The organism is Gordonia malaquae NBRC 108250 (genome assembly GCF_000344135.1).
Lineage (GTDB): Bacteria > Actinomycetota > Actinomycetes > Mycobacteriales > Mycobacteriaceae > Gordonia > Gordonia malaquae.
In genome coordinates, this window is sequence record NZ_BAOP01000017.1 from 1 (window position 1) to 103418 (window position 103418).

At 66.9% G+C, this 103418-nt stretch carries 95 protein-coding genes, 1 tRNA gene and 1 pseudogene; 56 read left to right on the forward strand and 41 right to left on the reverse strand.

Translation table 11 applies throughout. The features are described 5' to 3' along the window. The 6 genes and pseudogenes from GM1_RS21935 to GM1_RS12460 all read right to left on the reverse strand — a co-directional run. Nucleotides 1–761 (reverse strand): TniQ family protein (locus tag GM1_RS21935; protein ID WP_169332784.1); only part of this gene is annotated, 761 nt, incomplete at its 3' end. A gap of 63 nt (nt 762–824) precedes the next feature. Next, complete coding sequence (locus tag GM1_RS22930) at nt 825–1535, reverse strand: hypothetical protein (RefSeq protein ID WP_223291355.1); 711 nt, start codon at nt 1533–1535, stop codon at nt 825–827. A gap of 480 nt (nt 1536–2015) precedes the next feature. Further along, nucleotides 2016–2387, reverse strand: a pseudogene (locus tag GM1_RS22935) (TniQ family protein); the annotation flags it as partial. Further along, nucleotides 2387–3358, reverse strand: coding sequence for a TniB family NTP-binding protein (locus GM1_RS12445; protein WP_223259049.1), 972 nt, complete (start codon nt 3356–3358; stop codon nt 2387–2389). The gene GM1_RS12445 and the pseudogene GM1_RS22935, both read right to left, overlap by 1 nt. 83 nt (nt 3359–3441) lie before the next feature. After that, entirely contained in the window at nt 3442–5475 is a 2034-nt protein-coding gene (locus tag GM1_RS12450) for a transposase (protein ID WP_223291302.1), read from the reverse strand. Between the two features lie 158 nt (nt 5476–5633). Further along, the gene (locus GM1_RS12460) at nt 5634–6338 is read right to left on the reverse strand and encodes a TnsA-like heteromeric transposase endonuclease subunit (RefSeq protein ID WP_306302654.1); all 705 of its coding nucleotides are present in this window, start codon (nt 6336–6338) and stop codon (nt 5634–5636) included. Between the two features lie 196 nt (nt 6339–6534). Between GM1_RS12460 and GM1_RS12465 the strand changes: the two genes are divergently transcribed. Continuing rightward, a complete protein-coding gene (locus GM1_RS12465; RefSeq protein ID WP_006896694.1) occupies nt 6535–7353 on the forward strand; it encodes a hypothetical protein in 819 nt (272 codons plus the stop codon). A 272-nt stretch (nt 7354–7625) separates the two neighbouring features. On the opposite strand, the gene dnaB is transcribed toward GM1_RS12465, so the two are convergent. The 3 genes from dnaB to GM1_RS12480 all read right to left on the reverse strand — a co-directional run bounded on the left by dnaB (nt 7626) and on the right by GM1_RS12480 (nt 12561). Beyond that, nucleotides 7626–9839, reverse strand: coding sequence for a replicative DNA helicase (gene dnaB / locus GM1_RS12470; protein WP_040520041.1), 2214 nt, complete (start codon nt 9837–9839; stop codon nt 7626–7628). Nucleotides 9840–10231: 392 nt separating this feature from the next. Further along, nucleotides 10232–11296 carry a lipocalin-like domain-containing protein gene (locus GM1_RS12475; protein ID WP_008379315.1) on the reverse strand — a complete coding sequence of 355 codons (1065 nt, stop codon included), beginning with the start codon at nt 11294–11296 and terminating at the stop codon, nt 10232–10234. An 11-nt stretch (nt 11297–11307) separates the two neighbouring features. Then, nucleotides 11308–12561: an oxygenase MpaB family protein gene (locus GM1_RS12480; RefSeq protein WP_008379317.1), complete on the reverse strand. Its 1254-nt coding sequence runs from the start codon at nt 12559–12561 to the stop codon at nt 11308–11310. Between the two features lie 43 nt (nt 12562–12604). Between GM1_RS12480 and GM1_RS12485 the strand changes: the two genes are divergently transcribed. Beyond that, nucleotides 12605–13168 carry a TetR/AcrR family transcriptional regulator gene (locus GM1_RS12485; RefSeq protein ID WP_008379319.1) on the forward strand — a complete coding sequence of 188 codons (564 nt, stop codon included), beginning with the start codon at nt 12605–12607 and terminating at the stop codon, nt 13166–13168. Here GM1_RS12485 and GM1_RS12490 read toward each other — a convergent pair. Both GM1_RS12490 and GM1_RS12495 read right to left on the reverse strand, forming a co-directional pair. Beyond that, nucleotides 13162–13638: a nuclear transport factor 2 family protein gene (locus GM1_RS12490; protein ID WP_008379320.1), complete on the reverse strand. Its 477-nt coding sequence runs from the start codon at nt 13636–13638 to the stop codon at nt 13162–13164. The two genes, GM1_RS12485 and GM1_RS12490, sit on opposite strands and share 7 nt — an antisense overlap. Further along, a complete protein-coding gene (locus tag GM1_RS12495) occupies nt 13635–14267 on the reverse strand; it encodes a TetR/AcrR family transcriptional regulator (protein WP_008379321.1) in 633 nt (210 codons plus the stop codon). Before GM1_RS12495 ends, GM1_RS12490 begins: the two co-directional genes overlap by 4 nt. Nucleotides 14268–14313: 46 nt before the next feature. On the opposite strand from GM1_RS12495, the gene GM1_RS12500 reads away from it, so the two are divergent. From GM1_RS12500 to GM1_RS12510, 3 genes are all read left to right on the forward strand, one after another. After that, entirely contained in the window at nt 14314–15297 is a 984-nt protein-coding gene (locus GM1_RS12500) for an NAD(P)H-dependent flavin oxidoreductase (protein WP_008379322.1), read from the forward strand. A gap of 68 nt (nt 15298–15365) precedes the next feature. Further along, nucleotides 15366–15914 carry a hypothetical protein gene (locus GM1_RS12505; RefSeq protein ID WP_008379324.1) on the forward strand — a complete coding sequence of 183 codons (549 nt, stop codon included), beginning with the start codon at nt 15366–15368 and terminating at the stop codon, nt 15912–15914. Nucleotides 15915–16008: 94 nt separating this feature from the next. Continuing rightward, a complete protein-coding gene (locus GM1_RS12510; RefSeq protein WP_008379325.1) occupies nt 16009–17184 on the forward strand; it encodes a low temperature requirement protein A in 1176 nt (391 codons plus the stop codon). A gap of 6 nt (nt 17185–17190) precedes the next feature. Here GM1_RS12510 and GM1_RS12515 read toward each other — a convergent pair whose 3' ends face one another. From GM1_RS12515 to rpsF, 5 genes are all read right to left on the reverse strand, one after another. Next, nucleotides 17191–18402, reverse strand: coding sequence for an acetyl-CoA C-acetyltransferase (locus GM1_RS12515; RefSeq protein WP_008379327.1), 1212 nt, complete (start codon nt 18400–18402; stop codon nt 17191–17193). Between the two features lie 133 nt (nt 18403–18535). Next, nucleotides 18536–18985: a 50S ribosomal protein L9 gene (gene rplI / locus GM1_RS12520; protein WP_008379330.1), complete on the reverse strand. Its 450-nt coding sequence runs from the start codon at nt 18983–18985 to the stop codon at nt 18536–18538. A gap of 19 nt (nt 18986–19004) precedes the next feature. Then, nucleotides 19005–19262, reverse strand: a complete 258-nt coding sequence (gene rpsR, locus GM1_RS12525) for a 30S ribosomal protein S18 (RefSeq protein ID WP_008379331.1) — start codon at nt 19260–19262, stop codon at nt 19005–19007. A 42-nt stretch (nt 19263–19304) separates the two neighbouring features. Continuing rightward, nucleotides 19305–19895 (reverse strand): single-stranded DNA-binding protein, encoded by a 591-nt coding sequence (locus GM1_RS12530; protein ID WP_008379333.1) that lies wholly within the window; start codon nt 19893–19895, stop codon nt 19305–19307. A gap of 136 nt (nt 19896–20031) precedes the next feature. Beyond that, a complete protein-coding gene (rpsF, locus tag GM1_RS12535) occupies nt 20032–20313 on the reverse strand; it encodes a 30S ribosomal protein S6 (RefSeq protein WP_008379334.1) in 282 nt (93 codons plus the stop codon). Between the two features lie 139 nt (nt 20314–20452). Here rpsF and GM1_RS12540 point away from each other — a divergent pair, with 139 nt between their 5' ends. Further along, the gene (locus GM1_RS12540) at nt 20453–22453 is read left to right on the forward strand and encodes a GNAT family N-acetyltransferase (protein ID WP_008379335.1); all 2001 of its coding nucleotides are present in this window, start codon (nt 20453–20455) and stop codon (nt 22451–22453) included. A gap of 84 nt (nt 22454–22537) precedes the next feature. On the opposite strand, the gene GM1_RS12545 is transcribed toward GM1_RS12540, so the two are convergent. The 3 genes from GM1_RS12545 to GM1_RS12555 form a co-directional block, all read right to left on the reverse strand. After that, entirely contained in the window at nt 22538–24064 is a 1527-nt protein-coding gene (locus GM1_RS12545) for a glycosyltransferase family 87 protein (RefSeq protein WP_008379337.1), read from the reverse strand. Beyond that, entirely contained in the window at nt 24065–26314 is a 2250-nt protein-coding gene (locus tag GM1_RS12550; protein ID WP_008379339.1) for a transglycosylase domain-containing protein, read from the reverse strand. Nucleotides 26315–26441: 127 nt separating this feature from the next. Continuing rightward, nucleotides 26442–26831 (reverse strand): DUF5318 family protein, encoded by a 390-nt coding sequence (locus GM1_RS12555; RefSeq protein WP_008379341.1) that lies wholly within the window; start codon nt 26829–26831, stop codon nt 26442–26444. Nucleotides 26832–26979: 148 nt separating this feature from the next. Between GM1_RS12555 and GM1_RS12560 the strand changes: the two genes are divergently transcribed. Further along, complete coding sequence (locus tag GM1_RS12560; RefSeq protein WP_008379342.1) at nt 26980–27627, forward strand: PadR family transcriptional regulator; 648 nt, start codon at nt 26980–26982, stop codon at nt 27625–27627. Beyond that, on the forward strand, nt 27620–28714 hold the full coding sequence (locus GM1_RS12565) for an inositol-3-phosphate synthase (RefSeq protein ID WP_008379344.1): 1095 nt from the start codon (nt 27620–27622) through the stop codon (nt 28712–28714). Before GM1_RS12560 ends, GM1_RS12565 begins: the two co-directional genes overlap by 8 nt. A 75-nt stretch (nt 28715–28789) precedes the next feature. Here GM1_RS12565 and GM1_RS21595 read toward each other — a convergent pair whose 3' ends face one another. Continuing rightward, nucleotides 28790–29380 (reverse strand): helix-turn-helix transcriptional regulator, encoded by a 591-nt coding sequence (locus tag GM1_RS21595; protein WP_008379346.1) that lies wholly within the window; start codon nt 29378–29380, stop codon nt 28790–28792. 245 nt (nt 29381–29625) lie between these two features. Here GM1_RS21595 and GM1_RS12575 point away from each other — a divergent pair, with 245 nt between their 5' ends. Together GM1_RS12575 and GM1_RS12580 are read left to right on the forward strand one after the other, a co-directional pair. Continuing rightward, nucleotides 29626–30354 (forward strand): MSMEG_1198 family transcriptional regulator, encoded by a 729-nt coding sequence (locus GM1_RS12575; protein ID WP_008379348.1) that lies wholly within the window; start codon nt 29626–29628, stop codon nt 30352–30354. 38 nt (nt 30355–30392) lie between these two features. Then, nucleotides 30393–31550 (forward strand): cation:proton antiporter, encoded by a 1158-nt coding sequence (locus tag GM1_RS12580; protein WP_040520066.1) that lies wholly within the window; start codon nt 30393–30395, stop codon nt 31548–31550. 10 nt (nt 31551–31560) lie between these two features. Here GM1_RS12580 and GM1_RS12585 read toward each other — a convergent pair whose 3' ends face one another. From GM1_RS12585 to GM1_RS12600, 4 genes are all read right to left on the reverse strand, one after another. Further along, nucleotides 31561–32214, reverse strand: coding sequence for a helix-turn-helix transcriptional regulator (locus GM1_RS12585; protein ID WP_008379351.1), 654 nt, complete (start codon nt 32212–32214; stop codon nt 31561–31563). A 110-nt stretch (nt 32215–32324) separates the two neighbouring features. Then, on the reverse strand, nt 32325–33353 hold the full coding sequence (locus GM1_RS12590) for a DUF8320 family protein (protein ID WP_008379352.1): 1029 nt from the start codon (nt 33351–33353) through the stop codon (nt 32325–32327). Beyond that, nucleotides 33350–34543, reverse strand: a complete 1194-nt coding sequence (locus tag GM1_RS12595; protein WP_008379354.1) for a sensor histidine kinase — start codon at nt 34541–34543, stop codon at nt 33350–33352. Before GM1_RS12595 ends, GM1_RS12590 begins: the two co-directional genes overlap by 4 nt. After that, entirely contained in the window at nt 34543–35190 is a 648-nt protein-coding gene (locus GM1_RS12600) for a response regulator transcription factor (RefSeq protein WP_008379355.1), read from the reverse strand. Before GM1_RS12600 ends, GM1_RS12595 begins: the two co-directional genes overlap by 1 nt. A 388-nt stretch (nt 35191–35578) precedes the next feature. On the opposite strand from GM1_RS12600, the gene GM1_RS12605 reads away from it, so the two are divergent. From GM1_RS12605 to GM1_RS12700, 20 genes are all read left to right on the forward strand, one after another. After that, complete coding sequence (locus tag GM1_RS12605; protein ID WP_008379356.1) at nt 35579–36154, forward strand: TerD family protein; 576 nt, start codon at nt 35579–35581, stop codon at nt 36152–36154. A 129-nt stretch (nt 36155–36283) separates the two neighbouring features. Beyond that, on the forward strand, nt 36284–37375 hold the full coding sequence (locus GM1_RS12610) for a DUF475 domain-containing protein (protein WP_008379358.1): 1092 nt from the start codon (nt 36284–36286) through the stop codon (nt 37373–37375). 88 nt (nt 37376–37463) lie between these two features. Next, on the forward strand, nt 37464–38651 hold the full coding sequence (locus tag GM1_RS12615) for a hypothetical protein (protein ID WP_008379360.1): 1188 nt from the start codon (nt 37464–37466) through the stop codon (nt 38649–38651). Nucleotides 38652–38682: 31 nt separating this feature from the next. Continuing rightward, a complete protein-coding gene (locus GM1_RS12620; RefSeq protein ID WP_008379361.1) occupies nt 38683–39891 on the forward strand; it encodes an HpcH/HpaI aldolase/citrate lyase family protein in 1209 nt (402 codons plus the stop codon). After that, entirely contained in the window at nt 39888–42365 is a 2478-nt protein-coding gene (locus tag GM1_RS21945; protein WP_008379362.1) for a phosphoribosyltransferase, read from the forward strand. The genes GM1_RS12620 and GM1_RS21945 overlap by 4 nt, the downstream gene beginning before the upstream one ends. Beyond that, nucleotides 42362–43255 (forward strand): hypothetical protein, encoded by an 894-nt coding sequence (locus tag GM1_RS12630; RefSeq protein WP_008379363.1) that lies wholly within the window; start codon nt 42362–42364, stop codon nt 43253–43255. The genes GM1_RS21945 and GM1_RS12630 overlap by 4 nt, the downstream gene beginning before the upstream one ends. 11 nt (nt 43256–43266) lie before the next feature. Beyond that, nucleotides 43267–44580, forward strand: a complete 1314-nt coding sequence (locus GM1_RS12635) for a TerD family protein (protein ID WP_008379365.1) — start codon at nt 43267–43269, stop codon at nt 44578–44580. An 83-nt stretch (nt 44581–44663) separates the two neighbouring features. Further along, the gene (locus GM1_RS12640; RefSeq protein WP_008379367.1) at nt 44664–45221 is read left to right on the forward strand and encodes a hypothetical protein; all 558 of its coding nucleotides are present in this window, start codon (nt 44664–44666) and stop codon (nt 45219–45221) included. Between the two features lie 242 nt (nt 45222–45463). Next, nucleotides 45464–45997: a hypothetical protein gene (locus tag GM1_RS23145; protein ID WP_081604274.1), complete on the forward strand. Its 534-nt coding sequence runs from the start codon at nt 45464–45466 to the stop codon at nt 45995–45997. After that, a complete protein-coding gene (locus GM1_RS12650) occupies nt 45979–48711 on the forward strand; it encodes a VWA domain-containing protein (protein WP_169332785.1) in 2733 nt (910 codons plus the stop codon). The genes GM1_RS23145 and GM1_RS12650 overlap by 19 nt, the downstream gene beginning before the upstream one ends. A 53-nt stretch (nt 48712–48764) precedes the next feature. Further along, nucleotides 48765–52370, forward strand: coding sequence for a tubulin-like doman-containing protein (locus GM1_RS12655; protein ID WP_008379373.1), 3606 nt, complete (start codon nt 48765–48767; stop codon nt 52368–52370). Continuing rightward, entirely contained in the window at nt 52367–55048 is a 2682-nt protein-coding gene (locus tag GM1_RS12660) for a hypothetical protein (RefSeq protein WP_008379375.1), read from the forward strand. Before GM1_RS12655 ends, GM1_RS12660 begins: the two co-directional genes overlap by 4 nt. 26 nt (nt 55049–55074) lie before the next feature. Further along, complete coding sequence (locus GM1_RS12665; RefSeq protein ID WP_157435994.1) at nt 55075–57483, forward strand: SaeA-related protein; 2409 nt, start codon at nt 55075–55077, stop codon at nt 57481–57483. Further along, nucleotides 57480–60080 carry a GAP1-N2 domain-containing protein gene (locus tag GM1_RS21600; RefSeq protein ID WP_008379378.1) on the forward strand — a complete coding sequence of 867 codons (2601 nt, stop codon included), beginning with the start codon at nt 57480–57482 and terminating at the stop codon, nt 60078–60080. Before GM1_RS12665 ends, GM1_RS21600 begins: the two co-directional genes overlap by 4 nt. A gap of 13 nt (nt 60081–60093) precedes the next feature. After that, entirely contained in the window at nt 60094–61083 is a 990-nt protein-coding gene (locus GM1_RS12675) for a hypothetical protein (protein WP_008379380.1), read from the forward strand. Continuing rightward, nucleotides 61080–62267 carry a hypothetical protein gene (locus GM1_RS12680; protein ID WP_008379382.1) on the forward strand — a complete coding sequence of 396 codons (1188 nt, stop codon included), beginning with the start codon at nt 61080–61082 and terminating at the stop codon, nt 62265–62267. The genes GM1_RS12675 and GM1_RS12680 overlap by 4 nt, the downstream gene beginning before the upstream one ends. After that, a complete protein-coding gene (locus GM1_RS12685; RefSeq protein ID WP_040520050.1) occupies nt 62264–62992 on the forward strand; it encodes a hypothetical protein in 729 nt (242 codons plus the stop codon). Before GM1_RS12680 ends, GM1_RS12685 begins: the two co-directional genes overlap by 4 nt. Nucleotides 62993–63009: 17 nt before the next feature. Then, the gene (locus GM1_RS21605; RefSeq protein WP_008379386.1) at nt 63010–63519 is read left to right on the forward strand and encodes a TerD family protein; all 510 of its coding nucleotides are present in this window, start codon (nt 63010–63012) and stop codon (nt 63517–63519) included. Between the two features lie 108 nt (nt 63520–63627). Further along, nucleotides 63628–64203, forward strand: coding sequence for a TerD family protein (locus tag GM1_RS12695; protein WP_008379388.1), 576 nt, complete (start codon nt 63628–63630; stop codon nt 64201–64203). An 11-nt stretch (nt 64204–64214) separates the two neighbouring features. Further along, nucleotides 64215–64787 (forward strand): GNAT family N-acetyltransferase, encoded by a 573-nt coding sequence (locus GM1_RS12700; RefSeq protein ID WP_008379389.1) that lies wholly within the window; start codon nt 64215–64217, stop codon nt 64785–64787. A gap of 77 nt (nt 64788–64864) precedes the next feature. Here GM1_RS12700 and argG read toward each other — a convergent pair whose 3' ends face one another. Next, on the reverse strand, nt 64865–66280 hold the full coding sequence (argG, locus tag GM1_RS12705; RefSeq protein ID WP_008379391.1) for an argininosuccinate synthase: 1416 nt from the start codon (nt 66278–66280) through the stop codon (nt 64865–64867). A 178-nt stretch (nt 66281–66458) separates the two neighbouring features. On the opposite strand from argG, the gene GM1_RS12710 reads away from it, so the two are divergent. Next, a complete protein-coding gene (locus GM1_RS12710; RefSeq protein WP_174316880.1) occupies nt 66459–67274 on the forward strand; it encodes a PDDEXK family nuclease in 816 nt (271 codons plus the stop codon). A 22-nt stretch (nt 67275–67296) separates the two neighbouring features. Here GM1_RS12710 and GM1_RS12715 read toward each other — a convergent pair whose 3' ends face one another. Further along, a complete protein-coding gene (locus tag GM1_RS12715; protein ID WP_040520052.1) occupies nt 67297–68598 on the reverse strand; it encodes a TrpB-like pyridoxal phosphate-dependent enzyme in 1302 nt (433 codons plus the stop codon). Nucleotides 68599–68635: 37 nt separating this feature from the next. On the opposite strand from GM1_RS12715, the gene GM1_RS12720 reads away from it, so the two are divergent. Continuing rightward, nucleotides 68636–69547 carry a quinone oxidoreductase family protein gene (locus tag GM1_RS12720; RefSeq protein ID WP_008379396.1) on the forward strand — a complete coding sequence of 304 codons (912 nt, stop codon included), beginning with the start codon at nt 68636–68638 and terminating at the stop codon, nt 69545–69547. Nucleotides 69548–69553: 6 nt separating this feature from the next. Here the strand turns inward: GM1_RS12720 and GM1_RS12725 are convergent, their stop codons facing one another. Both GM1_RS12725 and GM1_RS12730 read right to left on the reverse strand, forming a co-directional pair. After that, entirely contained in the window at nt 69554–70456 is a 903-nt protein-coding gene (locus GM1_RS12725) for a diacylglycerol/lipid kinase family protein (RefSeq protein WP_008379397.1), read from the reverse strand. Next, nucleotides 70453–72048 carry an FAD-binding oxidoreductase gene (locus GM1_RS12730; RefSeq protein ID WP_008379398.1) on the reverse strand — a complete coding sequence of 532 codons (1596 nt, stop codon included), beginning with the start codon at nt 72046–72048 and terminating at the stop codon, nt 70453–70455. Before GM1_RS12730 ends, GM1_RS12725 begins: the two co-directional genes overlap by 4 nt. A gap of 40 nt (nt 72049–72088) precedes the next feature. Here GM1_RS12730 and GM1_RS12735 point away from each other — a divergent pair, with 40 nt between their 5' ends. Continuing rightward, nucleotides 72089–72724 (forward strand): TetR/AcrR family transcriptional regulator, encoded by a 636-nt coding sequence (locus GM1_RS12735; RefSeq protein ID WP_008379400.1) that lies wholly within the window; start codon nt 72089–72091, stop codon nt 72722–72724. Further along, on the forward strand, nt 72721–74274 hold the full coding sequence (locus tag GM1_RS12740; protein ID WP_008379402.1) for a glycerol-3-phosphate dehydrogenase/oxidase: 1554 nt from the start codon (nt 72721–72723) through the stop codon (nt 74272–74274). Before GM1_RS12735 ends, GM1_RS12740 begins: the two co-directional genes overlap by 4 nt. A 222-nt stretch (nt 74275–74496) precedes the next feature. On the opposite strand, the gene dinB is transcribed toward GM1_RS12740, so the two are convergent. Then, a complete protein-coding gene (gene dinB, locus GM1_RS12745; protein ID WP_008379403.1) occupies nt 74497–75708 on the reverse strand; it encodes a DNA polymerase IV in 1212 nt (403 codons plus the stop codon). A gap of 137 nt (nt 75709–75845) precedes the next feature. Here dinB and GM1_RS12750 point away from each other — a divergent pair, with 137 nt between their 5' ends. Genes GM1_RS12750 through GM1_RS12770 form a run of 5 tightly spaced genes read left to right on the forward strand, consistent with a single transcriptional unit; the run spans nt 75846 to nt 79558 of the window. Beyond that, nucleotides 75846–76124 carry a hypothetical protein gene (locus GM1_RS12750; RefSeq protein WP_008379405.1) on the forward strand — a complete coding sequence of 93 codons (279 nt, stop codon included), beginning with the start codon at nt 75846–75848 and terminating at the stop codon, nt 76122–76124. Then, entirely contained in the window at nt 76121–77041 is a 921-nt protein-coding gene (locus GM1_RS12755) for an ABC transporter ATP-binding protein (RefSeq protein WP_008379407.1), read from the forward strand. Before GM1_RS12750 ends, GM1_RS12755 begins: the two co-directional genes overlap by 4 nt. Further along, nucleotides 77038–77805 (forward strand): ABC transporter permease, encoded by a 768-nt coding sequence (locus GM1_RS12760; RefSeq protein WP_008379409.1) that lies wholly within the window; start codon nt 77038–77040, stop codon nt 77803–77805. The genes GM1_RS12755 and GM1_RS12760 overlap by 4 nt, the downstream gene beginning before the upstream one ends. Beyond that, complete coding sequence (locus GM1_RS12765; protein ID WP_008379411.1) at nt 77802–78941, forward strand: sensor histidine kinase; 1140 nt, start codon at nt 77802–77804, stop codon at nt 78939–78941. Before GM1_RS12760 ends, GM1_RS12765 begins: the two co-directional genes overlap by 4 nt. Further along, nucleotides 78938–79558: a response regulator transcription factor gene (locus tag GM1_RS12770; RefSeq protein WP_008379412.1), complete on the forward strand. Its 621-nt coding sequence runs from the start codon at nt 78938–78940 to the stop codon at nt 79556–79558. The genes GM1_RS12765 and GM1_RS12770 overlap by 4 nt, the downstream gene beginning before the upstream one ends. Nucleotides 79559–79748: 190 nt before the next feature. On the opposite strand, the gene GM1_RS12775 is transcribed toward GM1_RS12770, so the two are convergent. Beyond that, the gene (locus GM1_RS12775; RefSeq protein ID WP_008379413.1) at nt 79749–80384 is read right to left on the reverse strand and encodes a class I SAM-dependent methyltransferase; all 636 of its coding nucleotides are present in this window, start codon (nt 80382–80384) and stop codon (nt 79749–79751) included. 85 nt (nt 80385–80469) lie between these two features. Between GM1_RS12775 and GM1_RS12780 the strand changes: the two genes are divergently transcribed. Continuing rightward, complete coding sequence (locus tag GM1_RS12780) at nt 80470–81264, forward strand: LLM class F420-dependent oxidoreductase (RefSeq protein ID WP_040520056.1); 795 nt, start codon at nt 80470–80472, stop codon at nt 81262–81264. Between the two features lie 7 nt (nt 81265–81271). On the opposite strand, the gene GM1_RS12785 is transcribed toward GM1_RS12780, so the two are convergent. Then, nucleotides 81272–81739, reverse strand: a complete 468-nt coding sequence (locus tag GM1_RS12785; RefSeq protein WP_008379417.1) for a hypothetical protein — start codon at nt 81737–81739, stop codon at nt 81272–81274. Further along, complete coding sequence (locus GM1_RS12790; RefSeq protein WP_008379418.1) at nt 81736–82377, reverse strand: RNA polymerase sigma factor; 642 nt, start codon at nt 82375–82377, stop codon at nt 81736–81738. The genes GM1_RS12785 and GM1_RS12790 overlap by 4 nt, the downstream gene beginning before the upstream one ends. Nucleotides 82378–82508: 131 nt before the next feature. Between GM1_RS12790 and GM1_RS12795 the strand changes: the two genes are divergently transcribed. The 6 genes from GM1_RS12795 to GM1_RS12820 are packed head-to-tail and all read left to right on the forward strand — an operon-like array spanning nt 82509 to nt 85064. After that, on the forward strand, nt 82509–83009 hold the full coding sequence (locus GM1_RS12795) for an Asp23/Gls24 family envelope stress response protein (RefSeq protein WP_008379419.1): 501 nt from the start codon (nt 82509–82511) through the stop codon (nt 83007–83009). After that, nucleotides 83009–83296, forward strand: coding sequence for a hypothetical protein (locus GM1_RS12800; RefSeq protein WP_008379421.1), 288 nt, complete (start codon nt 83009–83011; stop codon nt 83294–83296). The genes GM1_RS12795 and GM1_RS12800 overlap by 1 nt, the downstream gene beginning before the upstream one ends. Continuing rightward, nucleotides 83296–83478 (forward strand): DUF2273 domain-containing protein, encoded by a 183-nt coding sequence (locus GM1_RS12805; protein WP_008379423.1) that lies wholly within the window; start codon nt 83296–83298, stop codon nt 83476–83478. The genes GM1_RS12800 and GM1_RS12805 overlap by 1 nt, the downstream gene beginning before the upstream one ends. After that, on the forward strand, nt 83471–83932 hold the full coding sequence (locus tag GM1_RS12810; protein WP_008379424.1) for an Asp23/Gls24 family envelope stress response protein: 462 nt from the start codon (nt 83471–83473) through the stop codon (nt 83930–83932). The genes GM1_RS12805 and GM1_RS12810 overlap by 8 nt, the downstream gene beginning before the upstream one ends. Then, entirely contained in the window at nt 83929–84507 is a 579-nt protein-coding gene (locus GM1_RS12815; RefSeq protein ID WP_008379425.1) for a DUF6286 domain-containing protein, read from the forward strand. The genes GM1_RS12810 and GM1_RS12815 overlap by 4 nt, the downstream gene beginning before the upstream one ends. Then, complete coding sequence (locus GM1_RS12820) at nt 84504–85064, forward strand: Asp23/Gls24 family envelope stress response protein (protein ID WP_008379426.1); 561 nt, start codon at nt 84504–84506, stop codon at nt 85062–85064. The genes GM1_RS12815 and GM1_RS12820 overlap by 4 nt, the downstream gene beginning before the upstream one ends. Before the next feature lie 4 nt (nt 85065–85068). Here GM1_RS12820 and GM1_RS12825 read toward each other — a convergent pair whose 3' ends face one another. Next, nucleotides 85069–86484 (reverse strand): phytoene desaturase family protein, encoded by a 1416-nt coding sequence (locus tag GM1_RS12825; RefSeq protein WP_008379427.1) that lies wholly within the window; start codon nt 86482–86484, stop codon nt 85069–85071. A gap of 58 nt (nt 86485–86542) precedes the next feature. Here GM1_RS12825 and GM1_RS12830 point away from each other — a divergent pair, with 58 nt between their 5' ends. Together GM1_RS12830 and GM1_RS12835 are read left to right on the forward strand one after the other, a co-directional pair. Then, a complete protein-coding gene (locus tag GM1_RS12830; RefSeq protein ID WP_008379429.1) occupies nt 86543–88240 on the forward strand; it encodes a TPM domain-containing protein in 1698 nt (565 codons plus the stop codon). Nucleotide 88241: 1 nt separating this feature from the next. After that, nucleotides 88242–88919: an SDR family oxidoreductase gene (locus GM1_RS12835; RefSeq protein ID WP_008379430.1), complete on the forward strand. Its 678-nt coding sequence runs from the start codon at nt 88242–88244 to the stop codon at nt 88917–88919. Here GM1_RS12835 and GM1_RS12840 read toward each other — a convergent pair. From GM1_RS12840 to GM1_RS12855, 4 genes are read right to left on the reverse strand one after another with little or no spacing between them, the layout of a single operon-like run. After that, entirely contained in the window at nt 88822–90057 is a 1236-nt protein-coding gene (locus tag GM1_RS12840) for a condensation domain-containing protein (RefSeq protein WP_040520058.1), read from the reverse strand. The genes GM1_RS12835 and GM1_RS12840 overlap by 98 nt on opposite strands. Beyond that, nucleotides 89982–93116: a non-ribosomal peptide synthetase gene (locus GM1_RS12845; RefSeq protein ID WP_008379432.1), complete on the reverse strand. Its 3135-nt coding sequence runs from the start codon at nt 93114–93116 to the stop codon at nt 89982–89984. Before GM1_RS12845 ends, GM1_RS12840 begins: the two co-directional genes overlap by 76 nt. Continuing rightward, the gene (locus GM1_RS12850) at nt 93113–93835 is read right to left on the reverse strand and encodes a methyltransferase (protein WP_008379433.1); all 723 of its coding nucleotides are present in this window, start codon (nt 93833–93835) and stop codon (nt 93113–93115) included. The genes GM1_RS12845 and GM1_RS12850 overlap by 4 nt, the downstream gene beginning before the upstream one ends. Continuing rightward, nucleotides 93832–94824, reverse strand: a complete 993-nt coding sequence (locus tag GM1_RS12855; RefSeq protein ID WP_008379435.1) for an iron-containing redox enzyme family protein — start codon at nt 94822–94824, stop codon at nt 93832–93834. The genes GM1_RS12850 and GM1_RS12855 overlap by 4 nt, the downstream gene beginning before the upstream one ends. 85 nt (nt 94825–94909) lie before the next feature. Between GM1_RS12855 and GM1_RS21955 the strand changes: the two genes are divergently transcribed. Both GM1_RS21955 and GM1_RS12860 read left to right on the forward strand, forming a co-directional pair. After that, nucleotides 94910–95131, forward strand: coding sequence for a CDGSH iron-sulfur domain-containing protein (locus GM1_RS21955; RefSeq protein WP_075051907.1), 222 nt, complete (start codon nt 94910–94912; stop codon nt 95129–95131). 4 nt (nt 95132–95135) lie between these two features. Continuing rightward, nucleotides 95136–96254: an MFS transporter gene (locus GM1_RS12860; protein WP_008379436.1), complete on the forward strand. Its 1119-nt coding sequence runs from the start codon at nt 95136–95138 to the stop codon at nt 96252–96254. Here GM1_RS12860 and GM1_RS12865 read toward each other — a convergent pair. Continuing rightward, complete coding sequence (locus GM1_RS12865; RefSeq protein ID WP_008379438.1) at nt 96227–96829, reverse strand: TetR/AcrR family transcriptional regulator; 603 nt, start codon at nt 96827–96829, stop codon at nt 96227–96229. The two genes, GM1_RS12860 and GM1_RS12865, sit on opposite strands and share 28 nt — an antisense overlap. 75 nt (nt 96830–96904) lie before the next feature. Here GM1_RS12865 and GM1_RS12870 point away from each other — a divergent pair, with 75 nt between their 5' ends. Beyond that, complete coding sequence (locus GM1_RS12870) at nt 96905–97774, forward strand: alpha/beta fold hydrolase (protein ID WP_040520093.1); 870 nt, start codon at nt 96905–96907, stop codon at nt 97772–97774. On the opposite strand, the gene GM1_RS12875 is transcribed toward GM1_RS12870, so the two are convergent. Beyond that, nucleotides 97761–98156 (reverse strand): nuclear transport factor 2 family protein, encoded by a 396-nt coding sequence (locus GM1_RS12875; RefSeq protein ID WP_008379441.1) that lies wholly within the window; start codon nt 98154–98156, stop codon nt 97761–97763. The two genes, GM1_RS12870 and GM1_RS12875, sit on opposite strands and share 14 nt — an antisense overlap. A gap of 84 nt (nt 98157–98240) precedes the next feature. Between GM1_RS12875 and GM1_RS12880 the strand changes: the two genes are divergently transcribed. Further along, nucleotides 98241–98573 carry a YnfA family protein gene (locus tag GM1_RS12880; RefSeq protein WP_008379443.1) on the forward strand — a complete coding sequence of 111 codons (333 nt, stop codon included), beginning with the start codon at nt 98241–98243 and terminating at the stop codon, nt 98571–98573. Between the two features lie 84 nt (nt 98574–98657). Here the strand turns inward: GM1_RS12880 and GM1_RS12885 are convergent, their stop codons facing one another. Beyond that, complete coding sequence (locus tag GM1_RS12885) at nt 98658–99848, reverse strand: acyl-CoA dehydrogenase family protein (RefSeq protein WP_008379444.1); 1191 nt, start codon at nt 99846–99848, stop codon at nt 98658–98660. Between the two features lie 70 nt (nt 99849–99918). Between GM1_RS12885 and GM1_RS12890 the strand changes: the two genes are divergently transcribed. After that, nucleotides 99919–100977 carry a DUF2804 family protein gene (locus GM1_RS12890; protein WP_040520061.1) on the forward strand — a complete coding sequence of 353 codons (1059 nt, stop codon included), beginning with the start codon at nt 99919–99921 and terminating at the stop codon, nt 100975–100977. A 24-nt stretch (nt 100978–101001) separates the two neighbouring features. Here the strand turns inward: GM1_RS12890 and GM1_RS12895 are convergent, their stop codons facing one another. Then, nucleotides 101002–101448: a recombinase family protein gene (locus GM1_RS12895; protein ID WP_008379447.1), complete on the reverse strand. Its 447-nt coding sequence runs from the start codon at nt 101446–101448 to the stop codon at nt 101002–101004. Between the two features lie 107 nt (nt 101449–101555). Between GM1_RS12895 and GM1_RS12900 the strand changes: the two genes are divergently transcribed. The 3 genes from GM1_RS12900 to GM1_RS12910 all read left to right on the forward strand — a co-directional run bounded on the left by GM1_RS12900 (nt 101556) and on the right by GM1_RS12910 (nt 103364). Beyond that, nucleotides 101556–101628, forward strand: a tRNA-Arg gene (locus GM1_RS12900). 28 nt (nt 101629–101656) lie between these two features. Further along, a complete protein-coding gene (locus tag GM1_RS12905; protein WP_040520094.1) occupies nt 101657–102115 on the forward strand; it encodes an HNH endonuclease in 459 nt (152 codons plus the stop codon). Nucleotides 102116–102155: 40 nt separating this feature from the next. Continuing rightward, entirely contained in the window at nt 102156–103364 is a 1209-nt protein-coding gene (locus tag GM1_RS12910; protein ID WP_008379451.1) for an RtcB family protein, read from the forward strand. Nucleotides 103365–103418: the final 54 nt, after the last annotated feature.

The window sequence follows — 103418 nt, forward strand, 5'->3', positions numbered from 1 at the left end:
GCCACGAAACCCCTTGCGCGAGACCGGGATGCGAGGTGAAGTAGAAGAGTGGTTAAGTTTCGGACTTCTGCGAGGTACGCGGGGGGCGCGAGAGCGCCATCGAGAACGCTCGTTTCTTCGCCTTGGATAGCGGCCGTAACCCGTGTTGCGGTCCGAATTGCACCTTCGGATGCAGCCGTCGGTTTCTCTCTCAGGATGGAGTGTCGGCAGGGAGCCGAGAATCCGAGCGGATTCCCGCACGGCTGGTGTTCATCGAGCCGAGGACGCAGCGGACTGTGGTGTCGCGTTCGAAAGCGCCGGCTACATCTTGAACACTCAGCGACCAGGTAGACGCCGTGGTCGGGACACACTGTCGACACCGGTAGCTTCCACGACAGCTGCCAGATTCCGTCGTGCGATAGGCAGAGTGGGCATAGTTGCGTCCCATGCTGCGGGAACCACCCCTGGCAAACGATGGCGCGGTAGCTCGCCCGATCGAGCGGGTCGAAGCCGTCGAGGTTGAGTGGCGCGCCTCCGTCGTAACGCAACAAGGTCGAATTCTCGACGGCCGATGCCCCCAGCCCAGTGAGATCCACTATTCGGCCGACGAGCTCATCGCTAGGCCGGACCAGCATGAAAGCCGTCGAGACCGACGATCCGTCCCGGTTCTCCTTGAGCATGCGGACAAGACTCTTGGTCGTCAGATCGTTCACAAGTGCAATCCGCTCGAGGTACGAATCAAGCGACTCGCGTGGATCGATTGCAACTCGAGCGGGGAGCATTAGCTCAGAGGCTCCATCGCCGTCGCGGTTTGGTAGCGCCCGCAGTGGGCGAGCGACTGGAAGTCACGCGCCCACACGAGTCCGGTCCTCTTCTGAGACTCGGTCCGAATCCACCACACCGAAGTCTCCACTCCCAACCTGACGCACAAGATCTTCGTCGGCGACGCAGATCGCTTCGGCGGCACTGCGGAGGATGAGACGGCCTTCGGGGTTGAGCGCAGCGTCAAATGCTTTCAGGTGTTCGGCGTCTGGCCATGTACGCGGGCTATCACAGGTTGCATCGAACCACATCCAAGATGCGGCGAGCCGGGCGCAGCCATCGAAGTTCCGGGCGGCTGCGGGCAGGGTGCCGACCAGGTCCGGCGGGGCGGCTTCAATCCGTCTTAACGCGTCGCGGCGCTCACGGTAGTTGACGAGCTCGTCGAGGCATAGAGCTCGCGCCAGATTCATCGCATGGGCAATGTCGCTCTCGCGGTGGAAGATCGGAGTCCATTTCGGCCACGCCCCTATGCAAATCGAGTAGCTACCAGCTTTCGTCAGACGGTAGGTCGGCTCGTCGGCAAGGCTCCAATGATCGCGCAACCGAACACATTGACTGAGAAGTAGCGCGACTCTGGAACGCCACAACCACTGGGCGGGGTCGAGCACGAACGGTTCGCCTTCTTGCCGGTAGATCCCTGGGATGTGGTCAAGCGTCAATTGCGTATGGCCAAGCGCCAGCCGCATCAGATCTTCGCCGCGTGGATGGCGGACTGAGCTCTTCGGTAACCGCATGGTCTTGACAGTCTTCGCGCCTGTGCGGAGTACCCGTCGAGTGAAGACCTGCGAATCGGGTATTTCAGAATTCTCTGGTCGGACAGGAGTGGGACGTGGATGTGGAGATACTCGTGGTGTCAGCCACGTTCGCTGTTCTTCCCAGGCCATTGCGATGGCCAGTGCACGAACGGCAGGAGATCGCGGTAGCTCTTCCTCGGACTCGTGACTCGTCGCAAGATCTGCCGTCGCAGTGGTCACCAACTGAGCATCAGCTGGGATCCAGTGTGCAGATCCTCGACTGAGCCGACGAGCCACCGAGGGTAGTTCCGCACGGAGACACTCAAGTCGGTCGAGTGCATCGAAGTCAGTCGTAGATCTGTGTGCAGCGGACGAGACCTCCTTGCAGACCGACAGAATCCGATTGGGAACTCTGGTCAACTGCGCAGTGCCACTACCGGGCATCCCGATGAGGTGCCCGCAGTAGAAGCAGACCGGAGACAGAGCCAAAGCCCACTCTCGCCGTGCCACTCCGTTTGGGGCGCAACGGCAATGCTGACCCCACTCACTTGCCAGCCAGCCTTCCTTCGCGAGCACTCGACTATGGCAGTCATCAAGGGTCATCGCCGAAATGCGCGAGAATGGCTGGCGCGTCAGCGTGGCCAGGTGCCGCAGAATCGGCTCGTAGTCAGACGCTGATCGCGATAACTGACTTCGACCAAGGATCTTGGTGACGGTGGTGCAATTCGCCGTCGCCGCGCGCAATACGAAGGACTCCAGCGATTCATCGTCGGCTGGAATCGGTCGAGCAGGCAGATAGCCGATACGAGGCTCTCGCATGGATAGCCCCCTTCCGTTGTCTGCCGGTGACATCACACCCTGCTCTGCTTGCTGCGGCGCCGAAGATCGATTTCCGCCTCTGCTGCGTGCGCTCGTTTACTGAGGCGGACTTCCTTCAGGTGTTCTGGGTTGATCGTGTGCGTGCCGTCGGCGATCGCTGCAAGTGTCGCAATGCGGAGGAGGCGTGTCGCGTCACCGACGTAGCCCTGAGATCGCTTCCAGATGGGCCCCGCGAGCTGTGAAGTGAGAAGCCCTTCGCTTGCCCGAGGGAGATGCGGAAGGAGATAGCCTTCCAGCCCGTAGAGCAGTTGCTGCCACGCGTGTTGCTCCTCCGAAGTCTCGATTCCGTAAGGACTGAAGCTCATTGGCTGGAGGCGGCCGATAAGCTGGGCATCGCTCATGGCTTCACTGGATTCGAGGTCTGTCCCAACCAGAATTAAGCTGGCGTTGAATTCGCCGAGCTCGGTGTTCATGTACTTCACGTGATCGAGGACCTCCCGGCCGCCCTTCCAGTTGGTACGCAGTAGATGGAAGTCGTCGATGAGAAGGGTGCGCACGCCGTGGCGTGCCAATGCCCTGACCGCGGCGGTTGACGTCTGGTGGGCGGCGCCGCTGGCGGATAAGCGGAAGAAGTCAAGGACTTGGGAGTTGAATCCTTTGACCATCGAGCCAGATTGCAGGTTGACCCAAACGACGGGGCATAGGTCTGCGTCGATCGTTGGCTGAGGGTTCCACGTGGGCAGTTCTGCAGGGCCTTTCGGTGCGCCTACGATCCATTCCACGTATTTCCTTGTGGCCCAGCGGCGGACCGCCGTGCTCTTCCCGAGCGTGCTTGCGCCTGTGACCGACGCTATTGCCTTCGCACCGGGGCCCGTTTCAGAATTCTCCTGCACGATCTCAGTGAGTCGGTCTGCGACTGCGCGGGTCTCGGCCGTTTCGACGTAGAGTCCATTCATCCATTGACGCAGCGCATCGACCGCCCGCGAGCGGTCCTCGGATGTCATCCTGTCCCAACCAGCCGACGTGTACAGAGGTGGTTCTGGCAACTCCGTTTTGGTGCAAGCCAAATGCCAAGCGAGAGAGTCCATCAGGAGTCGGCCCGCATCGTCGGCCACGGGACGTCGAGGATGTCCAAGGGAACGTCGTCCTGGGGTGAATCGGTATGGGGCGTCTTGGTGCGTGCTTCGTTGCCGCCCGACTGAGTGGCTTCGTCGCGGGTTGCACCTTGGGCTGCCTGAGCTTCTTCGTGGTCTTTGCGCGATTGTTCAACTCTGCGGTGCGCGGCTGACAGTTTGGCAGTCCAGTCAGTTGGAACGGGCCCAGAGGTGAGTTCCGTGAGCTCGTCGAGGATCTGCCGCTGCGCTGAGCCCCGACTCAGAATGTGGTTGCCGCCGCGTTCGCGGACGCGCCGCCTAACAGCCTGAACGATCGTATCGGTCATCGGCGCGTCAGTGAAGAAAGATCCTCGCCACGCAACGGGGCGTACACGGCCGGTCTCGGGGTGCGGGAACCAGATGCTCGACAAGTCGTGCGGGTCGACAAGAAAGGGAACCTTGTTGTCGTCGTCCCTGAACTGGCCCCGTGCGACATTCCGAAAATCATCGAGCAGCTTGCCGTCGTAGACCATCTCAGCAAACTCGACACCTGCGACTCCGACTGTGCCCCACTTGACCGGAAGCATCTGATAGATCATGTCTGCACGCTGCGGTACGTCGATACGGCCGGTGACGTCGAGCATGATGTCCCAGAGCTCCAAAGGACTGGTGCGAGCGGTGGGCTCACCACCGATAACCAAGCCTGTGTGCCACGACCGGTGGTAGTCCAAGGCGACGAATCGCCGAAGGTGTTCTTCCAGTTCGGCGGCCGTGACCAATGCCTCCTCGGCGACCAATCGACCGCGCTCCGAGGTATTGCGACCTTTGTAGCCGGGGAGCTGTTGAACGGCCCGTTGTAGCGTCTCGTGCCAGCGTTCAACGTGGGGGTTGTCCGTTGGCTTCTTCCCGCGACTGAGCAACAAGTCAATCCCGAAGTCGCGCAGAATCGCGCGGAAGTGATCGGACACGAAGATCGAACCGTGGTCGGCGCGGATCGCGTCCGGCATGACGCCAGGGATGTGGTGCTCTCCTTGAAGCGTAGTGAAATCGGGTGCAACACTTCTGCGCCCAACGTTGACCGCGACATCAGAAGCGTCGACGACTTGGGGCAAACCGGCCCAGCGCCAGTGACTGATGGTGGTGCCCTCCACCATCATCGAGAACGGGCGGCAGATGTCGTAGAGAAGTAGCCCGGCATCGATTCCATCGGCGCTCTTCGGCACCACGCGCAGTGCGAGGACCACTCTGGTGGCGACGTCGATTGCAGTGAGGATTTCGACGCTGAAGGGTCGCCCGAGAAGCGGGTCGTATACGAGGTTGTCCGCCCTCGTGGCGTCGATGGCGACTATTTGCCCAGGCCTGATTGCGGGGAAGTGCTCTTTGCCCGACACGCGCTGTAGCGACCGGCTTCTCTGGGTGCGGGTTGTTGCGCCCGCGCCCCGTTTGAGGTGCGCGAGATACTCTGCCGTCAGACGCTGCGGCGTGGAGACATCCACGTGCCCTGCACGCTTGAGCTCAACCTTGATCCGCCGATCAAGCTCGCTGATGTTGGCGTCCGCCCGATCTCCGTCCAGGGTGGCGAAGACCAACTCAGCAACAGTCCGATAGCGCTCATCGATTCGCTCCCACGTCTGTTCGCGACGCAGGGATCTGGCATCGAGGAGCCCGAGTAGTCCGTCGCGTTTCCATGCACGCACCCAGTTGCGGATGGTGCTGTCGACCGGAGCCGATCGCTTGATCTCACCGTTCGCGATGCGGCGTTGTAGGGCACGATCTCCCACAGCTTCTTGCTGCAACGCGACCGCCATCGCGCGACAGCGCGCCGCCTCGGAGACGCCGAAGCCTTCGCCGAAGGGTGGGCGCGGTTCGCCATCGCGCGCGAGTTCGGCGTGACCGTCCCGGTAGCCGGTCAGTATCTCATGCACGATTTCAAGTTTGTCGAGGGCGGCTCGGCGCGTTTCCTCAGACAGGCCATCCCAGTACGGGCGGAGCGCCGGTCTGATTGGCGCTACATCGCCATCGACCACGACTCGCACCTCTGCGAGTTCGGGCCAATCGACGTGCAAGGAATCGCCGACGCTGGTGCGGAGGTCTACGCCGGCCGCTGATACCGCTGTCACCAGACCGGTTCCCCACTCAGTCAGAAGTCGGCCACCGACCTCAACCACTGTGCGACTTGTGTCCACTACGCCACCAGTCCCGCGCGCACTGGCGTTTCCATCGTCAATCGCTTCGAGAGGTTGGTATCCAGCTCACCGGACCAGACCATGTGCCAGACCACGGCGATGGCCTCCCCGTTTCCGGTATCCAGACGAAATAGGGAGCCCAGAGTCGCGGCGTCGTTACTTGCTTCCTTCCCGATCTCGCCAGCCACCTGGTCATACCAGGAAGGCCTTCGGCGGTAGCCGTGCAGCCACAGAAGGTTTAGGCGTTCTACGCGGTCGAGTCCGTTGAATACCTCGTGACGCCATCCCACATTCGCGCAGGCGGCCTCGACCATTGCGACCTGAAGCTTGAATTTGTCGTCCATCTTGTGCGGCAGGCGTGCATTCCAGAGCGTTACCGCCCCGGTGTCGTCAAGGCTGAGTAAGTCGGGCGTGTTTTTCGCCGAGGACGATCCGCCCCGCTTCAGCTGACACGGTTGCGGTATCAGCGCGACGATATCGTTGAGCCGGTCCAGGCGTCGCAAGAGGTCATGCTCGAGGCCCGACTCGAGTTCTAGGTGGTCGCGCATGGTCAGTGAATACGCAGTGACAGGTATGTGCCGGTGACGTTCCGAGGATCGAGGCTTGCGAATCGGAACTACACGTGCGAGATCCGGCGGACCGTCGGACCGCCAGTTCAACACGCGGGACACCTTGTCGCCAGCGAATCGGAACCGCCACGTCACCGCCGCGCGGGAACTCTCGGTCAAGTGACACCTCCGCTTCCGCAGGAATTAGCACCAAATCTAGCAAGAAATCGAGGTCGAAGGGCTACTAAGGGAGCAAGTCGACAATCGGTCAGCGAGGCATTTCGGGTGATAGGCCGACGTCTCCTTCGCCCCATCAGCGGTCCGTGTCGGAAGGCTGCGATAGGTTGCTCCCATGGCCAAAGGCAATCAGGTCGCTCCGTCGACGAAGTTCGAGCAGACGCTGCAGGCATCGGCTCAGCTGCCGGGTGTGCAGATCAACCGGGAGGCCTTCCTCCGCAGAGAGCTGAAGCGATACTGCACCGACGAGCAGATCAAACTCGCTATCGCCACAACACCGGCCGAAGCAGGCGTAACACCTCAAGTGATCGACAAGATCGCCAACAGCGTGATCAAGTTCGAGACCGGCAAGGTGACGACACTTTCCACGGCAGCCGGCATCCCTGGAGGCCTCGCAGCGATCGGCACGGTCCCGGCTGATATCGCGCAGTACTATGGGCACCTTCTTCGCGTCGTCCAGAAGCTCGCCTACATCTACAGCTGGCCGGAGCTCTTCGACGACAGCGCCGACGGAATGGACTCCGCGACCGAAAGCATGCTCACGCTGTTCATCGGCGTGATGTTTGGCGTGAACGCGGCCCAGGCCGGCGTGGCGCAAGTCTCGAAGTTGATCGCAAGTGAAGTGGCCAGGAAGCTGCCGCAGAAGGCTCTCACCAAGGGTGCGATATATCCGGTGGTCAAGAAGGTTGCAGGGCTCCTGGGCATTCAGATGACCAAGCAGGTCTTCGCCAAGAGCGCAGCCAAGGTCGTGCCGCTGGTAGGCGCGGTTGTCTCGGGAAGCCTGACCTTCGTCACGTTCATGCCGATGTCGAAGCGGCTCCAGAAGCACCTCGCAACCCTTCCGCTGACCAAGCCCGGTCACGGAGTCACCGAGCAAGCGTCGAATCCGCCGAGCACATCCCCAAAACCAGCACCAACGTCATCTGCGAATTAGACGAGCTCATCCCACAAGCCAATCGCCGATAGCCTGCCGCCAGCCGCCGGTCACTTCAGCCCCTTCGTCGCCCGGTTTCACCCGCGCACTCGGCGATTTCCAGGAATAGATTCCCCGGCAAAATTAGCAGGAAATCATACCGAAACGCGGGCTACGGGCAACGCTCGCCTGACCATGTTTGCCCTAGTCAGGGCGATTCTTACGCCGTGATCAGGCTTGTTAAACAAGCGGGACCACCTTGCTAATCTTCGCTGCATCTCGACAACAGTCGCTCAGCCCCGAGCCATGTCCACGAACTTCGAGAGATGCAGCTGGTGGGCGACGGTGATCGTCGCCGTCGGGCCGTTTCGGTGCTTGCCGACGATGATGTCGGCCTCGCCTGCACGTGGATCGTCGCGCTCGATGGAGTCGGGGCGGTGCAGCAGGATGACCATGTCGGCGTCCTGCTCCAGCGATCCCGATTCACGCAGGTCCGAGACCTGCGGGCGCTTGTCGGTTCGCTGTTCCGGACCACGGTTCAGCTGCGAGATCGCGACCACCGGCACTTCGAGCTCCTTGGCGAGGAGCTTGATCGAACGAGAGAACTCCGAGACCTCTTGCTGTCGTGACTCGACCTTCTTACCCGACGTCATCAGCTGCATGTAGTCGATGACGACGAGGCGCAGATCGTGACGCTGCTTGAGCCGTCGAGCCTTGGCGCGGATCTCCATCATCGTGAGGTTCGGCGAGTCGTCGATGAACAGCGGGGCCTCGGTGATCTCGCCCATGCGGCGGGCGAGACGGCTCCAGTCGTCGTCGGACATGTTTCCCGAACGCATGTCGCCGAGCTTCACCTTGGCTTCGGCCGAGAGCAGTCGCATGACGATCTCGGTCTTGCTCATCTCCAACGAGAACATGGCGCTGGTCAGGCCGTTGTGGATCGACGCCGACCGCAGCCAGTCCATCGCGAGAGTCGAGTTGTGGGTGGGGACCATCGCCTCACCCGCGAGGTACAGGTGACTGCGGTTGTCGACCTGGACGCAACGCACCGGCACACTCGGCACCGGCCGAACCGCGACGACGAGCCGCGACCGCACGCGGGTCCGCAGTTCCTTGTGGCGCTGCATCTTGTCGTGGACGGTGAAGACGTCGTCGGACGCGGCGAGGCGCACCCAGCCGCTGCTCGCTCGACGGAACGTGTAGCCCAGGCCTGCGGCGAGATCGCCGACGATGCCCGACATGTGGTTGGTCGCGGCGGGAACGGTGATCCAGCCGTCGTCGTCGACGCGCGCACGGGAGTCGAGGATGCCCGCCAACAGGGCACGACGCTGCGTGACCGATCCGCGCAGGTACTCGCGAGGGATGCGGCCACCGAGGTCGGCCATCAACGTCATCACGTCGACGGGTCCTTCGTCCTCGATCCGCATGGTGATCTCGGGATCGTCGTACGCCATGCCTGCAAGGGCGCCGACCGTGTACGGGCCGTACGCGAACGGGCGACGCGGCAATTCGAGCGGCTCCGCGTTCGGGACCGTCGCGCGCCCGGCGTACGACTGCAACGCGTCGGTGGTGAGGACCTCTCGGCGACCGTCGACGTCGGCCACCCACTGATGCTCCTGATCGGCGACGAGCGAACCGCCGTCGTCGAACTCGATCTCAAAACACGGGCGCTGGGTCATCACCTCGGTCGCAGCCACCACACGCGTGGGACGTCCGTCGGCTCCGAGGAGCCGGTCGCCGACGGCGACCTTGCCCATCGTCGTCCACCCGCCGGGCGTGGGAAGCGGAGTGTCGAGGGCGAGCGCCTTTCCCACGCCGGGACGTGCGGCGACGATGATCATCTGTCCCGGGTGCAGGCCGTTGGTCAGCTTGTCGAGATCGGCGAAACCGGTCGGCACACCGAGCGACAATCCGCCGCGCGACGCGATCGAGTCGAGCTCGTCGAGAGTCGGCTGCAGCAGTTCTTCGAGGACGACGTAGTCCTCGGCCGTCCGCCGCTCGGTGACCTCGTACACCTCGGCCTGTGCCCGGTCGACCACCTCGGCCACGTCCTGGCCGCCGTCGCCCGCGTAGCCGTACTGCACGATGCGCGTGCCTGCTTCGACGAGTCGACGCAGGATCGCCTTCTCGCCGACGATCTCGGCGTAGTAGCCGGCGTTGGCGGCGGTCGGGACCGTTGAGATCAGAGTGTGCAGGTACGGCGCGCCACCGACTTTGCGGAGATCCCCGCGTCGCTCCAGCTCGGCGCTGACGGTGACGGCGTCGGCGGGCTCACCGCGCCCGTACAGCTCGAGGATCGCATCGTAGACCGCCTGGTGTGCGGGCTTGTAGAAGTCGCCGGGGCGGATTCGCTCGAGGACGTCGGCGACGGCGTCCTTCGACAGCAGCATGCCGCCGAGCACGGACTGCTCGGCCTGCAGATCCTGCGGAGGCTGACGCCCGTAATCCTCCCGTGGAGGGGCCCCTGGCTCTTCCGGCTCGGGACCCTGATCCTCCGGTTCTGCCACGCGCGTCTCCCCCACTCGTCGCTCTATGTCGCCCCGGCGCGGCCGCCCCCGGAGTCCTGCCAGTTGCCACTGGGCGAACTGAAACCTTCCCAGAGGTTAGGGCCAGGCACCGAACCGCATCAAATGCCCCCTGTGGACAACACTGTTGATGCCGTGTGCACAACCGTGGAAACCTCTGGACGGCATGTGCAATCTCCTGTGTACAGCGTGGGGAATTCGACGAAGGTTCTGCGCCAAAGACCAGGTCAACGCGGTATTCATGTATCCCCAGGCAGCAGATCGCCGGTCATCGGCGTGTTACGTTGCGCCACGCCCGGGCAGGACTCCACGAGAGGTTGAGGTCTGCGCCGTCGCACTCCCCACAAGCCCATTCATACGTTCGAAGGACGATGTCAGATCAAGCCGACGAGCTCATGGAGGGTCGTCCCCGACACAGTCTCCACGCTCCCGTCGTCCCGGGTCACCGCGAGGGTGAAATCGGACTCGAAACGGAAGTAGCCGGGTCGGCCGATCAGGCGGTCCGTCACCGGGCGGAGCAGTGCACTCCCGATGACGGGGACATCGTCGAGCAGCGCCTGAGCGTGCAGGACGCGCCGGACGTCGAGAGTCAAGGAGAACTCGCCGGGGCGCTCCAGCGTGATGCTGGTGGGGTATTCACGACGCGCGACGGGGTCGTACGCGTTCGGTCCTTCGGACAGGACCGCCTCACCGGTGCTGAGGACGATCGAGTCGCCTTTGGCGAGCATCACCGGCGCGATCTGGAGCTTGCCGTACTTCTCCTGCGTCGCGACGACGGCGTAGAGCAGCGAATACTCCGCGGTGTAGAGCCTGCCCCAATGCCACTGTTCGATGACCTTCGGCATCGCGCCGACACCCCAGTTGTGGTCCGCGTACCCGGTGCCGACCACGTCCCACGACTCGTCGCCGACCCTCATCCGGCCGGCGACAGTCGCACGCGGGGCACCCACGCACCAGCCGAAGACCCCGCCGTCGCCGAAGAGCGTCTCCCCGCGACCCGGCATCCACGGCGGCAGCTCGTTGACGAACTCGAGGTCGAGTCGGACGTCGTCTTCGTCGAGGATCACCCGGTAGCGCGGGAGACCGCCCTCGCCGGGGATCACGCGCGCCGAGTTCGGACCGATCCGCACGTCCATCTCCTCGGTCGAGAAGTGCGCGGCCTTCGACGGATAGCGTTGTGCGATCTGACGTCTCGTCCCGTCGGGCCGGTAGACGATGACCTCCACCCACGGCCGGGCGAACGGTGGATCCTCGGGTCGACGCTTCACCAGGAAACCGACGACGGTGTATCCGTTGTCGAGGTGCGCGTCGAAGTACCAGTGCTCGAACGCACTGCGCTCGGCCCGCGCGTGGAATGCGTTGTGCCGAGGCAGCACTGCGGTCAGCTCACCGTCCTTGCGGCCCGGCCCGTTCCATGCTTCGACGACGTCGGTCGGCATGCCTTCCCCCTTCAACGACGCAGTGCGCCGGATGCGTCGAACTCGGCTTCTCGACCCGCCATCTGCGCGCGATACCAGTTCTCGCGGTGCGAGATCATCCACCGCTCGTGCAGTCTGCCGATCGAAGGGATCCGGCGGAGTGTCTCGATCAGCATCACCGCGGGCAGGCGCACCGCTATCCACAGCAGACCGGGCCACGCGTTCGGCATCCGGTATCTCGCATAGGTCGGCGGCATCATGAACAGGCGTGAGTACGCGGCGTACATCGTGCCGTTGTAGCGCTCGCGCAGTCGTGCGAATCCGGTGTGGCCGTCGCGCGGGGCGAACGCGGCGGGGAACGATTCGATCAGTTCCACGCCGTGGTCGCCGGAGTCGTGGCTGCGCGACACGGTCACCAGCGCAAGCAGTCGCAACGTGTCGGCGATGGTCTCCGGATACCACGTGTTCCGGACACCCAAGAGATGTCCCATGTAGCGCTGGAAATGGATCAGTTCGTTGATCTCCGCGCGCGTGGTCTGCACTCCGACCATCCACAAGGCCATCGCGGGGACCACGCTTCCGCCCGCGAGCGTCAGGAGTTGGTACGCCTGGCTGATCGGGTAGCCCCAGCGCGTCGAGTCCCATTCCGGGTGCTCGGCGACGCGGCGACGGACGAACACGTGCATCACACGGACGAGCATCGCGGTCGCCCGCCCCTGGCTTCCCGGGGTGAGCAACGCTCCCGGTTCGGAGACGTCGATCCAGAACTTGGCGGTCTCCAGGAATCGGCGCAGGGCGTTGTCGCCCGCGTACCCGCCCGCCAACGAGAGCGGTGTCGCCACGGCGGCCTCGGTGTACATCTCGAGGGTCTCCCCGCCTGCGACGCTGAACAGGAACGTCCCCCATCGCCGCCAGGTGCGGGCGCCGGCCTCGACGAGCTCCGGGTCCACCCAGTCGGGGACGTCTTCGAACTCGGCGAACAGATCGACCATCGCCTGCGGCGGATCGTCGATGCTGCCGATCCCGTGATCGAGCGCTTGCGTCAACATGGCCCGACCCTCGGTCCGCCCTATCGCCCCGAGGAACACCTCGTCGACGAACCGCTCGGCGACGGGGTCGGAGCTGTGCATGTCGCCGCAGAACGCCTCGATCTGTTCCGTGGTCGGGAAGACGTCTTTGCCGGTCAACCCTTTCGCGAGTCTGCGCACACGGCGGACTGCGGGGCGGGCCATCGCCTGCCGATAAGGGAACGCGGAGGGTGTGACGGTGTTCACGACGCCGACCATACCACGAGGTATGGTTCGTGCGTAGGTGCGCTAACCTGGGTCGATGCCTCGTCGAACCACTCGCCTCGCGGCCACCGACTGGGTGGACGCCGCGCTCGGCCTCATCACGACCGAGGGTGTGGCCAGCGTCAAGATCAACCGGCTGTGCGCCGTCCTCGAGGTCACCAAAGGCAGCTTCTACTGGCACTTCGACGACATCGACGCGCTCTGGGAGGCGATGGCGCAGCGCTGGCACGAGACGCACAATTCACGCCCCACCGAGCTCAACGCCCTGGCGTCAGTCCCGGCGGACGAGCGCGTCGTGACCCTCGCGACCATGCTGATGTCCGATCGCAACCTCACCGTCGAGACTGCGATCCGCGACTGGGCCCGCACCAATCCGCGGATCGCCGCAACAGTGCAGCAGATCGATCGTGACGTGTTCGACGTGATCTACTCCGCGATGATCGAACTCGACCTCGGCGAGATCCGCGCCCGACTGATCGCGGGCCTGCTCGTCTACGCGGGCATCGGTTACATCCACGGCCACGGCAGCCTGCCGAACCCGACTCCCGACGAGTTGCGCACAGCCATATCCGGCCTGCTTTCGCCCGCGCGCGATCACTGAGGCCGCAGGAGATCCCGCGGCTCGGCAGATCCGTCGACCATCCGCGCGATGCGCCGTTCCACTCGCCACCCGTCGTCGGTGCGGATGAGGTCCCACTGATTGGCGGTGAGACGCGCGACGGCGAAGCCGTCGGTCGACGCCCGTCGGACGATGAGTTGCGAGTAACTGCGAACCGTCGCCCGGTCGCCGTCGAGTGTGATCTGCGGGGCCGTCATGAGATGTCCGCAGCCATGCGCGATCAGTCCCTGATGGGGGTCGCCTTCAACCATCGCTGCGATCTCCTCCCGCCCTGCGAGGAGCCCGGTGTCGACGTCGTAGACGCCGTCAGAGGTGAAGATGTCCGCCGTGACCTGCGCCGATCCGGTGTCGACCGCGGCCCCGTACGAGTGGACGAGGTCCATGATCGCCAGCCGGTCCTCGGCCGACCGAAGTCGTCCCTCGAGCGCGTCGAGCCGTTCTTCGATCGTCATTCCGCCGCCTCCATTCGGGACCCCACCAGGGGAAGAATTGCTTCGAACATCGCCTCCCAATTGGCGAGAGCGGGTTCGGTCTCCGGATCACGCGGATGGAACGTGTACGCCAGCCGGGCGCCGCGCATCGACGTGATCATCACTTCGCGCGTGCGGAGATAGTCGGGTGCGGCCGTGACCTGCGGACCGAACAACTCGTCGGCGCGGGCCCGAAGAACCCCGAGCATCCGGCGCTCGACGTCCGACAACGCCTCACGAAGCTCCGGGTTCGCGGTACGCGCTCCCATCCAGAGCTCCATCGTCGCCCAGAAGCACGACTGCCCGGTGATCTCCCACATCGCCGCCACCGCGAATCGGATCCGTTCGCGCAGGTCGTCGGGGATCGCGACACCGGCCGTCAACTCGGCGATCCGGACGTCCGCGAGGTGATGGACCGCCGCCGTGAGCAGCACTTCTCGCGACGGGAAGTGATGGAGAAGCCGACCGCGCGACACTCCCGCGACCTGTTGGATGTGCAGCGTGGTCGCCGCCGAGTAGCCCTCCTCGAAGAGGACCTTCGCCGCAGCCTCGAGAATCGTGTCGCGCGTCTGCGCCGCCCGGTCCTGCTTCTTTCGTTCCACGTGAATCATTCTGCACCCTTTTCAAACAGTCACCTCTGACTGTATCGTTCGGGACATGTCGCTTCCCGAGATCCTTCAGACTCCGCTCACCGTGCCCGTCGTCGCGTCGCCGATGTTCATCGCGTCGGGACCGAAACTCGTCGCCGCCCAGTGCCAGGCCGGCGTGATCGGCTCATTCCCCGCACTGAACGCCCGCCCGGCGTCGCAACTCGGAGACTGGCTCGACGAGATCACCGAGTCGAACGCCGCCTACGCGGCCGCCAACCCCGACGCCGTCGTGGCGCCGTTCGCCGTGAACCAGATCGTGCACAGGTCCAACGCGCGCCTCGACGAGGACCTCGCGACCATCGTCGAGCACAAGGTTCCGATCGTGATCACGTCGCTCGGCGCTCGCCCCGATGTGAACGAGGCCGTCCACTCCTACGGCGGCATCGTGCTCCACGACATCATCAACAACACGTTCGCGCACAAGGCGATCGAGCGCGGCGCCGACGGCCTCATCGCCGTCGCGGCAGGCGCTGGCGGCCACGCGGGCACCCTGTCGCCGTTCCCGCTGATCCAGGAGATCCGCGAGTGGTTCGACGGCCCGCTGCTGCTGTCGGGAGCGATCGCCCACGGTCGCTCGATCCTCGCCGCGCTCGCGGCGGGCGCCGACTTCGCCTACGTCGGCTCGGCGTTCCTCGCGACCGATGAGGCCAATGTCGTCGAGGACTACAAGAACATGGTCGTCGACTCGCGGGCCGACGACATCGTCTACAGCAGCACGTTCACCGGCGTGCACGGCAATTACCTGCGCGGCAGCATCGAGGCCCACGGCCTCGACGCCGACAACCTGCCGAAGCCGACGTCCGGCCCCGATCCGCTTGAGGGCGGCCTCGGCGACATCAAGGCGTGGCGTGACGTGTGGGGCTGCGGCCAGGGCATCTCGTCCGTCGCTTCCCGCGGCACCGTGGCCCAGACCGTCGACCGTCTCGCCGCTGAGTTCAACGACGCACGCGACGCCCTCGACCGACGGACCGGCGCCGCAGCGCTCGTCTGATTTCCGCGCTCACTGAGAGCTCCGCTCAAATCGCCCGACGGCGGTGGAACGCGTGGTGGAATGAACAGATGCGAGCAGACCGTTCTCGTTTCACCCGCCTGACCACCGCCGTCGTCGCCTTGATCGCGTTGGCGTCGGCGCTCGTCGCCGTGGCGCCTGCCGACGCCGCTCCCCTGCGGACCAAGCTGCCGCTCGGCCAGTACTCACCCGTGAACCCCGCACGATTCACGTCGTACGCCTACGCCGACGGTGGACGAACGTTCTTCATAGCGGCCCGGCGGCTCTGCCAGATCGGGCCGACCCCCGGCAACGTCGCCTGCTCCGGCCGCACGAAGACCGCACCTCCGCGCACCGTCGGCGTCGCGATCACCGGGGACATGCAGGGCCCGCATTGGATACCCAGGGGAACGAGTTACCGATTCGGATCCCGCGCAGGCTTCCGCGCGCCCGTCCTCACACCCGGTCAACGCATCACATCGGCCAACGTGACGTGCGCGGTCCCGCGCCGCGGCGTTGTCATCTGCTCCACCGTGAACCGGGCGTTCGTCCTGACGCCTGCGACGCACCGGTTCTATTACCCGCACGGCGACCGTCGCCACGATCGCAACCCTCGATAGGACACTGCACCCGGCCCCTTCGTGAGCGTGCGACGCGCGTCTGCACGTTATTCTGATCTCCGATCAACCGAGCGATCGTCGAGAGGGGTCGACTGTGGGATTGCCGTCGATGGGTCGGGCCCGAAGCAGAGGCGGCGAAGTCGCCACGATCGAGCTCTTCTTCGATCTCGTCTATGTCTTCGCGTTCAGCCAGTTGGCGGCCTTCTTCGTCGGACATCTGACCGGCCGAGGCGCACTCGAGATGCTGGTCCTGTTCGGCGGAGTCTGGTGGGTGTGGAACTACACCGCGTGGGCCACGAATTTCGTCGACCCCGCCCGCATCCCCGTCCGGATTCTGCTGATCGTGATCATGCTGGCGAGCCTGATCATGGCTGCCGCGATCCCGGAGGCGTTCGGCGACCGCGGCCACCAGTTCGCACTTGCATTGGCGGTGTTGCAGGTCATCCGCCCGCTGTTCATCGCGGTCACGATGCGAGGGACTCAAGTAGGGCGGAACTACGCGCACCTGTTGGCGTGGTCCACGGTCGCCGCATCGATCTGGGTGATCGGCGCGTTCTGTGAACCCGACACTCGCCTGATCGTGTGGGCTGTCGCCCTCGCGGTCGACGTCGCCGCTCCGATGGTCCGCACCTGGCTGCCGGTGCTCGGCGGCATCGAGATGAGCGAATGGAAACTGACTCCGGCCCACCTGGTCGAGCGAAATCGCCTGATCTTCCTCATCGCGCTCGGTGAGACCGTTCTGTCGATCGGCCGCGAGTTCGTGCACATGGAGTCGAGCCTGTCGTCGTACCTCGCACTGGGCGTCGCCTTCATCGTTCCCGTCACGTTCTGGTGGCTGTACTTCGCCCACCATTCGGACCGAACCGAGCGCCGACTCGAGGAATCCGCCGACCCCACCGCCCTCGCTCGCGGCGGGTTCGCGTATGCGCATGCGATTCTCGTCGCGGGTGTCATCGTCACCGCAGTCGGCGCCGAGAAGATGCTCGCTCATCCCCATGACGACGCGACAACCGTCTATGCACTGCTCATCGCCGGTGGACCCGCGTTGTTCTTCATGGGTCTCGCACTGTTCGTCGGATCGATCGGTGGCCTCGATCGCTATGAGTCGACCGTCGCCATCGTCGTCCTCGCAACGCTCGCCGCGATCGGGGCGGCCGCCGTTTCGCTCGGCCTTGACCTGTTCCTCTTGTCGGCACTTGTGTCGGTGACCCTGATCGCGGGTGTCGGATCGGCGTCATGGCATCACCGCAACGACGCCGCCGACGCCTAGCCGAGATCAGCTCAGACGCTCGAACACGGCCGCGAGACCCTGCCCACCGCCGATGCACATCGTCTCGACTGCGTAGCGACCCTGGCGACGCTCCAACTCTCGCACCATCGTCGCCAGGATCCGCACTCCGGTGGCGCCGACGGGATGACCAAGGGAGATCCCAGACCCGTTGACGTTGATGCGGTCGAAGTCGGAGGCTCCGAGACCCAGCGCAGTTGTGCACGCGAGCACCTGCGCCGCGAACGCCTCGTTCAATTCGATGAGGTCGAGGTCGACGAGACCCAGGCCGGCGCGTTCGAGCGCGAGCTGCGTGGACGGCACCGGACCGATGCCCATCCGCGACGGCTCCACACCGGACACCGCCCATGACACCAGGCGTGCGAGCGGGCGTAGTCCGAGACGTTCGGCCTCCTCACGAGATGCGACGATGCACACGGACGCGCCGTCGTTCTGACCGCTCGCATTGCCCGCGGTGACCGTCGCAGCCGGATCCACTTTATGGCGCACCGGCCGCAGGGCCGCAAGCGCTTCGGCCGAGATGTCCGGCCGCGGATGCTCATCACGCCGATGGACCAGGTCGCCTGTGCGCGTGGAGACGGTGACCGGAACGATCTCGTCGTCGAACCGGCCCTGTGTCTGCGCAGCGACTGCGCGCTGGTGCGAACTCAGAGCGAGCTCGTCCTGCGCCTCCCGGCTGATGGAGAACTCGGCCCGCAGATTCTCTGCCGTCTCCAACATGCCGCCCGGGACCGGGTGGAGTTTGCCACCTGCGGTCACTCGCCCGCGTCCGATGCGGTCGGCCAAGGTCGCGTCCGCGCCTCGAAGGCCGAACCTCAATCCCAGCGCGTAGTGCTCCGCCTGGCTCATGCTCTCCGCGCCGCCGGCGAGCACCAGGTCGGCGACTCCGGTCTGGACGCGCATAGCCGCATCGAGCACCGCCTGCAGCCCCGACCCGCAGCGCCGATCCACCTGAATCCCGGGTACCGAGACGTCCAGTCCCGCATCGAGTGCGGCGACACGACCGATCGCGGGCGCTTCGCCGTTGGAGTAACACTGCCCGAAGATCACGTCGTCGATGTCGTCGCCGGTGACCCCGGTGCGCGCGACGAGTTCCCGTACGACGGTCGATGCGAGATCCGCGGCCGGGACGGTGGCGAACATGCCGCCGTAGCCGCCGACCGGGGTGCGGATCGGTTCACAGATCACGGCGTCGCGCATCAGAGCGGGTTTCCCTTCTCACGGTGGATGTCCACCCCACACTATGGATCGCTCGACGAGCAGAGTCGGCGGAACGACGAAGGCCGGTCACCCCGCGAGGGATGACCGGCCTTTGTGGCTCAGATTGCGAACGTCAGGCGACGACCGACAGGCTGAGCTTTGCTTCGACCTTCGGGTGCAGCTTCACGACGACCGGGTACGAGCCCAGTGCCTTGATGTGCCCCTTCGGCAGCTCCACGTTGCGCTTGTCGACAGCCGGACCGCCCGCGGTGCGGATGGCGCCTGCGACGTCGGACGCGGAGACCGAGCCGAACAGCTTGCCCGAGTCGTGGGTCTTGACGGTCAGCGACACGTTGTCGAGACCTTCGAGAGCCTGCTTCAGTTCGTTCGCGTGGTCCAGGTCGCGCACGGCGCGAGCTTCCTGGGCGCGACGGATGCCTTCGACCTGCTTCTCGGCGCCACGGGTGGCGACGATCGCGAAGTTGCGGGGCAGCAGGTAGTTGCGTGCGTAGCCGTCACGGACCTCAACGAGGTCACCGGGAACTCCGAGGTTCTCGACTGCGGCAGTAAGGATCAGCTTCATGTCTTCTGTCCCTTCCTGGTCAGCGACCGGTCGAGGTGAAGGGCAGCAGTGCCACTTCACGCGAGTTCTTGACGGCCACCGCGACGTCGCGCTGATGCTGAACGCAGTTGCCGGTCACGCGACGCGAACGGATCTTGCCGCGGTCCGACAGGAAGCGACGCAGGAGCGCCGTGTCCTTGTAATCGATATCGGTCTTCTTGTCCTTGCAGAAGGTGCAGGCCTTGGCCTTCGTGATCTTCTCCACGCGGACCTTGCGGCCGCCTTTAGCTTTTGCCATGTGATGCTCCAGTTGAGTGCCTCCGGGCTGGCGGGCCCGGAATCAGAAAGGTGGTTCGTCGTCCCCACCGGCGAAGCCGCCGCCGGCAGCAGGTGCGCTGCCCCACGGGTCTTCAGCCGGCTGGCTCGATGCAGCGGGTCGGCCGCCACCGGAGTTGCCTCCGTAGCCGCCGCCGGAGTTGCCTCCGCCGTAGTTACCGCCGCCGGAGTTGCCCCCGCCGTAGTTACCGCCGCCGCCCGAGTTCCCTCCGCCGAAATTGCCTCCGCCGCCGCGCTGGGTCCTGTTGACCTGTGCGGTGGCGTAGCGCAGCGAGGGACCGATCTCGTCCACTTCCAGCTCCACAACAGTGCGCTTCTCACCCTCACGGGTTTCGTACGACCGCTGCTTGAGCTTGCCCTGCACGATGACGCGGGTGCCCTTCTTGAGCGACTCAGTCACGTTCTCCGCGGCGTCACGCCAGATGCTGCAGCGGAGGAACAGCGCTTCGCCGTCCTTCCACTCGTTCGTCTGACGATCGAATGTGCGCGGAGTGGACGCCACCGTGAAATTGGCGACCGGCGCTCCGGACGGCGTGAAACGCAGTTCCGGATCGGCGGTCAGATTTCCGATGACCGTGATGACTGTGTCAGTCATGAGACTCCCCTAACGTCTGTGTGGAACGCCCGAAGGCACTCTGCAATGGTTACGCACCACAGTAGAGCGGACCTCTGACATTGTCAGGGCCGGATTCCACAGGTTTGTACAGGTGGTTCGTGGACGCGCCCGGCGCTTACTTGCGCAGGACCTTGGTGCGCAGAACCGACTCGTTCAGCTTCAGCTGACGGTCGAGCTCGTTGACCGTGTCCGGGGTCGCGTTGAGATCGATGACGGCGTAAATGCCTTCGTTGTGCTTGGCGATCTCGTAGGCAAGACGGCGCTTGCCCCAGATGTCGACGTTGTCCACACTTCCGCCGTCCTTACGGACGACATTGAGGAACGTATCCAGTGAAGGGGCGACGGTGCGCTCGTCCAAGCTCGGATCGAGAATGACCATCAGTTCGTAGTGACGCATGAAACCTCATCACCTCCTATGGGCTTAGTTCGGCCACGGACTGTCCGCGGCAGGAGGGTCGCCTGCGTCGGCAACCTGTCCAGGCTACATGAGTAGCCGGTGACCAGCGAAATCGTCTGCGTCCACTAACCTGACCACCATGCCTGCCACGTGGTCGACGCGCATCGGCCGTCCCCGTGTCGGCGAGGTCACCCTCGTCGTCCTCACCTCGCTGCTGCTGACCGTGTTCGCCCTGGCGTGGGCGTTCCGGGTGAAAGAAGTGTGCGGCGGTGCACCGTTCGACGAGTGGGGGCGAAGCTCGATCTTCCCGGCCGGACCGCCACGGGCACTGATCCCCTGCTACTCCGACATCATGCGACTGTGGATAGGTCGCGATGTGGATCGCCACGTGTTCCCGTACATCCACGGCGGGATCAATGAACAGGGCGATCTGTTCGGCGGCGTCGTCGAGTACCCGGTGCTGTCCGGAATGCTGCTGTGGCTCGGCGCGATCGGCGCTCACACCGATGTGCAGTTCCTTCAGCACAGTGCTCTCATCCTCGCACCGTTCGCACTCGCGACGACCGCGCTGCTCGCGGTGATGACTCGCTGGTGGGTCCTGTTGTGGGCGGCGACCCCGCCGCTCGTCCTGTACGCATTCCACAACTGGGAACTGCCCGTCGTGTTCACCTCCGTCGCGGCCGTCGCCGTCATGGCGTACGGCGGGAGCGTCGATCCCCGGACCGGCGGACGTCGCATGTCGCTGAGACGAACCGCGATCATCGCGGCGGTGCTCCTCGGCGTCGGCTTCTCGTTGAAGCTGTACCCGGGATTCTTCGTGCTCCCACTCGCGCTGTACGTGCTGACCGGCGGACAGTCTCTTCGCGCTCGGCGCGCCCTGGACTGGGTCGGGGCGGCATGGGTGGCCGGAACGGCGACGGTCGTCGTGATCGCCACGCAGGCGCCGTTCATGATCGCCGGTTACGACGGGTGGAAGGCCGCCCTCGATTTCCAGGGCCGCCGCGAAGCGGATCTGACGACGAACAGCGTCTGGTACTGGGGACTGCGCCTGCTGACCGGCGGTGAGACAGACACCTATCACTCACTGGTCGGAGTGCTGTCGCCGTTGCTCGTCGCAGCCGGTTTCGCCGTCGCGGTGTGGCTCGGGTGGCGTGTCTATCAACGCGACGGAGTGTTCCCGTGGCTCGGCGTTGCGGCGGCGATGCTGTGCGCGTTCATGGTGTTCCACAAGGTGCACTCACCGCAGTACACGCTGTGGATCCTGCCGTTCTTCGTGATGTTGAGGGTCCGCTGGTGGATCATCGCCGCCTACCTGCTCACCGACGTCCTGCTCGACATCTCCATCTTCCGGTTGATGGGATACATGCATCATCCCGCGTCTGCTCCGTGGCAGGACTCCGTCGGGGTGAGCGTCAGCGTCTGGGTGCACGCGGCGATCCTGGTGGCGCTGATCGTGGGCTTCGTGCGGATGCCGATCCGCGAACCCCTCGCCTCGTATCTCACGACGTCGGTCGCGCCCCGAGGTCCGCTCACGCGCCTGGCCGACGCCGACGACGCCGATGCCCGGGCGTGGGTCGGCACGCCCACTCTCGTCCGAGGCGATGTGACCCTGCGCCCCCTACGGACCTCGGACGCCGGGGCACTCGCGAAGCTGGTGCCTGCGTCCGACCTGTCGCTGTACGCGTGGACCGGACCGATCCCGCAGACACCCGAGGACGCCACCCGGTGGATCACGACGGCGCTGTCGACACCGACGCGAGTGCCGTTCGCAGTCCTGCACGACGGCGAGTTCGTCGGCACCACCAGCCTGTACGACGTGGACGCGTCGAATCGCACCCTCGCGGTCGGCTTCACGTTCTACGGCCGCGCCGCGATGGGCACCGTCGTCAATCCGACCTCCAAGCTGCTGCTTCTCGAGCACGCCTTCGACACGTGCGGCGCGGTCCGCGTGGTGTGGCACACCCACGAGGGGAACTCCCGCTCACGAGCCGCGATCGCCAAGCTCGGCGCCGAGTTCGAGGGGCTCCTGCGCAAGCACCGGCGGTTCGGCGACGGCTGGCGGACCACCGCTCAGTTCGCCATGACCGACGACGACTGGCCTGGCCATCGAGCCCGTCTCCTCGAGCGCGCCGCTCGCTGATTCAGCGGGCACGTCTCGACTGCGCTCGACGACCAGCAGAACTGCGCGACGACCAGCGACCGCCCGTCGAGCGGAGTCGAGACGCTAGACCGGCAGCGGTGACTGGAGAAGCCGACCGCCGTCGGGGTGCGGGGCGGCGGCCGGACGCAGGAGATCCCACACGACGTAGGCGCAGAGGGCGACGACCATGATCCATCGAGCGCCCGCCATGACGTAGAACAGTTCGACCGGCGCCCACTTGCGTTCGGGCGCGAGGAACAAGGCCATCCGCGGAACCCATAGCAGCGCGTCGAAGGTCATCCACGCGAGCAGGACGCGCGGCTGTGGAATCGCGAGGACTGCGAGCGGAACCAGCCACAGCGACATCTCCGGTCGCCATTCCTTGCCGACCAGCAGCAGCCCGGCGACCAGCAGGAACATGAGCACCGGCAGTCGCGGTTCACGTCGAGATCTGAGTCCGACGTACGTCACGCCTGCCACGACTGCCACCATCAGCGCCAGCATGAGCGCGTTGACGACTGTCGGCTGTGCGTCCCACCCGGTGGCGCGGGCGATCAGGCTGTAGACGGAGTCGGGCCCGACGGCGCGGTCGCGCCACTGCGTGAAGGTCGCCGACCATCCGGACGGGTAGATCGAGGCGACCACACCGTTCACCACGCCCCACGTCAACAACGCGCCGATCGCCACACTCGCGGCATCGGAGAGTCGCCGTTCACGAACGCACAGGATCGCGATCGCGGGGATGAGCAGCAGGGGATAGATCGCAGACGCGGCGCCCAACCCGACGAACAGTCCGGTGAGCCACATCCGCTCCCGCGACCAGGCGTACATGGCCAGCGCGGTGAACATCACCGGCAGCACCTCGTACGAGGTGAACGCGTGCACGAGGACAAGCGGTGAGATCACCATGAGCGTGACGAGCCACGGGTCTCGGCGTCTGGTCCGCATGGTCGCCCACACTGCGATCAGCCAGCCCAGCGCCATCAGCAGCGCCGCGATGGTGAAGTAGTTGGCCACGTCGAGTGCCCTCGGCAGGCCGACTGCCTCGGTCAGAGCTCCCCAGCCGCGCGCCGCCTGCGCGGTGACGTACATGAAGGCTGCGGTCACGACCGGCACACCGATGTACTGCTTGACGTCGTCGTTCTCCCAATACGTGCGGAACGGTGCAGCGCCGCCGCGGAGGTCCGCGGGCGTCAGGTGGTTCTCGCTGTATCCGGCGATCACGTTCGAATAGCAGAGTCCGTAGAACTGGCGTTGGTGGTCCCAGTCCAGGCGCATCGTCGCGGCGGCGTCGTTCGACGGCGTCTGCTGCAGACATCCGCCCGCCTTGCCGAACCAACTGAACGCCAACACGAGCAGCGCGAGCAGAAACAGCACCCGTAGCGGGGTCCAGGTCCGGTTGCGGCCGATCGCTGCGTGCAGCCCGACCGGCCCGCCGATCGACGTGCTCAACTGCCCGACCAGCGGTTCGGTCCGCGACGGCAGCACCCTGTCGGTCGCGAGCCGCAGATCCTCGGCGAGCGGAGCAGGGCTGTCGACGTCCGAGACGCCGACAGCCCGGTCCGACGCAGGGGGCGTCGAACCGGGCTCGGTGTCGTGCGGTGCGGTCACTCAGTTTCCACGGGATCGAGTTCCGGTGCTGGCCCCGTCACCCGGGCCGAGCGTGACATCGCCGTCACCGCCGTTGTCGCCGTTGTCTCCACTGTTCCCGTTGTCGTTGTTTCCACCGGGAATCGTGACACCGGGCAGGATCGTGATGTTCCCGTCGTCACCCTCGCCGGGCAGACGCGGCCGCGACCGCTGGCGACTGGTCTCCGTGGGCGTGTACGTGGTGGGCGGAGGTTCATAGGGCACGCCGGCCTGGCCACCGACGGGTTCGGGGTCGGGGAACTGTTCGACAGGCACACCTTCGAGTGCGGCGTTCATCTGGGCGCGCCAGATCTGCGCGGGCAGACCGCTGCCGTAAATGGTTCCGCCATACGAGTTGCGGAGTGCGGTGCCCTTATTTGTGCCGACCCAGACCGCCGTCGAGAGCTGCGGCGTGTAGCCGACCATCCAGGCGTCCTTGTTCTCACCGGTGTCGCCGAGCTGAGCCGTACCGGTCTTGGCAGCGGACGGGCGGGCGCCGTACGTCGAGTCGTACAGCGCGTTGCCGTTCGAGTATGCGGCGATCGGTGAAAGAGCAGCCGACACGTTGTCGGCGACCGCCGCGGACACCACGCGCTTGCCCTTGTTGGCCTCACGGTCGAACAGCACGTCGCCGGTGGAGGTCTCCACCTTCTGAACGAGGTACGGCTCGCGGTAGATGCCCGATGCGGCGAGCGTCGCGTACGCCGACGCCATGTCCAGGACGCGGGTCGGGTACTGGCCGAGGACGATGCCGTTCTCGGGCTTGCCGTTCGGTTCGGACAGGGTGTGCTCGATGTCGCCGAAGCTCTCGGCGATGCCGAGTCGGTGCGCAGTGTCGGCAACTGCCTGCGGGCCGCCGTTGAGGTCCATCATCAGGCGGTAGAACACCGTGTTGAGGGACATCTTGGTCGCCGTCGCCAGGTTGCACGTTCCGCAGCTCTCGCCATCGGAGTTGTTGATCGTGATCCCGCCCGGGCCCACGTACGGGCTGGAGTCGTAACGCTGCGAGAGGGGGATGTCCTGCTCGAGGCCCGCGACCAGCGCGAACACCTTGAACACCGAACCGGTCTGGAGTCCGGCCGAGGCGTAGTCCCAGCCCTGGCCGTCGTTGCCGCCGAAGTAGCCGACGATGCCGCCGGTGGCCGGATCGATCGAGACCGACGCCGTCCGGAGTTCCTTCGGCTCGCCGGTCATCACAGAGCGCGCCTGGGAGACGAGAGCGTTCTGCACCTGCGGACGGATAGACGTGGTGATCGTCAGTCCACCTGTGCGCACGTCCTGCTCGGTGATGTCGAGCGTGTCGAGCTCAGCGAGCACCTTGCGTTCGATCAGGCCGTTGGGCCCGCTCTTGACGTCACTGCTGTCCGCGGCTTTGACAGCCGCGATCTTCGGGAACTTCTGGGTGTCGCGGTCGGCCTTCTGCAGGAAGCCGATGTCGACCATGCCGTCGAGCACGTAGTTCCAGCGTTCGGTCGCCATCTCGGGGTTGACCGCCGGATCGTAGAGCGACGGTCCGCGCACGATGCCCGCGAGGAGAGCGGACTCGGACGCGCTGAGGCAGTTCGCCCGCTTGGCGCGAGGGAGTTTCGAGTCGGCGCACTGTTCGGGAGTCACCTTGGTGATGTCCCGGTTGAAGTAGGCCTTCGCGGCAGCGGCGATGCCGTACGCGCCGCGTCCGAAGTAGATGGTGTTGAGGTACGCCGCCATGATCTCTTCTTTGGACCACTGGCGGGACATCTTGGTGGCGATGGCGAGCTCTTTGAACTTGCGCTTGTAGCTGACCTCGTCGCCGACGATGGCGTTCTTGACGTACTGCTGGGTGATCGTCGAGCCACCGCCTGCTCCGCCGTCGCTGGTGAGCTTGCCCAGTGCCGCGCGCGAGAAGCCACGCAGCGAGAAGCCGACGTTGGAGTCGAAGTCGCGGTCTTCGGCCGCCTTGATCGCGGCGACCATCGACGTCGGAATGTTCTCGTACTTGACGTCGGTTCGGTTGCCCTCCGGCGGGACCACTCGGGCCAGCACACCGCCCTTGGAGTCGACGATGGTCGCGACCTGGTTCTGCTTGATGTCGCCCGGTGCGGGCACGACGACGGTCACGTACGTGAAGACGAACGCGGCCACGCCCACGATCACGAGGACCGGTACCGCGCCTGCCACGATGCCGACGACCCACGCCGCGATCTTCGCAGCGGTCCGTCGGCCCTCTGCCTTGTCCCCAGCTCCGCTGGTCATCGCTCACCCATTTCTCTGCGCTCATCGGTCCCGCGCGAGGACCGTCTCCACAACTCTGACGCACGGACGCGTCGCTGCCAACTCAATAGCGGCGTCGACACCGTCCCGCTCGTCACCCTTCTGACGACTATTTCGCTGCCCGGCGGCGCTTCGTTGCGCGCGCCGGCACACCGGCAACGTACGACTGGATCAGATAGTTCCAGCGGCAGGTGCGGCACACCTCGACGACGTGGACGGTGAACTCCGGCGAGCGGGTCGCCAGGACCGCGATCTCCGGTTCCGTTCTCGCCGTGCCGGACGGTCCGCCGATTGTGCTTCCGAACAGCCATGACACCTGCGTCACCTGCTCTTTGCGGCACACCGGGCAGGGCCGGTCGGTGCTCTGACCGTGGAACTTGGCGGCCCGGAGCAGGTAGGTGTCCGCGTCGCACACGTCTTTCAACTGGACCTCACCCGCGCGCATGCGCGCCAGCGTGGCGCGGCGTGCGAGGGCGTAGTCGATCTGTTGACGGTGCACGGGCTCCAGCGTAGACGCGCACTCCGCCGCCTCCGGCTGTGATGGAGATCAAACATCAGAAGCTACTGTTCAGTTCGATCCCGGTTATATCGATGCGATACATTGGTGGCTGCATCCAGCCGTCACAACGAGCCGAGAGGAGACCGACATGCTCGAAATGGCAGTTCTCGGCCTTCTTCTCGAATCCCCCATGCACGGGTACGAGCTGCGCAAGCGCCTCACCGGGCTGCTCGGCGCGTTCCGCGCGTTCTCGTACGGCTCGCTGTACCCGACATTGCGCCGCATGCGCGCCGACGGGCTGATCGCCGAGGACGACGCCGATACCGCGACGGGCGTCAAAGTCCGCCGCGGACGCCGCGTCTACCGTCTGACACCGCTCGGCGAGACCCGCTTCAGCGAGCTCGTCGCCGACACCGGCCCGCAGAACTACACCGACGACGGCTTCGGCGTGCACCTCGCGTTCTTCAGCCGAACCCCGGCAGTCGCACGGATGCGGATCCTCGAAGGCCGCCGCCGCCAGGTGGAAGAGCGCCGCGAGGGTCTCCGCGAGATGCTCGGCCGCGCGATGGGATCCAGCGACCACTACACGCGCCAGATGCACGAGCTGAGCCTGGAGACCTCCGAACGCGAGGTCCAGTGGCTCAACAAGCTGATCGCCGACGAGGCGTCGGCGGGCTCCACAGATTTGAATGCCTGGACGCCGGCTCCCGGCGACGGCATCGAAAAAGGAAAGAAATCGGCGGTACAGCAGTCCGTCGTACCGCCACAGAATGAAGGAGAGCCCGACCATGGGTGAAACCAACAACGTGCGCGTGGCCATCGTGGGCGTGGGCAACTGCGCCTCATCCTTGGTCCAGGGCGTCGAGTACTACAAGGACGCTGACGAGAACGCAGTCGTTCCCGGCCTCATGCACGTCAAGTTCGGCGCGTACCACGTCCGCGACGTCCAGTTCGTCGCCGCGTTCGACGTGGACGCCAAGAAGGTCGGCTTCGACCTCGCCGAGGCGATCAACAACAGCGAGAACAACACCATCAAGATCGCCGACGTTCCGCCGCTGAACGTGACCGTCCAGCGCGGCCACACCCTCGACGGCCTCGGCAAGTACTACCGCGAGACCATCACCGAGGCCGACGGCGACGCCGTCGACGTGGTGCAGGCGCTGAAGGACGCGAAGGTCGACGTCCTCGTCTCGTACCTGCCCGTCGGCTCGGAGCAGGCCGACAAGTTCTACGCACAGTGTGCGATCGACGCGGGTGTCGCATTCGTCAACGCCCTCCCGGTCTTCATCGCCTCCGACCCGGAGTGGGCGAAGAAGTTCACCGACGCCGGTGTCCCGATCGTCGGCGACGACATCAAGAGCCAGGTCGGCGCCACCATCACCCACCGCGTGATGGCGAAGCTCTTCGAGGACCGCGGTGTCGCCCTCGATCGCACGTACCAGCTGAACGTCGGCGGCAACATGGACTTCAAGAACATGCTCGAGCGTGAGCGCCTGGAGTCGAAGAAGGTCTCGAAGACCCAGGCCGTCACCAGCAACCTGAGCGGCTCGCTGGCCAACAAGGTGTACGACAAGAACGTGCACATCGGCCCGTCGGACTACGTCGCATGGCTCGACGACCGCAAGTGGGCGTACGTCCGCCTCGAAGGCCGTGCCTTCGGCGACGTGCCGCTGAACCTGGAGTACAAGCTCGAGGTCTGGGACTCGCCCAACTCGGCAGGCATCATCATCGACGCCGTGCGCGCCGCGAAGATCGCCAAGGACCGCGGCATCGGCGGCCCGATCCTCCCGGCATCGGCCTACCTCATGAAGAGCCCGCCGGAGCAGATCGCCGACGACGTCGCTCGCCAGCAGCTCGAAGCGTTCATCATCGGCGCCGAGTAAGCGTTCAGTACCGACAAGGCCCGGCACTCCTCACGGAGTGCCGGGCCTTGGTCTTTGTCGGCGCTGAAAGCGGGATCATCCAAGGTCCGGAGGCGCAGGACGAGCGACAGTCCCGTCGACGGTGAGCCAACCGTCGGCGACCATCGCCAGCAGCAACTGAGCCTTGTTCGCGACCGGACGCCCGGCGGCCTCGTACCGCTGCGTCACGCGGCGATAGTGCGTGCGCACCGTGCACTCGGCGACGAAATGCGCGGACGCGGTCTCCTTCACGGTCGCACCCATGACGTACTTCGCCATCACCTCCAATTCACGCGGAGTGATCACGACTCGCACCCGACCCTCGCCGAGCACATCGGTGATCGCGGAACGAATCGCTGCGGGCGCACCCGCAGCATCGCGGACCACCGTGGCTCCGGGCAGAACTGCGCCGAGGTCGGTGACGTCCACGACGACGACCACCTTCACCAGGTGGACGAGTAGCGGCGGAAGGGTCGTCGACGCCGCGGCGCCGTCGACGACGAGCACCTTCGGCAGCACCCGGCACTCCGCGAGCTCGGCGACGTCGACGATCCGCGAGCGGTAGCCGAGAGAGCGGATCCAGGACGCCGAGAGTTCCGCGGCGAACGCTCCAGCCGACAGGACGCCGACCGAATCGTCGAATCGCACCCCTTGACCACCGCCGGTCCGCGGACGGACGCGATGCGAGTGAAGTCGCACGCCTTCGGAAGCCGTCGTCATCTGCCCTCGTTCTCGATCGAATGAACCAACGCATCCATCGTCTCGGTCGGGTACGACGAGAACAGCCTCCCAATCATCCTTTTGGTGGACAACTAGGCGGAAAAGGAACCGAACGGGTGAACCTTCATGCGCGATCACGCATGAAATGCGAGCCTTCGAGTAAGATTCGACCAGTGTCGACTGGTCTACGAATACTCATCGCCTCTCCGCTGGGGCGCGTCGTCGCAGCTCCGCTCGAAGCCAATTTTCCTGAGGTGACGGTCTCCGTCGCCGCGACGGAGGCCGAGTTCAATCGGGCGATAACCGGGCAGGTGCGGTACGACGTCGTCGCTGCGGATCTCATCTGGAATCAGCCTGAGACCGAGTGGACGTTCGACGGTCTGGACGCGATCGACCGCCTGCGCGAGGTCGATCGCGTCGCGCCGGTGATCCTCGCGACGCAAGGCCACAGCATGGAGCGCGACCATCTCGACGAGGCGATGCTGCGAGACGAAGTGTGGGGCGTCTTCCCGAAAGCAGCGGGCCTGCACCCCTTCATGGATTCGATCCGCTCGGTCGCGCTCGGCAACCGACTCCCCGATCGACCAGACCCGTCTGCGCCGAAACCGTTGTACGCCGAACTTCAGGGACGGCGTGGACACACGGCGGGCCGTCTGGCAGGTGCGATCGCGGCGGGTCGGGCCACTGACAACGCGACGCTCGCGCTCGCCGCGCAGGTCGCGCCGAGCACGGCGAACAAGGTGACGAGCCACTATCTCGGGCCGATCATCTCGGCCCGCGGTGAGCACAACAGCGCGTTGCCACTGACGCAGGGTGCGGTGTACCGCTGGTGCGGCGTCCACGCCCGCTATCTCGTCAGTTGGTGCCGCCGGAACGGTCACGCGGACGTTCTCGGCGACTGACGTCCCACTGCGAACCCACCGACTACGATTCGATGGCGATGTCCGATCCTGCCTCCCTCCTCGTGGTCCCGCTGCTGATGATCGCCGCGGCGCTGGCCAGCCGCACGACCGCCCGCTGGGTAGCCGTACCCGTCGTCGTGTTCGAACTCGTGCTGGGCGTGGTCGCCGGTCCCGATGCCCTCGGCTGGGTGGACCGGACGCCGTTCCTCGCACAGTTGTCGCAGTTCGGCGTCCTGCTGCTCTTCTTCGTCGCCGGTTCGGAGATCGACGCCGCGTCCCTGCGCGGACGCACCGGACGCCGCGCGTGGCTGGGCTGGGCGATCAGCATCTGCGTCGGCGTCGGCGTCGGCTTCGTCGCAGAACCCGGCTTCGGCGCCCTGATCATCGGGATCTGCCTCGCTTCGACAGCGCTGGGCACACTGCTGCCCATCCTCCGCGACGCCGGCGATCTCGGCACACCGTTCGGCTCCGCCGTCGGCGCCGTCGGAACCGTCGGCGAGTTCGGACCGATCATCGCCATCTCCGTGTTTCTGGGGACTCGATCACCCGGCATGTCGACGGTCGTCCTCGTGGTGTTCGCGGTGATCGCACTAGCCGCGATCCTGCATGCTCAGCGACGACCTCATCACCGGCTGCACCGGATCGTGGAATCGACGTTGCACACATCGGGGCAGTTCGCGGTGCGATGCGTCCTGGGCGTCCTCGCCGTCCTCGTGTTCCTTGCGCTCCAACTCGGGGTGGACATGCTGCTCGGCGCGTTCACCGCGGGCATCGTGTGGCGACTGCTCATGCGGGATGCCGACGAATCCACCCGCCGAAGCGTCGAAGCAAAAGTCGACGCGTTGGCCTTCGGTTTCCTTGTACCCGTCTTCTTCGTCTACACGGGAGTGAAGTTCGATCTCCGTGCACTGCTCGACGCGCCGCTCGCATTCACCGTGATCCCGTTGATCGCCGTCGCACTCCTGCTCATTCGCGGGGTCCCGTCGATGCTCGCCGCGCCGGACGGCGCCTCCCGTCGTGAACGAGCGGCGGTCGGTCTGATGGGCGCGACCGCACTGCCGATCATCGTCGTCGCGACCGACATCGGCGTCGAACACCACGCGATCACCTCGACTGAAGCGGCCGTGTTCGTCGGCGCGGGCGTCCTGTCCGTGTTGGTGTTCCCGATCGTCGCCACTGCCGTGCGAAACCGCTGAGACGAACGGCTCACATCAGTTCGATCCAACCGTCGGCGACCATCCGGACCAGCAGTTGGGACTTGTTGGCGGCGGCGCGGCCGGCCTCCTCGTAGCGGCGCGTGACACGCTGGTAGTGCGTGCGGACGGTCGCCTCTGCGATGAAGTGCTTCGATGCGGTCTCCGAAACCGTCGCACCCATCACGTAGGTCGTCATGACGTCGCGTTCCCGATCGGTGAGCCGCACCGGGGCCCGCCGTGGCGCTCGGCCGAGGACCGCTCCGACGAGGCCCTCGACGTCGCCTGGTGCGGAGCTCGAATCGGCGACGATCCTCACCGAGGGCGGATATCCGGCCACAGCTCGGTCCGTGACGACGATGAAGCGCACATGACGCAGGTGCCGAGCCATTCCCGCATCGAGCGCCGACGGGTCACGAGTGATCACCACGGCAGGCGGTTTCGGATCCGATCTGAGCTCGGTGCCGGTGACCACCCTCGACCGATAACCCATCGCGGCCAGCCAGGAGTCCAACCCGACCGCGTCGAGCGGAGTCGCCCCGAGCAGACCGACCACCCGCTCGGTCCTCGGGAGCCCGGTCGGGATCGACGTGAGACGTCGACCGGCCGACATCCGATGGAGGCGGTTCGCCTCCGAGAAGGAGGCGTCCGGTTCCGACACCGTCATGTGGTCCCCACTTCCGCTGGAATGTGCTGCGTACGCGGGTCACCGTATCCCCGGGCGCGAATGCACCGGCAGACCCGAATTCTCGGGTAAACCGAGCGGACGACCCCAGTTCAGGGGGCGAGAGTGAGCTCGCCGGACGCGTTGTACACCCGCCTGTCGATCTCCTCGCCCGCACTGTGCACAACGGTCATCAGGGACGATCTTCCCGGCGGGAGGATCCGAATGGTCAGTGTGCCGTCGACCGTCGCATCCAACGATGCCGTGACCGTCGTGACGATCCGCTCGACGATCTCCTCAGACGCCCCGTCGAGTCCATGGTCGTCCAGCAGGATGACGTCCACTCCGCGTCCGCGCGCCGCTCGCGCGGCGGCAGTGACCATCGGAACCGCGAGTGATCGGGCGCGCAGCGAATCCCTCAACTGAGCTTCGAGAAGTCCGCAGGCCCGCCGTTCGGCGTCGGTCAGCGCTCGAGGATCGGCCAGCCGCTCGAGAAGCGGTCGGACCAACGAGTCCAGACCCACCAGTTGGCGGTCCCGCTCATCGAGAACGGCCCGGTGAGCGGCCTCGGCCGCCGCTCGCTCGGTGCCCTCTTCACGCAGCAGAAAGATGTCGCGGGCCGCGGGCCGGATAGTCAATCCGAAGAACGTCGCCATGAGAAGCGGTGCAATGTTGATCAGCGTCACGCTCAGCCCGTACCCGGTCCCCTGCCCGGTGCCCGCCGTCCAGAACACCGTGACGCCGATCGCGGCGAGCAGGGACATCCATCCCCAGATCGTCCGTCCCCGCACACACATGTAGGTCGAGACGGCCGTGGACGCGGACAACGGCCACAACTGGAGTGCGCCCGGCTCCGCCGGAAGCGTGTAGATCACCAACGCCGTCGCGGCAGGACCCGCCACAGTCATGTAGGCAGTCCATCCCGGCGGAAGCGGATCGCCCGCCGCACGGATGAGCCCGACCGCCGCCGCGCTCACCAGCGCCCAGGCGAGCAGTTCGCGAAGCACGCCGCCGCTCTCGGAGGTGGTGACGGCGAGCAGCGCGTACGTGCAGACGAACCACGCTGCGAGGATCTGTGCGGCAACCGAGTGCAGGCCCATCAACGAGCGGACGTCGCCGTGTTCGACATCGTCTGTCATCATCCACCCTCGATGTCGTCACGCCAGGTCAGAGTGACCGTCGTTCCGTGCCCCACACGACTGACGACGTCCGCCTCGCCTCCGGGCAGCGACTCCATGCGGCCCCGAATGCTGACCGCGACACCGAGCCGGTGAGATGCGACCGCGGTCGGGTCGAAACCGACGCCGTCGTCCGACACCCGGATCGTCATCCGGCCGACTTCACCGGTGACCTCAACCCGACTCGTCGGTGCCGGGCCCGCATGGCGGACGGTGTTGCGCAGCGCCTCGGAGACCGCTGCGCCGAGCGCCCAGACGGCGTCGGCGGGCATCTTGCCGTCGGCGTCGAACGATCGCACGACGAACTCGGCACGCACGTTCGCGTCGGCGGCGGCGGCACGCAGGTGGACGACCGCCTCATCCACCGTGAACGGACGATCCGTCCGCACGCCGGCCCTGATGTCGTCGAGTTCGGTGAGCGTCGCCTTCGCGAGGGCGCTGATCTCGTCGGTCGACGCCGAACGCGACGCGACGAGCAGAGTCGCCATCACGCTGTCGTGGGTCAGCGCGTCGAAACGCTCGCGTTCCACCATCCGTCCGCGCTGCGACGCGGCCGCCTCGGCGACGGCGTGCGTCTGCGCCGTGGTGGTGTCCAGGACGCGACCAGTGCGCAGCGCCATCACCGAGCCGCCGACGAACAGGCTGCAGAACATGACGGCGAAACCCGTCTCCGGCACCAGGTCGAAGAGCGTCGCCCCGTCACGAACCCACACGTTGATCATCTGCACTGCGACACAGCCGATCACCATGTGCGCGAAGGCGACCCGCGCGGGCCACGCGATGACCGCGGCGATGCTCGCCAGCCCGGGGAACGACGCGAACCACACCCCGTCGCCCATCGGGACGCCGGTCCCGTTCCACACGAACGGGAACGATGCGACGACGACGAGGAAGGCAGACGCCGCCACTGCGCCGGACCAGCGGACGGCCCGCACATCGTCACGGAACGAGAGGACGCCGGGGACCAGCCCGGTGCCGAATGCGAGCACAACGGCGACCGGCGTCCACCACGGTGCGGTGCGGTCGGACCATGCGATCACCGAACCGACGAGCATCACGGAGTACGCCACGTACCCGACGGTGGTGAATCGCGCGAAGATCCGGACGATGCGATCGAGATTCTCGCCGGTCGTCGTGTCGATCAGGAGCACCATCAGGCGGGACGCTCCGGCATCGGCAACAGGCCGTCTTCGACAGCACGCATGTACAGGTCGACCTTGGTGGCGGCGGGGCGGCCTGCCGCAGCATACTTCGCCCGGATCCGGCCGACGTAGTCGGTGATCGTCTCCGTCGACAGGCCGGTCAGCCGCGCGACCCGGTCGGCCTTCTCCCCTGACGCGTACAGCGCGAGGACTTCCTGCTGTCGTGGACTCAGACCGGCCGCCGACAGGTCGGGATCTCCGTCGATCGCCGCGGCCCACTCGGTGGTGACCACCGGAAGTCCTGCGGCCGCGGCCTCGATCGCTTCGACGACGGCGTCGACGGGCGCCGACTTTCGCACGATCCCCAGCACGCCTGCCTTCGCGGCGAGCCGCACCATGTACGGGTTCTCCGCCCCCGTGAACACGAGGACCTCCAGACCCGCGGCCCGCAGTGCCTCCACGTTGGTGAACGGCGAAGATCCGTCCGCAAGGCGTAGATCGAGCATCACCAAGTCGAGGTCGGTGGGGCCGCTCAACAGTTCCGGAACGGTCATCGCCGACGCGACCACAGCCAGGCTCGGGTGGCCGGCGAGCATCGCCTCGATGCCGAGGACCACGGATGCGTGATCCTCGACCACTCCGATCCGTTTCACGTTCACACTGCGCTCCTCAACCCCGAGACCATCCACGACAGACGTGGATCGAAGGTATCCCCGCACGCAGTGGGATCGAGCGGCGCGCAGTCGCATTCAACCGTTTCGACGACACCGGGCGGATCGACGGCCACACGCGGTCTACACCGAACCGATCTCGTTCGAACCGACGACATCAGGAATCTCCCTGATGCCGCATAGCGGATTACAGGCTAAGTTGTGGGGCACGTCGTGGCACGATCACCGTGTCGTCGGGGCCAGACTTCGTTTGCACGATCGACGTCGTCCGCCCCCGGAACACAAAACACACATAAGCTGACGAACAAGCCCGGCCTCCTTCGGACCAGGCACCGACCATCGAGCGGACGCTCGGCGAGAATGAAAGGCACTGCACATGGGTGTGAGCTTGACCAAGGGCGGCAACGTCTCCCTCACCAAGGAGGCCCCCGGCCTGACCGCCGTCTCCATCGGCCTCGGCTGGGACGTCCGTTCCACCACCGGCACCGACTTCGACCTCGACGGCAGCGCCATCGCGCTGAACGCCGACAAGAAGGCCGTGTCGGACCAGCACTTCATCTTCTTCAACAACCTGCGCTCGCCCGACGGCTCGATCGAGCACACCGGCGACAACACCACCGGCGACGGTGACGGCGACGACGAGGTCATCAACGTCGACCTCGCAGGCGTCCCGCCGGAGATCGGCTCCATCGTGTTCCCCGTCTCGATCTACGACGCGGACGCACGCAGCCAGTCGTTCGGCCAGGTCCGCAACGCGTTCATCCGCGTCGTCAACCGCGCCAACGGCTCGGAGATCGCCCGCTACGACCTGTCCGAGGACGCGTCGACCGAGACCGCGATGGTCTTCGGTGAGCTGTACCGCAACGGCGCCGACTGGAAGTTCCGCGCAATCGGCCAGGGCTACGCATCGGGTCTCGCGGGCATCGCCCGCGACTTCGGCGTCAACGTCTGATCCCCTCACCGCCGCAACAGCAACGACGCACCGACGGGCCTACTGCTCGTCGGTGCGTCGCGCCACGTACGACGAGCTGTCGACTTCGATGATGTCGCGCCGTCCACGAAAGAAAAGGCCGACACCCACGTGATTCTCCGCATCTTCGGACTCTCGTTCGTGATCTCCATCGCGGCGCTCGTCGTCGCATTCGTCTACGGCGGGCCCGAAGCCCTCCTGCTGACGGTCATCCTCGGCATCCTCGAAGTGTCGCTCTCCTTCGACAACGCCGTCATCAACGCCACCGTCCTCCGCCGGATGAGCGAGTTCTGGCAGAAGATCTTCCTCACCGTCGGCATCGTGATCGCCGTGTTCGGCATGCGGATCCTGTTCCCGCTGGCCATCGTGTGGATCACCGCCGGACTCAACCCGGTGCAGGCGTTCGACCTAGCGCTCAACCCTCCGACGGACCCGAACGCCGACAGCTACGAATCGCTGATCACCGCGGCGCACCCGCAGATCGCGTCGTTCGGCGGCATGTTCCTGCTGATGCTGTTCCTCGGCTTCATCTTCGACGACAAGGAGATCACCTGGTTGTCGTGGCTGGAGAAGCCGCTGATCCGCATCGGAAAGCTCGATCAGCTCGCCGTCGTCATCGCCGCAGCAATCCTCGTGATCACCGCGACGTTCATCGCTCACGAGGGCGAAGGTGCGACGGTCATGATCGCCGGAACCCTCGGCATGATCTCGTACATCCTGGTCAACGGCCTCGGTGAACTGTTCAATGTCGAAGAGGAGGGCGACGAACCGTCGACCGGTCCGTCCGACCTGGCGAAGGCCACCGGCAAAGCCGGCTTCTTCCTGTTCCTGTACCTCGAAGTGCTCGACGCCAGCTTCTCGTTCGACGGTGTGATCGGCGCGTTCGCCATCACCGCGGACCCGATCATCATCGCCCTCGGTCTCGGCCTCATCGGCGCACTGTTCGTCCGTTCGCTGACCGTGTACCTGGTCCGCCAGGGCACCCTGTCGGAGTACGTCTACCTCGAGCACGGCGCCCACTGGGCGATCGGCGCACTCGCGTTCATCCTCATGTACTCGATCGGCACACCGGTCCCCGAGGTCGTCACCGGCCTGGTCGGCGTCGCGTTGATCGGCGCCGCGATGATCAGCAGCATCATCCGTCGCCGCAAGGAGACCGACGAGCCTGCCGACGACGCCGCACTCGTCGACTCGAAGGAGTAGCGCTGATGACGATCGACACGAGCACCGGGTCGATCATGCGAATGTCTGCCGACCAGGCCGCCCGTCGCTGACTGGATACGATCGAATCGTGCCCACCAATCCGCGCCGGGGCCTGTTCGGCAGGCGATCGCAGAGCGATCGCGCCACGCCTGCGCAGCTCGCGGCTCTGACCGACGCCTTCTTCGCCTGCGAACGGGCGATGGGAGACATGGCGAGCGCCGTACAAGCCGCGCAGGCGGTGGCGCCCGGTTCCATCGCGACCGCCGAATGGGACGGCGCACGAGACCGCTACGACCAGGTGATCTCCCGTTACTTGGTGATCTCGGCCGACGACTCTCCCGAGGCCACTCCGGCGAACGTGGAGCAGTGCACTCGGGCGTTCGTCGAGACCACGGAATGGCTCGGTCGCTACGCGGCGTGGCAGGCGTCGGGTCTGCAAGCCGGGCGAGCCGCGATCAACGGTGCCGCCCAAGCCGAACAGCAGGCCCGAGTGGCGGCCAACCAGGCGCTCACCGCGCTCGACCAGGCACCGGTCGAGCATGCTCACCTGACATCGGTGCGAACCGCGGCCGACGCTCTCGCACAAGACCTCACCGGGTTCGAAGCGGCGACGGGCCTCACCGAGCGCCAACGTGCGGCAGACCTCGTCGTCGAAGCCGCGCACCGCGTCATCGATCTCCTCGATCGGGCACCCGGCCTCACCGCCGAGACCGAGAAGACCATGCGGTCGCTCGCCACTCGCAGGCAGGCCGTCGAGACGAAACTCGACGGACTGCCCGCAGTGATGTCACAACTGCTGCGGGACTTCAGTTCTGAATGCTCCATTGACCTCGTCGACGTCCCCGAAGACGTCCGACACCACCTGCAGAACGCGGACGAACGACTCGACCGGGCACGAGTCCTCCTCGGCCACGCACCCGATGAGGCACGAGCCGCCACCGAACAGGCCAGGGCCCACCTGGCGGACGCGGACGAACAGCTCGACCGCGTCGTCGACAGGCTGTCGGACCTTCGAGACGTCCGCGCCGATCCGACGGTCGCCGCATCCCGCGTCCGCTTCCGGATCCGGGACGCCCAGAACTTCGCCGTCGACAATCACCAGGTCCGCGAGTGGGGCTCGGTGCTCGACGCCCAGAACGACCGAGTCGACCGCGCCGCAGCGGTCCTCGAACGCATCCACCCCGACTACTGGTTCTACCTCTCCGAACTGCGGGCCGTCGACGCCCGCGTCACCGACATCATCGGACGGATGCGCGATCACGTCTCGCGCGCCTGACGACACACCTACCGAACGAAAGGAGCAGCCCATGTCCGCCGACATCGCCGTTGACTCCGTCGATCTCGCCGCCACCGGGGGGATCACGCAGTTCCCCCAGCTGTCCGACGAGCAGCTCGACCGCCTGTTCCTGCACCGCCCGCAGACAGTCGACCTGCACTCCCCGATCGACCATCTCGCCATCGCCCTCGGCGCCACCCTCTACGTGCCCGCCACCCGCGACGACCTGACCTCGGTCATCCGACGTCGCGCCGAATCCGGGGTCACGTCGATGGTCATCGACCTCGAAGACGCCGTCGCCGATGAAGATGAGGCGACCGCCGTCGAGCGCACCATTGCAACCCTCGCCGATTTCGCCCACGACAACTGGGATCGCCTACTGCTGTTCGTCCGTGTCCGGACCACGGATCACATCGAGACCATCACCGCGGGTCTCGTCCCCGGCCACTGCCTTGCGGGCTTCGTGATCCCGAAGTTCGAAGCCGAATCGGGCGCCGCGGCTCTCGACACCATCGCCGCGGTGTCCGCCGACTGGGCCCGCCCCCTCTACGTGATGCCCGTCCTCGAGACGCCGCGCATCGTGCACCGCGAGACGCGCGACGCCGAACTGACCGCCATCCGCGAAGTCCTCAATCGCCACCGCGAACGCGTCCTCGCCGTCCGCATCGGCGCCACCGACATCTGCGGCCTGTTCGGCATCCGCCGCGACCGAGACGTCACCATCTACGACGTCCGCGTCGCCGCCGACGCCGTCGCAGGCATCGTCAACATGCTCGGACGCAGCGACGGTACCGGCTTCGTGATCACCGGCCCGGTGTGGGAGTACTTCGCGAACCACGAGCGCATGTTCGCGCCGACGCTGCGGCACACGCCGTTCCGTGAGCACGACGCCGTCTACTTCCGGCAACAGCTGGTGAGCCGCGACCTGGACGGCCTGCTCCGGGAGATCGCCCTCGACCGCGCCAACGGCATCACCGGCAAGACGGTGATCCATCCCGTCCACGTCGGCGCCGTGCACTCGCTCTCGACAGTCACCGACGAGGAGTACTCCGACGCCCTCGACATCCTCGACCGCGACGGCGGCGGTGCTCAGGCCTCCGCGTACGGCAACAAGATGAACGAGCTGAAACCGCACCGCAACTGGGCGCTCGGGGTGATGAACCGGGCGCACGTCTTCGGCGTCACCCGCCGCGACATCAGCTTCGTCGACCTTCTCACCGAATGGGCTGGTGACCGATGACCCCCTCCTGGGTGACCGACGCCTTCGATGCACACGTCTCCGGCGTCGACGACCTCGTCGAACTGGGGTTGCGCCGCAACCCGAAACGCGCGCACCTGCTGGTGTCGACGGTGCTCGGCAAGCACATCCCGACCCCGCCGTCGCGGGTACGCGGTGCGGCGAACGATCTCGGCGACGCCGTCACCGGGATCCTCGGCGACGAGACATCCACCGCGACGGTCCTCGGATTCGCCGAGACCGCGACCGGGCTCGGACACTGCGTCGCCGAGCGCATCGGGGCGGCCCGCTACCTGCACTCCACGCGCCGTGCCGTCGACGGTGCGGCGGTGCACGGCTCCTTCGAGGAGGGCCACTCCCACGCGACGACTCACCTGCTGCAGCCGACCGACGCCGATTTCCTCGACACCGATCCGTCCGTCCCCGTGGTGCTCGTCGACGACGAGATCAGCACCGGGCGCACCGCAGTCGAGGCGATCGAGGCGCTGCACGGTCTCCACCCGCACCAGCGTTATCTCGTCGCGTCGCTCGTAGACATGCGCGACGACGGACACCGCGCCGAGTGCGACGCCGCCGCGACTCGCCTCGGCGTCACGATCGACTTCACCGCGCTCGCCGACGGCGCCATTCGTCTGCCCGACGGGATGACCGAGCGGGTGGTGGCCCTCGACGCGCCCGACCTCAACCCGACGGCGCCGACCCGCGGAGACGTCACGTTCTTCACCGCGGGTTGGCCCGCGGCCGTCCCGGACGGCGGCAGGCACGGTTTCCTCGCCGCCGACACCGCCCCGTTCCATCGGGCCGTCGACGATGTCGTCGCCGGACTGTCCGACGTGTTCGCCGCGGATGACCAGGTGACCGTCGTCGGGCACGAAGAGCTGATGTATCTGCCCCTGTGCATCGCGGAGCGACTCGGCTCGCACGGTGTCGACACGCGTTTCCAGACCACGTCCCGATCACCCGCCCACGTCCGCGACCAGGACGGATACCCCCTTCGTCGCGGCTTCGCCTTCCCTGCTCCCGAAACGCCACTCGACCCCTCCCACACATCGAGCGAGTCGAACCTCCACAACTGCTCGCCAAGCACCCACGCTTCTCACTGCTCGTTGAGCGAGCGAAGCGAGTCGAAGCGCCCCGCCGCCGACATCCGATACCTGTACAACGTCGCCGAACCCGGCTCAGACGACATCCCGTCGGTCCTGCTGGTGATCGACGACCCCGCCGACACCGCCGCGTTGCGTGCGGACGGTGGACTGCTCGACGTCCTGTCGGCAGCCGGGCATCGCGTCGTCGTGCTGACGGTGCCCGCGACCGACCCCGCACGTCTGTCCCGTTCACGGACCGCAGACGCTCGACGCATCGAACCGACAGGCGGCCCGCTGCGCGCGCCCGACTTCGGGTCCTACTCGCCGAGTGAGGTCGCGTGGCTGCTCAAGGACCTGTCCGAGTACTCGCTCGAAGGAGACGTCGCCGAGCGGGAGCGCCGCATCCAGGCGGGTGTCGCGCACTACGCGGAGTCGTTGCCCGTCGAGTTCCAGCCCGGCGCGGCGTACCTCGAACTGTTCGACGCGACACTCACGTCGTCGGCCCGTCGACTGGCGCTCGCCGTCGGAACAGTCGCCGAACTGATCCTGGCCGAACGCTCCTCTAGTCCGACGCTTGTCTCCCTCGCCCGTGCCGGAACCCCCGTCGGAACGCTGATCGCGCGGTGGATTCGCGCGACCCGCCGTTCTCAGCCTGCGCACTACAGCGTCTCGATCGTGCGTGGTCGTGGCATCGACGCCGTGGCCTTGGACTACATCGCCGAACGTCATGACCCCGCGTCGGTGGTGTTCGTCGACGGATGGACAGGCAAGGGCGCGATCGCGAAGGAACTCACCGCGGCCCTGCGGGTGTACGAGGACGGCGGGGGTGCGCACTTCGACGACGAACTCGCCGTGCTCGCCGATCCCGGATCGTGCACACGCCTGTACGGCACGCGCGACGACTTCCTGATCGCCTCGGCCTGCCTCAACTCGACGGTGTCCGGACTCGTGTCGCGCACTGTGCTCAACGACGACCTGATCGGTCCGGGCGATTTTCACGGCGCCAAGTTCTATCGCGATCTGATGCCGCACGACGTGTCGAACCGCTTCCTCGACGCAGTCACCGCCGAGTTCGACGCAGTCCTCGATCAGGCGCGCGCCGACGCAGCAGCCCTGCGGGGCACCGACCGGACTCCCACCTGGGAGGGCTGGTCATCAGTCGAGGAGATGCAGCGGCGGTACGGACTGTCGTCGATCAACTTCGTGAAGCCCGGCATCGGCGAGACCACCCGAGTGCTCCTGCGCCGGGTGCCGTGGCGAATCCTGGTGCGCGACGCCGACCTTCCCGATCACCAGCACATCCGTCTCCTCGCCGCAGAACGCGGCGTGCCGGTCGACGTGGTGCCCGATCTCGCGTACTCCTGCGTCGGTCTGATCAAGGAGTCCGTGTGAACGCCCTCATCGCCACCGACCTCGACCGCACGATGATCTTCTCCCGTGCGGCGTCGGGCTTCTCGACCGCGCTCGAAGAGCGGTCCGGATCTCCGAGCGCGGTCGAGGAACCCGTGTGCGTGGAGATCTACAACGCCGCGCCGTTGTCGTTCATGACCCCCGGCGCCGTGACGAAGCTGACCGCGCTGGCCGCGTCGACTCCTGTGGTCCCGACGACCACTCGCACACGTGAGCAGTTCGAGCGCATCACCCTTCCGGGCGGTCCGTTCGCGTACGCCGTGGTGAGCAACGGCGGCCGGATCGTTCGCGACGGCGAGAACGACGAGGACTGGCGCTCAGCGTTGGAGGCGCGGATCGCGACGACGTCGGCGCCCGTCGCTGAATTGCACGCCGACCTCCAGACGAGAATCGACGAGTCGTGGGTGTCGTCGACGCGTATCGCCGACGATCTGTTCGCCTACCTCGTGGTCGACTTGGACCGGCAGCCCTCCGACTTCGTCGACGACTGGCGGGCATGGTGCACTCCCCGGGGTTGGTCGGTGTCGCAGCAGGGCCGCAAGATCTACGCGATGCCCGACGGCGTGACCAAGTCCGCCGCCGTCGCCGAGGTCCGACGCAGGCTCGTCGACGACGGTGTCCTCACGCCGGACGCGCCACTGTTCGCGGCAGGCGACGGCCAGCTCGACGCCGACCTGCTCGAGTACGCCGACCATGCCATCCGTCCGGCCCACGGCGAGCTCCACGACTCCGGCTGGACCCGGCCGGGACTCACCGTGACAGCGTCGGCCGGTATCGAGGCAGGCGAGGAGATCCTCGACTGGTTCGTCGACCACGCACATCACCCAGCGTCAGCGCCCCATCCGCTCCGACCGGCTCTCGCCGAGAAGTAAGAGGTAATCCGATGTCTTCACTCACCAAGGGCCAGAATGCGGCGCTCCCGACCGGGGACGTCGTCGTGTCCGTCGACGTGGCTGCGGCCGCCGACTTGTCGGCACTTCTCGTCACCGAGGCGGGCAAGGTGCGCAACGACGCCGACTTCGTGTTCTTCAACCAGCCTGCGGGACCCGGCGTTCAGCTTCGCGACGGGCGCCTGCACATCTCGACCGCCGGCATCCCGTCGGACATCGCTGCGATCCGCGCCGTGATCACCCTGGACGACACCACCCGCAGCTTCGGACAGTTCGCACCGCCGGTGACCCGCGTGTTCGACGCCGCGGGCGCCCCGCTGTTCGACTACGTCGTCGACGGTCTGACCGCCGAGTCGGTCGTCATCGCGGCAGAGGTGTACCAGCGCAACGGGCAGTGGAAGGTCCGCGCGGTGGGTCAGGGCTACGCGGGCGGTTTCGCCGACCTGGTCCGCGACCACGGCGTCGCAGTCGACGACGCCCCGGCCCAGGCTGCTCCCCCCTCGCCGCCCGTCACTGCGGCCCCGCCGGCATACAACCCGCCGCCCCAGCAGAACTACACGCCGCCGCCCGCACCGCCGAGTTACGCGCCGCCCGCACCGCAGCAGAACCACGCACCTGTGGCCCCGGCGTATGGCACTCCCGCCCAGCCTCAGTACGGCGCACCGGCCCAGCCCCCTGCTCCTCCGCAGGGGCAGGCACCGATCAGCCTCTCGAAGGACCGGCCCGTCTCGCTGGTCAAGGGCCAGAAGGTGTCGCTGAAGAAGGACGGCGGCGTTCCGCTGACCCAGGTGTGGATGGGCCTCGGCTGGGATCCGGTGCAGACCGGGAAACGCGGCTTCTTCGGCGGTGGCGGAGGCGGCGGCGACATCGACCTCGACGCGTCGGTCCTGCTGTTCTCGCAGGGCAACTGCGTCGAAAGCGTGTACTTCGGCAACCTCCGGTCGAAGAACCAGTCGATCGTCCATTCCGGCGACAACCTGACTGGTGAGGGCGCGGGCGACGACGAGGTGATCTCGGTGGACCTGTCGGCGATCCCGCCGCACGTGGACCGTCTGGCGTTCATCGTCACCTCCTACCGAGGGCAGACCTTCGCCGAGGTCCAGAACGCGTACTGCCGACTCATCGACCAGATGACCAACGCCGAGCTCGCGCGCTACACGCTTGCAGGCGGTATGCCGTTCACCGGCGTGTGCATGGCCGTCATGTCGCGGATCAACGGCGAATGGCAGCTCCGCGCCGTCGGCGAGGGCTTCAACGCCAAGACCGCCAACAAAGCGATCCCGCACGTGATGCCCTACCTCGCCTGACCTCTGTCCGCCAGTTGTGTCACGTATGTGGTCACAACCGGCGGAGGGAAGCCGAACTCGAGCATTTGTGGAAGAGTTGTCGCATGACCGACGAGCTTCCCGAAACCACACCGGAGTCCACACAGTCGCGACTGGGCGGACTCACATCGAAGCTGCCCGAGATCTCCGGACGCACCAAGGCGATCATCGGTGTGAGCATCGTCGTGCTGTTGGTCGCGGGGTACCTGATATTGCAGCGCTTCCTTCCTCAGTGGTGGGGTCGTGAGATCGCTGCCGACGTCGGAGGGAGCTTCACCCGCGGTTCGCTCTACGGTCTCGGATACGGGCTGCTCGGCTCCGCGGTGACGCTGATCCTGCTGTACTTCGCGTACGTGACGATCGGCCGCTACCGGAACATCGTGTCGTGGACGCTGTTGGTGCTCGCTCTGGCATCGACCGTCCCCAACCTGCTGACCCTCAGCGTGGTCATCGGCAATGGGAGCGGCGCGGAATCCGGACGTCTCGCCCTCGACTACGACGGCATGGGCTTCCGCGGCGCGACTCTCATCGGGCTGATCATCGGCATTGTCATCGGCCTCGCCGTCGACTTCTATCTGCTCGGGAAGCGGCGCGCGAAGGCCAAAGCCGAAGCCGCCGCCTGACTGCCCAGCGGCCGGCATCGGCTCATCGGTCCGACAAACAGATGAATTCTGGGTGCTGCACCCACCCCAGCGGCCCGACCGACCAACGTGCACGGTCATCTCGTGGGACTCTCTGATCGGCGCCAACCGTACGTCACCAGCGGTTTTACTGTCTACTACACGAAGAACACGCTGTAGTCCGGATAACCGACGGATGCGGTACTCACCGTAAAAGTGTCAGTGGCGTGTGCCACGATTCTTCCGTGTCACCTTCGAACCCGTTCGGCCCGGGAACAGGCCGCCCCGCCGGCGGACCTCCGAGTCCGGGACCTGCGTATCCCGGCTTCGGTCCACCCCCGGGGCAGGCGCCCGGCGGCCGGCCCGGTCCGTACGGTCCGCCGTCGAGCGGCGACAATCCGTTCGGACCGTCAACAGGTGTGCCCGCGGGTCCTCCACCGAACAGCCCCGCACCATCGTCGGCAAGCAGCGGACCCCTCGACCCCGTCGGTCCACCGACGGGTCTCTTGATCGCCGCAGCAGTCCTGGCCGTAGTCGGCACGGTGTTCGGCGGAGTGTTCTGGGGATCCCCGCTGAGCATCGTCGGCTGGGCACTGGCCGGACCGATCGCGATCGGTGTGCTCGCCCTGTTCACCTCGCGTGACACCGTCCGACGCTCGGCCGCGATCTACCTGCGGCCCGACTGGCTGTCGCTCGCCTACGCCGTCACCATGCTCATCATCGCGATCGGAGTCGTCGTCGGCTCCGTGAGCTTCGCCATGTGGATCGGACACCGTTGATGCCGCACCTGCACACCTCCACCCGAAGCGCAGTGCGAATCGTCGTGCTCGCCGCGGCCTTCCTCCTCGCAGCGCTCTCACTGGTCCCGGCACCCGCCGCACGGGCCGAGGACCCCGCGGGGACCGGCCTCGACACATTCGGAGCGTGCGTCACCGCGTCCGGCTCCGGGCGGGTGCTGCTGCTCGTCGACCAGTCGCGCAGCCTCGCCGAGTCCGACGCCGCCAACGCCCGCGGCACAGCGGCGAAGCTGCTCGCGAAGCAACTCGTGTCGTATTCGAGCAGCACCGGAAACGCCGTCGAAGTCGCCGTCGCCGGCTTCTCCGACACCTATCAGTCGTCTCTCGACTGGACCCGACTGGACGCTGGTTCACTCGACTCCGTCAACACGGCGATCACCGACACCACATCACGTCAGGACGGCACCGCCACGGACTACCAGGCAGCACTCGAAGGCGCACGCGGCGCACTGGGCGCACAGCGCGGCGACTGCAAGATGATCGCCTGGTTCACCGACGGCGAGCTCGACTTCCTCACCGACGACCGCGAGTCGCGCATCAACGCCGCGAGTACCGAGATCTGCCGCAAGGGTGGAATCGCGGACCAGCTCGCCGCCGCGGGCATCGTCAACGTGGCGATCGGGCTCTCCGGCGCCACAACCGGCGAGTCGCCCGACTTCACCCTGCTGCGCAGCATCGCGATCGGCGGCGCCGACTGCGGCACCGGCGACCGCTCGAGCAAGGGGCAGTTCTTCGAAGCGAAGAACATCGACGATCTCCTCTTCGCGTTCGACCGCCTCGGCGCACCCGGCGACAATCGGGCGCCGTCCGAACGCGCAGCCTGTGTCAAGACAGTCTGCGATGAGGGCAAACACCATTTTGTGCTGGACGACTCCGTCGACAGCGTGAGCGTGCTCGCCGACGCAGGACGGGAAGGCCTGGTTCCGGTTCTCGTGTCGCCGGACGGCGCGCAGACGCGCCTCGACCCGCGAACTCCGAAGACCGAGAAGGTCGGCGGTGTCACCATCGACTACAGCTTCCCGTCAGCGCGGTCGACGTCGATCGCGATGACGGGCTCCACCGGACCGTCGTGGAGCGGAGTCTGGGCTCTCGTGTTCGTCGCCGACACCGAAGCCGACGCGCAGACCCGTTCGAGCATCCACATCACCGGTGGACTCAAGCCTGCGTTGGCCGACGCGGCTTCCGTGTCACTGCACGCCGGAACAACCGACGAGACAGTCACGTTCACGATCAACGGCAAGGACGGGAAGCCTCTCAGCAACGACAAACTGCCTGACGACTTCCAGCTCGGGGCCGAGCTCGGGACCCGCGACGGGAAGACGATCCCGATCGCCAAGAACCTGGACAAGGCCACGATCGGCAAGCCGCAGACAGTGAACCTCTCCGGTGCGACGCCAGGCCAGGCCACGCTGCGACTGTCGCTGAACGTCACCCTCAAGGCCAAGGAGAAGGGCACCGGCAAGGTCCGCGAGACCGAGCTGTCCCCGGTCCGCGCCGACATCCCGATCTCCATCAAGGCACCTGCCGGTTACCCGACGGTCGCCGACTCGATCTCGTTCGACACGATCGAAGGTGCAGGCTCGACCACCGCGACCATCAAGGTCACCGGTCCGGGTTGCGTCTGGCTCAAGCAGGACGACACGGCGGTCACCGCGTCGCCGGACGGGACCGACGTCACGGTCGAGTCCGATCACTCCGCGCAATCCGGCTGCCTGAAGCTCGCCGACGGCCAGACGGGCGAGTTGACGGTGACTCTGGCGTCGTCGGAGTCGGTGAACGGCATCGTCGGCGGCGACCTCGTCGTGATGGCTGCGCCGAAGGGTGACGGCGAACCGGTCGCGATCACGATTCCCTTCACGGGTGAACTGAGCAAGCCGCTCAACACGAGCACATTCATCGGGGCGCTGATCGCGGCCCTGATCCTCGGCCCGCTGATCCCGCTGCTGCTCCTGTACTTCCTGAAATGGCTCACCGCGCGCATCCCGGCGCGTGCGCTCCGAGTGGAACAGATCCCCGTGCGTATCGTCGGCGGCGCCGTGGTTCGCGGGAATCAGCCGTTCGGTGTCAGTGACACCGAGTTGGTCGGTCTGGTCCCGAGCAACGGCAACTCGACTCGCAGCATCGACGTCGGGGCCCTCAGCTTGCGGACGCGTGTCGGTTGGTCGCCGTTCGGCGCAGGCCAGGTGGTCGCATCGATCCCCGGCATGGCCGGTGCCGCGGGGCGCGAAGGTTCGTCGACGGGCAAGACGCCGGACGCGCTGTTGCCGCTCGCGATCCACAACAACTGGGCGCTGTTCCACGATCCGTCGGGTCCGGAAGACGTCGCGACGATCGTCCTCCTGGTCGGCGGCGACGCCGGCCGCCCCGAGATCGACCGTCTGGTCGGAGAAGTCCGCGACTACGCACCGCGGAACGTGACAAAACTGCGTCAGGCGTCACCCGCTTCGCCGGACCCAGGTGGTCCGTCGGACGCCGCACCTGCCGCGCCCAATCCGTTCGGGCCATCCGGCGGAGGGAATCCGTACGGTCCGACCGGCGGTGCATCAAACCCGTTCGGCCCGTCGTCCGGCGGCGCACCCGGCGCGCAGAACCCGTTCGGACCGGGCACGAGCACGCCCCCGACGAACGGACCCGGGAACAACCCGTTCGGTCCCGGCCCGAACCGGCCTGCCGGCGGGAACCCGTTCGGTCCGTGACACGTTCCGCACTCGACTCAACTACCTAGAACCCATGTGAGGAATCGACAACGATGCGCAAGCTTCTGATCGTCGGCTGCGGTGGATCCGGCGGCGCGACGCTCTCGTACATGATGGATCAGCTGCTGTCCGATCTCGCCGATCACGGCATCGACAAGATCCCGGCGGGCTGGCAGTTCGTGCACGTCGACGTGCCGATCTCGCCCGACGAGGGCAAGAACGTGAAGTCGGTGCCCGAGATGGGCGGCGTCTACAGCGGCGTCGGCCCACAGGGCGACTCGTACTCGGTGCTCGACAGCGGCCTCTCGCAGGGACTCGTCGCGTCGGGCGCCCTCGCGGAGTTCGCGACGTGGGCGCCGCGCAACCCGGAGTCGGTGACGGTACCGATCAGCGTCGGTGCAGGTCAGTACCGTGCGATCGGCCGCGCGATCACGCTGAGCCGGATCAACAAGGTGTACGCCGACCTGCAGCGCGCGTGGGGACAGCTGTACGACTCGCAGACCAACCCGGAGATGCGTGCGTTGTCGCTGCCCGGCGCGGGCGGCTTCGATCCCGGTGACGATCCGATCGTCCTCGTCGTGTCGTCGATGGCGGGCGGCGCAGGCGCATCGATGGCGTTGGACGTCTGCCGCATCCTCACTCTCATCCCCGGCGTGAACCCCGACCTGATGGGCGTCTTCATGGTGACGCCAGACATCTTCGGCGACGAGAACCATCCGTCGTTCTCGGGCACCCGCCCCAACGCCCTCGCGATGCTCGGCGAGATCATCGCCAGCCAGACCGGTGCGGCCCGCGCGCACGACGTCACGATCATGCGGGCGCTCGGCCACCAGAACGGCGCGGGTTCGGTCACCCCGTTCAAGCGCGTTTTCCCGGTCGGCGCGCACGTCGGCAACGAACGAACTCTGTTCGGCGACGGTTCCCAGGGCAGCGTCTACCGCGGGCTCGGACGTGGTCTGGCAGCACTCATCCAGTCGGGCAGCGCGATGCAAGACTTCGTGGCATACGACCTCGGCAACGGGCGTCATCTCGAAGCCGCACCGGAGTTCCTCGCGTGGGGCGCCGACAACTCCGACAACGTCCCGTGGGGCGCCTTCGGGTACGCCAGCATCAGCATGGGCCGCGACCGGTACGCCGAGTACGCCGCGCAGCGACTGGCCCGCAGCAGCGCAGACCTCCTGCTGTCGGGCCACCTGAACCCCAACGATCCGGCGTCGGCGGAAGAGCAGGTGTCCGGCCGTCTCGACGTGCAGTGGAGCAACATCTGCGCGCGCCTCGGCCTTCCCGACAGTCAGGGCCTCCAGAGCGGTGTCGGCTCGTGGGTGTGGTCCACCGTCCTGCCCCAGGATCAGGTGAACGCCCGGGCGCGCGCGATCGTCAACAGCATCGTGCGGCCGCGCATCGACCAGACGCCCGGCGTGAACGGTCAGCAGTGGGCCGGCTCGGTGAGCCGTGTGCTCGCCGAACAGCGCGACCAACTCCTCCGGGCCGCATCCGAAGCCGCCTACGGTGTCGCGTTCTCGTGGGCGGGACGCTTCGACGGCGCGCTGCAGCAGATCACGACCGAGGCCGTCGCCGAGATCGGCCTGCCGTACGCGTCCGGACTGGTCAAGCGCGCCTCGCGCACCATGCAGGCCATCCTGCCCGGCGCGCAGCAGCTGACCAGCTTCGTACCGACGGACGTCGCGGAACCGTCACCCGAGCTGGCCCGCACGATGGCGTCACTGAAGGGAGCGGTGAACAATCCCGCAGCTCTCACCGAGCAGGTCCTCGACAGTGTGAGCGCCGCCCTCACCGGCCACATCTACGCCGCACTCGCCCACAACATCTCCGACTTCGCGGGTGCGTCTGTCAGCGAGCTCTTCGATCCCCTGATCGCAGCGCTCGACGAGGCGCAGACCGTGCTGCGGGACGCCGCCGACCGCCAGCGTGCACATGTCGCCCTCGCCGACCTCCGGACCGACGAGTACGCGGCGTGGCCCGCCGACACCGACGCCCGCGTCGCGGACCGCTTCTCCGAGGCGGACAACGAAGTGATGCTGACGAGTTCCGACAACTTCCAGGGTCAGTACCAGGCCGACCTCCCGGCGTCGGTCGATCAGGGTCTCGGTGCCCAGGCCTTCGAGACGGGGCGCCGGATCGCGATCCGCGAGGTGGTGACCGGCTGGTGGGAGACCGTCAGCGGCACGCAGCCGCCCGGCGCGGTCCTCCCGACAGTCGAACGGCTCGGGCCGTGGTCGTCCCGCGCGTTCCCGCGAAACCCGGAGACCGGCGAGACCATAAACGGCAGTCCGGCCAGGTTCGACGTCCACGTCCGACCGTCCGAACTCTTGTCGCGCTCGCGCCAGTTCGTGGGACGTCCCGGCCGGTCGTTCGACCGTTACGTCTCGCAGTCGCTGCAGGACTACGTGACGGGCCGTTCGGGCAGTGTCGATCAGGGCGTGCCCGAGTCGGAACTCGCGCGCCGTCAGCACGACCTGATCGGGCGCTTCGCCCAGGCCGTGCAGCTCGCCCGGCCGTTGGCGAGCGTGAACCTCAACGCGTTGAAGATCATGCACAACAACGCGGACCTCGAGTACACGTTCAAGTTCTCGGCCGTCCCGTTCCAGCACCTGGTGGTCGCCGACACCCTTCGCAGCGAGCTGACGGGCACCCAGCACGTCGGCATCGAGACGGTCAACGCGTTCACGTCGGCTCTCACCGACGAGAGCGGCATCAAGCGCATCGACATTTTCGGCAACTTCCCGAACTACTCACCGCTGGTGTACGAGTCGGTCGGTCAGCCGGCCTCCAAGCAGTGGCTGTCTGCGTCGCCGAAGGAACGCGACTCGTTCTGGCGGTACCGCCGGACCCGTCCGCTCGCGGCGAGCCTCCCGATGCCTGCTGCGGAACGCCGCGCGATGGTGGCCGGTTGGCTCCTCGGCCGGGCGCTCGGCTTCATCCGGATGCCTGAGCCGCCGTTGTTCGACCGCGCCGTGCAGGTGTGGGACAAGTCCCAGACCAGATGGGTCTCGTTCCCGCATCCGCTGCTGACCCCGCAGGGCAAGCACCACGGCGAATTCGACTGGCTGCCTGCCGTCCTCGAATCGTCGTTGCTGGCGATCGCGTCCGCGCACCAACCCCCGGTCATGGAATCGATGCATCCGTACCGCGCGCTGCGTCAGATCTTCGACGCCGGACCACTTGAGCCGACACCGATCAACAACCGCGCTCACCTGTCGGCAGTCGCGAACATCGCCGAATGGCTGCGCACCGGCGAGAGCTCCACCGGTGTAGCCCCCGGACTGAAGAACACCGGTCCCGGCGTCTCCATCGAGGACCGTGCGGCCGAACTCCGCAAGTACCTGGAGGCGTACCGCGGCTTCGCGTCGACCAACTTCATGGCGACGGGCGCGGGCATCGAGGACGGGCTGCCGCCCGCACCGGGCGGCGGCACGTTCGCCGACATCACCAGCCGCGCCCAGGCGTCGGCGACGCCGATCTTCCGCGACCTCGCCCCCGACGTGGTCTGGGCGACGCAGCAGATCGTCGCCCTGCTCGATCTGGCAGTTGATCAGGCTCATCGCCCGATCACCGCATCCGGCCCGATCGTCCCGAATGCGCAGCAGCAGACCTGGGACGCACCGCGTCCCGTCGACGGGCTGGAGGGCCTCCTGTGACCGACACACTGACAGTGCTGGTGTCGCCGGGCGGCATCGCCGACGGCGTCGTCTCCGGCCTCGCCGACTTGACCGCGGCCGGACTCGTCGATGAGTTCGTCTGGGCCCGCTACACTCCCGGCACTCCCATCACCGAGGTCACCGTTGTCGACTCAGGGACGTCGCGGGGAGTCACCCTGCAGCGGTTCGTCAGCGATCGTCGGGTGGGCGCACTCCGACTGTGCCTGCTGACGCCTGCGACGTCCGACTCCCAGCCGATCGATGTCCTCGGTGAGGTCGCCGCAGCCCAGGCCCTGGTCAGCGCAACCGGTGCAGCCGACGTCGTGCGTCTCCAGTGCCTGCTTGTCGGCTCGGACGGCGCACCGTCGCACGTCGAGTCGCTGGTCATCGAGGGCTGGCACAACATCGTGGTGGCACCGGAGGACTCCCGCGGTCCCGGTTTCGGCCGGATCGCGACTCCCGAACGCCCCGGTATCGCCGACACAGCGCGTTACGCGGCACCCGTCGTCGCGGGTCTGACGGGCCTGTGGACCGGTGTCGACGAGACCGGCCTCGACGGCGAGTACATCCTCCCCGGGTCAGTCGTTCGTCTCGCCCGCACGTACTACCGCAGGCTCCGGACCGACGAGGTCGAGACCCGTCTGCGATCGGAGATCCTCGCGCAAGACGGCAACCTGCCGATCCCCACTGATCTGCACGTGCAGGTGGTCCCCGTGCAGGATCCCGCACTGGCGGCGTCGACAATGGCGCAGGCGCTGTGGCGTGCCAATCCCGGCGTTCTGAAGGGTCCGCGCATGCCGTACGAGGCGCACGCCGCGGAGAAGATCGGCGCCTGGGCGGCGATCAAGATGTTCTTCGGCTTCCTATGGGCGAGCCTCAAGAACGCACCCGCCTCCTGGTACCGCGGTCTTGTCGACAACATCTCCGGCCGCATCGCGATCAGCGTGCAGAACGCCGTGTTCACCGACGCCCCCGCCGCCTACGAGGTGGTGGTCCGAGGAAGGCACGCCGACGGCACCCGCGCCGGATGGGCCGACATCGGCGCGGCGACCGAGCAGCTGTCCGGACTCATCGGCCGTCCCGACCTGATCCAACACGCGGGCGACGACCTCGGCGGACTGTGGCAGGACTACACCGGTGGGGCCTTCACCCTCGCGGACGCGGGCAGCCGCGGCGCGGGCAAGGGTTTGAACCCGATTCCGGTCGGCGCGGCGCGCGGTGTCGTCACCAGCTCCAGCTCGATCGTTCCCGGCCCACGCGAGCGATTCGTCATCAGCAACGGCGGAGTGGCCGCGGCCGTTCGGACCGGCAGCGTGGACGCCACCGATCCCCTCGGCATCGGTGACCTCCGTGCTCGTCTCACCGAGCTGCAATCCAGTCCCGACCTCGGACTGCAGGCGGGCAGCACCCTCGGTGAACTGAACTCGTGGGCCTCGCGGAACGCCCCAAGCTACGGATCGGCCGTCGGTTCTGCGTTGGCCTCGGCGTTCACCGAAGCGCTGTCGGAGTTCCAGCACCTGCTGGAACGTTTCCGCACCGCGGTGACGCCGCCCGATCCCGGCGAGGGCCGTCTCACGCTGGCGCGGTGGACACAGGTGCTGGTGCTGGCATGGCTGGTGCTGTCGGGCGTGTACATCTGGCTCGGCGCCAGCGATCGTGTGCGCTGGTGGATTCCCGTGTTGGTGGTCCTCGGTTCACTCGTGGTGCTGCTCGTCTCCCTGTGCATCGCCTTCATCAGGTCGCAACGCCAACTGTTCGCTCTCCTTCACCAGCGGCGCAAAGTCCTCAGCGACCGCGCCGTCGACGATCAGAACCTGCAGTCGGCGTTCGCCGACCTGCGTCGCCTGTCGCAGGCCTACGGCCAGTTCCTGTCGTGGAGCCGTGCAGTCGGCAGTTTCTTGGAGTCGCCGCTCGGACCCGACGGGCACACCACGTCGACGCCGCTCGCTGTGTCGTGGGGAATGCCGATGTCGACCGCGGTCGGTGTCGCGCAGCCGTCGGACGAGAGCATCGACCGCACGGCGGCCGACCTGCGTCGCGATCTGTATCACCCCAGTTGGCTCACCGAGCCGTGGGAAGACTTCATCGCCGCGACCGGGACCCTCCTGCCCGGCGCCGATCGGTCGGCAGGCCGCTCCACACTGTGGCGGGACCGCGGTGCGGGCACCTCGTCGGGGCTCGACCGGTGGTCGAGCGACGTGTATTTCGGTCGGGTCACCTCCACCGGCGCGGATCGCGTCTGGGACGAGGCGCTCACCCTGCTCAACACCCGTCGGACCGACCTCATCGGCGGACTCGTCGGCACCGTCCAGGTGGTGGGCGGCCAAGCGCAGCCCATCAACGAGTTCCTTGCGGGCCTCGACCGGGCGGCCACGCCGTCCGGGTCGTTCTCCGGCGACGTGCTGACCGACGTCGCGCGCTCATCCGGTGTCGGTGAAGTGCTGGTGGATCGTCGTTCCCCCACCCGCACCGGTATCGGGATCGTATGCGTCGCCACGCAGCTCTCGGACGGATTCACCATCGACCGCATCAAGCATGCGGGCGGCGCACAGCAGTCGTCGTGGTCGGCCGCACCGATCCAGGCGCCGGACAACGGTTGGACGTCGACCTCGTCCGACGATCAGGACAAGCCATCTGAGTTCCGAACCCCGGGCCTGAGCGACGGGTTCACGTTCTGATGACAGCAGGCACGATCAGTTCTGACATGATCGACCGTCTCATCGACGCTGTCGGTTCGACGAACACCCCGGCTCCGACGCCGACCCGGATCAACGAGTTCCGAGCCGACCCCGACGGGTGGGCTCCCGACGGAGTCAGCGAAGCGGCGTGGTTCTCCCAGGTCCGACGTCTCCTCGATCAGATCGCCCTCGGCGTGATGGTGGACGCGGCAATCGCACTGATGCCGTCGTCCGCCGTCAACGCACCCGCATCGATGACAGGCGAGCCCGTCGCCCCGCCGAACGTCGAAACGCCCGCCGTCGAACCGGAACCGGCAGTTGCCGCAGACTGGCGACCGCTCGCGGTGGAGGCGCTCATCGCGTGGCGCACCGAGCAGATGGCGTTGGGCGTCGCAGGCGCCGAGTCGATCCGCGACATCACGTTGCGCAACATCGTCAAGTTCAATCGCACGAGCGAAGCAGAGATCGCCAGTGCGCTGATCGGACCCGCATCCGAACTGGCGGGAGACATCGCCGCAGTCATAGCCCGGTTCGCGCCGGTGAGTGAGCTGCCCGAACCCGTCGAACCGGTGCACACCCCGCGCCACGCGGCACCGGCCGATCCGCCGACCGGCAGTTCGCCGTCCGAGGTCGCACCCGTTCCGGAGGTTCCCGTTGCCGCACCCGTGCACGCGGTGGCGACTGCCCAGACCTCCGCACCGGTTCTCACCACGGCGCCGGCCGCACCGATCGCACCGGCCGGTCCCGGCGTCTCGCACGCAGATTTCGTCGAGTACGCGTTCGGGATGGACAACCGTGACAACCCGATCCGCATCGAGCAGACGGCCACGTCGACCGAACTCTCCTGGGAGCCGTTCACCCCCGAGATTCCCGGCCAGACCGTGCTGTACCGCCTCGTGTCCGGCGACGACTCGTCCCCGTACAAACCGGAGGCGGGCGACCTGCTCGCCGCCGACGACGCCCTGCAGTTCGTCGACCCACGCTTCCTGACGAGCGCCGCGCGGTACTACCAGGTGTGGTGCCACGTCGGACGCGACAGAGACGACGCCCGACGGAACCAGCCGATCCTCTGGGCCACAGGCGAAGCGGTCAGCCCCGTCGACGACTTCGAGTTGTTCGAAGAGGAGGGCCGGATCATCGGGCGCTGGTCGACACGACCGGGCACACGATGTGTCCGCGTCACCCGGCGTTCCCTCGACGACGGCCACAGCGGTGAGACGCCGATCGCCGACGGCGAGGCGAACCTGACGGGCTTCGTCGACGACACAGCGGTCCGCGGCCGCCGCTTCCTCTATCAGGCCAAGGCCGAAGTCGAAGTGAAGGAGACAGGCCGCCTGTCGCCTGTCGTGCAGCGCGATGTCCTCGTCTCCGTGAAGCTGACTCCGGTGCGCGATCTGGCTGCCGAGTCGACCGGACCCGACCGGTTCGACATCATCTGGACCGCTCCGAGCACAGGCCAGAAGGTCGACGTCTTCCTGACACGCCAGCCTCCGCAGGCGGGCCTCGACCTCGAGGACCTCGACGCGTCGGCTCTCGAACACGCCGGACTCACCATCGTCAACCAGGTGAAGGATCCGATCCGGGCTGCTGACGACGGTCGCGCTCAGATCGTCGGCATGCGCTGGCCGAGCGACTGGGACCGGGCGTACCTGACACCGGTCACCTCGTTCAACGGCCGTGTCCGGGTGGGTCGGACCGAGGTGTTCACCCGGCCGATCCCGGCCGTCGTCGAACCTCGAATCGTCGAACGGCTCGACACCCAGCTCATCGTGTTCGGCTGGCCGCAAGGCGCGTCGTCGGTTCAGGTCCACGTCGGTGTGGAGCCGATGACGCCTGAGGAGATCTGCCAGGGGCAGCCGCTCGCCGAGGCCAGCCAGACCGAGTACCACCGCGACGGGTCGGTGATCCTCCGCCATCCGCTGCAGGCAGAGGGCTGCATCGTGTGTGTCGTCCCGATCGCCTACTCCGACGGCCGCCAACTGCGTGGCGACATCACCGAGCTCACCTATCAGGGGCTCCGTCGGATGAGTTATGCCCTGACGCCTGCCGGCCCGCCGATCGATCCGAACGTGCCGCCGCAGCCGCAGGCACGGCGCATCGTGAACCTCTCGATAGCCGCCCCCGCCGTGATCGACGCACCTCCGCCTTTTGTCGCGGTGTTCAACCCGGAGCGACTCCCCCTGGACCCGAAGGACGGCAGGCACCTGCAATTCGGCGCACCGAACCGCCAGCCGCTCCCGCACGCGACGGTGCCGCAGATCCGCCCGTCCACGCATCCGATTCCGACCGGTTACACGCTCGATCTCACCGGCGCGGTCGGGTTCGTCCGCGTGTTCGTCTACTCCCGAGCCGACGAACCCGCACGGTACGCCCTGCAGGATCCGCCCATCGATCAGTTGTACCTGCCTGCACCCGCGAATCCGGGGCTGCGATGACCGAGCGGTTCGCACAGCTCACGTACACCTCCTACGACAACGGAGCCGGTCGGGGAGGATGGCAGGTGAAAGACATCGCAGGCGCACTCTCGCCTGCCGAGCAGGAGACGCTCGTCAACCGCGTCGTCACCGTGTTCGACCTTGATCCTCGTCTCCCCGATTTCCCGTCAGGGGACGACCTCGCGAAGCGTCCCGCGCGCCTCGCGCGGGAACGCCTGCCCGACGGATCTGTCGCGATGTGGCACACCGTGGAAGCCGGACGAGACGGTTCGGGCAGGCCCGGCAACGTGTTCGCGCACGTCGTCCTCGACCGTGGCGCGCCGACCCCGGGCGAGAACCGCCCGATCGCGCTGTGGAAGTCCACCAGTTGGCTGCAGCCGTACGGGCCGGACGGGATCGCCGCGGCGACCCTCTCATCGGCGGTGCCCGCACCGAACCCGTCGATCTCCACCGCCTCCGCGATCGACTTCGTGATCGCATCGATGGAGCGCCAGGCCGTGTTCCGCATCCTGATGGATGCCGTTCTCGGTCGCCTCGACGGCGGACCGGCGGTTGTCCTCCGCGTCGCCGACCACGAGCAGGCGGTCGCGTGGATCTCGGCGGTCAGCCATTTCCTCCCGCAGTCGATCGCTCACCGTCTCACCTGGTCCACCCACGACCGCCACGAGCGAGCGGTGCTCGACGTCGCAAACGGCGTCGACCTCATCGCGGTGCCGACGTCGGAAGCACTCGACGGTGGGATCCCCGGCGCCGTGGTGGTCTCCCCTCAGGACACTTCGGGACTCGCGATGCCCGGCGGCCGACATCAGCTGTCGAGCGGCGGCACCGTCGTCGCGACCACGGTGTCATCACTGCTCGAAGGCGTGCTTTTCGATCCGAGCATCGCCTCGGAAGTCCTCCGGCGACAGGAGGAGATCGACAACCGGTTCCCGCACGACGAGGCCCGGTCCGCCTCGTGGCTGATAGCCGTCGGGTTCTCGATCGTCCTCGCTGAGATGGACGACCCCGACATGGTCGACTTCACCCGCGAAGCCGAACGTCTCATCGCGTCCGGGTTCCCGGCGTCGGCCATGGACGATCCGCAGACGGGACCGCTGATCGCGGCCGCTCTCATTCACCACCCGATGTCCGCACGCGACTCCCTCGGCCTGCTGCAACGCTCCTACGACGCAGGCCGCCCCACCGCCGACCTCGCGGTCACGTACCTCACCGCTGCGCTCACGGACGGCAGTTGGCGACAGGTAGATCTCTCGTCGATCCCGAAGGTGAATTCGGCCGATCTGCGCGCCATCCGACCGCAGATCGACGCCGCAATCGCGCAGCTCTGCGCCGAGCTTCGGCTCGACCCTCCTGGCATGACACCGTGGCTTCTCGTATTCGCCGAGGTGATCTGCCGATTGGGCGCGTCGATCGACGAGTTCTACGACATCCTCGCGGCCATCGACCGCTCAGCTGTCGGCCTTGTCCCCACACTCGTCGGCAAAGGTCCGTACTGGCCACGAGAAGTCCCCGTCACTGCCGTTCGGGTGCCGATCTATGCGCAACTCGTCCTGCCGCGCCTCGCCGGCGCGAACCCGGCGGATCTGCTCGCGATCATTCCCGGGTACTGGAACCTGTACGGAGTCCCGATGCCGACACTCGAGTCCCCCCTGTCGCCGCCCAATCCGACTGATCAGGACCGGGCGGTACTGCCGTATGCGGGATTGGCGTTCCTCCGCGACACTGAGCACCCGATGACTGACAACCTACGTCGCGAGGTAGCGCGGGACGCCATCGACATGTGCCTCGGTGCGCCCCGAAATTATGTGAATGACATCGACGCCCAAGCGTTGACTCGTGAGCTTCTCGTCGCGGAACCGTCGATGAGTGCCTATGTGCCGCGTTGGACTCAGCAGGCCCCGAATCGAATGTCCGGCGACGTCCTTTATCGCGCGATCTTCGCCAACACCCTCGATACCAACTTGCTCACCTCCCTCGCCGATCCCCGTGGTTCGGCCGAGATGAGCGATGTCGCTGCGGCAGCAAGGGTCCGGCTCCTCGCATCAGACATGTACGCACCGCTACCGCCGACCGCAGATCTGCTGTGGATGCTCGAGGCCACTCTGCCGTTGGCGGCACGCTTTCAGGCGCAGTTCGCCCCGGAGCTCGCCGAGTTCCTCGATGCCTCCCTGATCGCGATACGCGAGCTCAGACGACCGTGGACGGACGAGCACACCGCTGTCGAGTCACGCCTTCTTTCACAGAACGCCGGCCGCGACAGCGCCGTAGCCCGCCAGCTCGTCCGCTATGTGGACGCTCGGGTACTGACAGAAGCCTGGACGGCAGGGAAGTCGTACCTCGGCGAGACCGAGGCGCACCGACTCGGTACCAAGGTCGACGGCGAAGCCGTGATCGCCCGACTCGCCCTCGACCAGCTCCGGACGTCGTACCGCGGCCCGCTGACCGTCGAGGAACTCCGGGACGCGTGCTGGCCGATCCTGGCGCGCGGCACCGCCGGAGCAGCTGAGGAGTTCTTCCAGACGTACCGGAAGTCGGGCGCTGCCTGGCTTCGCACCAACATTCCCGAGGCCGACGTACAGCGTCGTCTGAACCGCTGAGAGAGAAGCAATCGTGGCAACTTACGTCCTCGACAGCAGCAACACCGCACGACTCCCGCGCGGACCGCTCGCCGTGTCCCTGACGACGTCCGACGCCGGCGTTCACGCGCGGATCACGGCGCGATCGGAGAGCGGTGCGGCGGTGCCTTCGGTGCCGAACGGCGCGCACATGGTGATCCTGCCGTCGATAACCGAGCTCACGACAGTCGGCGCGGTGCCGGCTGCCGGACTGGACCGGTTTGCGCCGAACACCATTCTGCATCTGTCCATGACACCGGAGGGTGCGCTCGGCCGCGGGGGCGACACCGCGTCGCTCGCCCCTCGTGACGTGTCCGGTCTTGCGTTCGTCGACCTGGCGACGGTGGCCCCCGAGCCGGACGGCGCCTTGCAGATCACGACGCTCCTCGACGTCGAAGACGTCCCATTGCCCCCGGTCGCGCACGCTGCTCGCATTGCGACTCGCGGTGTGCTCGGAGTCGATCACGTGCGCGCATCAAGTGAGGTGTCGGTGCGGTGCATCATCGACCTGTCGACGTCGATGTCCCCCGCCTTCGATCAGCGAGCCGTCGCCGCCTGCGCGGACATCGTCGCCGGCCTGAGCGCGGTGATCAGCGGTCAGACCACCGTCGACTGGCTTGCGACGCTGCCGGGATCAACCGAGTACACGCGGGTCGGCCTCGCCGAACTGAGTGCACGGGCAGGCGATCCGCCCACAGCGGGTCTGGGATTGGCGGCAGACCTCGTCCCCGGCCTGAGCGCACCGGTCGCAGGCCCGACGCTGACCGTGGTCATCACCGACGGGCCCGTCCCGGCGGTGGTCACCCCGAACAGTCACGTCGTGGGCCTGGTCGTCGCAACCGGTGCGGCGGCAGCGCACGACGCGGCCGTCTGCCTCCTCCAGGGCGACGACACACAGGCCCGCCTGGCGGACGACGCGCCCGCGGTGACAGCGATCGTCACCGACCTGATCCGCTCGGCGCGCGGCAAGGGTCTGCTGGCATGACCGGGCCCGTGTTCCCGCAGACGAAGTGCCCACGGTGCTTCCATCCGCTTCCGTACGACGTCTACGCGTGGACGTTGAAGTCGCCGGAGACCACAGGCATCGACGACACCGCCACCGCCTACACGGGACACACCGTGACCATGGGCGAAGTGCACACCGAGCGTGTGCCTCCCAACGATCCGAACTGGACCCTTCTCCCCGCAAGTGTCGACGCGTCGGACGTCGACGAGGTGTGCCCCAACTGCCACTACGTCCTGTTGCCCCGGTGGCGCGCCGGTCACGCGACGTGCATCGCGATGGCGGGTGCCCGCTTCACCGGCAAGACCGTCTACATCGCGGTCCTGATCAAGCAGTTGCAGCGCCTGGCCGAGCAGTACAACGAGGTGGTGCAGCCCGCCGATCAGATGACTCGGGAACGGTTCCGGACGCACTACGAGCAGCCGCTCTACGAAGAGCAGGGTGTGGCGTCGCCGACGGCGAGCGCAACATCGTTCGCCCATCATCCGCTGATCTTCAACATCGGAATCTGGAACGGGCAGACCCGCTACCTGGTGATTCGCGACGTCGCAGGCGAAGACCTGGAGAATCCGCAGAACGTGAGCGGCCCGGTCCTCGAATTCTTCTCACGTGCCGATTCGGTGTTCTTCCTCTTCGATCCTCTTCGCGTGAAGGAGATCGCCGCCGAGTTGCAGGATATGATCCCGATTCCCGAGCTGGGCGGCGATCCTCGCGAGGTGTTGGACACCGTCCTGTCGTTCGTCGGCGACGGGACCCCGTCGATCGCCGTGATCCTGTCGAAGTTCGACGCGTTTCAAAAGCTCGCGGAAGTCGAGAACGGCAAGTGGAGTTCGGCGATGGGCAACGCGGGCGCGGCTTACAACCGTGATCCCGGGCTCATCGCCAGGCAGTACGACCACGTCGACGGTCAGCTCGTCGACGCGGAGGTCCGCAGTCTGCTGCAACGCCTCGGCGCCGGACCCCGGTTGCGGAACATCCGCAACAACGTGACCGGTCAGTACTACAACCATCGCTTCTTCGTGGTGTCTGCGCTCGGCGAGTCACCCTCCGGCGACAAGCTGCACCGGAACGGGATCTCATCGTTCCGATGCAGTGATCCCGTCCGCTGGATTCTCGCGGGCAGCGGCGCGCTCGAAGAGCAGACATGGGGACAGGTTCGGCAATGACGAACCCGTTCTCTGCTCCGAATCAGCCGTGGCGGCAAAGCGCGCCGTCGTCCGGTCAGCCCTCGCCGTTCGGGCCTGGGCCTGCACAATCGGGACCGACACAGCCGTGGACGACCGCTCCGGCGCAGCCTGTCGCCCCGGAGTGGCCCACACCCGCACCTCCCGCACCCGCGGACTACGGGTGGCCGCAGCAACAGACCGCGTGGTCCGCACCCGCGCGGCAGCCCTCTGGATGGCCGCAGCAAACGCCTGCACCGCTTGTCTCCGAGCGACCCATCACGACGATCATCGCGGCTGCGGCGCTGGCGATCGCCGCCGTCATCACCGTGATTCAGGCCGTCCGAGTGTCGATGGGCGTCTACTGGCTGGGTGATCTCGCGACCAACGTGACTGATCTCGACGAAACGCACACCGTCGGCATGGCCGCAGAGGACACCGTCAACGACGTGCAGGGTTGGCTCCTCGCCGTGAACTACTCGGTCGCGGCCGTCGCCGCGGGCCTGTACGTGCTGTTCGCCCTGAGTATCTGGCGTGGTCAGCGGTGGCCGCGGATCGCCGCGATACCCCTGTGCGTGATCTCGCTGTGTGCCTTGATCGGTCTTGATCCCGGCGCCGTTCTGATCGTGGTGCTGGGGATCGGCGCCACCGTCTGTGCGTGGCTCGCACCCTCGGTCGCGTTCACGAATGCACGTTCGGGACGCCGATCCGCCCAGGTCGCGCGGTGACCTTAGAATCAACCGGTATGAGACCGGGTTCTGGCACGCTCACCGACGTCACCGTGCGGACGTTCTGGGATTCCCGCGGATCGAACAACGACGCAGACCTCGATCTGTCGGCGTTCCTGTTGAACGACGCCGGAGTGGTCGCATCCGACTCCGACTTCGTGTTCTTCAACAATCCGGTGTCGACGAACGGCGCTGTGAAACACTCCGGCGGCGCAGGCGGGATCGTGGAGGAGACCGTCACGATCACCCTCTCCCACCTGCCGTCAGCGGTCACCGCAGTGGCCGTCGTCGCAACCGTCTACAACGGTCTCGGAACGTTCGCCGACCTGTGCGACGCCGTCTTCGCGATCGAAGACGCCCAGCTCGGCCCGATCGTGAATTTCGAGATCAACGAGCAGCGACCCGCAGCGAGTGCACTCGTCTACGGCCGGATCGTGCGCGACGGCGACCGCTGGATCCTCGACGCCGACGGCACTGTCGCGAGCGACTTGCTGGCGGTCGCCAAGAGTTTCGGCGTCAACGTCTGAGCCTCCGTGTGCGTCAAGCGGATGAACTCTCAGATTTCCGTCAGCCCCGCATGATGAAGTGGTGTCGGCTAGACACCTAATCGGTAGATCGAACGAAAGGAACATCTCATGAGCGTGAGCCTCGCCAAGGGCGGAAACGTCTCCCTCGCCAAGGAGGCCCCCGGCCTCACCGCGGTGACGATCGGCCTCGGTTGGGACGTCCGGACCACCTCCGGTGTCGACTTCGACCTCGACGGCAGCGCATTGGCGCTCGGTGCCAACGGCAAGGTCCCCTCCGACCAGCATTTCGTCTTCTACAACAACCTCCGTTCGCCCGACGGTTCGATCGAGCACACCGGCGACAACCTGACCGGTGAGGGCGACGGCGACGACGAGTCGATCAACGTCGACCTCGCCGCTGTGCCGCCGGAGATCGCCAGCATCGTCTTCCCGGTGTCGATCCACGACGCAGTCGCGCGCGGTCAGTCGTTCGGCCAGGTCCGCAACGCATTCATCCGGGTCGTCAATCGCGCGAACGGCGCCGAGATCGCCCGCTACGACCTCACCGAGGACGCGTCGTCGGAGACGGCGATGAGCTTCGGCGAGCTGTACCGCTACAACGGCGAGTGGAAGTTCCGCGCGATCGGTCAGGGCTACGCGAGCGGCCTCGCGGGGATCGCCCGCGACTTCGGCGTCAACATCTGACGGTTCGTCCGATGCCGATCGTCGTCCGCGCTGCCCATTCGTTCGAGGATGTGCGGACGATGGTCGGCCCCAAGCGGCCCGACGCGAGCGTGTGCTTCTGCCTGAGCCACCGGCTCCCCGCGAAGCAGAACCGCGCCCTCGTCGGGCCGGCACGCGGCGAATACGTCCGCTCGCTGTGTGAGTCGACCATCGCGCCCGGCGTCCTCGCCTACGACGGCGACGACGTCGTCGGCTGGGCGGGAGTCGCGCCGCGGTCCGAGACGTCATTCGCGAGATCCACCAAGATCCCCCACCTCGACGACCTTCCCGTCTGGTCGGTCTGGTGCCTGCGTGTACGTCCCGGCCATCGAGGCGAGGGCATCACGGCGTCCCTGCTCGATGGCGCGATCGACTTCGCCCGCACCAACGGCGCCCCGGTCCTCGAGGGTTACCCCTCCGACAACGGCGCCGACCGCATCGACCTGACCATGGCGTTCGTCGGATCGCGGACCATGTTCGAACGTGCCGGTTTCGTCTACGCCGGCCCGACGTCGTCACTGTCGGGCGGCTTCCCACGCGTGATCATGCGCTACGACCTGCGCTGACCAGCCGGTACTCTTCACACCACAAAGCCCGGGTGATCCATGCGGATCGCCCGGGCTTGTGCTGACCCGAGTGATGTCTAGTCGACGCCGAAGTCGATGGCGGCGCGGTCGAGCGACTCCGAGGCCGCATCTTCCGGACTGCCGCCCGCGATGGCCTGCGCGCCGCCCTCGGACAGTTCGCCGACGAGGTCTGCGGTCGCGCCGCCGACGATGCCGAGGGTCGCGTACTGCTCGAGGCGCGAACGCGAGTCGGCGATGTCGAGGTTGCGCATCGTCAGCTGACCGATGCGGTCGGCAGGCCCGAACGCGGCGTCGCCGACACGCTCCATCGACAGCTTGTCCGGGTGGTACGAGAGCGCCGGGCCCTGCGTGTTCAGGAAGTGGTAGTCGTCGCCGCGGCGGAGACGGACGGTCACCTCACCGGTGATAGCGGAACCGACCCACCGGACGAGTGCCTCGCGGAGCATGAGCGCCTGCGAGTCCATCCAGCGGCCCTCGTACATGAGTCGACCGAGGCGACGACCCTCGTTGTGGTAGTTCGCGACGGTGTCTTCGTTGTGGATGGCGTTCACGAGACGCTCGTAGCCGATGTGCAGCAGCGCCATGCCGGGCGCTTCGTAGATGCCGCGCGACTTGGCTTCGATGATGCGGTTCTCGATCTGATCCGAGACGCCGAGACCGTGACGGCCGCCGATCTCGTTGGCCTTCAGGACGAGTGCGACGGCGTCGTCGAACACCTCGCCGTTGATGGCGACCGGGCGACCCTGCTCGAAGCGGATCGTGACGTCTTCGGTGGCGACCTCGACGTCGTCGCGCCATGCAGCGACGCCCATGATCGGCTCCACCACGTCGAGGCCGTGGTCGAGGTGCTCGAGGGTCTTGGCCTCGTGCGTCGCGCCCCAGATGTTGGCGTCGGTCGAGTACGCCTTCTCCTGCGAGTCGCGATACGGCAGCTTCCGCTCGACGAGCCACTGGCTCATCTCATGGCGACCGCCGAGCTCCTCGACGAACTGGGTGTCGAGCCACGGCTTGTAGATCCGCAGGTTCGGGTTGGCCATCAAGCCGTAGCGGTAGAACCGCTCGATGTCGTTGCCCTTGTAGGTGGAACCGTCGCCCCAGATGTCGACGCCGTCCTCCTTCATGGCGCGGACCAGCAGCATGCCGGTCACGACACGGCCGAGCGGCGTGGTGTTGAAGTAGGTCTTGCCGGAGCTGCGGATGTGGAACGCACCGCATTGCAGCGCGACCAGGCCTTCTTCGACCAGTGCCGAACGGCAGTCGACCAGGCGCGAGATCTCGGCGCCGTACTGCTCGGCGCGGCCGGGCACGGACGCGATGTCCGGCTCGTCGGCCTGACCGAGGTCAGCGGTGTAGGTGCAGGGCACCGCACCGTTCTCGCGCATCCACGCGACGGCGACGGAGGTGTCAAGGCCACCCGAGAAGGCGATTCCGACACGCTCGCCCTTGGGCAGAGAACTCAGCACTTTCGACATACGTCCAGCTTAAACAGTGGTTCCGCGTCCCAACGAATCTGGTCGGATTGCGACCGGCGACCGCGCGTCGTGGAACCGCTCTGTGCGTCTGTGCGTCTGACCTTGTATGGGGGATGCTGGGATACGAACTCGCGCGCAACTGCATGCCGACGGACTGACGGACACCGACATCCGCAGGATGGTTGAGAACGGCACTCTCACCCGCCTGCGGTCCGGGTGGTTCGCCCTCGGCGCTCATGATCTCCGTGCGGCGACCGCAGTGCGAGACGGCGGCGTCCTCGGATGCGTGTCGGCGCTTCAGTTCCACGGACTCTGGGTTCCGCCCGGACACACCGCACTGCACCTGCGACGCAGTCCCAAGATGACCGGCAAGAACCCCGCATGCCGACCCTTTCAGGGGCCGGTCCGCTCCACCCTCGACGCGGTCGACTCCATCCCCATCGCTCTCAAGTACGCAGCCCATTGCCTCGAGGCCGACGAATGGATTGCCGTGTGCGACTCGTATCTGAACTCGACCGGCGAATCGGTGGAAGATCTACTCGCTCAGATGGGAGCGGTCGGGCCGACAGTCCGCGATCTCGCCTACCGCACCGATCCGCGTGCACAATCCGGGACGGAGAGCATCACGCGGGTACGGCTCCGCGCCGCACACTTCACAGTTGTCGTCCAACCGCGGATAGCGGGCATCGACTGGTCCGACCTACGGATCGGGAAGCTGATTCTCGAATGCGACTCGGTGCTTCACCACTCGAGTCGCGAGGACTACGAGCGCGATCATCATCGCGACCGCCGCGCCCTGCTCGATGGATGGCTGACGATGCGGCTCACGTACGACGACATCCTGTACGACTGGCCCGGCACCCTCGCCGACATCCGCGCGATCACCCGGGCCGACCGCCACCGTGCGAGGAGTGCCCGCGACCGCGCAATGGTGCAAAGATCGCTTCGCGAATCGGGCCACGAGGGCAATATGCCCTCGTGGCCCGATTTCTGAGGCGATCCTCGCGGCAGTTCGGTCAGAAGCCTCCGCTGATGAAGTCCGCGTAGGCGGGGAGGTCGAGCTGGCCGTGCCCGGAGAGGCCGATCACGACGACTTCCTCCTTGTCGCTGTTCGCGACGTGGGCGGCGCAGGCGGCGATCGCGTGCGTCGACTCCGGAGCGGGGACGATGCCCTGGGCCCGCGCGAACTGCACTCCGGCGCTGAACGCGTCGTGCTGATCGATCGCGGTGCCCTCGACCAGGCCGAGCTCCACTGTGTGGCTGAGTGCCGGCGCCATGCCGTGGTAGCGGAGGCCGCCTGCGTGGATGGGGTCCGGAACGAAGTCCATGCCGAGGGTGTGCATCTTCAGCAGCGGGGTGAGGCCTGCGACGTCGCCGTGGTCGTAGCGGTATTCACCCTGCGTGATCGACGGGCACGCCGACGGTTCGGCTGCGACGATGCGCGGGTTCGAACGGCCGTGGATCTTCTCGCGCAGGAACGGGAACGACAGACCGGCGAGGTTCGATCCGCCACCGGCACAACCGAACACGACGTCGGCGCCACCGGGCTCAACGGCGTACAGCTGGTCGACTGCCTCCTGGCCGATCACACTCTGATGCAGGACGACGTGGTTCAAGACGCTGCCGAGTGCGTACCGGGTGTCGTCGTTCTTGGCGGCGACCTCAACGGCCTCCGACACGGCCATGCCGAGACTGCCGGTGGTGTTCGGATCCTTCTCGAGCATCGCGCGGCCTGCCTCGGTGAGATCCGACGGGCTCGGGTGCAGCGTTCCGCCGTAGGTGCGGATGAGGTGTCCGCGGTACGGCTTGGAGTCGTACGACGCCCGGACCTGCCACACCTCGACGTCGATGCCGAACTGCGCGCCGGCGAACGACAGCGCACTGCCCCACTGGCCCGCACCGGTCTCGGTCGTCAGCTTCTTCACGCCGTCGACGCTGTTGTAGTACGCCTGCGCGACGGCCGAGTTCGTCTTGTGGCTGCCGACCGGGCTCACACCCTCGTACTTCACGTAGATGCGAGCCTTGGTGTTCAGCGCCTCTTCGAACTTGCGGGCGCGGAACAGCGGCGAGGGACGCCACATCTTGTAGATCTCACGAACCGGTTCCGGGATCTCGATGTACGCCTCGGTCGAGACCTCCTGCGCGATGAGCCCTGCCGGGAACAGCGCAGCGAGATCCTCCGGGCCGACCGGCTCCTTGGTTCCCGGGTGCAGATGCGGCGGGATCGGCTGGTCGAGTTCGGCCGCCAGGTTGTACCAGTGGGTGGGGACGTCCACGGTCACGAGATCGGGATTCGTGGCGTCAACATTGCTTGTCATGCACGTCACAATAACGGGCGGTCTACTCTCGGAGCACATGACGGGTCGACGATGGCGGTGCAGCGGTCCCGACGGGCTCGCCGATTTCGAGTTCGTGCAGGTCGAAGGCGCGACGCCGGGCCCGGACGAGGTGCGAGTCGAGGTCAGCGCGGCGGGTGTCAATCCGGCCGATCTCAAACACACCCGACGCGCTACGGCCTACCCGGTGCCGGTCGGCTATGAGATCGCCGGGGTCGTCACCGACGTCGGATCCGCAGCGGCCGGTCTCTTCGCGCCGGGTGACCGGGTGGTCGCCTTCCGCGTGCACGGCGGTTACGCGACGGAGCTGACGTTCCCGGCCGAGAAGGCCTTCATCCTGCCCGACTCCGTCGACGACGTCGCCGCGGCCGGACTGCTCCTCGCCGGCACGACGGCCGCCGACATGCTGCATCGCAGCGGAGCGTCCGACGGTGACACGATCCTCGTGCACGGAGCGTCGGGCGCGGTCGGTGCGACTCTTCTGCAGCTCGCCGCACGCCGCGGCGTCCGAGTGGTCGGGACGGCGGGCGCCATGAGGTTCGACGCAGTGCGACGGTTCGGCGGAGTGCCCGTTGCCTACGGCCCCGGCCTCATCGACCGGCTCCACGGTTGGACCTTCGACGCCGCCCTCGACCTCGCCGGCACCGACGAGGCCACCGATGCGTCACTGGCACTCGTGCCTGACAAGTCGCGGATCATCACAGCCGCGAACAAGCCTGCCGCCGACCGGCACGGCTTCGTCGCTGTGGCGGGCATGGACCCGGAGAGCACCGCGTTCCGCGATGCCGTGCGCCCCGAGCTCATCGGCCTCCTCGCCGCGGGCGAACTGGAAGTGCCTGTCGCCCAGACGTTCCCACTCGCTCAGGCGCGCGAGGCCCTGGAACTCGTTGCGTCCGGCACCGCAGGCGGGAAGGTCGTGCTCACCGTCTGAGGCCCACTACACCAGGATCGGCAGCGCTCCGGGACGGACGGTGACGGTCACCGGGAACGCGCTGAGCAGGTCACCGTCTGCGTGGACGGGCAGTTGCCGGTCGGCGTCGAGAGTGATCGTGGTTCCGGACAGGAACTCGATCTCCTCGCGTCCCGCGTGCGCCCCCGTCTTCGCCTGCTTCATCAGGCTCGCAAGGCGGTACTTCGAGTGATCACCGCGGATCAGCATCACTTGGATCTCACCGCTGTCGACCGACGCCGTGGGAACCATGCGGAGCCCGTGCCCGTAGTCGCCCGAGTTCGCGACCACCACGATATGCGCGGACGACTCGTGACGGACTCCGTCGACGGTGAGCGCCACCTGGAAGGGCTTCCACCGAAGTGCGGTCAGGACCGGTGCGATCCGGTACGACACCCGCCCCATCCAACGAAGCCGGTTGATCAACTCGGTCGCCACCGAGTCGAGGCCGACGTACACGTTGCCGACCGCGACAGCGGTGGTCCCGTCGGGACGTTCCACATCGAACACGTCCATCCGCCGCACTCGGCCACCTGCCAGCACCGCGGCGATGGCGGTCGGCTCCAGCGGCAGTCCGAGGTGGCGGACGAGGTCGTTGCCGCGCCCGGCGGCAGCGACGCCCATCTGCGCGCCGTCGACCGCCAGCACGCCTTCGGCCACGTCGCGGACGTGCCCGTCTCCGCCGACGGCAACCGTCAGCGCACCACTGCGCGCGGCTTCGGTCGCCACACGTGTCGCGTGCGCCGACGATTCCGACTCGATCACCTCGACGTCGGAGACGCCGAGCCGATCCAGTTCCGCGGCGACGGCAGGCCACTGCTGCTTGGCCGCCCCTCCACCGGAGATCGGGTTCACCACCGCGACGATGCGCGGCGCGTCAGCGCTGGTCACGGCAGCAGAATACCGGGATTGAGGATCCCGTTGGGGTCGAGTGCGTTCTTCACGGCACGCAGCGCGGTCACCTGAACGTCGCCGATCTCTTCGAGGTATGTGCCGCGATGATCGGTGCCGACAGCGTGATGGTGAGTGATCGACGCGCCTGCCGCGCGGATCGCGGCGTTCGCCGCCGCCTTCGCCTTCCCCCACTGCTCGAGCGGATCGGCGAGAGCGTTGGAGATCACGGTGAAGTACAGCGACGCACCGGTCGGGTAGACGTGGGAGATGTGGCACATGACCACGGCGGGCGTGCCCTGCTCGCCGAGGGCGCCGGTGACCGCAGCGGTGACGTCGGCCTTCAGCTTGTCGATGTTCGACCAGAAGGTGACCGTCTCCAAGGTCTCCACCAGTGCACCCGCGTCGAGCAGCGGATCTCGCAGGTACGGACCGCGGAACCGGCCTTCCCGCCAGTGCTCGCCCGGCTCGGTTCCGAGCGGCGTGCCGCCGAGCTCGGTGAGTCGTGCAGTCACGTAAGCATCGCGGCATTCGACGTCCGCCTGGTCGCCTTCAAAACCGACGACCATCAGACATCCGCCGACCGGACCGCTCGCCGACCCGGCCGCCGACGGATTCGCCAGGTTGAGACCGGTCTCAGCCTCGTCGGACAGGCGCAGCACGGTGGGCTTGACGCTCGCCTGTGCGAGAGCACGCATCGCGGCGGCGCCTGCGACGAAGTCGGGGAAGTGCCAGCCGTAGAAGCGTCGGACTGCAGGCACGGGATGGACGTGCACACGCACCTGCGTGACCACGCCGAACGCACCCTCACTGCCGAGGATCAGTTGCCGCAGGTCAGGGCCTGCGGCCGACTTCGGAGCAGTGCCGATCTCGGCGACGCCACCCGGGGTCGCGAGGGTGAGGCCGACGACCATCTCGTCGAAGCGGCCGTAGCCGATCGACGACTGACCGGCCGATCGGGTGACGGCACAGCCGCCGACCGTCGCGCCCTCGTACGACTGAGGGAAGTGCCCGAGCTCGAAGCCGCGCTCACCGAGCAGGCGTTCCGCGTCGGGAAGCCGGGTGCCCGCGGCGAAGGTCGCGATCTGCGAGACCTCGTCGAGTGCGATCAGTCCGGTCAGCTGGCGGAGGTCGAGGCTGATGATCGGGCGCGTGCGGTCGGGGACGAGGCCACCGGTGACGGTGGTGCCGCCCGCGTAGGGGCTCAGGCCGATGCCCGCGGCGTCGCACACGGCGAGGACGGCGGCAACCTGGTGTGCGGTGGTCGGCGCGACGACCGCATCCGGCGCGTCGCTGGCGTCTCCGGCGCGGAACTTCAGCAGGTCAGGAGTCGAGAAGCCACGAAGGCGGGCAGCACGAAGCGTGTCGTCGGTGCTGACCTGTGCGCCGGTGGCGGCGAGGTCGGCCAGTGCGGCGTCGTCGAGTCGTGATGCGGGGATCACCAGGTCGACCGGTGCAGGCGCGGCTTCGTTGATGCCGAGCATGGTCAGCGCGCCGATCACCGAGTCGGAGAGGTGCATCGGGTCGTTCGGGTTGCCCCAGCGACCCGGGGTGAAGTCGACGACGTCGACGGCGGTCTCGCTCGTGGTCATTTTCGGCCTTCCGTTCAGCGTTGGTGATACAGTTATACATATGATGTCGCAGCGAATCAATGGAGAGCGTTCCTCCCGGCCCCCGAGCGGGGGCGAGGGGAGAACCGCAGCGAACGCGATCAGCGAGGACGTGATCCTCGATGCCGCGGCCAAGCTGATGTCCACCATCGGCATCCGCCGCACCACGATGGCCGACGTCGCGCGCACCGCCGAGGTGTCCCGCGCGACTCTCTACCGGCGCTTTCCGAATGTGGAATCGCTTGCCGCACAAGTCACTACGCGAGAGTTCACGCGTATCGCGGCCGAGTCACCCGCTCGCGAGGGCCTCGCCACGCGGGAGTCGATGATCGTCGGACTCGTGCACCTCGTGAGCGCCGCCCGGAAGCATCCGCTGCTTCAGCGCATCATCGAGCTGGATCCCGAGTTCCTCATGCCGTACCTGCTCCACCGCACCGGCCGGACGTCGCGCAGCCAGCTCGACACGATCGAACACCTGCTGACCGCAGGGCAGGCGACAGGAGAGATCCGCGCCGGCGACGCCGGCCGGATGGCGACCACCGTCCTGCAGATGGCGTGGTCGTTCGCGCTGACCGGCCCCGTCTTCACCGACCCCGACGACGTCGACGCGCTCGACGACGAACTCTCGGAACTCCTCGAAAGGTACCTCCGCCCATGACCTTCGACCTGCTCGCCGGCCACCCGTCAATCGACCCGTCGTCGCTCCTGTCACCCGCTCGTCGCAGCGCCGACCTGGCTCGGCTCGCTGAATCGCCGGCAGTTGACCTCGTGGTGATCGGCGGCGGCGTGACCGGCGCCGGCGTCGCCCTCGACGCCGTCTCCCGCGGCTTGTCGACGGTGCTCATCGAGAGCCGTGATCTCGCGTTCGGCACCAGCCGGTGGTCATCGAAGCTCGTACACGGCGGCCTTCGCTACCTGGCGTCCGGTGCCGTCGGCATCGCATACGAGAGCGCTGTAGAGCGTGACGCGTTGATCTGCACGATCGCTCCGCACCTGGTGCGGCCGCTGCCGCAGGTGGTGCCGCTGACGAAGGACGTCAACTTCTTCAACGCTACCCTGACGCGGACCGGTTTCCTGGCCGGTGACGCACTGCGAATCGCCGCCAAGACTCCGTCGTCCACGCTGGCCCGCTCACGCCGCATCTCCGCCGCCGAGGTTGTTGAACTCGCGCCGACCGTCAAGCAGGACGGACTGCGCGGCGGCCTCCTGAACTGGGACGGACAGCTCAACGACGACGCCCGCCTCGTCATCGGAATCGCCCGGACCGCGGCTTCGCTCGGGGCGACTGTCCTCACCCACGCCCGCGCCGACCAGGTGACCGGGACATCTGTCGATGTGACCGACGAACTCACCGGTGCCAGCTTCGGGATCCGCGCGAAGGCCGTCGTGAACGCGACGGGTGTGTGGGCCGCGCAAGTCGACTCCGCGATCGCCCTTCGTCCGAGCCGCGGCACCCACCTGGTGATGAGCCAGGACAGCTTCAACGGTCTGACGGCTGGACTCACCGTCGCCGTGCCCGGCCATTTCGGCCGCTACGTCTTCGCCCTTCCGCAGGCCGACGGCCGCGTGTACGTCGGGCTCACCGACGAGGAGGCCGACGGTGAGATCCCCGACGTTCCGCAGCCGGAGGAGTCGGAGATCGACTTCCTCCTCGACACCGTCAACCTCGCACTCGGCACACCGCTGACCCGTGACGACGTGATCGGCACCTATTCCGGGTTGCGTCCGCTTCTCGATTCCGGATCGGGCGAGACGTCCGACGTCTCCCGCAAGCACGCTGTCCTCACACGTGGCGACGGGCTGGTGACCGTGGTCGGCGGCAAGCTGACCACCTACCGTCGCATGGCGCAGGACGCCGTCGACGCAGCGATCAAGGCGTCAGGCCTCACCGCAGCCGCATGCCGGACGCGCACATTGGCACTGGTCGGAGCCGCAGGACCCGACGTCCTCGCCGCCGTCAACGCGCCCGATCGTTTGGTCGCGAAGTACGGGACGGAAGCGCCGGCCGTCGTCGACCTCGGGGCGTCCAACCCGGACCTCGCCGCACCGGTGGCCGACGGCACCGAAGTGACCGGGGCCGAGTTCGTGTTCGGTGTGCACGCCGAGGGCGCGATCACTGTGGACGACGTTCTCGAGCGCCGATCCCGCCTCTCCCTCACCCCGCTCGTCGCCGACGCCTCCCGCCCCGCCGCTGAGGCCGCCTTCTAGCCGCTGTCCTACTGCTCCTTGAGCGCCCTTCGTCTCGCTGCGCTCGCTCAGGACCCGCGGAGCGAGTCGAAAGGCCTGTGCCGCAAAACCTTTCGACTCGCAAGCTCGCTCAAGGAGCAGTGGGGAACCGGCTCGCTCGAGCAATGGGCCAGCTCGCTCGAGGAGTGGCGGGGCGAGCGTCGGTTGAGCAGCAGTGGGCAGGGGATCGCCTCGACGGCGGGGCTAGTCGGGGAGCATCGGGGCGTCATCGCCGTGGTGGCGGTTGATCAGTGCGCCGCGGGTGACGGCGTCGCGACCGAACTTGCCGCGCAAGGAGTCGACGGCGACGTCGAGCGCAGCAGCGTGATCGTCACCGTCGAACGACAGGACGAGCTGAACGGCGCCGTGGTCGGCGAGATTCGTCAAGGAGAGACCGATCAGCGTGCACCCTCGTTCCCGGACGAGCGGCATCGCGTCGTCGAGCAAGCCGCGCGCCACCGCGAGGATCGTCTCCGTCGAGTCCGTCGGATCGGGCAGCGAGCGGGATCGGGTGACCGCATCGAAGTCTTGGAACCGAAGTCGGAGGACCACGGTCCGCGTCAGCCGGTCGGCCTTGCGAAGTCGGGCGCCGAGGCGGTCGACGATCGCCAACAGCGTCGCCTCGATATCGGACTCCGACTTGATCCGACGTCCGAGCGCTCGTTGTGCCCCGATCGATCGGCGTCGTCGGCCCGTCTCGACCCGCCTCGGGTCGCGGGCCATCGACAGGGCGTACAAGTGCGCACCCGTACCGCGGCCGAGAAGCCCGCACATGCGCGACTCCCCCAACTCGGCGATCTGCCCCACTGTCGAGATCCCGGCGTCGAACAGACGTGCCTCCGTCTTCGCTCCCACACCCCACAACCTCCGCACGGGAAGCGGGTGGAGGAAGTCGAGTTCTCGTCCCACCTCGACATGCAGAAGTCCGTCCGGCTTGCCGACAGCACTCGCGACCTTCGCCAGAAACTTGCTGCGCGCCACGCCCACGGTGATCGGCAGACCGACGTCGATCCGGACACGCTCCCGAAGGCGCTCCGCTATCTCGACCGGAGTTCCACTGATCTTGCGCAGGCCCGAAACATCGAGGAACGCCTCGTCGACCGATATGCCCTCCACCAGCGGCGTCACGTCCCGAAAGACGTTGAACACGGCCTTCGACGCCTCCATGTACGCGTCGAATCGCGGGGGCATGGTCACCGCCGTCGGACACAGTGCTCGCGCCTCATGGCCGGGCATCGGGGATCGGACGCCGACGGCTTTCGCCTCGTAACTCGCCGCCAACACGACGCCGCCCCCAACGAGCACGGGCCGCCCACGAAGGTGCGGGTGGTCGCGTTGCTCGACCGACGCGTAGAACGAGTCGAGATCTGCGTGGAGGATCGACGCGTCGGCGCGTTCGAACTGTTCGATCCTCATGCAGCGATCATGGCACCCCGGTACGACAATCTCCGCCAGTCGACATGACAGATGTCATCGGAGTTCCATGACTGGAGCACACGAACCGATGACTCGGCACACTACTGCGCACGCCCGTCGGCCGCGAGGCTTGAAGCATGAACACAACACCTTCCGCCGGACACTCCCCCCGCCCCGAGCCCGGCCTCCGCGACGCCTCCTTCCACGACCTGTTCATGGACTGCTGCCGCCTCGGCCCGGCGCCGACGCGATCCCGAGAACTGTTCGTGATCGCTGTGACCGCCGTCCTCATCGGGCTGGTGCTCGTCATCGTGCAGCCCCCTCTGGCCGCAGGCGCGTTCGCGGTCGGCATCGCCGGCGCATTCATGGCGGTGCGCTGGGGTATCGGCACCCGCGACAAGTGGACCCGCCGATGACCGCCATCATCGACGCCCACAACCTGCACCGTTGGTACGGACACGGCGACAACGCCTACCACGCCGTGCGTGGTGTCGACCTCACCGTCGACGAGGGCGAGGTGTTCGCCCTGCTCGGCACCAACGGTGCAGGCAAGACGTCCACCCTCGATCTCCTCGAAGGCCTGGCAACGCCGGACGACGGCACGGTCGCGGTGTTCGGGCTCGACCCCGTCAACGATCGGCGGGCGGTCCGTCCAGACGTAGGCATCATGCTGCAGTCCGGAGGACTGCCCGCCGAACTGACCGTCGTCGAGACACTCGAGATGTGGCGCGGCACATGCAGCCATCCGACCACCGTGGACGACGTTCTAGAGAAGGTGCGCCTCGCGGACCGGGCAGACGTCCGGGTCGGTTCGCTGTCCGGCGGGGAGCAGCGCCGCGTCGACCTGGCCTGTGCGCTGCTCGGACGTCCACGCCTGCTCTTCCTCGACGAGCCGACCACCGGTCTCGACCCGGAGAGCCGCCGTGCCACGTGGACGCTCCTCGCCGATCTGAAGTCCGAGGGCGTGACGATGGTCCTGACCACGCACTATCTCGACGAGGCGGAGGCGCTCGCCGACCGCATCGCGATCATGCACGCCGGGGCCGTCTCTCGGGAGGGCACGCTGCGCGACATCGTCGACGCGCACCCGTCCTCCATCACGTTCGACGCCCCGCCGGTCGCACTCCCGGAGTTCAGCGGCATGCAGACCGAAGCCGGCCGGGTCGAGATCCGCACCTTCTCCCTTCAACGCGACCTGCACAAGCTGCTGACCTGGGCAGACGTCGCCGACGTGCATCTGACCGGTCTTGCCGCACGAGCGGCATCACTCGAGTCGGTGTTCCTCGACATCGCCGGCGAGACCACCCTTGCGACGACCGGAGCGGACCGATGACCACTGCAGACACCTTCCGACGCCGCCCGTTGTACTCACTCGCACGTGCCGAGTTCCGTCAGTTCCTCCGCAACAGGACTCTCGTGGTGATGGGCGTCGTGTTCCCCGTCCTCCTGCCACTCACGATCTTTCTGCTCTCCCGCAGCAACGGCGTCACTCACGACTCGGTCGCGGCGACGTTCGACATGTTCGCGCTGTACGCCCTGGTGTTCGTGCAGTTCTACACGGTGTTGTCGATGGTCACGACACGCCGTGGCGAAGGCGTGCTGAAACGACTGCGAACCGGTGAGGCGGCCGATTGGCAGATACTCGCCGCACCCAACGTGCCGGGCGTGACGGTGACCGCCGCCTCGTCGCTTGTGGTCGCGGCCGTCGTCTACGGTTCCGGCGCCCCCGCTCCGGCGAATCCGCTTCTCATAGCGCTCGGCCTGGCCGCGGGAGTGCCCGTGTTCGGATTGCTCGCCCTCGCCACCAGCGGATTCACGAAGAACGCCGAGGCCGCACAGATCACGTCCCTGCCGGTCATGGCCCTGGCGATGATCGGGATGGGCAACATTCGCGACGCCCTGCCCGACCGCGCCGCCGACATCGTCGGGTGGACGCCCTACGCCGCGGTGTCCGACCTGGTCCGCCTCGGCGCGTCGGACGGCACCGTGAGCGGGACGTTCGCCGATTCTGCCCGTCCGGTTGCGACACTGATCATATGGACCGCACTCGCGATCGGCCTCGTCTACAAATCGTTCCGCTGGGACGACCGCGGATGAATCTCACACCCGGGCGATGGTCCCGCTTGTCCGAACCGGCCAAGTATCGGGCCTACACCCGGGCGACACTGCTCGGCGTGGTCACGATGGTGGGTGTGCTCGCCGCCGCCAATCTCCGCGAGCACGCAGGTGTGCTTGCCGTGATGTTGACGGCGACGGTGTCGGCACTGATGGCTTTCGAGGCCCGACCCGAGTTGACCGGGCGTGATCAACCACGCCTGGACACCTGGCTGACCGGCGTCGCCACGGTCGGGTTCATCGGATCATGGCTCGCCGGGCTGGTCGCGGTGCGTTCATCGACCGGCGACGCAGTCGCGTTCGCTCGCGGTGGCGCCTGGTTCGTGGTGGTGCTCGCCGCCGCGGCCCTGCTTCCGTTCATGGCAAGACGCTGGGAGGCCCTCGCCGCGATCGCCCTCATCACCGCGATCGTTTCTGGCGCCCCGGACGATCGGCTGGTGAACGTGTTGCCCCCGGCACTCGTGGCGGTGTTCTGCTGCGGGACCACACGGGCGTCGCTGTGGGCGCTGCGGATCGTCGACGACCTCGACGAGGCCCGCCGGACGCAAGCCGAACTCGAAGTCGCCGAGGAACGGCTGCGGTTCGCACGCGACCTGCACGACGTGGTCGGCCGGGGCTTCTCGACGATCGCGGTGAAGAGCGAGCTCGCATCGCGCCTTGTGCGCGCCGGAGCCTCCGACCGGGCCGCCACCGAGATGGACGAGGTCAAAGCGCTGGCGGTGTCGTCCATGGAGGAGATGCGCTCATTGGTCCGCGGCTACCGCGGTATCGATTTGACCGGGGAGGTTGCCGGAGCCCGGTCGCTCCTCGCCGCCGCGGGCTGTGACCTGATAGTCACGGGTCGACCAGAGGACGTCCCGGAGCGGCTCCACGAAGCGGCCGCATGGGTGGTCCGCGAAGGAACCACCAACATCGTCCGGCATTCATCGGCCACCACTGCGACACTCGATCTCGGCTCGTCCGGGATGAAACTGACCAACAACGGCGTCACCGCTCCGGTCGGCACCCAGTCCGGTCTCCGCGGCCTGTCCGAGCGCCTCGCTGCCGTCGGCGGTGTCGTGACCACGGGCTCCGCCGATGGAGCCTTCACCTTGGATGTTCATTGGGAGACGACATGATTCCGGTTCTACTGGCCGACGACGAGACCCTCATCCGGTCGGCTATGGCCACCATGCTCGGACTGGAGGACGACCTCGACGTGGTCGCCGACGTCAGCACTGGAGAGGACCTCGTCCGCCTGTGGCGGGCACGAGTCGACGGCGGTCTCCCGACCGCGGTCGCCGTCCTCGACCTGCAGCTTCCCGGCATCGACGGCATCGAGGTCGCTCAGCAGATCCTGGCGATGTCGCCGGATGCGGGGACACTCATCGTGACGAGCCACGGCCGCCCCGGCTACCTGAAACGTGCATTGTCGGTCGGTGTTCGCGGATTCCTGCCCAAGACCGCGTCGGCGGAGACGCTCGCCGCGGTGATCCGTTCGGTGCACGACGGCGGACGCTACGTCGATCCGGAGCTCGCCGCGGAAGCGATCTCCACCGGGGACTCGGTGCTCACCGCACGCGAAGCCGACGTGCTGGAGTTCGCGATCGACGGCTCGTCGATCGACGAGATCGCGGCGCGCGCTCACCTGTCCCCCGGCACCACGCGCAACTACCTCTCGTCGGCGATGGCCAAGCTCGCGGTCGCGAATCGCTACGAGGCCGCCGTCAAGGCCCGCGAACTCGGCTGGATCTGAAGCCGTGCGGATTTCCCTGCGAGTCACTGCGCCTTGAGCGATCCGCACGTCCCCTGCGGCGGCCCACTCAAAGAGCAGGAAGCGGCGGCTCACTCAAGGAGCAGGTGGGGTCGCTCGGCCAAGGAGCACGGGTCGAGCAGGTGGGGCCGCTCGGCCAAAGAGCAGGAGGGGCGGAGTGGCGAGACCGGCGTTATGCGAGGCGTCGGGCCTTGAGCACTTCGTCGTTGATGTGCGCACCGTTGCCCGCGGCGATCCCGCGCGGGCGCACTTCGGAGACCTCGACGACCCATCCGTCGCCGAGGAGGCTCGCGATGTCGGCCGGCTGGAAGAAGTCGGCGGGGTCGAACCCGTGAGCACGCATTCCCTCGGCTTCGTGGGCGACGACGAGCAGAGTCCCGCCCGACGCGACCGCGCCGATCAGCGCGTCCACCAGCACTCGCTGCCCTTGCGGGATCGGGAAGTAGAACGCCGAGACCAGGTCGAACGGCGCGTTCGGGATCGGGTCGACGGTCAGGTCCACTCGATTCCACGAGATGGTCCCCTCTGGATCTGCTTCGCGCGCTCTGTCGACGGCGACCTGCGAGATGTCGACCGCTGTCACCGCCCACCCCTTGCCGGTCAGCCAACGTGCGTCGGCGCCCTCCCCGCTTCCGACGTCGAGCGCCGAACCGGGCTGGAGCGAGTCTGCCTCCGCGAGCAGTGCCGGATTCACGTTGGTCGTCCAGATGCGGTCTGACATGCGGTAGCGCTCGTCCCATTCCTGGGCGGACTCGGGATGGCGGGGCGTCTGCGTCGGGGCGGCGTGATGATCGTGATCGTGGCTCATGTTCACAACCTATCCATCGACATGCCAAACTGTCATGCTTCTTTGCGCATGAGGCAAGAAGCGGGTCCGGGTGCACACTGGAGTCATGACATTCCCTGTGCGCATCGGTGTCCAGCTCCAGCCCCAGCACTCCCCCGACTACAACCTCATTCGTGACGCGGTCCGCCGCGCAGAAGACGTCGGCGTGGACGTCGTCTTCAACTGGGACCACTTCTTTCCGCTGTCCGGCGATCCCGACGGGGCTCACTTCGAATGCTGGACGATGCTCGGTGCTTGGGCGGAGCAGACCGAACGCATCGAGTTCGGCCCCCTCGTCGCATGCAACAGCTACCGCAATCCGGAACTGCTCGCCGACATGGCGCGCACCGTGGATCGGATCTCGAACGGCCGCCTGATCCTCGGGATCGGCAGCGGCTGGTTCAAGCGCGACTACGACGAGTACGGCTACGACTTCACCACCACCGGTAAGCGACTGGACGCTCTCGGCGAGTCGTTGCCGCGCATCGAATCGCGAATGGCTCAGCTGAACCCGCAGCCGGTGCGCAAGATCCCCGTGCTGATCGGCGGAGGCGGCGAGAAGAAGACCTTGCGGCATGTCGCCGCGCATGCCGACATCTGGCATTCGTTCGTGGATGTCGAGACCTACCGCCACAAGTCGGCGATCCTGGCCGAACACTGCGCCGCCGTGGGCCGCGACCCGTCAACCATCGAACGGTCCGCGGAGTTGAAGGCAGACGGGGGCGTCGACGAGTTGAAGCGATTCGGCGACGCCATCACCGCGGAGGGCGTGAGCCTGCTGACACTCGCCGTCAACGGCCCTGACTACGACCTCTCGGTTGTTGAGAGCCTGGTCCGCTGGCGAGACGGCCGCGCCGGCTGAGGGCGGTTCAGTCGAGCCACTCGCGTGTGTAGAGGTCCTGCCAGCGGACCGTCACATCCGACCGGGCCGCGGCACTCGCCTCCGTCCCGATCGTCGAGATGAGAACGTCGTCCACGACGTCGCGCACCTGATCGGACAGCGCGACGAGATCGTCCGCGTACCGGGCGATCAAGCCCATTCGGACAGCGTCGACACGATCGTCGGGGCCGTCCACCGACGCGAACACCACAAGCCTGCCGATCGTGCGACGGACGCGGATCGCGATGAGTTGTTTGAGCACCCTGTCGCTCACCCAGACTCCCGGCGCGTCGGCGACAAGTGAGCGCGCAGGCCTGCGCACCCGGCCGAGGCCGGACGAGATCGACGAGATGAGCCGTTCCACGTCACTGTCCGGCTCCTGCTGGTCTCGCACGGCGTCCACCAGCCAACCGTCGGTCGGGTCGGCGCTCTGATCGTCACGCTTGGCGTCGTTCATGGCCGGTCTCCTTTCCCGCGGGCAGCCGGTCTGTCACTCTCGGAGGGCTTCGCACCAGGCTGCCACGGTGCTAGTCGGGTCACCAGGAACTTCCGACTTCGCTGCAGATGGCCTCTGACCGACCCTGTGCTCACACGCAGCACCTGGGCGATCTCGTCGATGGTGAGGCCTTCGACCTCCTTCAGCCACCAGGCGGCACGTGAGGCGTATGGGAGGTTCTCGAGTTCAGCGCGCAACGCGTCCATCAGAGCCGAGTGCGCCGCCATGTCGGCGGGTTCCGGCCCCTTGGCGAGCAGGTCGGCGAATCGCTCGTCGGACACGGGCAGGTCCCGTCGCTTCCGATAGTGGTCGACTGTCTTCCGATGCGCGACGGCGAACATCCATGTCCGGAACGAGCTGCGGAATCCGAAGTCGGGCAGCGCTTTCCACGTATCGAGAAGCGTCTCCTGAGCGAGATCCTCGGCTACCTGCGGGTCGCTGACCATACGCCTCATGTACCGCAGCAACACCGGCGACATACGCCGGACCAGGACTGCGAACGCTTCGGCGTCTCCGACCGCAGCAGTGGCGGCGAGCTCGTCGTCGCTGAGCTCACCAAGGTCCAGTTCCCCTGCGTGATGGGGATCACGTGACATCATGCGTGCAACTTCCCCGCCTCCCTGCGACTGACCATACACACGGATCACGTGTTCCGACGCCGTCGGACGAGGGGTCGTGATCCGTGCGCCGCACACTGAATCGGCATTACGCCAAGGACGAAGGAGTTCGCGTGTCAGAGAATGCAACGGCCACCGCAGCTGCGACCGAGCGCAAGTCGGACGCTGCCGTGACGACAGAACAGAAGTCTCCCGCAGGCCGCGAGATCGCACGGCGTGACACCGCCGGCGACCGGGGCCGTACGTCGATCGCCGACATCGTCGTGGCGAAGATCGCGGGCATCGCAGCGCGCGAGATCGACGGCGTCTACGACGTCGGCGGCACCACCGAGCGTGTGGTCGGCAAGGTCCGCGAAGTGCTGCCCGGCACCGGCGTCAGCGCCACCCAGGGCATCGATGTGGAGGTCGGTGAGCGCCAGGCAGCCGTCGACGTGTCGATCGTCGCCGAGTACGGGGTCGCCATCCATCAACTCGCAGCGGCCATCCGCCGCAACGTGATCAGCGCGATCGAGCAGATGACGGGACTCGAGGTCACCGAGGTCAACGTGACCGTCCACGACGTGAACTTCGGTGACGAGGTGGAGCCCTCGGGCTCGTCGCGGAGGGTCGAGTGATGAGCGACGAGTCCACCGCCGAGCGGATCGCCGAGGCCGTGCTCGCCATACCCGGCGTGGTCGACCTCCACAGCGGACTCTTCGGCGAGGTCGCCACATATCTCCCGGGGCGGCGCGTTCCGGGCATCGCGATCCGCGACGACGACGGAGAGGTCCACCTGGTGGTCGATCTCGCTCACGACCTGCAATCGGTCGCGACTGCTGCGCGAGAGGCGGCCGAGGAGATCACCGGCAAGGAGTTCGCGGTCGTCGTCGAAGACGTCGAATCTGATCGGAAGGCGGGATGATGAAGAACAATGCAGTCATCGGCCTGTTCGCGGGCCTGCTGTTGGCCATCGCGGCGACGACGGGCGGTTTCTGGGGCCTGATCGTCGCACTGGTGCTCGGCGCGATCGGCACCGTCGTCGGCCTGCACCGCGACGGAGTGATCGATCTGGGCGCCGTGGTGCGGAGCAGGGGCCGTGGCTGACCGGCCGCCGACGGATCCACCCGGCGCTCTGGTCATCGCCGACAGAGTCGTCGAGAAGATCGCGACCCGCGCGGCGTTGAACGTCGACGGAGTGGTCCGGCACCAGGACACCGTCGGATCGCTGCTCGGCGCCGCCGGAGACCGCCTCGGCATCGGAGCAGACCTGCCGAGAGCGACCGTCGACTCGACTGGGCGCGCCCGTCGACTCTCACTGACGGTCGCACTCGCCTGGCCGTCCGAGGTCACGCGCCTGACGCGGGAGATCCGCAGTCGTGTGGCGGACGAGCTCGAAGAGTACACCGGCGACCGTCCGGTGCGGGTCGATGTCACGGTGAGACACCTCGTCCCACGCGGTGAGGTCTCGCGTCGGAAGAACGGGTACATCGACCTGCCCGCATTGGCCGACGCCGACACCCGCGCCGAATCACATCGATTGGAGGAGGAGACCTCATGACACGCACTCGAACGGCGGACCCGTCGGGGTCGGCCGACATCTCGGACCGTCGGGTGTTCAGGCCGTCCGGCCTCCCCGGCGCCGCGGTGTTCGGGGCTGTGCTCGGCGCGGCCCTGCTGGTCCTGTGTGGGGTGGCGATCCGCGATCTCGTGGTCACGGCCGGCTGGGCGCAGGGACCGCCGTGGCTCGGCGACCTAGCTGAACGTTCGTCGGACGCGTCGTGGGAATCATGGGCCTGGCCGACGGTCATCGCGCTGGTCGTCGTCGGTGTCGTGCTGCTCGTGCTCGCGGCGAAGCCGCGTAAGCCCACGCACCTCCGACTCGCAGGGCACGACGTGATGTGGACCAGGCGCATCGACGTCGCACGTCGCTGCAGCGCGGCGGCCGACGACGTGGCCGGCGTCGATCACGCGACGACCGTCGTCACTCGACGGCGTGTGAAGAGCACCGTGCACTGCCGCGACGACGTGGACCGGTCCGCCGTTGAAGCCGCCGTCGAGGGGGTCGTCGCCGAGCTCGAGTCGTCGCCCCGGGTGAAGGTCCGATTCGTTCACTCACGTGGAGGTCGACGATGAACCGCACACCCGCGTCATTTCACCGCTTGTCCACCGCATTGATCGGCTTGCTTCTGATCGCCGTGGGTGGAGCGGCCCTCGCGCATCGGTTCGGGGTCACGCCTGTCTCCGAATGGGTCGACCGCTTCGACCCGTCGTCGATCGACCGCCTCTCCGGCAGCGGATGGTGGACGGCCGTGCTCGCGGGCGTGGTTGTCGTCTCTCTCATCTGGGGCCTCGCCCTCATCGGGTCCACCATCAGACCCCGAGCGGTCGACGATCTTGAACTCGACGGATCCGACCCGAGCGGGGAGCTGGTGATCGCGCCCAAACTCATCGCATCCGCCGTCGCCGACGACCTCGCGGGTGACACGATGTTCCAGAAGGTGTCGGCTCGTGCGCTCGACGACCGGTCGCGGAAGATCATCCGAGTGGAGGTGACGGCACGACCCGATCGGAGCTACGCCGACATCGCCGAACGCGTCGGCCGTGCGACCAGCCAGATCGCGGATGCTCTGGTCGGATCAGACGTCCACGTGCAGGCGTTCATCCACCTGGAGCGCTCGCCGAAACACTGAGCTGTCAGCGTCCCACGTGCAGCGCGTGAACAGCGGCGCGACGCCCCGACATGCCGTGGACTCCCCCGCCGGGCGCCGTCGCCGACGAGCACAGGTAAACGCCGGGCAGGCCCGTGAACTGGGGAGTCGGCGACAGGATCGGACGCACGAGCAGTTGTCGCAGGCTCGCCGCCCCACAGTTGATGTCACCGGCGATGTCGTTGCTGTTATGGACGGCGAAGTCGGCGGCCGTCGTCACGATCGTGCCGTCGACGATGTCGCTGAAGCCCGGCGCGCGGCGTTCGATCGCCGCGATGACAGCCGCCGACATGTCGACGTCGCACCCGGCGGGCACATGGCAGTACGCCCAAGCGAGGTGCGTGCCCGCGGGCGCCCGGGTCGGATCCACTCGGGTCGGCTCACCGCCGAGTACCCACGGCCGGCGCGGGACTCGACCCGCGGCGACATCGGCCTCCGTCGTGCGGATGTGGGCGAGGTCGTCGGCGAGATGGAACGTAGCGGTGGCGGCCATGACGTCCGGGCGATGCGCCCACGGGATCGGCTCCGAGAGCAGAAAGTCGACCTTGCAGACACCCGGACCGTAGTCGAAGCGGCGCAATGCTCGTGCGTAGCGCCGCGGCAACGCGTCGCCGATGACACGCTGAACCACCGCGGGCGAGGTGTCGAAGAACAGGTCGGCGTCGGCCGGCAGCTGTGCCCGCTCGGTCACTTCGACTCCGGTCTCGATCCGTCCGCCGTGTCCGACGACGACGGCGGCCAGCGCGTCGACGATCGCCTGCGAGCCGCCCTCGGCGACCGGCCAGCCGGTCTCGGTCAGCATGCCCAGAAGCAGTCCGGCCGCCGACGAGCCGAGCGTGGACAACGGCCGAATCGCGTGAGCGGCGATCGCCGCGAACGCGGCGGCGGCGCGGTCGGTGCGGAACGCCTTCGCAAGCACATCGACCGGTGCCAGCGCGGCGGGCGAGAACCTGGCCATATCGAGGGTCCTGCGTGGAATGGCGGGCATGGCGAGTATGTCGTCGGCGAGCGCAGCGGGCTGAGTCGATGGTGCGACAAGCCGCTCCCAGCGCGTCGCATCCACGCCGAACTCCTCTGCGAGGGAATGCTTTTCGCGTCTCACGGCGATCACGTCGCCGTCGGCGACGTGCGCGATCGACACGTCCGGCATGCACCACCGCAGGCCGTGGCCGGTGAGATCGAGATCTGCGAAGGCCGGCGAGACGAACCCCGTCGGGTGCACTGCCGAGCACACATCGCGATGGATTCCGGTGCCGAACGCCTCATCGGTGCGCGCACCTCCGCCGATCGTCTCGGCGGCTTCGAGAACCAGCACGCGACGGCCCGCGACGGCGAGAGTCGCGGCGGCGGTCAGGCCGTTCGGCCCCGAACCCACGACGACGGCATCGAACACGTCACGCACTATTCACTCCTCTCACAGACGCCCACCTCGAGTGTCACCCAGACGATAGATTGGTGCCATGTCGTCCGCCTCTGCCCGACGGTTGCTGGCCCTCGTGTCCGTGCCAGTCGCCTTGTTCCTCGGCTCATCGACCGCCGGATCGGCTCACGCCCAGCCACCGCTGCATCTTCCGGCTCAGGTCGTCGACCCGGCGAATGCGTTGAACGCCGCGCAGAGTGCACAGATCGAGCAGTCCGTCACCGAACTCGCAGACGACCACGAGATCGCCTACTGGGTGGTCTACGTGAAGAACTTCGACGGACTCTCTCCCGAGGAATGGACGTCGCGGACCGTCGCGCAGAGCGATTTCGGAACGCGCGACGTGATCCTCGCGATCGCGACCGACACCCGCACCGCCTACCTGCAGGCGCCGTTCGACGTGGACGGGCTCACGGACTCCGAGATCGCGGCGATCACCGCCGACGACCTGGATCCCGCTGTGACGGAAGGGCGATTCGCCGACGCCGCGCTGTCTGTCGGTTCGGCACTCGGGTCCGCTGCCGACGACGACTCCGCATCCCGGGTCGGCCTGATCACGACGGTTGCCGTCGTCGGCGTCCTCGCAGCCGTCGGCGTGGCGCTGTACGTCCGGAAGCGACGCGCCGACGAACCGGACGAGGAGGCGTTCACGGCCGACGAACTGGGACGTCAGCCGCTCAGCGAACTCGACCCGTGGTCCCGCGAGGTCCTGACCGGCACTGATCGGGCGATCGCGACCAGCGCCGACGAACTCTCGCTGGCCGTCGACGAGCTCGGACCCGACGTGGCGCAGCCGTTCACCGATGCGGTGCTCGACGCTCGCGCGGCGCTCGCCGACGCGTTCACACTCCGGCAGAGGATCGACGACGGACTCGTCCCCGACCCCGAGGAGCAGCGCTCGCTCCTGGTCCGGATCATCACGACATGCTCGGACGCCGACGCCTCACTCGACCAGCAGGTCGCCGGATTCGACGCGTTACGCAACCTGCTCAGCGATCCGGCCACTCGATTCGACGCACTCGAGGCTCGGGTCGCCGGACTCACCGCCCGACTTCCCGTGACTCAGTCGAGGCTCGACGAGCTGACAGCCGAACACGGCGCCGACGTCATCTCGATCACCGAGAACGTCGCGCTGGCCGCCGAGCAACTGCAGTTCGCGGAAGACGTTCTTGAGCAAGGCCGCGAAGCGGCCGCCGCCGGAGCCACCGGACGCGGCTCCGTCGTCGGTTCCATCCGCTCGGCCGAAGGCGCGCTGGATCAGGCCGCGAAACTGCTGGACGCCGTCGACGGATCTGATCCGAGCAGCACCGACGACATCGATCTGCCCGCAGTGATCGACCGCGTACAGGCGGCCTCCGACTACGTCGAAACACGCCGAGGAGTGGTCGGATCCATCGCACGGACTCGCCTGTCCGAGGCGCGCCGACTCGCAGACACCGCCGCCGACCTCGCCGAATCCGATCCAGCAGCTTCGGCGGAAGCTGCACTGAGAGCCTCGATACTCGCCGATCAGGCGTTGACCGCTGCTCGGGCCGACGTCGCCGACTGGTTCGATTCGCAGCGTGTGCCGTCAGGCGACTCGTACGGCGACCTTGCCCCGGTCTTGACCGGCATCCTCGTCGACACCGTTCTCAACGACGATGTCCACGACGGCGGTTACAGCCACGACGGTCGGAGCCCGGCGTCGTACGGTGGATCGTCGAGTTCGGGGCGCATCGGCGTCGGCGGCCGGATCTGACATGCCCACAGCATTGATCACCGGCGCCAGCCGCGGTGTGGGCGCCCAGATCGCACGAGCGCTCGCACCCACTCACGATCTCCTGCTCGGCGGCCGAGGCAGTGCCGAACTCGACACTCTCGCAATGGAACTCGACGGCGCCGCGACGTTTCCAGTGGATCTCACCGACCACGACTCGCTCGAAGCGGCGACCGAGGCCGTCACGTCGCTCGACGTCCTCGTGCACAGTGCGGGGGTCGCGAGCAGCCTGGAGTCTGTCGCGGACACACCCGCCGACGAATGGCGGTACCTACTCGAGGTGAATCTCATCGCCGCTGCTGAACTGACCCGACTGCTGTTGCCCGCGCTGCGGGCGGCCGGAGGTCACGTCGTGTTCCTCAACTCGGGAGCGGGCATGCGAGTCAATCCGGGGTGGACGCCGTACGCGGCGAGCAAGTTCGGATTGCGAGCACTCGCGGACGGTCTCCGGCTGGAAGAGCCGTCGCTGCGAGTCACGTCCGTGTTCCCCGGCCGGATCGACACCGACATGCAGCGCGACATCGTCGCGATCGAAGGCGCCGATTACGACCCGTCGAAGTTCCTCAAGCCGGAGACCGTCGCCGCGGCAGTGGCCCACGCGATCTCGACGCCGTCGGACGCTCACCCCACGGACGTGGTCCTGCGCCCGACAGGTCGCTGAACGATCCCACCAGATCCGCCGCCAGACGTTCGACATACGCCTGGTCGAACAGGGCGGACGCATACAGTATCTCCACCCGTCCCACCGCGCTCCGCGTCGGCGCGACGACGGACACGTGCAGGTCACATCGCGCGATGTCGACGGGGTACGGCGTCACGGGCACCCCGGGAAGGCCCGGATCGCGGTCCATCGTCAGCATCACCTGGAACAGCGGGTGTCGATCGGTCGGCGACGGACCCAGCGCGTCGACCACGTCGGTGAATGCGGTCGCCGAGTGTGCAAACGCCTCATTCTCAGCCTTCCGTACCGCCTCGACGGTGGCAGGCCAGGACGCCGACATCCGGCACAGGACGCTGACCGTGTTCACGAGCATGCCGACCACCCCGTCCCACCGAGTGTCGTCGCGTCCCGAGGTCAGGGCGCCGATCGGGACGGCCCTCGCGCCGCTCCGCGCGCTCACCAGCCCCGCAAGTGTCGCACGGAGGACGGTCAATTCCGTCACCCGATGCTCTTGAGCGGCGTCGCCGACAGCGGCCCATTGACCCTGCTCGATCGGGTATGACACCCGTGCTCCGCGGTCGTCCCATACTGGGCGTCTCCGCGTCACGGCGGCGAGGTCGACCACAATCGATGCTGTCGGCGCGAAGTGCGCGATGTCCGCGGCCCGATGCATGTCCGCCCGGGCTGTCGCGAGGCGCGCATAGTCCCGGTAGTCGCCGTCTCGTGCCCGCGGCGGCTCGGTGAGGCTCGACGCCAGAATGCGCAAGGATTCGCCGTCCACCGCGAGGTGATGGAAGGCGAATCCGACCTGCGTGGCGGCCACACGCGGTGCGATCACGACGCGGATCGGGTAACCGGAGGCCACGTCGATCGGCTCGTGCAGGCGTCGACGCATGTCTGACCCGTCGGCGAGCGACTCGATTCGCCATCGATCCGGATCCGCGGTCGAATCGACGGTGAAGGTCGCGTCGTCGTCGAACCTGCTGCGGAGCATCGGATGAGCATCCAGCAGGGAACCGACGAGCCCTCGTGCATCGGCCGTCGACATGAACCCCGGAACGGTCACCTCGAAGGCGATGAGGTGATCGATCCTGCCCCGGCCTTCGAACACCGTGCGCTGCGCCGGGGAGATCGGCACCGGCCCGTCGCTGGACGGTTCGGGTTGGGACTGCTCATGTGCAATCGCGTCGATGAGATCAGCGATCCGCAGGGAGTGCCGGACTCGAAGACGTCGCGGACGCCGATACTCACGCCGAGTCGTCCGTTGATGTCGGCCGCCACTGCTGTCGCCGACAGGGAGTCGCCTGCGAGGTCGAAGAAGTCGTCGTCGATCCCCACCCGGTCAGCGCCGAGGGCCCGTTCGAAAGCCTCGACTACAGCCTGCTCCACCTCGGTCGAAGGAGCACGGAACCGCCGCCGCTCGCCGACCACCGGCGGCGGCAGCGCAGACGTGTCGATCTTGTTGTTCACCGTCAGCGGGAGTTCGTCGAGCAATGTCACTCCGGCCGGGGTGTGTGAGGAACCGGCCGCGTCGCGCACGCTCGCGCGCACGCGTCGGGCCAGGTCCTCCGTGTCGACGCCCGTAGCAGGAACCACGTACGTGTGCAGGGAGATCCGTGACTCGGTGTGATGCGCGACGGTGACGCTCCCCGTCACGAGCCCTGTCGACAGCACGGCCCGATCTGTCTCCGCAGGCTCGACGCGTACCCCGTTGATCTTGACCTGGCCGTCGCCGCGGCCGAGGAACCACAATCGATCGTCGACCCCGCGCCGCACACGATCACCCGTCCGGTACATCCGTCCGCCGTCACCGTCCACCGAGGCGATGAAACGGTCCGCAGTGCGACCTGTCGGTCCGACGACGCCGCGCGCAAGGCTGGGACCCGCCACGTACAGTTCACCCTCGCCGGCCCGCGGGACCGGGCGAAGTCGCCGGTCGAGAACGTGGGTCCGCACTCCTCGCATCGGCTCGCCGAGGGGGATCTGCGGTTCAACACCGTCGGGGTCGATCGGGTCGGTCAGAGTCACACTGCACGTGGTCTCGGTGGGACCGTACGCGCAGCGGACGGTCCTGGTCCGCGCCCATCGCCGGATCAGCGGCGCGGGGCACACGTCGCCGCCGACGATCAGGTGCGTGAGGTTCGGGAGGCCCTCGGCCGGGAGCGTCGCGAGCACCGCAGGCGTGACGAACAGATGAGTCACTCCGCGGCTCTCCAGCAACAACTCGAGGTCTGCTCCACCGCGCACCTCGGGAGGGACGATCACCAGCGCTGCACCGGCGTGGGCCGCCGCGAGCATCTCGACGATCGCCGTGTCGAAGCCCGGCGACGCGAGATGCGCGACAACACTGGTGTCGTCCAGGCAGTAGTGATCATCCATCTCGTCGATGAGCGCACCGATTCCGCTGTGCGTCACCACGATCCCTTTCGGGGTCCCCGTACTGCCGGACGTGTACAGCAGGTACGCGGCCGCGTTGTGCCTGACGCCAGGCGGAATGCTCTCCCCAGGGGTCCGACGGTCAACGACGGCGACGTCGGCGAGGTCGATGTCGGCGGCCGACCCGAGACCGAGCACCAGCGCCGGACGCGCGTCGCCCAGCATGGTCCGCCGACGCTGCTCCGGCAACGTCGGATCGATCGGCAACACGCACATGCCGGCTGCCGCGACCGCCCACCCGGCGACCACGCTGTGAACTGATCTCGCACACACGACAGCGATGACGGCACCTGGGCGTGCGCGTTCACGCAGGCTTCGCGCGATGTCTGCGGCCCATTTTGCGAGGGCGGAGTACGTGTGTTCGCGACCGTCGGCGTCGATCACGGCCACCCGGTCGCGTCGGCGGTGCCTGAGGTACTCGTCGGCGAGCGTCCGCATTCGGTCCGACGGCTCGCCCGCAAGCGCCGAGGTCGGCTCGGTGACGTCCAGGCCGACGATCGGAGCGTCCCGTTTCGCGGCACTCAGCGCCCGAACTCCGCCGACGACATCCCCGAGCAGAGCCTCCGCAAAGGCGACGTCGTGAGCCTCGGCGTCGGCCTCGATCTCGATCCTGAGGGTGTCCGCGCCTCCCGGGTACACGTTGATGTTCACGTCGTCGACCGGCCCGGTCGTGAGCACCCTCAACTCGGCCCGAACCCCGTCGCCGAGGCCGACATCCGGGATCGACGGCACCAAGTTCACCACGGGTCCGAGGCGCTGACGCCCGTGGTCGGCGACGATCTCCTCGAACCGGAGGCACTGGTGGCGGAGTGCTTCGGACAGTGTTGCCGCGACGGCGCGCAGAAGAGTGTCGACGGACTCGGCGTCCACCTGTTCGATGAGAATGGGCAGCAGGTTCGACATCGTCCCGGCGGCGGCGCGGACGGCCGCCGTCGTGCGCCCGGATGTCACGAGCGTGAGCGGGATCGACGATCGATCAGAGATCCGGGACAGGCCGACCGCGCACCCCGCGACCAGGACTGCGACTGTCGGCACACCTGCTCGAACGGCGGTCCGGCCGAGTTCGGATGCAGACGAGACGTTCAGATCGACTCCGACGAGGTGCGAGGAAGACGACGGGCCGACCGTGCGCGGTGCGAACCGGAGCGGAGCCGGCGCCGCAGCCATCACGTCACGCCAGTAGTCGCTGTCGCGCCGTCGACGGTTCGACACGAGATAGGTCTGCTCGTGGTCGAGGATCGCATCGAGACCACGCGGAGACGGGGGAGCGCTGCTGTCGGCTGCCGAACCGACTCGTGTTCGGTAACGATGCGCGACGTGGCGCATCATCAGGCCGGCTGCATACCCGTCGAGGAGGATGTGGTGCGCACGGGCATAAAACGTCCACCTCGACGGACCGAGCTCGAGGAGCACACATCGCAGAAGGGGACCCGCCAGGTCGACCGGTTCCCGCGTCGCGGCGGCCATCCACTCGACGGCGGCACGGTCCGGATCGTCCTCGTTGATCATCGACACGGTCTCTGTCAGGCGAGGCCGGCTGTGCACATCCCCAGACAGCATGGGCCGGCCGTCCACCACGAGACGAGTGCTGGACACCCCGAGGTCCGCGCACACCTCGTCCACACACGCCGCGAGAGTCCCTGCGTCGAGCGGCCCTTCGATGTCCAAGCACTGCGCGACGACGATCGGGATTCTGTCCCCGACCATCTGCTGGGCGAACCACAGAGCCCGTTGGGCGCGATTCAGCGGACGATCGTTCATCGCGCCGCGGAACGGACTGCCCGCACGACAACAATCCGCTCGTCGGTCTGACCAGGTTCGATGAGTCCCTTCTCGGCGAGCCAGCCTGCCCGTTCTCGTGTGACGGGTCCGAACTCCAGTCGCGCCTCGTCTACGACCGATCCCGAGAGTCCGTTCATAGTCAGACGATCGACGACTTCCGCCACGCCTGCGATGTCGGAGAAGACTAGGAGGAGTACACCTTCGGCGCCGAGGATCCCGGCGGCTCGGTCGACGATCACGTCGAGCACAGCCCGGCCGTCTGGACCCGCGTCCCAAGCGTGACCGTCGAACGTGTCGTGCGGAGCCGGGACGTACGGCGGGTTGGCGACAAGCAGATCGACAGGCTCCGGCGGCGACCACGTCCGCACATCGGCCTGCACTGAGTCGACCACGACATCGTTGGCGGCCGCATTCATCGCGATGGCCCGAACCGCGTCTCGGCGATCGTCTACGGCGCAGACAACGGCGCCGGCGAGGGCTGCATAGATCGACGCGATCCCACTTCCGGCGCAGAGTTCGACCACCGAATGGTTCGGGGGCGCGCCCACGAGTTCACCGACCACGTGGCGACAGAGCAGTGCTGAGTCCACCGAGGGTGGGTACACCCCGCGAACGTCGACTACGTCGGGGCGCGGATAGGGGAGTTCCGCGAGAATCCGGCTCGTCGTCTCTTCACCGACGGCCCAGTCGACGATCATCGCGCGACTGCGGGCAGAAGTGACGACCGTCCGGATTCCCACGCGTCCCAGATCTGCTCGGTGAGCAGGTTCTCGACGACCAGGCACGCGCGCGCACCGCGCACGAGTCCGATGCGGTCGGCGGGCGTGACACCGAGAGCACCGGCGACTCGGCGAACGATCAGTTGCTCGTGGACGGCGTCTGCCTCCACGTGCTCGTCGTAGAAGATGCGCGCCGATTCGTCAACATCCAGCCGGCGCAGGGCCCTGCTGTAATCCCTGCTGGGAAGCGATGAGGACATCTCGATGAGGCAGAGATGTCCCACGAGCTCGTTGACTCGACTCCGGTGCATACCGAAATACGACAATGTGTTCAACGCGACCAAGGTGGCCGCCGGAACACTGTCGATATAGTGCGCATAGGAATCATTCAGTTCAAGCTCTCGCATCAATCTGGCGAACAACTCGGAATGCATGTAGTCGAGTCGTCCGCCACCGTACTCGTCCGATTGGACTTCCACGAGCGCGGCCTTCGCCGAGCCTGCTATTCGCGGAATCGCGTGAGTGTGAAGGTCCGCTTCGCGTAGTTGATTGAGCGAGCGGTGAATCACGATCTCCCGGAACTGCTCGACGGTGCCTTTGGTCGCCATGAATCTGGCGAGCGGCGGCCCGTCGTCGGATGCGCCGATCCGGAAGAGCTCGTCGACGACGTCGGGCGGATCGACGACACGCCCGACCGATTCGTCGAGCGCTGCGATATGAAGCTTCTCTAGGTCCGATCGGAGACGTAGCAGGTCAGGATCCCATCCGAGCTCGTCGTCGACGCCGTCGATCCCTCGAAGGTGGAGTTCGTACAGCAATGTGAGCGCAAGCTGCGCATCGTCGTCCGCGAATACGTCGACGACGTGGTCGACCCCCGTCGACGCAACCCTGCGGCAGGAGTCGCGGCGATCCTTCAGATCAGCGAGCAAAGCCTCAGTGATCTTTCCGCGCGCGGCGGGAATAGGCATTCTCAACGCTTGGATCGGTCTACGCTCACGGTCCGTGAGTACACTCGAATCAATCATCGATTGCTGCTCCCGTGGGATTGGAACAATGGCTATTCACAATAGGTCCGGCGATTCCGTTTCCGGAGAAGTGACCGTATTTCCGTGCCCTGGCGGCCCTCTTCTCGTTCGCGGTCCCATTTCAGTCGTCAATGCCGATGGTAGCGCGTTCTCGCCACGCCGACAGACGGTCGCGTTCTGCCGCTGCGGCCGGTCGACCATTGCTCCGATGTGCGACGGTTCGCACAAGAGCGGACGACCGAAACAATAGCGGCATGCGCTTTCCGGCCGCCGTTCTTGTGCTTGCGGCGACGGCATTCACGGTTGTCGTCGACGAGACGTCTATCGCCCTCCTCGGTCCGTCCGTGGCCGCCGAGTTCGGACTCGGCGATCAGATCCGTCATCTTCTCGTCACCCCGTTCGCGGCGGCTTTCATCGGGACCCTGCCGGTAGCGGTCCTGCTCTTCGGACGTGTCGACCCACGGCGTGCGGTGGCGCCTGCCGTCTGTGTCTTCGCCGGCAGCGCCGCGGCCGGAGCCCTAGCACCGTCTGTGCTCGCGCTGGTGGGCGCCCGCGTCGCCCAGGGCGCGGCCGCCGCAGTCGTGATGACGTGCGTGCTGGCATCACTGCATGTCGTCACTGCCGACTCGCCGACTCGGACCCGTGACTTCGCGCTGTTCTCCGTGGTCTCCGGTTCGGGCGCGGTCGCCGCTCTGCTGGTGGCGGCGCCATTGGCGACCGTGTCGTGGCGTCTGTGCTTCTGGGCGGTTTGTGCGGCGACCCTCTGCTGTGTCGCCGGCTGGCTCACTGTGGGGTCTGAGTCGAGCGAGGCCAGGCGATCTCAGCCCGGCACATCGGGGTCGTCGACACCGTGGCGCGCCCTGTCGACGACGTCCCTTGTGAATGCCGTCCTGAGTGCTTCCGTCATCACGGTCAGCTTCGCCGTGCAGCAGGATCACGGGTGGTCTCCGGCCGAGACCGGGATCGGCTTCCTCCCGCTCAACGGCGCGGCGGCGATCGGGGCCGTGGTGGTGTCGCGGTTCTCCGCTCGACTCGGGCAGAGGTTCCTTCTCTGCGGAGGCATCGGCCTGCTCGCTGCGGGGTGTGCACTTCTCGGAGTGGTTCCGCAGCAGCCTGCCGCAATTCTCTCCGCGACGGTTCCACTCGGCCTCGGCCTCGGAATAGCTCTTCCGCTGGTCAACGACGGTGTGCTGAGCGGTGCCGATTCCCGGCCGATGCACCGCGCTGCCGCGCTGGGTGTCGCCCAGCAGATCGGACTCGCCGTGGGTGCAGTGATCGCGGCCGTCCACTCACCGGTTGCACTCGGCGTCTTGGCCGCCTGCGTCGCACTGTGGGCGGCGACCGCTCAAACCTCGCCGAGCCCGCGCAGATAGTTCCCGATGATCGCGGCGGTCCGATCGGGTTCGCGGCCGATGACCGTCCGCGCCAGCACCAGCGCATCGGTGAGACCGATGAGCGCTTCCACCTGATCGACGTCAGACGGCACTCCCGCCTTCGCAAGAGCGGCTGCCGCAATGCGAGTTGTCATCTCATGAACGTCCCCCGGTGCTGTCAGTCGATCCCGTAGGTCTGGTCGGTCGGCCAGTTCGAGGATCAATGCGTATCGGGCTCGCATGTCGTCGGTGCGTGCCACCAGTGTGTCGACGAGCCCGACGAGCGCGTCGGTGAGTTCGGCAACGCTCACTCGATCACGACTCACGAGCTCGCTTCCGAAGCTGATAGTCACGTGGTGGGCATCGGCGATCGCCCGCTCCGAGAGGGTGTCGATCACGATCTCAAGCAGCGCTGATCGTGTCTTCGCGTGATATGACGTGGTCCCCGACGGAACGTCCGCCTCCCGGTCGACCGCCCGATGCGTCAGCGCACGGACGCCGTCGCGCGCGATGATTCTGATCGCGCTGTCGGCGATCGTCGTGCGCCGGTCTGGCCGCTCAGCAGGTGTTGACACGACCCGATACTACAGGTGTAGCGTCTGGTTCAGAGCCACTACACCTGTAGCGACGAACCGGGGGCCACCATGCCGATGATCGAAGATCACGTCGACCGAGATCTGTATCCGTTCAAATCCCGTTGGTTCACGTCGCCTGCCGGGCGCGTTCACTACGTGGACGAGGGGAGCGGCCCGACGATCGTGTTCTGCCACGGGTCACCGACCTGGAGTTTCATGTTCCGCAAGGTGATGGCCTCGTTGCGGAACGACTACCGCTGCATCGCCGCCGACCTTCTCGGCTTCGGCCTCTCGGAGCGCCCAGACGTGTTCGGCTACACCGTTCGTGAGCATGTCGCAGTGATCGGCGACCTGCTCGACCACCTCGGCGTCGACGACTACATCCTGGTCGGGCACGACTGGGGAGGGCCCATCGGGCTGGCCGCATCGATTCCGCGCGCCGACCGACTCCGTGGACTTGTGCTAACGAACACGTGTTTCTGGCCGATCACCAGGCTTCCGAATCGTCTTTTCAGCACAGTGATGGGCACCCGGGTGATGCGTCGTCGAATAGTGGAGCGGAACTTCCTCGTCGAACAGGTGCTTCTGGGTCGTTTCGGGCCGCAGCTGACCGCCGCCGAGGCCGATCAGTATCGACTCGTTCAGCCTTCACCTGCGGCTCGACGAGGTCTCGCGGTGATCCCGACCGAGATCACCGCGGCGGCCCCACTTCTCGCGACGCTGGAGCACGACGTCGTATCACTTCTGAGGGACCGTCCGGTGGTTGCGGCGTGGGGCGCGCGGGACAGGGTGTTCCCGGCGCCCTCGTGCCTGCCGCGGATTCACGCAGCGTTCGACGACGTCACCGAGGTGCGGATCCCGCACGCAGGCCACTTCACTGCCGAAGAAGCGCCCGACGACCTGATTCGCGCGATCGTCGAGCGCTTTCCGATCAGAGCTGCTTGAGGTCCGACTGCTCCCAGACGGCGCGCATCGAGACGATCTTGCCCTCGTCGTTGAACACCATGATGTCGACGGGGGTGATCTCGAACTTCATTCCGGCAGTACCGGTGACCAGGGTGAACTCGAAGACCGCGGTGTCGCCGGCGATCTTGGTCCACTTGAGAGCGGCGTCGCGGCTGTCGAGGTTCGTGATGATGCCGTAGAACTCGACCAGCTCCTCGCGGGTGCCGCGGATCGGCGCGCCGATCGGGTCTTCGACAGTCGCACCCTCTGCGTACAGGTCGGCGATGTCGTCTGCGGATCCGCCGTTGAGTCCATCGATGTAGGCCTGGACGGTCGCGGCGATCTTCTCCGACAGTGTGAGTTCCTGCTGGTCAGCGGTCATGTTCACTCCCTGAATTGAAACGTGTTCTAGTTGAACCGTAGCAGGGGACAGGGGCGCGCTGAAGAGTCCTGGCACGATTGGCCCATGGTGATCCGCTCGCTGCTCCTCTTCGCCCTCGCCGCCGTCGCCGAAATCGGGGGCGCATGGCTGGTCTGGCAGGGAGTGCGTGAACATCGCGGTTGGCTGTGGATCGGCGCCGGAGTCATCGCGTTGGGCGCCTACGGTTTTGTCGCCACCCTGCAACCGGATGCCGAGTTCGGCCGCATCCTCGCCGCGTACGGCGGAGTGTTCGTGGTCGGATCACTCGTGTGGGGGATGATCGCCGACGGTTATCGCCCGGATCGGTGGGACGTCATCGGCGCGCTCGTCTGCCTCGCAGGCGTTGCCCTGATCATGTATGCGCCGCGAACAAGCTGAACGAGGCACTTATTGACAGACGAGGCATGCATCCGTGCCTCGTCTGTCGCTGAGCGCCTCGTTCGGACTGCGCGCGTCCTGCGATCAGCGCAGGTCGGCGCTGCTCTTGCCCAGCACACGGCGGGCGATGATCAGCTGCTGGATCTGCTGGGTGCCCTCGAAGATGTCGAGGATCTTCGAATCGCGCGCCCACTTCTCGAGCATCTCCTTCTCGGAGAAGCCCGCGGTGGCGCCGATCTCGACGGCCTTGTTCGTCAGATCGGTGACCGTGCGGCCGGCCTTGGCCTTCGACATCGACGCCTCAGCCGAGTTCGGCTGCTTGTTGTCGGCCATCCAGGCGGCGCGCAGGGTCAGCATCCATGACGCCTCCCAGTCGGACTCGAGGCGGATGAACTCGGCGACGGCCGAGTGCTGAGCGGCGACGGGGCGGTCGTAGTCGATCTCGTGGCCCGCCTCCTCAATGATGCGGCGGAGCTCTTCGAGAGCGGCGCGCCCGAGTCCGACTGCCATCGCGGCGACCACCGGGCGGGTGTTGTCGAACGTCTGCATGACGCCGCCGAAACCCTTTTTGACGTTGATCTCCGGGGTGCCCAGCAGGTTGTCGGCCGAGACGCGAGCGTTCTCGAATCGAACCACAGCGGTGTCGGACGAGCGGATGCCGAGCTTGTGCTCGAGGCGAGCGACGGTGACGCCGTCGGTGGACATCGGGACGACGAAACTCTTGATGGCTGCGCGCCCGACGTTCTTGTCGAGCGTCGCCCAGACCACGACGTGGTCGGCACGCGAACCTGCCGTCACGAAGATCTTCTCGCCGTTGATGACGTACTCGTCACCGTCGAGAACAGCGGTGGTCGACACGGCCGCCGAGTCGGAGCCGAAGCCCGGCTCGGTGATCGCCATCGCCGCCCACACGTCGGCGAAGCGTTCGAGCTGCTCCTCGTTCGCGACAGCGGCGATCGCGGCGTTGCCGAGCCCCTGGTAGGGGATCGACAGCATCAGCCCGACGTCGCCCCAGCTCAGCTCGCGTGCGTTGAGCACCGAGCGGAGATTGGCGCCGTTGACGGTGTCCTCCTTCGCCGCAGCGGCTTTGTCGGAGTCCTTGTCACCGCCACGCGCCTGCTTCGCGATCTTGCCGAGTTCGTCCAGTTCCACCGGGTACTCGTGCTCGGCCTGGTCGTACTTGCGGGAGATGGGTCGGAAGATGTGCTCGGCTGCGAGACGGGCGCGCTCGACCGTGGAGTTCAGCTTCTCCGGGAGCTCAAGGTTGATAGCCATACCGTTACCTTACTATCGAGTAAGTTACTTGTCGATAGGCTCCCGCGGGCCGGGCCGCTACGGTCGAAGCGTGACCTCCCGCGCGTACCCCCCGCTCCGCTCTGCACCGCCGGCCGAACTCGTGACCGGCGGCCGATACAACTTCGGCACCTACGACGGTCCGATCGCGACGATCAATCCGCTCGACGCGGCCGGTGACGGCCTGCTCGCGGGGCCTCGGCGCGCGGTGCGCGACCTCGGACTCAAGGAGTGGGAGGCGTTCCAGCTCGGTGACGACGACTGGTTCGTCCTCGGCGCCGTCTACAACGCGAAGGCCCTCGGCCTCCTGCAGGTACTGGTGGTCGACAAGCGCAAAGACACCATCACCCGATTCGAGACGAAGCTGCCGTCGCCGATGCTGTCGGTGGCGCGCGGCCTGTCCGGCACCACATCGCACGGTGACTTCGACGGGCTCAAGATCTCCCTCGGAAACGACCTTCCCGACGGGACCCTGACCGTCGACGCGACCCGCTCCGCGCGGGGCGACAACCCGTCGCTCTCACTGCACACGACGGGGGACTGTTCACCCGAGTCGGCCGCTCACCTCGTGATCGTCCACCCGTTCGCCGACAACGACGCCCTGTACTCGCACAAGGTGATGATGCCGATGACCGGCTCGCTCGTCCTCGGCGACGAGCGGGTCGGATTCGCCGACGACCACGGCTTCCTGATCCTCGACGATCACCACGGTGACTACCCGCGCCCGATGAAGTACGACTGGATCACCGCGGCGCGCCGTGCCGACGGCAGGGTTGAAGGGTTCAACCTCACCGACAACCAGATTCGGAACCCCGCCGAGTTCAACGAGAACGCGATCTGGGTCGGGAACAGCCTCGACCGGCTTCCACCGGTGACCTTCGAGCGGCCCGACGGACCGTGGGGCATGTGGCGGGCACGAGACGCCGACGGCGCCGTCGACGTCACATTCACTCCCGTCGTGAGGTCGACGATGCACGTCGGACCGAGGAAGGTGCTCGCCGAGTACTACGCGCCCTACGGCTGGTTCTCCGGCGTCATCCACGGCGAGAACAACACGCTCTCCGTCGACGGCATGTACGGCGTCGGCGAGCAGAAGCGCATCACCGTCTGACGCGCCGGCTGCCTCCGGGTACGACTACGCCCCGGCGCTGGAAGCGATCCGGGGCGTGAAAGATGTATGGGGTGCGACGGTGATGAATTCGCGACCTTGTGCAGACAGGGCGGCCGACAGCAGGTCGGCGGCGGGATGTGAATCGGTGACGATGCGGGTGACGGTCTGATCGGCGAGGAGTCGTTTGAGGACTGTCGACGAGTCGTCCTCTCGACATGTCTCGTCGATCCGCATTCCGCGGGAGAAGGCCCATTCCTTGAGCTCGCTCGCACTGCGCGGGTCACTCAGATAGAGCGCCGTCCGAGCCGGCCGCGTCGACTGTGAAACGGGCGTGTCGGAGACGTCGACCAGGATCAGGCGTCCCACTTTCCGCGCAGGGTGAGGCAACGTCCCGTTCTTGAACCAGCGTTGCGCGGTCTTCGTGGAGATCCCCTGCGTCTGCGCGTACTGGGTGAGGTTCATCGTCGCCACGAAGAGACAGTGTCCGGCCGATGTACGTCTGAAGTCAATTCATATCCGGTCAATAAAAGACTTGACCGGACTCTAGCGGACACTTAGCGTTCTCCACGTCATACAACGTCTTCCTAGCTCAGTGGATAGAGCGTCCGGCTACGAACCGGAAGGTCAGGGGTTCAAATCCCTTGGAGGACACGCGAAGCGAGAAGAGGCTCGGGCAGTCATGGTCATCGAGGCGATAGATCGAATACCCGTCGTGGTCCGCAATGCGGACAACGCCGTGCTCCACAGTCGACCTTTTCGCGAGATCGTCGGGCACCTGCTCGACGGAAAGGTGTGGGTGGTCGCGAACTTCGACCCTCCGGTCATCGCACACGCGGTGTCCATGCAGATCGAGGTTCCGCGGGAGGTGATCCTTCGCGACTACGTGTACCGCCCGTACGTGGAGGTGGATCGTACGACGCGCGAGAAGATCCTGCGTCGGGATCGCCATCTCTGCGGCTACTGCGGCCTGCACGCGAACACGTGGGATCACGTGATGCCGCAGTCCCGCGGCGGCGGGAACACCTGGTTCAACTGCATCGCAGCATGCGGACCATGCAACTGGGACAAGGGCGATCGCACCCCGGAAGAGGCGGGCCTCCGCCTGCTCTGGGAGCCTTACCGTCCCGCCTGGGCGTGATGCCCATCGAGAGAAGAACATTGTTGAGAGGAGGGGACTCATGAACGAGTACCCCATCGCGCTTCCCGGAGCGCGGGCCGACACGCTGATGTGGGCCGAACCGGGAGAGATCGAACCTGCGGCGCTGGACCAGCTCCGGAACATCTCCAAGCTCCCCTGGGTGGAGAAGCTGCGCGTGATGCCGGACGTGCACCTCGGCAAGGGTGCGACCGTCGGTTCGGTGATCGCGATGCGCGACGCCGTCGCGCCTGCCGCTGTCGGTGTCGACATCGGCTGCGGCATGGCCGCCGTCCAGACCGATCTGACAATGGACGATCTACCGGACAGCCTCGCACCTCTGCGTGCGGGCATCGAGCAGGCCGTGCCCGTCGGCTTCAACGCCCACAACGGCGTCACCGACGTGCTGCGGAAGCAGTGGCCGCTCAAGCGCGAGGCCGATCGCCTCTTCGGATCGTTCGACGCGCTCCGTGCGCCGAAGATCGCCGAGCGTGAAGGTCGCATGCACGCACAGTGTGGATCGCTGGGCGGGGGCAATCATTTCATCGAAGTGTGCGCGGACGACGACGGCAGCATCTGGCTGATGCTTCACTCCGGCTCCCGCAACATCGGCAACGAACTCGCGCGTCGGCACATCGAGACCGCTCGAACCCTCGAGCACAATCTCGGTCTGCCGGACCGAGACCTCGCCGTGTTCCTCGCGGGGACCGACGAGATGTCCGCCTACCTGCACGATCTGTACTGGGCGCAGGATTACGCCCGGCTCAACCGAGCGGCGATGATGGCACTGGTCAAGGCTGTCGTCGTCGAACACTTCCCGCAGGTGACGTTCCGGTCGGAGGTGCAGTGCCACCACAACTACGTCGCCGAGGAGACCTACGACGGCGTGGACGTGATCGTCACTCGCAAGGGCGCGATTCGCGCGGGTTCTGGCGACCTCGGGCTGATTCCGGGCTCCATGGGAACCGGATCGTTCGTCGTCCGTGGTCTCGGCAACGAACAAGGCCTGTGCTCGGCGTCCCACGGTGCCGGGCGTCGTATGTCGCGGACCAAGGCGAAGAAGACGTTCACCGTCGACGACCTCGCCGCGCAGACGGTTGGAGTCGAATGCCGCAAGGACCGCGGGGTGCTCGACGAGATCCCGGGTGCTTACAAGGACCTTCAGCAGGTGATCGACGCCCAGACCACCGGGCCGTCACCGTTGGTCGAGGTGGTCGCCCGCCTCACCACGCTGATGTGCGTCAAGGGCTGAGCGCCCGCTGCAAGACGCAAAAGTCAGTACTCAGACGCGACACCGAGGGCAATA

What these genes read in the sequence shown, in the direction of transcription:
- GM1_RS22930 (WP_223291355.1), bottom strand. Translation starts at nt 1,535, where the DNA reads ATGCGGTTACCGAAGAGCTCAGTCCGCCATCCACGCGGCGAAGATCTG.
- GM1_RS12445 (WP_223259049.1), bottom strand. Translation starts at nt 3,358, where the DNA reads ATGACATCCGAGGACCGCTCGCGGGCGGTCGATGCGCTGCGTCAATGG.
- GM1_RS12465 (WP_006896694.1), top strand. Translation starts at nt 6,535, where the DNA reads ATGGCCAAAGGCAATCAGGTCGCTCCGTCGACGAAGTTCGAGCAGACG.
- GM1_RS12475 (WP_008379315.1), bottom strand. Translation starts at nt 11,296, where the DNA reads ATGCCGACCGACGTCGTCGAAGCATGGAACGGGCCGGGCCGCAAGGAC.
- GM1_RS12480 (WP_008379317.1), bottom strand. Translation starts at nt 12,561, where the DNA reads ATGGTCGGCGTCGTGAACACCGTCACACCCTCCGCGTTCCCTTATCGG.
- GM1_RS12485 (WP_008379319.1), top strand. Translation starts at nt 12,605, where the DNA reads ATGCCTCGTCGAACCACTCGCCTCGCGGCCACCGACTGGGTGGACGCC.
- GM1_RS12490 (WP_008379320.1), bottom strand. Translation starts at nt 13,638, where the DNA reads ATGACGATCGAAGAACGGCTCGACGCGCTCGAGGGACGACTTCGGTCG.
- GM1_RS12495 (WP_008379321.1), bottom strand. Translation starts at nt 14,267, where the DNA reads ATGATTCACGTGGAACGAAAGAAGCAGGACCGGGCGGCGCAGACGCGC.
- GM1_RS12500 (WP_008379322.1), top strand. Translation starts at nt 14,314, where the DNA reads ATGTCGCTTCCCGAGATCCTTCAGACTCCGCTCACCGTGCCCGTCGTC.
- GM1_RS12505 (WP_008379324.1), top strand. Translation starts at nt 15,366, where the DNA reads ATGCGAGCAGACCGTTCTCGTTTCACCCGCCTGACCACCGCCGTCGTC.
- GM1_RS12515 (WP_008379327.1), bottom strand. Translation starts at nt 18,402, where the DNA reads ATGCGCGACGCCGTGATCTGTGAACCGATCCGCACCCCGGTCGGCGGC.
- rplI (WP_008379330.1), bottom strand. Translation starts at nt 18,985, where the DNA reads ATGAAGCTGATCCTTACTGCCGCAGTCGAGAACCTCGGAGTTCCCGGT.
- rpsR (WP_008379331.1), bottom strand. Translation starts at nt 19,262, where the DNA reads ATGGCAAAAGCTAAAGGCGGCCGCAAGGTCCGCGTGGAGAAGATCACG.
- GM1_RS12530 (WP_008379333.1), bottom strand. Translation starts at nt 19,895, where the DNA reads ATGACTGACACAGTCATCACGGTCATCGGAAATCTGACCGCCGATCCG.
- rpsF (WP_008379334.1), bottom strand. Translation starts at nt 20,313, where the DNA reads ATGCGTCACTACGAACTGATGGTCATTCTCGATCCGAGCTTGGACGAG.
- GM1_RS12540 (WP_008379335.1), top strand. Translation starts at nt 20,453, where the DNA reads ATGCCTGCCACGTGGTCGACGCGCATCGGCCGTCCCCGTGTCGGCGAG.
- GM1_RS12550 (WP_008379339.1), bottom strand. Translation starts at nt 26,314, where the DNA reads ATGACCAGCGGAGCTGGGGACAAGGCAGAGGGCCGACGGACCGCTGCG.
- GM1_RS12560 (WP_008379342.1), top strand. Translation starts at nt 26,980, where the DNA reads ATGCTCGAAATGGCAGTTCTCGGCCTTCTTCTCGAATCCCCCATGCAC.
- GM1_RS12565 (WP_008379344.1), top strand. Translation starts at nt 27,620, where the DNA reads ATGGGTGAAACCAACAACGTGCGCGTGGCCATCGTGGGCGTGGGCAAC.
- GM1_RS12580 (WP_040520066.1), top strand. Translation starts at nt 30,393, where the DNA reads ATGTCCGATCCTGCCTCCCTCCTCGTGGTCCCGCTGCTGATGATCGCC.
- GM1_RS12585 (WP_008379351.1), bottom strand. Translation starts at nt 32,214, where the DNA reads ATGACGGTGTCGGAACCGGACGCCTCCTTCTCGGAGGCGAACCGCCTC.
- GM1_RS12590 (WP_008379352.1), bottom strand. Translation starts at nt 33,353, where the DNA reads ATGATGACAGACGATGTCGAACACGGCGACGTCCGCTCGTTGATGGGC.
- GM1_RS12595 (WP_008379354.1), bottom strand. Translation starts at nt 34,543, where the DNA reads ATGGTGCTCCTGATCGACACGACGACCGGCGAGAATCTCGATCGCATC.
- GM1_RS12605 (WP_008379356.1), top strand. Translation starts at nt 35,579, where the DNA reads ATGGGTGTGAGCTTGACCAAGGGCGGCAACGTCTCCCTCACCAAGGAG.
- GM1_RS12620 (WP_008379361.1), top strand. Translation starts at nt 38,683, where the DNA reads ATGTCCGCCGACATCGCCGTTGACTCCGTCGATCTCGCCGCCACCGGG.
- GM1_RS21945 (WP_008379362.1), top strand. Translation starts at nt 39,888, where the DNA reads ATGACCCCCTCCTGGGTGACCGACGCCTTCGATGCACACGTCTCCGGC.
- GM1_RS12635 (WP_008379365.1), top strand. Translation starts at nt 43,267, where the DNA reads ATGTCTTCACTCACCAAGGGCCAGAATGCGGCGCTCCCGACCGGGGAC.
- GM1_RS12640 (WP_008379367.1), top strand. Translation starts at nt 44,664, where the DNA reads ATGACCGACGAGCTTCCCGAAACCACACCGGAGTCCACACAGTCGCGA.
- GM1_RS12655 (WP_008379373.1), top strand. Translation starts at nt 48,765, where the DNA reads ATGCGCAAGCTTCTGATCGTCGGCTGCGGTGGATCCGGCGGCGCGACG.
- GM1_RS12665 (WP_157435994.1), top strand. Translation starts at nt 55,075, where the DNA reads ATGATCGACCGTCTCATCGACGCTGTCGGTTCGACGAACACCCCGGCT.
- GM1_RS21600 (WP_008379378.1), top strand. Translation starts at nt 57,480, where the DNA reads ATGACCGAGCGGTTCGCACAGCTCACGTACACCTCCTACGACAACGGA.
- GM1_RS12680 (WP_008379382.1), top strand. Translation starts at nt 61,080, where the DNA reads ATGACCGGGCCCGTGTTCCCGCAGACGAAGTGCCCACGGTGCTTCCAT.
- GM1_RS12685 (WP_040520050.1), top strand. Translation starts at nt 62,264, where the DNA reads ATGACGAACCCGTTCTCTGCTCCGAATCAGCCGTGGCGGCAAAGCGCG.
- GM1_RS21605 (WP_008379386.1), top strand. Translation starts at nt 63,010, where the DNA reads ATGAGACCGGGTTCTGGCACGCTCACCGACGTCACCGTGCGGACGTTC.
- GM1_RS12695 (WP_008379388.1), top strand. Translation starts at nt 63,628, where the DNA reads ATGAGCGTGAGCCTCGCCAAGGGCGGAAACGTCTCCCTCGCCAAGGAG.
- GM1_RS12700 (WP_008379389.1), top strand. Translation starts at nt 64,215, where the DNA reads ATGCCGATCGTCGTCCGCGCTGCCCATTCGTTCGAGGATGTGCGGACG.
- argG (WP_008379391.1), bottom strand. Translation starts at nt 66,280, where the DNA reads ATGTCGAAAGTGCTGAGTTCTCTGCCCAAGGGCGAGCGTGTCGGAATC.
- GM1_RS12710 (WP_174316880.1), top strand. Translation starts at nt 66,459, where the DNA reads ATGGTTGAGAACGGCACTCTCACCCGCCTGCGGTCCGGGTGGTTCGCC.
- GM1_RS12715 (WP_040520052.1), bottom strand. Translation starts at nt 68,598, where the DNA reads ATGACAAGCAATGTTGACGCCACGAATCCCGATCTCGTGACCGTGGAC.
- GM1_RS12720 (WP_008379396.1), top strand. Translation starts at nt 68,636, where the DNA reads ATGACGGGTCGACGATGGCGGTGCAGCGGTCCCGACGGGCTCGCCGAT.
- GM1_RS12730 (WP_008379398.1), bottom strand. Translation starts at nt 72,048, where the DNA reads ATGACCACGAGCGAGACCGCCGTCGACGTCGTCGACTTCACCCCGGGT.
- GM1_RS12735 (WP_008379400.1), top strand. Translation starts at nt 72,089, where the DNA reads ATGATGTCGCAGCGAATCAATGGAGAGCGTTCCTCCCGGCCCCCGAGC.
- GM1_RS12740 (WP_008379402.1), top strand. Translation starts at nt 72,721, where the DNA reads ATGACCTTCGACCTGCTCGCCGGCCACCCGTCAATCGACCCGTCGTCG.
- dinB (WP_008379403.1), bottom strand. Translation starts at nt 75,708, where the DNA reads ATGAGGATCGAACAGTTCGAACGCGCCGACGCGTCGATCCTCCACGCA.
- GM1_RS12750 (WP_008379405.1), top strand. Translation starts at nt 75,846, where the DNA reads ATGAACACAACACCTTCCGCCGGACACTCCCCCCGCCCCGAGCCCGGC.
- GM1_RS12755 (WP_008379407.1), top strand. Translation starts at nt 76,121, where the DNA reads ATGACCGCCATCATCGACGCCCACAACCTGCACCGTTGGTACGGACAC.
- GM1_RS12760 (WP_008379409.1), top strand. Translation starts at nt 77,038, where the DNA reads ATGACCACTGCAGACACCTTCCGACGCCGCCCGTTGTACTCACTCGCA.
- GM1_RS12765 (WP_008379411.1), top strand. Translation starts at nt 77,802, where the DNA reads ATGAATCTCACACCCGGGCGATGGTCCCGCTTGTCCGAACCGGCCAAG.
- GM1_RS12770 (WP_008379412.1), top strand. Translation starts at nt 78,938, where the DNA reads ATGATTCCGGTTCTACTGGCCGACGACGAGACCCTCATCCGGTCGGCT.
- GM1_RS12775 (WP_008379413.1), bottom strand. Translation starts at nt 80,384, where the DNA reads ATGAGCCACGATCACGATCATCACGCCGCCCCGACGCAGACGCCCCGC.
- GM1_RS12780 (WP_040520056.1), top strand. Translation starts at nt 80,470, where the DNA reads ATGACATTCCCTGTGCGCATCGGTGTCCAGCTCCAGCCCCAGCACTCC.
- GM1_RS12785 (WP_008379417.1), bottom strand. Translation starts at nt 81,739, where the DNA reads ATGAACGACGCCAAGCGTGACGATCAGAGCGCCGACCCGACCGACGGT.
- GM1_RS12790 (WP_008379418.1), bottom strand. Translation starts at nt 82,377, where the DNA reads ATGATGTCACGTGATCCCCATCACGCAGGGGAACTGGACCTTGGTGAG.
- GM1_RS12800 (WP_008379421.1), top strand. Translation starts at nt 83,009, where the DNA reads ATGAGCGACGAGTCCACCGCCGAGCGGATCGCCGAGGCCGTGCTCGCC.
- GM1_RS12805 (WP_008379423.1), top strand. Translation starts at nt 83,296, where the DNA reads ATGAAGAACAATGCAGTCATCGGCCTGTTCGCGGGCCTGCTGTTGGCC.
- GM1_RS12815 (WP_008379425.1), top strand. Translation starts at nt 83,929, where the DNA reads ATGACACGCACTCGAACGGCGGACCCGTCGGGGTCGGCCGACATCTCG.
- GM1_RS12820 (WP_008379426.1), top strand. Translation starts at nt 84,504, where the DNA reads ATGAACCGCACACCCGCGTCATTTCACCGCTTGTCCACCGCATTGATC.
- GM1_RS12830 (WP_008379429.1), top strand. Translation starts at nt 86,543, where the DNA reads ATGTCGTCCGCCTCTGCCCGACGGTTGCTGGCCCTCGTGTCCGTGCCA.
- GM1_RS12835 (WP_008379430.1), top strand. Translation starts at nt 88,242, where the DNA reads ATGCCCACAGCATTGATCACCGGCGCCAGCCGCGGTGTGGGCGCCCAG.
- GM1_RS12845 (WP_008379432.1), bottom strand. Translation starts at nt 93,116, where the DNA reads ATGAACGATCGTCCGCTGAATCGCGCCCAACGGGCTCTGTGGTTCGCC.
- GM1_RS12850 (WP_008379433.1), bottom strand. Translation starts at nt 93,835, where the DNA reads ATGATCGTCGACTGGGCCGTCGGTGAAGAGACGACGAGCCGGATTCTC.
- GM1_RS12855 (WP_008379435.1), bottom strand. Translation starts at nt 94,824, where the DNA reads ATGCCTATTCCCGCCGCGCGCGGAAAGATCACTGAGGCTTTGCTCGCT.
- GM1_RS21955 (WP_075051907.1), top strand. Translation starts at nt 94,910, where the DNA reads ATGGCTATTCACAATAGGTCCGGCGATTCCGTTTCCGGAGAAGTGACC.
- GM1_RS12860 (WP_008379436.1), top strand. Translation starts at nt 95,136, where the DNA reads ATGCGCTTTCCGGCCGCCGTTCTTGTGCTTGCGGCGACGGCATTCACG.
- GM1_RS12870 (WP_040520093.1), top strand. Translation starts at nt 96,905, where the DNA reads ATGATCGAAGATCACGTCGACCGAGATCTGTATCCGTTCAAATCCCGT.
- GM1_RS12875 (WP_008379441.1), bottom strand. Translation starts at nt 98,156, where the DNA reads ATGACCGCTGACCAGCAGGAACTCACACTGTCGGAGAAGATCGCCGCG.
- GM1_RS12880 (WP_008379443.1), top strand. Translation starts at nt 98,241, where the DNA reads ATGGTGATCCGCTCGCTGCTCCTCTTCGCCCTCGCCGCCGTCGCCGAA.
- GM1_RS12885 (WP_008379444.1), bottom strand. Translation starts at nt 99,848, where the DNA reads ATGGCTATCAACCTTGAGCTCCCGGAGAAGCTGAACTCCACGGTCGAG.
- GM1_RS12905 (WP_040520094.1), top strand. Translation starts at nt 101,657, where the DNA reads ATGGTCATCGAGGCGATAGATCGAATACCCGTCGTGGTCCGCAATGCG.
- GM1_RS12910 (WP_008379451.1), top strand. Translation starts at nt 102,156, where the DNA reads ATGAACGAGTACCCCATCGCGCTTCCCGGAGCGCGGGCCGACACGCTG.